This is a genomic window from Massilia sp. PAMC28688 (assembly GCF_019443445.1).
Classification (GTDB): domain Bacteria; phylum Pseudomonadota; class Gammaproteobacteria; order Burkholderiales; family Burkholderiaceae_D; genus Telluria_A.
The window spans coordinates 456,530-569,488 of the sequence record NZ_CP080378.1; the positions used below are offsets into that span (position 1 = coordinate 456,530).

Below are 112,959 nucleotides of genomic sequence, written 5' to 3' on the forward strand. Positions count from 1 at the left end.
CGCGCAGGGTGCCCATGCCGGTGGCCGCGGCCACCACTGCCTGGCCGTCTGCTTCGGATGTCACGTCGCATTTGATGAACTTGCCGTTCAGTTCAGCGGCCAGCGCTTCGCCCGCTTCTGCCTGTACGTCGGCCAGCACAACCTTGGCGCCCGCTTCCGTGAGCATGCGCGCGGTGGCCGCGCCCAGGCCCGATGCACCGCCGGTGATGATGAATACATTGTTCTGAATTTGCATGGCTTATCCCTTAAAGTTCTTTTTAACGTTTACGTAAACGTCAAGTCTCGGGATTGTAGCGAACTTTTCAGGCGAAATACCAGCGGCAGCGCAAAATGTTAATAGCACTGCACCGTGATGCCATTGTTATTGCAAATACGGCCCTCGGGACTGATGAGGGAGGTGCCCACGCCACTGCGGTAGCTGCCGCCATTGCCGTCAATGCACGATGCACCGACGCAATTGATGGTCACGGGCGGCGGCACGGGCGTGGGATCGATGCGGGGCGTGAGCTGTGGCGCATAGACTGGCGGCGCTACGGTGCGCATGGGAATTTCGTCAAAGTGCTGGTAGACCGCGCGCCGCCTGGGCTTTTTGGGCGCTGCCTGCTTGCCTGGCTCTTTCTTGTCGTCAGCAACAGGCGGCTCAGCAGGGACGGTTTTGCCCGGTTCGTCAGCCGGGACCGGGCGGGTGGAGCCCACACGCTGGGGCGGATCGGTGGCCCAGGCCGCCGAGGTCATGGCCAAAGATGCCAAAAGGAATGCGGAAGTGAGGTGTTTCATGATATGCCTTTCCCATGCGCTTAGCCGGTCCTTCATTATGTGCCACTGCCGGCCGGTTCGATAGGAAAGGAACACTTTGTAACATGGGGCCGACTCCGGCAGGTAGGATAGGCGTTTTACAACAGGGTTTTCACCACCGATCCATGCCTTTGACGTTTGCCCATCCAGCCGCCGCCATTCCCCTGGCCCGCCTGCTCGGACGCCACGGCTCGGTCTCCGCGCTCGCGCTCGGCAGCATGACCCCGGACCTGCCCTTTTTTCTCGGCGCGTCCATGGCGCGTTCTGATACGCACAGCCTGCCTGCGCTCCTGACCTGGGCGCTGCCTGCCGGGCTGCTGCTGTACCTACTGTTTCAGGGCCTGCTCAAGCAGGCGCTCACGGCGCTGGCCCCGGCCCCGGTCCAGACCCGCCTGGCCACGGAGCACGCGGCCCCGCCGCCGGGCCTGGCCACCATTGCCGTGTCACTGCTGTGTGGCGCTGCGACCCATCTGCTGTGGGACGCGTTTACCCATCCGGGCACGGTGATCGTGGACGGCATTCCCCTGCTGCAGGCCAGCGTGGGGAGCGTGGGCAGCTACCAGGTGTATGTGTACAAGATCCTGCAGCATGCCGGTACCGTCGCCGGCCTGTCCTTGCTGGCATGCTGGAGCTGGCGCTGGTACGGGCGAACCGCGCCCGGGATGCCGGCCAGGCCCGCCATGGCGGCGCCCCTGCGCCGGGGCATTTGCGCCACGCTGATCGCGCTGCCGCTTGCGGCCGGCGCCTGGGCTGCCTGGCCGCACGGGCAGAGCACCGCACGCCTGGCCAGCTTTGTGTTCACGACCCTGCCGGTTTTTTTCTGGATGCTGACTGCGTATGCGCTCCTGTGGCATCTTGCATGCGGCCGGCGCGGCAGGACATGACGGCAAAGCCGGCGGCGGCCGGCGCGGCAGGACATGACGGCAAAGCCGGCGGCGGCCGGCGCGGCAGGACATGACGGCAAAGCCGGCGGCAGCCGGCGATGCCCGCGCAGAACCGTCAGTCGAGCGGCCTGGGTTCGGCCGTATCCGCGGGCCGGGTCTCGATGGCCGGTAGCGGCGGCGTGACTTCCGGCGTCGATGGCAGCTCCTGCGGCTGCTCGGGCGGCAGCGGCTGCGGCACCACCGGGACCGGCACCACCACTGCCGGCACCACGATGGCCGGTGCATGCGCGGCTGCCGGCTGCGTCACCGCCATCCAGCCCGTCACCGGCAGCAGCGGCACCATCAGCAGCGCCACGATGTTGATGATCTTGATGAGGGGATTCACGGCGGGGCCGGCGGTATCCTTGTACGGGTCCCCCACCGTGTCGCCGGTGACCGCAGCCTTGTGCGCTTCCGAACCCTTGCCGCCGAAATTGCCGTCTTCGATGTACTTCTTGGCGTTGTCCCACGCGCCGCCGCCAGTGGTCATGGAGATGGCCACGAACAGGCCGGTGACGATGGTCCCCATCAGGAGGCCACCGAGCGCGGCAGGCCCCAGCAGCATGCCCACCACCACCGGCACCACCACCGGCAGCAGCGAGGGCAGGATCATTTCCTTGATGGCCGACGCGGTCAGCATGTCCACCGCCTTGTCGTATTCCGGCTTGCCGGTGCCGTCCATGATGCCCTTGATGTCGCGGAACTGGCGGCGCACTTCCACCACCACGGCGCCGGCCGCGCGCCCCACCGCTTCCATTGCCATGGCGCCGAACAGGTAGGGAATCAGGCCGCCGATGAACAGGCCCACGATGACCATGGGGTCCGACAGCGTAAACGCGACCGACTTGCCGGTCGATTCCAGCGCGTGGGTGTAATCGGCAAACAGGACCAGCGCGGCCAGGCCGGCCGAGCCGATGGCGTAGCCCTTGGTGACAGCCTTGGTGGTGTTGCCGACAGCGTCCAGCGGGTCGGTAATGGCGCGCACCGATTCCGGCATGCCCGACATTTCGGCAATGCCGCCGGCGTTGTCGGTAATGGGACCGTACGCGTCCAGCGCCACGATGATGCCGGCCATGGACAGCATGGAAGTTGCGGCAATGGCAATGCCGTACAGCTGCGCCATCTGGTACGAAGCAAGGATGGCCGCGCACACGGCCAGCACCGGATAAGCAGTCGACTTCATGGAAATGCCAAGGCCGGCAATGATGTTGGTGCCGTGGCCGGTGGTGGACGCCTCTGCGATATGGCGCACGGGCTTGAACTCGGTGCCGGTGTAATACTCGGTGATGTAGACCATGAGGCCCGTGAGGACGATGCCGACGATGGCGCAGCCCATCATCCGCATGCGCATGGCGTCGTCGGTCCACATCATCCAGGTGACGGCGGCGAAGCCGATCAGCGACAGGCCGGCGGCCCACCACAGGCCCGTGTACAGGGCCGACATGATCTTCTTGCCCGGCTTGGCCTTGACCAGCGAGCAGCCCACGATGGAGCCGATGATGGACACGGCGCCCAGCAGCAGCGGATAGGTGACCGGCGTGGTGCCGGCATTGGTGATCATGAGCGCGCCGAGCAGCATGGTGGCGATCAGCGTGACGACATAGGTCTCGAACAGGTCGGCGGCCATGCCGGCGCAGTCGCCCACATTGTCGCCCACGTTGTCGGCAATGACGGCCGGGTTGCGCGGATCATCTTCCGGAATGCCCGCTTCCACCTTGCCCACCAGGTCCGCGCCCACGTCGGCGCCCTTGGTGAAGATGCCGCCGCCCAGGCGAGCAAAGATGGAGATGAGCGAGGCGCCAAAGGCCAGTCCGATGAGCGGCTTGATGACGTCATGCGCCGACAGGCCCACGTTGGACCCGCGCATGGTCAGGACCCAGTAGAACAGCGTCACCCCCAGCAGGCCCAAGCCCACCACCAGCATGCCGGTGATGGCGCCGCCCTTGAAGGCGACATCGAGCGCGTCGTTCATGCCGCGGGTGGCCGCCTGCGCGGTGCGCACATTGGCGCGCACCGAGACATTCATGCCGATGAAGCCGCAGGCACCGGAAAGCACGGCGCCGATGGCAAAGCCGATGGCGGTATGGGCATCAAGGAGAAAATAGATGGCAACCAGGAGCACTGCTCCGACGATGCCGATGGTGCGGTACTGGCGCCCGAGATAGGCCGCCGCACCTTCCTGGATGGCCTGCGCGATGGCCTGCATCTTGGGGTTGCCCGGGTCTTGCCGGAGAATCCAGCTGCGTGTCACCAGACCATACAGAACGGCGATGACGCCACATGCCACTGCAAAAAGTAAAAACTGATCGCCCATATCGTCCCCTAACTATTTTTATCAAGTACTACAAAAACACATCCGAAAGACCCCCGGGCGTCCAGCCCGTGCGGGTCAACCATACTGCGTACTGCAAAACTTTGAATCGAAATCGTTCGTGGGGATGACGGGCATCCGCAAATGAAAAACGGACCTGTTGGGTCCGCTTTAAGTACTGCTTGCTGCTTACTGCGCCAGTGCCGCGAAGGCTGCGTCGCGAATCGTCTCGACAGGTCCTACACCGGAGATGCGGCGATACTTGGGCGCACCGGGCAATCCCGATTGCGACCACTGGTTGTAGTAGCCGAGCAAAACTTCAGTCTGGTTGTGATACACCTGCAGGCGCTTCTTGACGGTTTCCGCTTCATCGTCGGGACGCTGCACCAGCGGTTCGCCCGTGAGGTCGTCGACCATGTCGGTCTTGGGCGGGTTGAATTTGGTGTGATACACGCGGCCCGATGCCGGGTGCGACCAGCGTCCGCTCATGCGCTCGACGATCAGGTCGTCGGGCACGTCGATTTCCAGCACGTAGTCAACGCCGATGCCGGCATCTTTCATGGCGTCTGCCTGCGCGATGGTGCGCGGGAAGCCGTCGAACAGGTAGCCATTCTGGCAGTCTGCATCCTGGAGGCGGGCCTTGACCAGGCCAATCATGATGTCGTCGGATACGAGGCCGCCTGCATCCATGACTTTTTTCGCAGCCATCCCCAGTTCGGTGCCAGCCTTGATCGCCGCACGCAGCATGTCACCGGTAGAGATTTGGGGGATGTTGAACTTTTCCTTGATGAAGTTAGCCTGGGTGCCTTTGCCGGCACCTGGTGCTCCTAACAGAATGAGACGCATGAAAATTCCTAAAACAGATTTTAAAATTAGTGGCGATGCATATGTGACTACCTTGGTACGAAACTTACCACAAAAGTATGTGAAAACGCCAATCCGGGCCGGTTTTGCACATTTTTTGCTTGATCCAGCGCAGAAACTGCGACGATCGCCTGATCAGTATTTCGCCGCCTGTGCTAGCCGGCCATTGCCTGGAAACGGGCCTGCACGCGCGCCAGGTCTTGCGGCGTATCGACCCCGGCTTCGGGTGCGGCGTCCGTGATGTGCACGGCAATCGGAAAGCCATGCCACAGCACGCGCAGCTGCTCCAGCGCCTCGATCGCTTCCAGGGGCGACGCGTCGAGCGCGGGGTACTGCTGCAGGAAACGGTTGCTGTAGGCGTACAGGCCGATGTGGCGCAGCGGCTGGTAACCGGCCGGCAAGGCGCGCGATGTGGCAAATGCATCGCGGTGCCAGGGGATGGTGGCGCGCGAAAAATACAGCGCGTTGCCGTGCTTGTCGAGGACCACCTTGACCACATTCGGATTGAAGGCGTCATCGGCCTCGCTCAGCGGATGGGCGCAGGTGGACATGGGGACCGTGGCACTGATGCGCGCGGCTGCGGCGGCCAGCAGTGCCGGGTCGATCAGCGGCTCGTCGCCCTGCAGGTTGACCACTACCGCGTCGTCGGCCAGCGCCAGCGTGCGCGCCACCTCGGCGATGCGGTCGGTGCCCGATGGATGGTCGCTGCGCGTCATGCACACTTCCACGCCATGGGCGGTGCACGCTGCGGCAATGTCTTCATGGTCGGTGGCGACGATGATGCGCCCGGCCCCCGACAGCGCGGCGCGCTCGGCGACCCGCACTACCATGGGCTTGCCGCCCAGGTCGGCCAGCGGCTTGTTGGGCAGGCGCGTGGACGCCAGGCGGGCTGGGATGATGACAATGAAACCCATCAGCAGCCCATTTCAGACCGGTTCGATCTTGCGTGCCTGGTCGGCCCACATGATGGGGATACCGTCACGCACGGGATAGGCCAGGCGGTCGGCTTTGCAGACCAGTTCCTGCGCGGTCTTGTTAAATTCAAGCGGCCCTTTGCAGACGGGGCAGACCAGGATGTCAAGCAATCGAGCTTCCACGGCATTTCTCCACAATGTGTTCAGCCAGCGCGCCGTCAAGCTGCGCCGTCACCGGAACCACCCACAGCCGCGGGTCGTCCCTCAGTTGTTTAATTTGCCTGCATTTTACTGCATCCTTCTCCGTGATCAGGATGATCTCGGCGTCGGCCTGTGCGAACGGCTGGTCCAGGAAATCGTGATGGTCGGGCAGCGGCAGCTCGGCGCAGGCCAGGCCAGCCGCGCGCAGCATGGCAAAGAAGCGGCCCGGATTGCCGATGCCGGCGGCAGCGAACAGGCGCTTGCCCGCCAGAGCGGCAAGCGGCACACCCTGCCCCGGCGCCAGCAAAGGCTCGGCCTGGGCGGCGACGAGTTCCATGCGTACCGGCGCGCCACCCACCTGCGCGCACAAGTCGGGCGTGAGCGTCGGCGCATTGATGACGGTGAAATCGCGCCGCCGCGACACCGGTTCGCGCAGCGGCCCGGCCGGCAGCAGCCAGCCGTTGCCGGTACCGCGCCCGTCGAACAGCACGATCTCCACATCGCGCTGGAGGGCGTAATGCTGCAGGCCGTCGTCGGAGATGATGATGTCCACCTCGGGGTAAGCGGCCAGCAATGCGCGTCCGGCGTCAGCGCGCACTCGGCCGACAAACACCGGGCAGCCGGTGCGCAGCGCCATCAGCAGCGGTTCGTCGCCGGCTTGCTGTGCCGGCGAATCGGGCGTCACTTCGCGCACCGCCTCGCCACTGCTGCCGAAACCGCGCGAGATGATCCCGGGACGGTAGCCAGCCGCCCGCAGCACCCCTGCCAGCCAGATGGTCAGCGGCGTCTTGCCGGTCCCGCCAATATAGATATTGCCCACCACGACCACCGGTACCGGCAGGCGCACGGAGGCCTTGAGGCCACGGCGAAACAGGGCCGCGCGCACGCCCGCCAGAAGCCGGAACAGCAGCGACAAGGGCCACAGGGCGCAGGCCAGCAGGCCGCGCCCTTGCCAGGCGCGGGTCAGGGTGGATTCGAGGGAGGAGGAAGACATGGAAGGCGCAGCCGGCCAGCAGGCCGCGCCTTACTTCTTGATGCCGGTCTGCGCGGCGAAGGTCAGCTTGTCGTAGCCGGCAATGCGGGCCGCTTCGAGCACATTGATCACCATCTGGTGCATCGCGAACTGGTCGGCGTTGACGATGACGACCGGGCTGGCGGCGGCGCCTTCGGACGGGGCGCCGGCGCTGGCCGCGCGCTTCATGTCCTCGGCCAGGTCGGCCACGCTGCGAAACGATACCGGGTTGTTGTTGATGGTGTAGTTGCCCTTGGCGTCGACGGTGATGTTCAGTTCAAATGGCTTGTCGAGCGCCTTTTCCGCGTCCGCCGTCGGCAGGGTGATCTGCAGTTCGGTGAACTTGCTGTAGGTGGTCGTCACCATCAGGAAGATCAGGATGACCAGCAAGACGTCGATGAAGGCGATCAGGTTGATCTCCGGTTCCTCGCGCTTGCGGCCACGGCGAAAGTCCATCATTTGCGCGCACCGTGGACAACGTCGACGAATTTGACTGCCTGCAGTTCCATGTCGATGATGAAGCTGTCGACCAGGGCGCGGAAGTGGCGGTAGGCGACCAGCGACGGCATGGCCACGGCCAGGCCGAAGCCGGTGTTATACAGGGCTACCGAAATGCCGTGCGCCAGCTGGGCCGGATTGGTACCGGTGGCATTCTGGGCGCCGAAAATTTCGATCATGCCGACGATGGTGCCGAACAGACCCATCAGCGGCGCCAGGGTGGCGATGGTGCCCAGGGTGGTGAGAAAGCGCTCCAGCAGGTGGGCCACGCCGCGCCCTGCTTCCTCGATCGACTCCTTCATCATTTCCCGCGGCGCTTCCACATTGCGCAGCGCGGCTGCCAGGACGGTTCCCAGCGGGGAATTGTTTGCCAGCTTCTCGACCACGTCATTGGTGATCTTGCCGTTGTGGTAGACGCGGATCACTTCGTCCAGCAACTGCTTGGGCAGCAGCTTGGAACGGCGCAGGTAGATCGAGCGCTCGATGATCAAGGCGAGGGCAATAACGGAGGCCAGGACCAGAAACCAGATTGGCCAGCCAGCAGCTTGAAGGATGGGAAGCAAAACAAACTCCTGAGTGAGGTATTACCGGATAGAACAGACCCCGGCAATGTAACGTGTTGCCAGCAACTCGGCAAGTACAGTTCTGCACAGCGAGTGTGGATAAGATTGTGTGCAATAACTTGGCGGCTATTTTAAGTCTTTGATTCGCCAGTGAAAATTGCCGTCGCCCGAAATTTCGGCAGCACAAAAATAATCGTTCGCCTCTTCCGGCGACCATGACGCGCGGGGAGTTCTGCACATCCTGTGTGGACAAGATTGTGAGCAAGCACCTGTCACAGTGCCCAAGCCATTGATTTTGCTAGGGAAAAGTGTAGTGCCAAAAAGAAAGGCAGCACGCGCTCTGCATCGACGCAAAAAATTTGGCCCCGCTCTTGACGACTTCTGCACATATTTTGTGGACAAGTTTGTGTGCAAGGCTGCGGGGACATGCCCAAGTCCTTGAAATCAAAGACAATTCCCCAAGTGCACCGAACATGGGCAGCAGGGCGGTGCGGGCCGCCGTCTGCCGCATTTGCAGGCCGAGGTTCTGCACAGCCAATGTGGACAACTTTGTTATCAAGTGTCCCGGGGGCTGGACAAGCCCTTGTTTCTTAAGGGTTTAAAGGGATTGCTCAATCGCGCAGCAGGCTTCACTATGCCGCGCACGCCCCTCTATTTCCCCGTCCTTATGCACACAAAGTGTGGATAACTTTGTGGGCTATGCCTGGCGCTCTTGCCTACCGCCTTGAATTTAAAGGAATTTTCTCACTTGCTCAAAGGGGAGGCGCGAGCCGACATGGTGCGAAACGCAAACGCCCACGTGCACTTATACACAACCGCTGTGGACAAGGCTGTGCGCAAGGGGTCTCTGAACAATGCAAGCCGTTGATTTGCCTCCAGAAATCTGTTTAGCCTATAAATCAATCGCCTGGAACGCCAAAAAGATATGAAGCATTTCTGTGGATAACTTTGTGAGCAACTTGACCGGACAAGTCAGATGTCCTTGATCCTAAAGGCTTTTCGCCTATTGCACACGAAATACGCATCCCTGGAACTTCCTTTAAAATCAGCCACTTACAAATTTTCCTTGTCAACCGCGGCGGAGTATGACATAAGCATGACCGCCAAAAATTTTTGTGGACAGCTTCCCATGGACACCTTGTTCGAGCCCGATCGCAGTTACCACGCACCGCCCGTTCTCACGGTCAGCGCCCTCAATGCCCAGGTGGCGCGGCTGCTCGAAAGGTCGTTCCCGCTGACGTGGATCGGCGGCGAGATTTCCAATTTCACGCGCGCCAGTTCCGGGCACTGGTACTTCACCCTGAAAGACGATGGCGCCCAGGTGCGCGCGGTCATGTTCCGCGGCAAGGCCCAGTACGCCGGCTTCATCCCGCGCGAAGGCGACAAGGTGGAAGTGCGCGCCCTCGTGACCCTGTACGGGGCGCGCGGCGACTACCAGATCAACGTGGAGGCGATCCGCCGCGCCGGCGTGGGCGCACTGTACGAAGCGTTCTTGCGGCTCAAGGAAAAGCTGACGGCGCAGGGTGTCTTCGACGCCGACCGCAAGCGTGGCCTGCCCCTGTTCCCGCGCGCGATCGGCATTGTCACCAGCGCGCAGGCGGCGGCCCTGCGCGACATCCTCACCGCCCTGAATCGGCGCGCGCCGCACGTGCGCGTGGTGCTCTACCCTGCCCCGGTCCAGGGCCAGGGCGCGGCCGAGCGGATTGCCGCCGCCATCGACACGGCTTCGCGCCGCGCCGAAGTGGACGTGCTACTGGTCTGCCGCGGCGGCGGCTCCATTGAAGACCTGTGGAGCTTTAACGAAGAAGTGGTGGCATGGGCGATTGCCGAATGCAGCATGCCGGTCATTGCGGGCGTGGGCCACGAGACCGATGTGACGATCGCCGATTTTGCCGCCGACATGCGCGCCGCCACGCCGACGGCGGCGGCCGAACTGGCGGCCACGCCGCGCGCCGACTGGATGGGATCGCTCGCAGCGGACGCCACCGACCTGCGCCGCGCCATGCGCCGCACGCTTGGTGACGCCAGCCAGGGCCTGGACAACTGGTCGCGCCGCCTGCTCAGTCCCTCGGCCCGGATCGGCCACCGGCGCCTCGAACTGGTGGCCCTGTCGACCGCCATGACGCATGCGATGCGCGCACCCGTGCAGCGCCAGGGCTACCTGCTGGCCCAGCTGCGTGCGCGCTGGGCCAGCCACCGCCCGGACGTGCGCGCCCAGCGCACCGACGTCGCCACGCGCGAACGGCGCCTTGGCAGCGCGCTGGCACACCAGCTGGCGCGGCGCCGCCATGCGCTCGATGCCCTGTCGGCCCAGCTGGAATTGCTCAACCCCCAGCGCACCCTCGAACGGGGCTATGCCATCGTGCGCGACAGCGCCGGCACGGTGCTGCGCGCACCGGGCCAGATCCGGGTCAACGAGACGCTGTCGGTGCGCCTGGCCGAAGGCACGGCCCAGCTTGGCGTGGCCAGCGTGCAGGGGACGCTTGAATAAGCTGCAGCGAAAACGCAGACGAATTACAATAAGGGTCGTTTCCGAAGAATTAACGCTTTTCAAAAACCAACAAAGGACAAGATATGGAACATACATTGCCGCCGCTGCCGTACGCCATGGATGCACTCGCCCCCCACATCTCGCAGGAGACGCTGGAGTACCACTATGGCAAGCACCATCAGGCCTATGTGACCAACCTGAACAACCTGATCAAGGGCACCGAGTTCGAGAACATGTCCCTCGAAGAGATCATCACCAAGTCCTCGGGCGGCATCTTCAACAATGCAGCCCAGGTCTGGAACCACACCTTCTACTGGAATGGCATGAAGCCAGCCGGCGGCGGCACCCCAACGGGCGCCGTGGCTGACGCCATCAATGCCAAGTGGGGCTCGTTCGACAAGTTCAAGGAAGAATTCACCAAGTCGTGCGTGGGCAACTTCGGTTCCGGCTGGACCTGGCTGGTGAAAAAGTCCGATGGCGCCGTGGATATCGTCAACACCTCCAACGCAGGCTGCCCGCTGACCACCGGCGACACCCCGCTGCTGACCTGCGACGTATGGGAGCACGCCTACTACATCGATTACCGCAACCTGCGCGCCAAATACGTCGAAACCTTCTGGGGCCTGGTCAACTGGGACTTCGTGAGCAAGAACTTCGCCTGAGCGCACTGCACGTTCCACCAAAAAGCCACCGTCCGGTGGCTTTTTTATTGATGGCGCCTTTTCGCAAGGCGCTGGCACCAAATCGCAAGACCGCGCTCGCCGTGCTTGTTTATGCTCTTTTGCTTAACAATCCATATTGTTAAGAACTACATAAATAGAAACGTATTCCGGAGACTGCCATGATCCACCGCCTCACCCTTACCGCGCTGCTGCTTGCGGCCGGCGTCAACGCTGCCCAGGCCGCCGAACCATTGTTCCACCCGTCCACATTACACGCCACGCCAATGGCCGCCCCCATGGCCGGCGCGCCTTTCGCCGGCGACAGGAAAGTCAAGCAGGCCCGCCTTGGCCTGCACATGAACCCGCGCGCGGTGGCGGCAAGCGCCATCACGCTGCAGCTGCCCGGTGGCGGCAGCCTCAGCGCAAACCGGGTGGCCAGCTACGCCACCGCCAGCGGCTCGACCGTGTGGGTGGGCAAGCATGGCAGCGCCGCGCCGGGCAGTATCGAGGCGGCCGCCGAGGAAACCGTGCTCGTCGTACGCAACGGCAAGGTCACCGGCACCGTGCGCCATGACGGCAAACTGTACCGCATCCGCGCCGGCGCCGATGGCAGCCACGGCGTGGCAGAAATCGACCAGGCAGCGTTCCCGCCCGACCACGTGGAAAAGGAATACCGGCAGCAACTGAACCTGGGCAGCGAGCGCAGCCACGGCGAGACGGCGCCCCTGCCTGCCAGCACCTTCACGCCCATGCTGCTGGCCACCCCCGTGGTGCGGGTGATGGTGCACTACACCCCGGCCGCGCGCAATACCACCAGCGACATGGCGGCGCTGATCGACCTGGCGATTGCCGAAACCAACCAGGGTTACATCAACGCGGGCGTCAATATGCGGGTGGAACTGGCCCACGCGGCGCCCGTCAACTACACGGAAAGCGGCAGCAACAGCACCGACCGCAGCCGCTATGCGGACGTGGACGACCGCGTGATGGATGAGATCCACGGCCAGCGCAACACCTATGGTGCCGACGTCGGTGTGCTGATGACCGAGGGCAACAGTGGCTGCGGCAATGGCACCATCCACGCATCAAGCACCTCCGCCTTTGTTGCGGTCACGGCCGACTGCGCAACCGGCAATTATTCGTTCGGCCACGAACTGGGCCACCTGTTCGGGGCCCGCCACAATCCCGAGGAAGACAGCAGCACCTCGCCCTACTCCTACGGCCACGGCTACCTCTCGCCCAACCGCGACTGGCGCACCATCATGGCCTACAACTGCAGCAACGGCTGCCCGCGCATCAACTACTGGAGCAATCCCGCCAAGACCCGCAACGGCGTGGCCATGGGCACGACCACGCGCTCGAACAATGCGCGCGTCCTCAATGAGCGGGCAGCCGTGCTGGCGGGATTTCGCGCCACGCCGGCCACGGGCACGCCGGTGTCGGTATCGAACACGGGCGACTACACGATTCCCGACAACCTGGTTGCCGGCGTCTCGAGCCCGGTTTCGGTCACCAGCGGGGGCAATGCCGGCACGGTGACGGTCACGGTCAATATCATCCACCCGTACATTGGCGACCTGGTGGTGGACCTGATCGGCCCCGATAACGCGGTGTACAACCTGCACAACCGCAGCGGCAGCAGCAGCGACAACATCCAGCGCAGCTACAGCGTGGCGGTCGGCGCCAAGCCGCGGGTGGGCACCTGGAAGCTGCGCGCCAGCGACCGCGAGGCGCGCGACACGGGCCACATCGAGAGCTGGACCTTCAAATCGCAGTAAGCGCCTCGTGTTCTCCGCGCCGCTCTTATACAATAGGCGGCGAGGAGAATGCCATGTACCGTGTAATGCTGGTGGAAGACGATATGCGCCTGGCGCAGCTGGTGACCGAATACCTGAACGGCTACGAGTTCACGGTCGATCTGGTCACGCGCGGCGACCAGGCGCTGAGCAGCTTCAAGACGCTGGCGCCCGATATCGTGGTGCTCGACCTCATGCTGCCGGGCCTGGACGGCATGGTGGTATGCCGCCAGATCCGCGACCACAGCGATGTCCCCATCCTCATCCTCACCGCGCGCGAAGACTCGTACGATGAAGTCTCGGGCCTGGAACAGGGCGCCGACGATTTCGTCAACAAGCCGGTGCAGCCGCGCGTGCTGCTGGCGCGCCTGCGCGCCCTGCTGCGCCGCGCCCAGGGCAAGGCGGAGCCGGAAGGCCAGGGCATGGTGTTCGGCCAGCTCCATATCGCCGTGAGCGACCGCAGCGTGACCTGGCGCGGCCAGCCCTGCGTGCTCAGCAACACCGAATACAAGCTGCTGCTGGTGCTGGCCGAATCGGCCGGACGGGTGCTCTCGCGCGACGCGCTGCTCAAGAAAATGCGCGGGATCGAATTCGATGGCCTGGACCGCAGCATCGACAACTGCATCTCCAAGCTGCGCCGCAAGTTCGACGACGCCGACTCCGAAAAAATCAAGACGGTGTGGGGCGAAGGCTATCTGTTTTCGCCGTCGGCCTGGGGCTGAAGGCTGCCGCCAGCGCTTACTCGTAGACCGGATTGATTGCCAGCGGGGCGTTGGTGGTCACCACCTGGTTGCGGTCGGCCGGGTCGCCAAAGCGGTAATGGACAACCCTGAATCCCTGGAAGGGATCGCCCTTGAAGGCCGGGCCTTCGTACACCGGCAAGAGGGTGTCGCCCTTGCGCAGGCGCACGCCCGGATCGGCCAGGTCGGGCGCAAACACGAAGCGCACCCCCACGCAGCGCGCCGCCTTGAGGCTGGCGTCGACATGATGCTGGTAGGCCAGCGCCTGCTCGCACGCCTGGCGCAGGTCGGCCGGATCGTACACCCCGTCCGGCCGCACCACGATCGATACGCGCGGGCGGAACAGGAACTGGCTGACCTTGCGATTCAATACCAGCGCCGCGTTCTCATCGTAGGCCGACTTCAGGAGCGGGAACACGGTGCGGCCGGTGGCGTCGAGCGGCAGATTGAGCCTGGTGGTCTTTCCCTGCAAGGTCAGCTGCAAGCCTTCGGGCGACACGCCAGGGTCGCGCGGCATGATCTGGAAGTGGTTCTGGATCAGGTGCTTGTCCTTGCCGTACTTTTCAAACACCACCATTGCGCGGTAGGCGTCGCGGTAGCTCACCCACTGCCCTTCCACGGCCTGGCCCAGGGCGTGACCACCCATGAACAGGAGCGCGGCAAAAGCGGACAGGTGGCGGAAAGTGTGCATAGAGTCAGAACCGGTAAGCCAGGCCAGAAGAAACCGAAACACTGGTGGGCCGCTGAACCAGCGGGCTATGGCGGGCGTCGCCGTTGACCCGTACCACGCGCACGCTGCTGGCGAGCATCCACTGCGGCGACAGGGCCCAGTTCCAGCCCGCGCTGAGCGACACATCGCGCACGCCGCCGCCCGGTGCATAAGGGGCAAAACCGCTGCGCATTGATTCGGCGCCGGTGACACCAAAAAAGCTGGCATTGTGCTGCCGGTTCACCAGCGTCATGCCGGCAGCCAGGGTCAGGCGATGGTGCGCCGTCAGCTCAAGGGCGGCGCGCTGCAGGCCGATGCTCCAGGCCAGTCCGTCACGGGCATTGCCGGCGCCGTACAGCACGCTGTTGGTCACACGCAGGGTCGGATTCAGATACAGATTGGCAAACAGGCCCAGCTGGGGACGCGCAGCAATCTCGTCCATGCCGGCCAGGCCGGCCGTGCCAGGGCGCGGCAGGCCGGTCTCGCCCAGGTTCCCGAATTCATCCTGGATGCTGATCCGCCCGCCCGCCGCGGGATCGGTCACGCTGCCGACAGCCTTGCTGCCATGGCGGTCGCGCCCTGAATGCAGAGCCACCAGCGGACCGTACTCGACAGTAGGCTGGCGCGACAGGTGCATGCCCGCCATGAGACCGGACACGAATACGCCGTTACTCCACTGCAGCTGCAGCAGCGGCAAGGCCCGCACCTGGCGCTCGCGGGCGCCCAGGTACAGCGGCGCGGAGACGGCGCCCGCGCCCAGGTACAGATCGCGGCTGCCGTCCGGCATCGGATTGATCGCCGGCGTCTGAGCGGCAACTGCGCCGCAGACGCAGGCAAGTCCTAGGGCAAGAAGCGGGGCAACAAGCGTTTTCATGGTCGGGCCCGGGTTCGGAAAGCTGTATTTTACCTTGCCGAACGTCATCCTAATTTTCGCTTACTGATTGTTACTTGACTAATGCGCAACAGGCTGCATGATCAGCGGCGTGGTATGCGGTGGCGGGCCGGACCTCGCCCAGGCCGATGCCGGCCCGGGCTGCCATCCCCTCAGGCAATGGCGGTACTGCGAATAAAAAAAGCCCACGATACTTGCGCATCCGTGGGCAAACGGAAATCGATGTGTTCATCTTACGGACAGGACCGTAATGATTCCACCTCGCAATGTCGGGTATTTGTCGCATATTTGTAATTACCCATTCTGCGTACGCCTCGCATACAATGCGACGAGGAGGAACCAGATGTTTTTGACAACTATGATGGGCGCGGCAACGGGAATGGGTGCATGAACCGTATTTTCTTCCGGTTTTTCGTGCTGGTCATGCTGTCAATCACGGTTGCCACCTTCGTCATCTATTTCGCCATGAGCCGCCTGTTTGGCGACCCGCTCGACGATATCGCCCGGCGCCAGGCCGCGGCCCAGATCTTCCTGATCGAACAGTATGTGGACCGCGCGCCCACCGACGAATGGCTGGTGCGCCTGAACAAGGTGCGCGAAGTATCCGACATCAATATCGATCTCATCCCCCTGGCCCAGGCACGCAAGGCCCTGCACCCGCAGTTGCACGAAGCCCTGGAGCGGGGCGACGTGGTGCTGGACGTGGCGCGCAAGGCCTTCTACCGGCGCGTGGACCTGTATGGCAATCACTATGTGGGCAGTGCCGACGACGTCATCTGGGCGCAGGACCTGCCCATCGATATCGGTCTGGCCCTGAAAATGGAAGCAGTACGCTATGTGATCGTGGCGCTGGCGCTGCTCATTCCCATCGCGCTGTGGTCGCGCACGCACTGGACCGGGCTGCAGCAGCTCTCGCGCGTGGCCGACGAAGTGGGCGCGGGACAGCTGTCGGCGCGCGCCCACATGCCGCCCAGCGCCAGCATTTATCCGCTGGCCGAACGCATCAATCACATGGCCGGGCGCATCGAAAGCCTGCTGGGCGCACAGCGCAACCTGATCCATTCGGTGTCGCACGAACTGCGCACCCCGATCGCACGCCTCGAATTCGCGCTTGAACTGCTGCGCTCGGCATCGGACGATCCCGCCCTCGAGCAGCGCATCGCGGCCATGGAAGGCGATGTGGCCGAGTTGAATGGCCTGGTCAACGAGCTGCTCAATATGATCAAGCTCGACAGCGGCACGGCACTGCAGCTGAGCACCGTGCCGCTGCGCGCGCTGCTGCAAGGCTGCGTGGACGCGCTGCCGCCTTCAGCGTGCGCCTTGCAGGTGGACCTGCAGGCGGCCGACGCCACGGTGCAGGCCGACCCGCGCCTGCTGGCGCGCGCGATCGGCAACCTGCTGCGCAATGCGCAAAAGTATTGCGAGGGGCAAATTGGCCTGTCGGCCCGCGCGGGCAGCACGGTGCAGATCATGGTGGACGACAATGGCCCCGGCATTCCGGCCGATCAGCACGCGCGCGTGTTCGAACCGTTTTACAGGCTCGACCGCAGCCGGGACCGCGCCACGGGCGGCTTCGGGCTGGGCTTGTCGATTGCGCACAAGGCAGTGGCCTTGCATGGGGGAACGATACGGATTGAAGCGTCCCCGCTGGGAGGCGCCCGTTTTGTGATCAGCCTGCCCGCGCGTGCGGACAGGCCGGCAAGCTGACCCGCTACAGCCCCGCTGGCGGCCGGCCTGAACTCAGCTGGCGCCACGCTTGAGGTGGGTCATGGCAAACCACAGGTGCTCCCACCAGTTCTCGCGCGAATTGACAGTCTGCATGCAGACCATGTCGATTTCGCCCTTGAACACGGGGTCGGCGCACTGCTTTTGCATCAGCGCATGGCGCTGGTTTTCAGCGTTGACAAGCGCGATGGCCAGCCACAGCACCAGACCGAACATGAGCACGGCAATGGTCCATGCCACATGGTTGACGTAGCTGGTTTCAAACAGATCTTCTTCGACGGGCATGGACCCGTCGTAGATTTTCAGTATCTCTTTCTCGGTATCGCTCATTTCGCTTTTGCATCAACTTTGGCGCCGGCCTTGGCTGGCGCTGCTGCATTGTTCAGATAACCTTTTTCCTTGGCCACGCGCATGGCCAGCGATTCGATGGTGGTCATCATGGCAGCCGCGATCTGGTTGTTGGGAATCTGCGGATTGGACTTTTGCACGGTATCGGCAGAGACCACGTAGCGGCCATCGACCACAAACATGGGCGTGCTGTTGATGTTGTAGCTGGCAGCGATCTGCGGCAGGCGGCGCAGCTTGGTGATCACGCCGAACGAATTCCACGCTTCCGTGAACTTGGCCTTGTCCAGACCGCTCTTGACTGCCCATTCCATGATGGCATCTTCCTTCATGAGGCGCTGACGCTCGATGTGGAAGGCGCGAAAGACACGGGGACCGTATTCTTCTGCCTTGCCCATCGCTTCGAGCGTGAGGTGCAGGCGCGCTTCAGGGTCCGTCGGGCCCTGGAACGGGAAAGGAATGCGCTTGAACGTCACGTTGTCGGCTGTCTTTTTGACCAGGGCGTGCACATAAGGTTCCATCATGTTGCAGCCCGGGCAGTGATAAGCAAAGAACTCGATGACTTCCACTTTCTTGCCCACCGGTACGGCCTGTGGCGTTGGCAGGGTCGTGTATTCCGCACCGTTCCTGGGATCGGTAGGGGAAGCCATGGCCGAGGTGGCGATGAGGGCGGCGGCAGCAATTGCGAAACGAATGGAGCGCATAAGTATCCTTCTTGGTAAATGAGGCGAACGACGCGAGATTAACACTTTTTCCGGTCAGCTCTTGGCTGGCGGACACAATTTTGCACTTAGTTACGATAGTTACGTGATTCCCAGTGCCGCTGCATTCGAGCGGCCTTGACTGTTTAACGCAGGGCTAGGGTCTTCGTTGACGCGCCAGTTCCAGTTTCTCGCACAGGGCGGCTACCCCCTGCACCATCCGCGGACCGGCGCGCGCCAGCAGTCCGCCTTTCAAGGTGAACAAGTTCTGGCGCTTGACCGCCAGCATGCCCTGGTAAGGACGCCAGATGTTCAGGCCGGCGTCCGATTCCTCGCCCCGGTCGCCGGCAAAGATGACTTCCGGGTCTTGCTCGATGACCGCTTCAATGCTGACCGCCGGCGCCGTCACCTGCAGGTGGCCGAACACATTGACGCCGCCGCACAGGCGCATGGCGTCGCTCACGATCTGGGTGCCATTGAGGGTGTAGAGAGGCTTGTCCCAGATCTGGTAGAACATGCGCACCGGCGGGCGCTTGGCGTAGCGCGCACTGAGCGCGGCCAGCTCGGCGCGAAATGCCGCGCTGGCTGCCTGCGCCTGCCGTTCGGTCCCCATCAGCTGTCCCAGCCGCGCCACCGTCTCGCCTATCTGCGCCATCTTGCGCGGGTCACTGAAAAACATGGGAATGCCAAGTGACTTGAGCTGTGCCAGCTGGCGCTCGGTGTTGCCGCCCTGCCAGACCACCAGCAGATCCGGCTTGAGGGCCAGCACCCGCTCCATATCGAGCTGGCTGCTGCTGCCCACCAGCGGAAGCGACCTGGCCTGCTCGGGATAATCGCTGTAGTTCATGACCCCGACCACGCGCGCGCCGCCGCCGGCGGCAAACAGCATTTCCGTCACATGCGGCGCCATGGAGATGACGCGCTGGGCCGGCCGCGCCAGCGTCACCCGCTTGCCGGTGTCGTCCACCACCGTCACGGCAGCATGGGCCGGCACCGGCGCCAGTACGGCGGCCACCAGCAGTGGCCAGAGATGCCGGCTCATTTGAAGTCGTACCGCGCCGACAGCCTGACCTGGCGCCCGTCGCCCGGATAGATGGCGCCGCGGCACAGGAAGGCCTGGCTGAAGTGCTGCCTGTCGGCCAGGTTGGTACCGGCCAGCGCGAACTCCCACTGCCCCACCGTCCTGGCGTAGCGCGCGTCAAGCGTCACGTAGGACGGGATGCGCGCGCCGCAGCTGTTGGTGAAGTCGCCGCCATAGCGCTGGCTGTCCACCCACTGCGCGCCGGCGTCGGCACTGTGGCCGTTACCAGGCGCCCACGACAGGCGCGCCGTGACGACGTTTTTCGGTACCAGCACCATCTCACGCCCGGCGTTGGCGCCCTCGATGAAGCGCGCCCGCACATGCTGCAGCTGCGTGGTCAGTGCCAGCGCCGGCGTGAGCAGCTTGCGCGCCTCCAGCTCCACCCCGCGCCGCTCGGTGGGTGCCAGGTTGGTATTGGCGCCAAAGTCGCCCAGGGTCGGATCGTAGAAGATTTCGTCAGTGAGGCGATGGCGGAAGAACCGCAGCGTGGCGCCAAGGGCGGGCGCGCCGAGCCGCGCTCCGGCTTCGAGGTCGCGCGACGTCTGGATGCGCAGCGCACCGGCCTGGCGAAAGCCGTTTTCGTCGGCCGTGGGCAGGCGGAAGCTGCGGCCCGTCTTGAGGTACAGGTTCACGCCTTGGACGGCATCGGCACTGCCCTGCACTTCCCACGCGTTCTGGTCCTGCCTGCCGTTGTCATCAAAGGGGGCGCTGCGCTCGACCAGCTCGCGCCGGGCGCCGATCGCCAGGCGCGCATTGCGTGGGCCGTCAAGGCGCGCTTCGTTGCGCAGGTACACGGCGCGCGACTTTTGCGCGTCGCGGGCGGAGTAGCCTGCAGCTGCGGCCAGGCGCGTCCAGCGCACCAGGTCAATGCCGGCCACCAGCTCATTGAGCACGCTGCCCGTTTGCGCCAGATGGCGCAGGCGCGGCGAAAACTGGGTCTGGCGCGTGTCGTAGGTGAGCCGGGAGGCGGAATCGCCAAAATAATAGGTGGAGCTGGTGGTCTTGTCGCGGCGCGACAGTTCAGCGGCCAGGTCGAGGGTGCCGAAGCGATGCTCCACAAAAGCGCTGATCCGGTCCGCGTCGAGCGAACCGGTATCACGCGGGGTGCTGTCATCACGCGGATTGGTCTCGAACTGGGCCAGCGACAGCGATCCTGCAAACTGCGCATCCTGGCGCGCGGAATCGACGCGCAGGCCGGTGCGGCCGGCCTTGTACTGCCACTGCGCGCCGCCGCTGAAAGTGCTCTGGTCAAATTCGTTGTGATCGCGGTAGTTGTCGGTCCTCTGGGCGCCCACGGCGGCGTCAAGCGCAAAGCTGTTCCACGCAGTTGACAGCGTGGCACGCGCATCGGCCAGGCCAAACTGGCCCGCCTCGGCGCGCAGGCTGGCGCGCGTGGTGTTTGCCGCCGGACGCCTGGTGACGATCTGGATCACGCCGCCGGTGGCACCGCCGCCAAAGAGCACGCTGGAGCCGCCGCGCACGATCTCGATGCGCTCCACCGTTTCGATCGGAATGGTCGACAGCACGGCGCCGCCCAGATCATTTTCCGACAGGCGCACGCCGTCAAGCATCACCACCAGGTTCTGGCTGCTGTTTTCGCCAAAGCCGCGCAGGTCGAGCGTGAAGTCGGATGAGCCGTCCAGGCTCTGGCGCCCGTACACGCCGCCGATCTTGCGGATCGCCTGGTTGACATCGGAGGCGCCGGCACGGCGGATGTCGTCCGCGGTGATCACGCTGGCGCTGATCGGCAGCAGCGAGGGATCGCTGGCAAAGCGCGCACCCAGCACGTCGATGCGCGGCAGGGTTTGCAGGGAAGGCTGGGCCAGGGCGAAGGCAGGGGAGAAGGCAAACGCACACGCGATGGCGCGGCGCAGAACGACGGAAGAATGCATGCTGTCTTTTCGAGTGTAAGTACCGGGCCGGCGTCCCCGCAAGCCCGGTGCAACGGAAGGCGGCGTTCGTGCGAACGGCCGCTTCCACCTGTCTGGCCGGTATCCGGGCTGGCAAGCAAGGCGGCATGGCCGCTGCCTGTTGACCGTTGCGGGGGCAGCACACCTATGTGTTTCCCGGCTCGTCTTTCAACGGCGCCTGGGCGTAAACAACCCGCCGGCCGGCGCCAGAACGCGGACATTATAAACGGACCGGTACCGCCTTCCTGCCCCTCTGGCGCCCGGAATATGCATTCCGTCGCATTTATTAGCTATTTGAAACCCTTGTGGATATAGTACGCATCACAAAAACAGCGATATCGAGGGAGTCCCGTATGGCAGCAAACAGATTGAGGTCCGCGCTCAGCATTTTCGCGCTCACCGCCCTGGTGGCGGCGAGCGCCTACCACGAACAGATCATGGCGCAGGTCAGCGCCGTCACCATCAACAAGATCGAGCAGCCGTTCACCGAAGGCGATATCGCCCTGGCCGATCCGCACGCCGGCGCCGTGACCGTGCCGAGTGCACCCGACGCCTGGGGCGGTCCGCGCACTGGCAACGAGGCAACGCTCTCGGACCGCGTGGTCAACTACGAAATCGACGCCACGCTCGATCCGGTCAGGCACACGGTGGAAGGCAAGCAGAAGCTCACCTGGCGTAACCGCAGCAACGTCGAGGTGCGCAGCGTCTACCTGCACCTGTACATGAACGCATTCGAGAGCAGCAACAGCACCTTCTTTACCGAGGCACGCCACAACCAGATGGGCTTTCGCAGCGATGTCGGCACCAAGGAAGGCGAATGGGGCCACATCGAACTGCGCAAGGTGTCGCAGGGCGGCGCCAAAGTGAGCTGGTCGTTCGTCCATCCCGACAATGGTCCGGAAACCGACCACACCGTGGTGCGCTTCGACCTGCCCGTGCCGGTGGCCGCGGGCGCCTCGACCGTCCTCGATATCGACTTCCTGACGCAGCTGCCGCGCGTGGTCGCCCGTACCGGCTACTTCGGCAGCTTCCACCTGGTGGCGCAGTGGTTCCCCAAGATCGGCGTGCTGGAACTGCCTGGCGAACGCGGTGCCACGGCGCCGCGCTGGAACGTGCATGAACACCACCAGCAGTCCGAGTTCTACGCCGACTTCGGCAACTACGACATCAGGATCACCGCGCCCAAAGACTATACCGTGGGCGCCACCGGCGAACTGCAGGGCGCACCGGTGGAAAAGGATGGCAAGCTGACCCACCACTACGTGCAGGGCGACGTTCACGACTTCGCCTGGACTGCGGACAATCGCACGGCCAAGCCGATCAAGGACACCTGGAGCGGCCCTGGCAGCGCGCAGGTCGCCATCACGGTGCTGTACCCGCCCGAGATGAAGGCCAGCGCCGACACCGCGCTGGTGGCGGCCAAGGATTCGCTGGCCTACTTTTCCCGCACCCTCGGCCCTTATCCGTACAAGACGCTGACCATCGTGGTCCCGCCGCACAATGCGGCCGAAGCGGGCGGCATGGAATACCCGACCTTTTTCACGGTGGAGGGCAATACCCATACCGACGAAGGCACGCTGGATAAATACATGACCGAATTTGTGACCATCCACGAATTTGGCCACGGCTACTTCTACGGCATCCTGGCCTCGAACGAGCAGGAAGAGCCGATGCTCGACGAAGGCTTGAACGAATACTGGAACCACCGCATGCTGCGCGAGCGCAAGCAGGACATCCACGTGAGCACGCGCTTCATGAAGGCGATCGGCATCACGCCGACCGTCAAGGGGTTCGACCTGGAGCGCACCGCCTCGCCGCGCGAGGAGCCGGCCGATCCGCTGGGACAAAATGCCTATGACCGGCTGCAGGGCGTCGGTCCCGTGTACGTGCGCACCGCCACCATGATGCGCGACCTGGAAGAGCGCGTGGGCAAGGAGAACATGGAACGCGCCTTCAAGGAATACTACAGGCGCTGGAAGTTCCGCCACCCCAGCACCGCCGATCTGCGCGAAACGCTGGCCGAGGTGACCGGACAGCGCGAAGCCGTCGAGCAGGTCTTCGCCCAGCAGGTGTACGCGACCGGCAAGGTCGATGACCGCGTCGACAGATTTTCCAGCGAAGAAGTGCTGCCCCAGGTGGGCACGGAACAGGTGCAGGGCAAGTGGGTGGAATTGAACAAGGAGGCCGTCGAGAAGCGCATTGACGCTGAGCGCAAGGCATGGGAAAAGGCCAATCCAAAGGCGAAGGAAGGCACGGGCCCCTTCCCGTTTCGCACCAGTGTCACGCTGCGCCGGCGCGGCGTGCCGGTGCCGCAGACGATCCTGGTCAAGTTCGCCGACGGCACCAGCGAGACCGTCAAATGGGACAACCAGGAGCGGTGGGCGCGCTTTAGCTGGGTGCGTCCGGCCAAGGCGGTGTCAGTGGAACTGGACCCGCAGCGCATGCACTACCTCGATGTCAGCAAGCTCGATGACAGCCGCACACTCAAGGCAAACAGCGATGCGTCGCGCCGCTGGACGGGCGACCTGTCCGCCTTTGTCAGCATTCTTCTCTCCCTGATTGCGAACGTATGATGAACCAGACCAGTACCTTTACCTTTGCCGCCGTTCCGCGCGCGGCCCGTGCCGCCCTTCAGTGGCGCCTGTTGCTGCTGTGGGTGCTGCTCATGCTCATACCGACGGCGATCCTGGCCATGCCGCTGTGGACCGTGATGTCCACGGGCCTGGATCACTCGGTCCACGCCGCCGCCTTTGCCAGGCAGCTCGACATGACAGTGTTTGCCGACCTGATGGCCATGCACGGCAAGCATGCCGAAGCCTTCAACCTGGCCACGATGCTCGCGCTGGCCACTACCTTGCTGCTCTCGCCCCTGCTCACCGGGATGGCCGCCACCGCGTCGCGCGCGCCGGCTACGCCAGGCATGCGCGACCTGATCGCCGGTGGCCTGCGCGAATACCCGCGCATGCTGCGCATGCTGGTATGGTCGGTGGTGCCGCTGGGCCTGGCCGTCGCCATCGGCGGGGCCGCCATGGACGCGGCCGGGGAGCAACTGGACAAGGCGATCGTCGCCTCCGACGTGGACCTGATCAATTACGCGGCCATCGCCGTGGCGGTGCTGCTGTTTGCATTCGCTCATGCGACCCTGGACGCCGGGCGCGCTGCACTGACGATCGAGCGCCGCCGCACCTCCGCCGTCAAGGCCTGGTGGTCGGGGCTGAAGATGGTCGTGCGCCGCCCCGTGGCAAGCCTGGGCGTGTACTTTGCGATCAGCATCGTGGGCCTGGCCATCGCAGCGGCACTGACCGTGGCGCGCATCAACGTGGCAGGCTGGAACCTGGGCCTGTTCATCGCGGCGCTCTTGCTGGTGCAGCTGACGGTCGCGGTCCTGGCGTGGATGCGCAGCGCGCGCCTGTTTGCCATGGTGGAGCTGGCACGGTCCCAGAAAGTATAGCCGGCGGCGGCGTGGCCGGCGCTCGCCCTTGCCGGCTCCGTTCAAGCCACCCCGCGCCTGGTCTGGAAGATTGCATTTGTCTCCTCCACCAGCGCGGCCATCAGGGCGCGGGCATCCTGGTGCCGGATCAGCGGCGCTGCCTGCCCGCACCACAGCGACATCAAATCCGGCCGCTCCTGGGCAGCTGCCGCTTTCTTCATGAGAGCACCGAACCAGTTTTGCACCGGATAAGGCGGTATCTGCGCGGCGTGCGGCTGCAGCTCGGTCATCAGCCGATTGCGAATGCCGCGCGCCAGCCGTCCGCTGAACACGCGCGTGAGCGCCGTATGGCGTGCCTGATCACTGAACAGCATCTTCCGGTGAACGTCGCCGGCATTCGATTCGCGGCAAGCGAGGAAGGCCGTTCCGATCTGTACCGCCTGGGCACCGAGCGTGAGTGCCGCGGCGACCCCGCGCGCGTCGCCAATGCCGCCGGCGGCTATCACCGGAATGCGCACCGCATCGACCACCTGCGGCACCAGCGCGAAGGTACCGCACAGGCTTTCCTCGGCCGCGCGCAGGAACGACACGCGGTGCCCGCCGGCCTCGAATCCCGTGGCCACCACCATGTCCACGCCGGCCCGCTCGAGCGCGAGCGCTTCCTCCACCGTGGTTGCCGTGCCGAGGGTGACGATGCCAAGCGCGCGGCAGCGCTCCAGCACTGCCTGCGAGGCAATGCCGAAGACGAAACTGAAGACCGCGGGCCGCGCCTGCAGCACCGCTTCAATCTGCTCACTGTAGGGCGGTGCAAAGCGCGGCGGGCGCCGTGGTGCGGGCAGCCCCAGCTCGCCGAAGTACGGCGCCAGCAAGGCGGCATTGCGGGCAAACGCGGCATCATCGATCTGCGGCTGGTCAGCGTCGTCCAGCGGGATCCAGAGGTTCAGCGCAAACGGCGCGTCGGTGCGCTCGCGCAGGCGCCTGGCCACTTCGCCGATGCCCGCGGCGTCCAGGTGATGCACGCCGAAAGAGCCGAGACCACCACCGTCGCACACGGCTGCGGCCAGCTCCACCGATGACATCCCGCCTCCGAATGGGCCCTGGACAACCGGTACGGCCAGCTTGAGACGGCGCGTGACTTCAGAATTTTTCCACATACTCATCCTCTGACATAGTGCTATCGAAAACAGGGATAGTCTATTGATGTCTTCTGGCGTGAAAAAGACCATTCCCCGCATTTGATTTGATACGCCATGTAATAGAATGCAGAGCATGAGACGCCACTTTGAAGACATCCTCGTCGGCAGCATCGAATTGTTCTGTGCCGCCGCCGAGCATGGCAGCTTTACCGCGGCCGCCCAGGCGGTGGGCGTGACCCCGGCTGCGGTGAGCCGCTCGGTGTCGCGCCTGGAGGCGCGCCTGGGCGTGCGCCTGTTTGTGCGTACCACGCGCCGGGTCAGCCTGAGCGAAGCGGGACGCCGCTATTTTGACCAGTGCCGCCAGGCGCTGGCCCAGTTGATCGACGCCGAACGCGCGCTGACCGGGCACCAGGGCAAGCCATCCGGCGTGCTGCGCCTGAGCGTGCCGACGACCTATGGTCACCACCGCGTGCTCCCACTGCTGCCGCAGTTTCGCGCGCTGTATCCGGACGTGCGCTTTGATGTCCACGTCAGCAACCGCAATATCGATTTTGTCGGCGAAGGCTATGACCTGGCCATTCGCGCGCGCGCGCCCGCCGATTCCGGCTTCGTCGCCCGCAAGCTGGAAGACGCGGAACTGGTGGTGGTGGCCGCGCCTGCCTATCTGGCACGCGCCGGCATGCCCGCCATGCCGGCAGCGCTGGCCCAGCACGACTGCATCGGTTTTGTCTTGCCCAGCAGCGGTCGCCCGGTCCCCTGGCTGTTTCGCGACCAGGGCAAGGTGACGGAGGTGGCAGCCGGCGGCAGCTACTGCGTGTACGAGGATGTCCTGGCCGGGGTGACGCTGGCGCGCAGCGGCGCCGGCCTGTTCCAGGCCTACCGTTTCACGATTGAGGAAGATCTGCGCCAGGGAAGTCTGGTGGAAGTCTTGGCCGCCCATGGCGGCTGTTCGCGCCCGTTTTCGGTGCTGTATCCACATGGGCGCCACCTGTCGCTGAAGGTGCGCGCCTTTGTGGAATTTCTGCTTGACGCCCGCGCCGGCCAGCGGCGCTAGGACCGGTTCAGGCGTCGTCCGAAGCCGGCGCGCCGCGCTTGCCGCGCGACTTTTCGGCGGCCTTCTCGGCCGCGATGGCCGCCGCCCTGGCCGCCTTGGCCGCCACCTCGGCTTCATGCTGCGCCAGGCGCGCGGCGCGCGTCTCGGGCGTTTCCAGGCTGATGCGGCCCAGCGTCCCGGTACGGTAATCCTGCAGGAAGATGTGCGACGCCTTTTCAAAATCGAGCTCGCCCCCCTTCTGGCGGTAACCGCGGCGCGCGGCCACGCCTTCGATCACGGCAATGCCGTCCATGCCTTCGGTCTTGAAGCCATAGCGCGCCGTCAGCAGCGCCGGGTAGCGCGCCAGCAGTTCTTCGGCCAAAAACACGGCCACTTCTTCCTCGATCAGCGCGTTGGAGCCGATCGCGTGGCTCGCTGCCAGCATCAGGCCATCGCTGGCCATGGCGATCTTGGGCCACAGCATGCCGGGCGTATCGACCAGGATGATGTTCTTGCCCAGGTAAAGCTTTTGCTGCATCTTGGTCACGGCCGGCTCGTCGCCCACCTTGGCCACCTTCTTCTTGAGCAGCGCATTCATGAGGGTTGACTTGCCCACGTTGGGAATACCCATGATCATGATGCGCAGCGGCTTGGTGGGCACGCCCCGGTGCGGCGCCAGCGACTGGCACAGGTCCGGGATCTTCGCCACGTCGCCCGGCTTCTTGGTGGTCATGGGGTAGGCCGTCACGCCTTCCTGCGCGTTGTACCAGGCCGCCCAGGCGGCGGTGGCGGCAGGATCGGCCAGGTCAACCTTGTTGAGGATCTTGAGGCAGGGCCGCTGGCGAAACAGGCGCAGCTCTTCCACCATGGGATTGCAGCTGGCCTCGGGCAGGCGCGCATCGAGGACCTCGATCACGAGATCCGTGTTTTCCATCTGTTCCGCCGCCTTCTTGCGCGCGGCGTTCATATGGCCCGGGTACCATTGTATCGACATGCAGTGCTTTCAAAATTCGCTCGTAAGCCGCTATTTTACGCGGCTACGGCATGCATGCGCTTTTTGGCGGCGGCACCTGCGGGTCGAACTTGACCAGGGCCGCGCGCGCCAGCTTCACGTCCCTGGAAAACTCGGCCAGGTGACGCTCCCGTTCCTCGCTCTGCCATTCGGCGTCGGAAAAGCCCTTGACCGGATAGGGCTTGCTGACCATGACCGTGCCTTCCAGGCGCGGCATGAGGGCGCGGTCTGGATCCACATTCTCCTTGAGCAGGTAGCCTTCAATGTCGCGCAGCTTGAGCGGCAGCGCCGGGCCGGCATCGCGCAGCAGCTTGCCGAATACGGTCAGCTTGACTTCCGCCGGGCCGCTCGGCAGCAGGTCGTTGAAGGTGGCCATGGCAAACGGCTTGCCGCTGGCGTCATCGACCCGGCCGCTGACCACGTAGCGCCCGGCCTGGCGCACATTGGCCTTGAGGTAGAACACCAGCGAGCCCTCTTCCACCGCTTCCCGTACCTGGCCGGTCCAGGTGGCCGGCAACTCGGGCGAGTAGATGACGTCGAACAGCACGAAACCGCGCTTGCCGTTGACGCTGTATTGCACTTCGGTGCGGATGGTGCCGGCAAAACCGGCCAGGCCGGTCTGCGCCGGTGAGAGTACGCCCGCGTACGCCCCGTCACCGGGGACCGCATCGGCGCCGCTGCCGTCATCGGCAAAGGGCAGCGAGATCTGGGCGGTGGCGCGCGTCCCCTGGTAAGTCATGCCCTGGGCCAGGGCGCGCGTGATCACCAGCGGTAGCACCGTACCCTGCTTGTCGACGGCGCGCACGGAAAAAGCGGCGCTCTCGCCGGCGGCCATGAAGACGCGCGACTGCGAGGTCTGCACCAGTACCGAGGCATCACTGCCACTGCCGCTGGTGCGCATGGGATGCGCTTCGGTCACCGGTGCATTGGGGTAGACCTGGTCCGGATGCTGCGAAATGGGCTGGGACACCGGAGGATACCGGGTGCCGGTGGCGTAGTGGCAGTAGGTCTGGTCCACCAGGGCGAAGTGTTCGCGCAGTTCGCGCTGGCGCGCGGCGCGGGCGCCGGCGTCGGGCGCTGCGAGCGCGGGTCCCTCGCCCAGAAAGGGCAGCCCCGGCCCCGGTGGCGCGGGCGCGGCCGCGCTGGCCGCCACCGCACCGTCCTCGCCGTTGGCCAGCCAGGCCACCGAGGCGGCACACAGCACCCCGGCGGCCACGCCCAGCCACCCTCCTTTAGAGGGCACTGTTCACCATCGCGTTGCGCACCACGCCCACGATGCCGCCCCAGTTACCGTTGGCGTAATGGTTGTACGCTTCGGCGTCATCGCGGAACACCACCGAGTGATTGCTCCACTTGGCGCGCCCGCCTTCGGCTGCGGCAGTGCCGAGCGTGAGGTCATTGCAGAACCAGTCCGAGGGGTTGCAGAAGCCGGCGCCGGCGCTGCCCGACATGCCGCCCGTGCTGTGGTAGGCGACCACTTCATCATCCTGGCCGGGAAGGATGCCGGAATAGGCCGTGCCCTTGGCGCCGGCGTACATGTAGAACATGACGTTGCGGGTGATATTGTGGTCGTACATGGCGCGCGCCGTGGCCGTTTTCAGGTCTTGCACGAGCGGCTCGCTGGTGGTCCAGGAGCCGGCATCGGACAGTTCCGAGCCGCCGGCAGCGCCCGAAGCCGCGCGCACCCACTTGATGTTCCACCCGGTCTGGGTGCTGCCATCGGTATTGCCGCATACGCCGCCGCTGCCGGCCACGGCATTTTTCTTGAGCCTGGCCGAGCCGCCGAAATTGGCCAGCGTGTAGCCCATCATCAGGTCGCCCGCGCTGTGGGTGGCCACGTAGCACCAGTTGGTGCCGGTGCAAAAGCAGTCCAGCGCATCGCGGATCTTGCCGCTTTGCGAGGCGATGCTGCTGCGCCCGTCCCAGTTGACCGACTTCTTGTTCACGCCCGCCGCCGTCGTGCCCGGCCCCCAGTAGGTAAAGCTGTTGTAATTGCCCACCACCCCTCCGCCGGTACGGCCGTTAATCCACAGGCTGTAGTTCGCGGCGCTCGCCACTGTGGTGATGGCTGACAGGGAAACCAGGGACAGCGAAATGCACAAACGCATGAATCTACTCATTTAATCCTCCTAGTGGGTACTGCGGCGGGGAAAGAAATAGTACGACCGTGCTGACGGTTGGCATTGAATTTATGCCTGCCTTAAGGGGGAGTCAATCGTGCAATTAGGAAAATTAGAGTTTGTCTACTAATTGAGACAATTGGTGAGAATCGTTTGCCAACTTGATGCAAATAAGGTAACGGAACAATTCCTGCCGCTTAGCCGATATCGGCCAGGGCCTTGAGGTGGGCCACCGTGCTGCGCCCCAGCGCCGACAGGTTGTAGCCGCCTTCCAGGCAGCTGACGATGCGGCCCTGGGCATACAGGCGGGCGATGGCCATGACTTCGCGCGTGATCCAGGCATAGTCGTCCTCGACCAGCTTCATGCCGCCCAGATCGTCTTCGGCGTGGGCATCGAAGCCTGCCGAGATGAACACCATCTCGGGCTGGAAGCGATGCAACGCCGGCAACCAGTGCTCGGTGATGAGCTCGCGCACCAGTTCGCCGCGGCTGCCGGCCGGCACCGGCACGTTGACGCAGGTAGGCGACTCCGGCTCCGGATCGGTGTAAGGGTAAAAAGGATGCTGGTAAAAACTGGCCATGAGCACGCGCGGATCGCCGGCAAACGATTCGGCCGTGCCGTTGCCGTGGTGGACGTCGAAATCGATGATGGCCACCCGCTGCAGGCCGTGCGAATCGAGGGCGTGGCGCGCGGCAATGGCAACGTTGTTGAACAGGCAGAAGCCCATGGGCTGCGAGGGGCGCGCATGGTGGCCGGGCGGGCGCACGGCGCAGAAGGCGTTGGCGATGCTGCCGGCAATGACGGCATCGGTGGCGGCCAGGGCCGCGCCGGCGGCGCGCAAGGCCGCGCGGTAGCTGTGCGTACACAGAATGGTGTCGGCATCGAGCGGGTAATACTCGCCCTCATGGTGCGGCGTATTGTCGCGCACCAAGGCCAGCGCGGCCTCGCTGTGATTGCGCAAGATGGCGGGCAGCTCGGCGACCGGGGCTTCGCGCCGCTCGAGCAGGCCGTCCAGCCGCGCCAGGATGAGCTGGTCTTCGATGGCTTGCAGGCGGGCCGGGGATTCCGGGTGCCACTCGCCCATGTCGTGGCGGCTGCACTCGGGATGGCTGAAAATTGCTGTACTCATGCTGTCAATCTCTGTCGCGCCGAATCAATGTTGCACCGGATGAGAACGTTCTCGAATAGAATCGTTGAACGTGTCGTGATGACGGAAGTGGTGTGCCGCTGGCGCTAATCTACCATGTCTGATCGCTAACTGGATCGCTGTGCGCCCTTATGGTGCGTGGTGTATTGACTGCCACGCACCATAAGGGCGCGCGGCCGGGACCCAAGGATGAAGATCAAGTCATGTTCAAAAAACTGCATGCAGTAGCCCACCAGGTCAGCCAGGTCATCGTCGGCAAGGACTTGCAGGTGCGCCAGGCCCTCACCTGCCTGCTGGCCGGCGGGCACCTGCTGGTGGAAGACGTTCCCGGCGTCGGCAAGACCACGCTGGCGCACGCCCTGTCGATTTCGCTGGGCCTGAAATTTAACCGCGTGCAGTTCACGAGCGACCTGCTGCCGGCGGACGTGGCCGGCATTTCCGTGTACGAGCGCGAAAAGAATGGCTTCGTGTTCCACCCCGGCCCCATCTTTACGCAAGTGCTGCTGGCCGACGAAATCAACCGCGCCACGCCCAAGACCCAGTCCGGCCTGCTCGAAGCGATGGAAGAGCGCCAGGTCAGCGCCGATGGCGTCACCCGCCCCCTGCCCGAACCGTTCTTCGTGATCGCCACCCAGAATCCGCTGCACCAGGTAGGCACCTTTGCCCTGCCCGAGTCGCAGCTCGACCGCTTCCTCATGTGCCTGTCGCTGGGCTACCCCGATGCCGCCGCCGAACGCGCGCTGCTGATGGGCGACGACCGGCGCAGCATGCTCAAGTCGCTGCCGGCCGCCATGCAGCCGGCCGAACTGGCGGCGGCGCAAAAGGCGCTGCGCGACATCCACGCGTCGGGCTCGCTGATCGACTACGTGCAGGCACTGGCCCAGGCCTCGCGCCACAACGGCCTGTTTGCCGAAGGCTTGTCGCCGCGCGCCGCCATCGCCCTGCTGCAGGCGGCGCGCGCCTGGGCCGCGCTGGAAGGGCGCAACCACGTGGTGCCGGAAGACGTGCAGGCGGTGCTGGTGCCGGTGTGCGCGCACCGCCTGCGTCCCCTCAAGTCAGCCAACGGCACGGCCCTGGCCAGCCGCGACCTGGTGCTGCAGCTGCAAAAATCGGTGCCGGTCTAGGACCCGCATGGCAAGCGCCCGCCTCTCCACCCTGACCCAGGCCAGCTCGCAGCTGCTGCGGCGCCAGGCCGAGCGCTGGCTGTTCCGGCTCAAGGAGACCGAACCTGGCGAAGTATTCCTGACCCGGCGCCGCGTGTTCATCCTGCCCACCGGTGCAGGCGTGGGCTTCGGCGCCCTGGTGCTGGTGCTGCTGGTGGCGTCGACCAACTACAACCTGGGCCTGGGCTTTGCACTGACCTTCGCCCTGGCTGCATGCGCGGTAGTCGACATGTATTACACCTACCGCAACCTGGTGCACCTGCACCTGCGTCCCGGGCGCGCCCATCCCCTGTTCGCAGGCGAAGATGCGCAGTTCGAGCTGACCATCATCAACCGCAGCGCCAGCGCACGCTACGCCTTGTGGGCCGATTTTGCCAGCGTGGACACGGCGCGCTACGTCACCGACGTGATGGCCGGCTCCGACGCCGCCCTGCTGCTGTCGGCGCCCAGCAGTGAGCGCGGCTGGCTGGCCGCGCCACGCGTCAAGCTGTCCACCCGCTTTCCCCTGGGGCTGTTCGTGGCCTGGAGCTACTGGCAGCCCGACGCCAGGGCGCTGGTATATCCGTTCCCCGAGCCCAGTGCGCCGCCGCTGCCCATGGGCGGCACGGCCAGCGAGGATGGCCATGGCACGGCCGGCCAGGACGACTTTGGCGGCATCCGCAGCTACCAGCCCGGTGACCCGCTGCGCCACATGGCATGGCGCCAGATCGCGCGCCTCGACCCGGCCCTGGGCGGGCAGCTGGTGACCAAGCATTTTGAAGGCGGCAATGTGGCCGAACTGGTACTCGACTTTGCCGCGCTGCCGCCCACGCTGGACCTGGAATTGCGCCTCTCGCGCATGACGCGCTGGGTGCTCGACGCCGAGCAGCGCGCCCTGCCCTACGGCTTTCACATTGGCGCGGCCCGCTTTGCGCCATCGGTGGGCGCGGCGCACCAGGCGGCGTGCCTGCGCGCCCTGGCGCTGTACCAGGACAGCGGCGCGGTGCGGCCATGAAGCGCAGCGCTGACCAGCAAGCCCCGCACCCGGCCGCTGCGCTGCCGCAGGGGCGCCTGGCGCGCCTGCAGCTGACGCTCTCGCGCGACAAGTCCGACACCTTGCTGCTGCTGGCGGCCACCGTGCTGGTCCTGGCACCACACGCGCTGCATTTGCCGCTGTGGGTGACGCTGCTGTGCGCCACCACGCTGGCCTGGCGCGCGCTGATCACCTTCCGCGGCACGCGCATGCCCCCCACCCTGCTGCTGCTGCCGCTGGCCATTGCCGCCATGGGCGGCATCCTGCTCACCTTCAAGACCCTGCTCGGGCGCGAAGCGGGGGTGGCCATGGTGGTGCTGCTGGTGACCTTCAAGCTGCTGGAAATGCACGCGCGGCGCGACCTGTTCGTGGTCATCTACCTGTGCTTTTTTGTGCTGCTGACGAACTTCTTCTACTCGCAAAGCATCGGCATGGGCGCCATGATGTGCGCCGCCGTGGTGGCCTTGCTCACGGCCCAGCTGTCCTTCCAGTACAGCGGCGCCGTGCCGCCGCTGCTGCGGCGCCTGGGCCTGGCCGCGCGCACGCTGGCACTGGCCGCGCCGCTGGCGGTGGCGCTGTTCCTGCTCTTTCCGCGCGTGCAAGGCCCCCTGTGGGGCATGCCGGGCGATGCCGGGGCTGGCCGCACGGGACTGTCCAACAGCATGGCGCCGGGGAATATCGCCAGCCTGGCCGAGTCGAGCGAGATTGCCTTTCGCGTCAAGTTCCAGGGTCAGCGTCCGGCCCAGTCGCAGCTGTACTGGCGCGGCGTGGTGCTGTCCGAATTTGACGGGCGCACCTGGACCCAGCCGCCGCGGCGCGACTGGCGCGCCACGGCCGATACGCTGGTCACGCATGGCCAGCCGGTCAACTACCAGGTGACGCTGGAGCCGCACCGCGAACAATGGCTGTTCGCATTGGATATGCCAACGGCGCGGCCGCGCATGCCCAACATGGGCAGCTGGATGACCGGCAGCATGGAACTGCGCGCGGGCATCGGCATTGAACGGCGCGTTCGCTACGATGCGCAATCGCACCCGTCATATACCCTCGATGGCGGCGCCACCCTGCCCCGGCGCGAGCGCTGGCTGGCGTTACCGGGGGGCTTCAATCCCGTGGCCACCAGCGCCGGGCTGCAGCTGCGCAGCGAACCTGACCCGGCAAAACGGGTGAACGCGGTGCTGGCCATGTTCCGGCGCGATGGCTTTTCCTACACCATGCAGCCGCCCCTGCTTGCTGCCAACACGGTGGACGACTTCCTGTACCGCACCAAGGCCGGTTTTTGTGAACACTATGCGAGCGCCTTCGTGTTCCTGATGCGGGCGGCCGGCGTGCCGGCGCGCGTGGTCACCGGCTACCAGGGCGGCGAACACAATCCGGTCGACGACTTTGTGACGGTGCGCCAGTCCGATGCCCACGCCTGGGCCGAAGTGTGGCTGGGCCAGCGCGGCTGGGTGCGGGTGGACCCGACCGCGGCCATCGCGCCCGAGCGCATCGAGCGCAATTTGCAGCAGGCCTTGCCGGACCAGTATGACCTGCCCGGCATGGAAGGCATGATCAGCCTGGGCGAACGCAATCCATGGCTGGCCCGGCTGCGTTTCCAGCTCAGCGCATTTTCCAACGGCTGGGATCAATGGGTACTCAGTTACGACCAGCAGCGCCGCAGCAGTGTGCTCGAAGGCGTCAAGGATGCCCTGGGCAACTGGCGCACCGCGGGCGCCATTGCCGCCCTGTGCCTGCTGCTGGCAGCGGCAGGCGCGCTGCAGCGGCGGCGGCGCCAGGACCCGGTGGAAGCCCTGTACGGCGCCCTGGGGACCATCCTGGGGCGCCACGGGATGACGCGCGGGCCTGGCGAAGGGCCCAATGCCTGGGCTGCGCGCGTGGCCGGCTCGACCCTCGCAGCTTCGAAAAAGGAGGCCGCGCTGCGCTTCCTGCAGCTGTACAGCGCACACAAGTACGGTCCGGACGCCAGCGCGCCGGGACTGGTATCGACCCTCAAGAAGCTGCTCAACGGTACACGATGAAATATCTGCTCCCATTCCTGCTGTCCCTGGCCTTGGCGGTGCCTGCTGCGGCGCCTGCCGCACAAGTGAAGAAGCCGCGCGCGGCCAGCGTCAAGGCCGCGAAGGCCAAGCCAGCCAAGCCTGCCAGGACGGCGCGACGGGCCAAGGCCGCGAAGAAAAAGCCGGCGCCGCGCAAGGTCGACTACCAGGGCGAACAGGTCAATTTCGCCGAATGGAAGGCAGTGAGCGATTTTGCCGATGAGGTATCACTGCGCCACGGCTTTCCGCGGGACGAACTGACGGCCCTGATCCGCCAGATCAAGTATGTCGACTCGGCGGTGCAACTGGTCAAGCCGGGGCCGCCGGGCAAGCCCAAGAACATGAATGCCGTGCGCGCCCTTAACATTGAGCCGATCCGGATCCGGGCCGGGGTCAGGTTCTGGAACGACCATGCCGCCCTGCTGGCACGGGCCGAGCGGGAATACGGGGTGCCGGCCGAGATCATTGTCGGCATCATTGGCATCGAGACCGTGTACGGGCGCGACACGGGACGGTTCCGGGTGCTCGACGTGCTGACCACCCTCGCCTTTGCCTATCCGGCTGCGCCCAACCAGGCCAGCCGCATGGCGTTTTTCAGGGGCGAACTGGAAAATGCACTGGTGCTGGCACGCCAGAACGGGGTCGATCCCCTGTCCCTGCTCGGCTCCTTTGCCGGCGCGATCGGCATGCCCCAGTTCATGCCCGGCAGCGTGCTGGCCTACGGTGTCGATTATGACCAGGATGGCGCGGTGGACCTGCGCGGGTCAACCGCCGATGTGGTGGGCAGCGTGGCCAATTTTCTGGTGAAGCACGGCTGGCAAAGGACCCACAGTGGCGCGCTGGTGATCGCGGCCAACGTGTCCGCCGGCCGGGCCTGGTCGCGCTTTCTCGACCAGGGCCTGGAAGCGACATTCAAGCTCGACGAACTGCTGGCAGCCGGCATTGCCCCCGCGAGCCGCCCTCCCGCCGACCGGCTGTACGGCCTGGTGGACCTGCAAAATGGGGCCGAAGCGACCGAATACTGGCTGGCATCGGATAATTTTTTTGCTATTACCAAATACAATCGCAGTTACTACTACGCAATCTCCGTGATCGAACTGGGGCGCGCCGTTCAGCGCAGGCGGTCGCGTTAGGTCTTATACTAAGGGAAACTTTGTAAGCAAATGTAACGAAAGTACGCAGGTGACGCTGCGCCGCGCCGTGCTCGGCGACACATACTACCCGGGTGTATGGGACCCCGCTTTCCCTTGTGCCCGGGAAATATGGCCCTGCGCGATATACTCTGCAATAAATTGCTGCGGAGCTAGTAGTGAAAGGTATTGTGCGTCCAGTACACGAGAATTACCCTACACTTAAACTTTCTACGAAAACAATTATTCTTTCCGTGGTTTTGTGAGAGAATTGCACAGCGGCTATGTTGCGACCAGACAACATACAAAACCCTTTTTTGCGTTTTCTATTGCTTTTGAGTACTAGGATTAAAAAAGGCTTGTACAATTGTGTATAGTTTTTAAAAAGTCTTCCCTCGGATAAATTTGGCCAGCCGTACTGCGATAGTTGTCGCTACAAGCGAAGTCCGTTTATCGACCACGCACACAACTCACAATAGGAAGTAACGACATGACAAACCAAGTCGGCATTGATATGAACAGCGATTCGGATTCCGATGACCTGCTGCAATACAACCCTAACCGCCTGCTCGATACGCTGATCGAGAACCTGCGCCTGAAGAACGACGCTGCCTTGTCGCGCGCACTCGAAGTGGCGCCGCCGGTCATTTCCAAGATTCGCCACCACCGCCTGCCGGTTGGCGCTTCGCTGCTGATCCGCATGCACGAAGTGTCGGACCTGTCGATCCGCGACCTGCGCTATCTGATGGGCGATCGCCGCAACAAATTTCGTATTAGCGACAAGCAGTTCAAGCCAAAAGAAGGCGAACAGCAGTCCTGATGAGTAGGGGCGACCCGCCACGTGCGGGCGCGCCTGCACTGCGCTGCACACGCGCAGACAAAAGGGTGGACCAGTTTACGGCGCACGAAGCCGCACACTGGGCCACCCTTTGCCGTTCTGGAAGCTGCCGGGCCCGCTTGAATCAGGCGGGAAACACGCCGGTCGACAAATACCGGTCGCCGCGGTCGCACACGATAAACACGATGGTGGCATTTTCCACCTGCTGCGATATGCGCAGCGCAATCTCGCAGGCGCCGGCCGCCGAGATGCCGCAGAAAATGCCCTCTTCCGCTGCCAGGCGGCGCGCCATCTGTTCGGCTGCGGCCTGGCTCACGCCTTCAATCTGGTCCACCCGCGCCTTGTCGTAAATGCGGGGCAGGTAGGCCTCGGGCCATTTGCGGATACCGGGAATTTGCGAGCCTTCTTCCGGCTGGGCGCCAATGATGCGGATCGCCGCGTTCTGTTCCTTGAGATACTGCGACACCCCCATGATGGTGCCGGTGGTGCCCATGGCGCTGACAAAGTGGGTCACCTGGCCCTGGGTGTCGCGCCAGATTTCCGGCCCCGTGCCCTCGTAGTGGGCGCGCGGATTGTCCTGGTTGCCGAACTGATCAAGGATGATGCCCTTGCCGTCGCGCTGGAGCTGCTCGGCCATGTCGCGCGCATATTCCATGCCGCCCGTCTTGGGGGTGAGGATGATCTCCGCGCCATAGGCGGCCATGCTCTGGCGCCGCTCGATCGACAGGTATTCCGGCATCAGGAGCAGCATCTTGTAGCCGCGGATGGCAGCGGCCATGGCCAGTGCAATGCCCGTGTTGCCGCTGGTCGCCTCGATCAGGGTGACACCGGGCTTGATCTGGCCCCGCTCCTCGGCCCGCCGCAGCATGGACATGGCTGCCCGGTCCTTGACGGAGCCGGCCGGGTTGTCGCCTTCCATCTTGCCAAGGATGATGTTGTTGCGCGCGGCAGCGTCGGCGCCCGGCAGGCGCACCAGCTGCACCAGGGGCGTATTGCCGATCGTATCTTCGATGGTTTTGTAAGGCATGGAGACTCTTCGGGAGGTGATCGAACGCATATTTTAATCCAGCCCGCCCGGGGGCGTATGAGACGCGGCAACTTGTTGCCGCCTAAGCGCTGTGCTTGCCTAAAACAGGGACTGCACCCGTGGCTTGCCGTCGCCGGGGGTGGCAGCGACGCCATGGCGCTCGCGCAGCCGCGCCAGCTCGCCCGACTTTTCCAGCCGGGCCACTCCCTGCGCCAGCGCCGCAGCCCATTTGCCGCTGCGCTTGTTGTGGGGCGAGAAGCCGGCCCGCAGCGCGAAGGTGTTTTCCAGGCAGCCGGCGTTGCGGAAACGTCCCTCGGCCTTCATCTCGCTGATGAGCTTGTACATGACGAGTTCATGCTCGAGCAAGACGGGAAAGCGCCCGCCCAGCAATTTTTTCGCATTGGTGGTGCCGGCGTTGGTGCCGTAGGAAAAATCAATCGCATGCCGATTACCACGGTGCGACACGATAAAGGCATCCATGTCGCCATTATCATATTCATAGTCGCCAATCACGCCCAGCCGCACGCCCTTGAGCGACCACAGGCCACGGTAGCTCCAGCTCGATCGGGTGCTGGTAAAAAAGCAGGCGCGCGAATAGCCCAGCACGGGCCCGGGGCGCAGCCCGGCATCTTCCGGCGGCGCGAACACGCCGTCAATGGTGCCGGCGAGGGTCTGGCGCATGGCGCGGTTGAGCGGCAGCAGCATGGGCTCGACCCGGATTCCCATGGTGCCCAGTGCGCGCGTGGTTGCCTCCACCACGAAGCCGCCGCTGATGCGGCCGTCGCGCACGCACACATAGGGGCACCATTCATCCGACGCCAGCCGGACCGTTTCCTTGGCCGCGACCGGCAGGCACGCCGTCAGCAGCGTGCTCAACAACAATATGATGCGGGGTGGACAGTACGTCACGTGGTGATCCTTGGCTCACAGGAAGTAGCGGCGCGGCACCGGCCCGCATGCCCAGCCAGTACAGACGGTATGGCGTACCAATGTAACACAGCCACCGCCTGGCGCCATGCCGTGCGAGCCTGGCGGCGGCCTAGCGCACCGGCACCGGATAGCTTGCCACGCTCACGTTGCCATCCTTGTCGACCGCCTGCACGCCGAAGAAATAATTATCCTTGGACAGCTTGATTGTTGCCTGCGTGACGTTGCCCACGAAGCGTGCGCCCTGCCACAGGGCGGCCGTGGTTTCACGCCATACGATGCGGTAGCCGGCCAGGTCCGGCTCGGTATTGGGCTGCCACACCATGGTCGAATCGTTCTCCAGCTTGTCGGTCCGCATCTGTACCTTGTGCGGCGCTGCCGGGGCCAGTGCCAGCGACGCGAGGGCCGCGGCGTTGACGCGCGCCACGCGGGCAATGTAGTGGTAATCATTGAATTCGGGCAGGTCGCCATATTGCTTGCCCTCTTCCACCCGCACGTTCTGGTGCTGGTGAGCATAGTCTTCATTCGGCTCCGAAAAGCGCAATGCCGCATAGCCCCGTTCCAGGAAAGGCATGTGGTCACCCCCGCGCAGGTAGCGGTCGCGGCGCTGGATGATGTTGACCTTGAAATTGGGCACGTAGCGCTCGCCCACTTCCTTGACGTGGCGTGCCAGCTGGCGCGAGATGGAATCGTTCTCGCCGCCGGTGGCAAGCAGGCCGCGGTTGATGTCGTTGAGCTCCCTGGTGGCGGGTATGCTTTCGGCGAACAGGCGCACCTGGGCATCATCGACCCGGCCGTCGTCTGCGCGCGAACTGCCAATGATGTCGTTGGTGAACATGGCACCGATGTTCAGGTTTTTCTGCCTTGCCTGCTCGGCCCAGTGCGCCGCGCCCAGCAAGCCCTGCTCTTCGGCCGCCACGGCCATGAATACCAGCGTGGCATCGAAGCGGTGGCGCGCCATGATGCAGGCCAGTTCCATGACGGCAGCGGTGCCGGAAGCGTCATCGTTGGCCCCGGGCGCGGCACCGGTGGCATCCATGATGTCGGTATTGCGCGAGTCGTAATGGCCGCTGACTACATAGATGCGCTCGCTCGACGCCTTCTGGCTGCCGGGCAAGGTGGCCACCACATTGACGATGTCCGTGGGGCGCGAAATGCGCGCCGACACGGGCGCGACATGGCTGTCGAAGGCGACCTGCAGGCGAGCGCCCGCCTGCGTGCTGCAGCGCTCCAGTTCGGCCTTGATCCAGCGCCGGGCCGCGCCAATGCCGGTCTTGTCGGACACGGTATCGGACATCGTGTGGCGCGTTTCAAAGCTGACCAGCTTGCGCACATAGGCTTCGATGCGCTCGGGCGACACGGCCGCCGTGATGGCATCGATCTGGGGCTGGCGGCGGGTGGTATCGGGCCCGGCGGCGCCCGTGGCCGGCAGCGAGGTGGCGGCGGCGTTGGCGCCGATGAGAGCGAACAGCAGCATGGTGGCGAGGCGCATCGTTATCCCTTGAATATAAGCTGGCGCTATCTTCTCATGGGGCGGCCCGCGCGGGGCGTCGTTACAGGCGAAAAAATCGGGACAGGAACACGGGCGGCAAGCGGACGGAAGAGGAAGAGGAAGCGGACGATGCGCAGGCAGCAGCAGCGCCGCCCGGATGGCGGCGCGTCGAACTGGCGCTTACCTTGCGCCCTTACATGCGGGCGGCAGGCGCTGCCTTGGCATCAGCCGGCTTGCCCTTGACCGCAGCCTTGGGAGCGGCCGCTGCGCCTGCCAGCGGCTTGCCCGCCACCACCAGGCCTGCTTCCGACAGCTTGGCGGCGCGCTTTTCGCCCACGCCTTTCACGCGCTTTTGAAAGTCGGGCCAGTCCTTGAATTCGCCCTTGGCCCGCTCGTCCAGGATGGCCTTGGACATGGACGGCCCCACGCCCTTGACCGCGTCGAGCGCGGCCACGTCCGCCTTGTTGACGTCCACCTGCGCAAAAGCCATGCTCATCGTCGCCAGCAGGCTGGCCACGGCCAGCATCAGTTTCTTGATCATATGTTCTCCGTTAAGTAAATGAACGGGACAGCACCATGCCGTTCCCGTCCCGAGAACGGCCAGCCCGGGGCGTGCAGTTGACCCGCACGATTGAGGGCGCGCAAGGCGGCTTGTTTACTTACCGAAGAGTTCTTCGCGGGTGACGGTGGCGGTGCCGAGCTTGCCCACCACAATGCCGCCGGCGCGGTTGGCGGTCATGATGGCGTCGGCCATGGGCATGCGTGCGCCCAGCATGGCGGCCATGGTGGCAATGACGGTGTCGCCGGCGCCCGAGACGTCGTACACCTCGCGCGCGTCGGCATGCATGTGCAGGATTTCACCGGCCGTGTACAGCGTCATGCCCTCTTCCGAGCGGGTGAGCAGCAGGGCATCGAGGCGCAGCTGCTCGCGCAGGGCCTGGGCCTTGGTGGTGAGTTGCTCTTCGGTGGACCAGCTGCCGACGATGCGGCGCAGTTCCGACTTGTTGGGTGTCAGCACGGTGGCCCCGGCATAAGGCGAGAAATCATCGCCCTTGGGGTCGACCATCACAATCTTGCCCGCGGCGCGGGCCGCTTCGATCATGTGGGTGACATTGACCAGGCTGCCCTTGTTGTAGTCGGACATGATGACCACATCATAAGCGGGCAGCAAGGTGTTGAACTGGCTGAGCTTGTCGCGCAGCACGGTGTCGGTCGGCGCATCTTCGAAATCGATGCGCAGCAGCTGCTGCTGGCGGCCAATGACACGCAGCTTGATGATGGTCGAGATTGCCTCGTCGCGCTGCAGATAGCTGTGGATGGCCGCATCCTGCAGCAGCTGCGCCACCTGGGCGCCGGCTTCATCGGCCCCGACCACGCCCAGCAGGCCGCAGTGGGCACCGAGAGCGGCCGCATTGCGCGCCACGTTGGCCGCGCCACCGAGGCGCTCTTCGCGCTTTTCAATGCGCACCACCGGCACCGGCGCTTCCGGCGAAATGCGGCTGACGTCGCCAAACCAGTAACGGTCGAGCATGACATCGCCCACCACGAGAATGCGCACCGCGGCCAGGTCGGGGGCGGCGATGGGCGGATAGCTGTCGGCGGTAAGGAGGCGGCTGATCATGGACGGGTCACGGCGGTTAGTTCATCACATTAAGTTCTTCAGTGCGGCGGGGCGGGTAGGTTTCCCAGTTGCTGCATCCCGGACATTGCCAGTAGAACTGGCGCGCCTTGAAACCGCAGTGGCTGCAGCGGTAGCGGGCCAGCTTCTGGGTGTAGCCGTGGATCAGGTTTTTCACCATCGACAATTCTTCCCAAATGTTGGCCGGCGCGTCCATGAGGCGCGCTTCAAGCAGCTTGTCCAGGCCCAGCAGGGTCGGGTTACGGCGCAGTTCATCAACCACCAGTTCCTTGGCCGCGTCCACACCATCGAGCTCGATCACGGCCTTGAACACCACCTCGATCAGGTCGATGGACGACGCTTCAGCCAGGTAGGAACGCAGCAGGTTGACGCCTTCCTGCGGGCGGCCCACCTTGCGGTAGCCATCCATCAGGCGCCCGGCCACCAGGGCCACGTGGGGCACGCTTTGCTGCTCGACCCGGCGCCACGTCATGAGAGCGCCTTCCACATCGCCCTGGGCCAGTTGGGCGTCGCCGGTGAGCATGGTGGCGCGCACGTTCTTGCGGTCGGTGTGGACAGCCTTGTCGAGCAGCGCCAGCGCATCGGCGATATGCAGGTGCACCAGGGCATCCTGGGCCAGCTCGCAATAAAACTGGGCAATTTCCTTCTGGCGCGCGCCGGCGCCGGATTCCTGCAGGCCGCGGGCGGCATCGATGGCGCGGATCCATTCCTTTTCGCGCTGAAAGATTTCCAGCAGGGCGCGGCGGGCCTGGACTGCATAGGGGGTCTCGACCAGGCCATTGAAGGTTTCCTCGGCGCGGTCGAGCAGGCCCGCTTTCAGGTAATCCATGCCCAGCTCGTAGCGGGCGTGGGCTTGCTCTTCGGCCGGGAGATCGGGGCGCGAGAGCAGGTTCTGGTGGACGCGGATGGCGCGCTCGATCTCGCCGCGGCGGCGGAACAGGTTACCGAGGGCAAAGTGCATGTCGGCAGTTTCCGGATCGAACTTGACGATCTCGATAAAGGCATCGATGGCCTTGTCGGGCTGCTCGTTGAGGAGGAAATTCAAGCCCTTGAAATAGCCGCGCGGCAGCGTGCGCGACTCGGACACGAGCTGCTTGATATCGACGCGGGCCGTGATCCAGCCCATGGCAAAAAACAGGGGGATGCCGATGAGCATCCAGGTTTCAAATTCCATGCGAGTCTTTTTGGTATTGTTTTTACGGCTGGGGATTCACACTGTCGGGCGCGGGGGCGCCGGGGCCGGTGCGGGCCACGCTCTGCAGTGCCTGGATAGTGGTTTTGTGCTTGCTTGTCTCGCGGCGATGGCGGAATACGGTAGGGGTCACGGCCAGGATGCCGAGGGCTGCGCCGGCGACAAAAAATCCCAGCAACATCAGCACCAGCGGCCCATGGAGCTGGTAGCCCAGGAAAAAGTTCAGGTCCACCTGATGATCGTTCTTCATCGCGAATCCGAAAAACAGCACAAACAGGATCACGCCAACAATCGTGGAAACAAATTTCATCGGACTTGCCTAGATTAAAGAGGTCGACAGTGTGGCATCTTACACCAAATGGCGCCTCGCCCTAAGCGCCGGCCCGCGCGCGCCCATCATTTCCTACCTTCAGGGTCAGACCACTTAAACGACGAATTTGCAACGTCCCCCACCACCGCGCGCACCCCCACGCTTGTTTCCATCCTCCAGGGTCAGACCACTTTTTGCGGCTTTTTGCAACTTTTTTCGGCGTCAAAAGACTTCGCACTTGACTGTTCGCGCTGAATGGACGAACCCAGGAAAAGGAGCTGACAGTCACAGCTGATCGAAACAATCCGCGTGGGCGGAGTTTTTCGGGCGCAAGGAAAGGCCGATATTTGGCCGTGAGACATTGATTTTAGTGCGTTTAAGTGGTCTGACCCCGCCTGGGGGAAATTGATTGAGAGACCAATCTACGGCGGGCGTTTCGGTTGGGTTATTGATTCGCGGGGATTTGGGTAACTTGATCTTGGCGACAAAACATTGATTTTGACGCGTTTAAGTGGTCTGACCCTGGCTGGAGGAAATTGATATGCGGATGCTGTGCGCGCCGTACACGCGAAAAAAAACGGCACCCGCAGATGCCGTTTCTGTTGTCGCCGCCAGAGGCGACTCAGTCTTCAATGATCGGTTGCCCTACCATCGCATCGACCCGCTCCCGCAATTGCTTGCCAGGCTTGAAGTGCGGTACCCGTTTTTCGGGCACCATCACCTTGTCGCCCGACTTCGGATTGCGTCCGATGCGCGGTGGCCGGCTGTTCAGCGCAAAACTGCCAAAACCGCGGATCTCGATGCGCTGACCCGTCGCCAAAGCGTTGGTCATGGCATCGAGGATGGTCTTGACGGCGTACTCCGCATCCTTGGCCACCAGCTGAGAATAGCGCTCAGCAAGGCGGTTGATGAGTTCGGACTTCGTCATCTGGCGATTCCGACTGTCTTAGTTCTTGTTATCGAACTTGGCCTTGAGCAGCGCGCCCAGGCTGGTGGTGCCCGATGCAGCGTTGCTGTCCGACGAAGTTGCCATCTTCTGCATCGCTTCCTGGGTCTCGACATTGTCTTTCGCCTTGATCGACAGCTGGATGCTGCGAGCCTTGCGGTCAATGTTGATCACCAGCGCTTCAACCGAATCACCAACCTTCAGGTGGGTGCCGGCATCTTCCACGCGGTCACGCGAGATTTCCGATGCGCGCAGGTAGCCTTCCACTTCTTCGGACAGCTGGATCACAGCGCCCTTGGCTTCGACCGACTTGACCGTACCCGTTACCAGGGAGCCCTTGTCGTTCATTGCCGCGAAGTTGTTGAATGGGTCACCTTCGAGCTGCTTGACGCCCAGGGAAACACGCTCACGCTCAACGTCGATGGCCAGAACGATGGCTTCCAGCTCGTCACCTTTCTTGAAGCGGCGGACTGCCTCTTCGCCGGTTTCGGTCCAGGACAGGTCCGACAGGTGTACCAGGCCGTCGATGTTGCCAGCCAGGCCGATGAACACGCCGAAGTCGGTGATCGACTTGATGGCGCCTTTAACCTTGTCGCCCTTCTTGTGGGTGACACCGAAGTCATCCCATGGGTTGGCCTTGCACTGCTTCATGCCCAGCGAAATGCGACGACGCTCTTCGTCGATTTCCAGAACCATGACTTCGACTTCGTCGCCCAGCTGGACAACCTTGTTTGGCGCCACGTTCTTGTTGGTCCAGTCCATTTCCGACACGTGGACCAGGCCTTCGATGCCCTGCTCGACTTCCACGAACGCGCCGTAGTCGGTGAGGTTGGTAACCTTGCCGAACAGACGGGTGCTCTGTGGATAGCGACGCGACAGGCCAGTCCATGGATCGTCGCCCAGCTGCTTCACGCCCAGCGAAACACGGTTCTTTTCCTGATCGTACTTCAGGACCTTGGCGGTGATTTCCTGGCCAACCGTCAGCACTTCCGACGGGTGACGCACACGGCGCCATGCCAGGTCGGTGATGTGCAGCAGGCCGTCGATGCCACCCAGGTCCACGAACGCGCCGTAGTCGGTGATGTTCTTGACGACGCCGGTCACAACCGTGCCTTCTTTCAGCGTTTCCATCAGCTTCTGGCGCTCTTCGCCCATCGAAGCTTCGATCACAGCGCGGCGCGACAGCACCACGTTGTTACGCTTGCGGTCCAGCTTGATAACCTTGAATTCGAGCGTCTTGCCTTCGAATGGGGTGGTGTCCTTGACAGGACGGGTGTCAACCAGCGAACCGGGCAGGAAGGCGCGGATGCCGTTGGTCAGAACCGTCAGGCCGCCCTTGACCTTGCCATTGACGGTACCGACGACGATCTCGCCCGATTCCATCGCTTTTTCCAGTGCCAGCCACGATGCCAGGCGCTTGGCCTTGTCACGCGACAGGATGGTGTCGCCGAAACCGTTTTCCAGCGACTCAATCGCTACGGAAACGAAGTCGCCGACTTGAACTTCCAGTTCGCCCTGGTCGTTCTTGAATTCTTCGATAGGAATGAAAGCTTCGGACTTGAGGCCGGCGTTGACGATCACGAAATTGTGGTCGAGGCGCACGACTTCAGCGGAAATGACTTCGCCGGAGCGCATGTCTTGACGTGACAGCGACTCTTCAAAGAGTGCTGCAAAACTTTCCATACCGCTTGCTTCAGTTGTTGCTGTAGACATATGATTTACACGAGTGAGCCAGCAGAGATCGCACCATGCGACTTAAACTGGGTTAGGTTGAAACAACGCCGACACCGGCAGGATTGCCGGCGCAAGCACCTCTTGCTACTACAGGGTACTGCCAATTCTTTACTTGATTTCCGCGTACCACTTGAGCACTTGCTCAATGGCTTCATCGGCCGTCATGTTGGACGTATCGAGGAGGCGGGCGCCCTCTGCGGGGACCAGCGGGGCGATGGCCCGTTGAGTATCACGGTCGTCGCGCGCCTGCAAATCGGACAGAAGGTCTTCCATGTTAGCAGGAATTCCCTTGTCAATCAATTGCTTATAGCGCCGTTGCGCTCTTGCCGCAACGCTTGCGGTGAGAAAAACCTTCAATTGTGCATGCGGGAAAATGACAGTGCCCATGTCGCGCCCGTCGGCCACCAGCCCGGGCGGCTTGCGAAAGCCCAGCTGCAGGCTGAACAGGGCCTGGCGCACGGCCGGCAGTGCAGCGATTTTCGATGCCATGTTGCCAACAGACTCGGCGCGGATGGCCTGGGTTACGTTTTCGTTCGCCAGCAGGATGTCCGGGCCGGAAAAGTGTACCGACAGGTGCTCGGCCAGCTTGGCCAGGGCGTGTTCGTCCGTCAGCGGCGTGTCGCGCCGGATGGCCGACAGCGCCGTCAGGCGGTACAGCGCGCCCGAATCCAAGTAGTGGAACTTGAGGCGGTCGGCGACCTTGTGAGCCACCGTGCCTTTGCCCGAGGCAGTGGGGCCGTCGATGGCGATGACGGGGATGTTCGATGTGGGCATGTTCTAGACCTCAGTTGGTACAGGCGCCATGGTATACGCTGGCGGCGGCAATGTGGCTAAAAAAGCTCGGTTTTGGCAATTGCCGCGAACGCTTCAAAATAATCCGGGAAGGTCTTGGCCACGCACTTTGGGTCCAGGATGCGCATCTCGTTGCCGCGCCGCGCCGCGCCATCGATGGTGGCCAGCGAAAAGCACATGGCCATGCGGTGGTCGTCGTAGGTCTCGATGGTGGCAGCGGCAATTTCCTGCGGCGGCGTGATGCTGATGTAGTCAGCGCCCTCTTCCACCGTGGCGCCCAGCTTGCGCAGTTCGGTCGCCATGGCCGACAGGCGGTCGGTTTCCTTCACCCGCCAGCTGGCGATATTGCGCAGCGTGCTGGTGCCGTCGGCGTACAGCGCGGCCACGGCAATCGTCATGGCGGCATCGGGGATGTGGTTGAAGTCAGCGTCGATCGCTTTGAGCACGCCGTTGGAACGCGCCTCGATCCAGTTGTCACCGCGCGTGATGGTGGCGCCCATTTGCTCCAGCGCCTCGGCAAAGCGCACGTCGCCCTGGATACTGTCGCGGCCCACGCCCTCCACCCGCACCGGCCCCACGCCGATGGCGCCGGCGGCCAGGAAGTAGGAAGCTGACGAGGCGTCGCCTTCCACATGGATCTGGCCCGGGCTGCGGTACTGCTGTCCGGGCTGCACCGTGAATGACTGCCAGCCATCCTGCTCCACCGTCACCCCAAAGCGGCGCATCAGGTTGAGGGTGATTTCAATGTAGGGCTTGGAGATCAGTTCTCCCACCACGTCAATGTGCACGGGATGCTCGCGCGCCATCAGGGGCGCCGCCATCAGGATCGCGGTCAGAAACTGGCTGGAGACATTGCCGCGCACCGCCATGCGGTCAGCATGGATATGGCCACGCCGGATGCGCAGCGGCGGGTATCCTTCCACCCCCGTATATTCAATCTGGGCGCCCACGGCATTCAAGGCATCCACCAGGTCGCCAATGGGCCGCTCGTGCATGCGCGATACGCCATGCAGCGTGAAGTCGCCGCCGATGACCGCCAGCGCCGCCGTCAGCGGACGGATGGCCGTACCGGCATTGCCCATGAAGAGATCCGCTTCCTTGTTAGGCAGCGTACCGCCGGCGCCCTTGACGATGTGGGTGCGCTCGTCCACCTGGTCCCACTCGATGCCGAGTGAACGCAGGGCGCCCAGCATGACAAGCGTGTCGTCTGACGCCAGCAGGTCGTGGATGGTGGTGCTGCCCTCGCACAGGGCCGCCAGCAGCAAGGTGCGGTTGGAAATGCTCTTGGACCCCGGCAGCCGCACCACGCCCTCCACGCTCATGACTGGCTTGATATCGAGGTGGTGCGGGTAGGTCTTTTGCTGCGGCATGCGATGAAGTCCTTGTGAGGTAAAAGTTATTCTGCGGTGTCCGGTGGTGCTGCTTCGGCAGCTTCGATGGCGCCGCTCCAGCGGCGCCGTGCCCGCTGGGCGGTGGCGTAGACAGATTCAATGGCGGCGCCGTCGCCGGCGGCCAGCGCGCTGCGCAGGCTGCCCAATTGTGCCAGATACGAATCGAGCTCGCCGAGCAGCGCGCTGCGGTTGGCCAGCGTGATGTCGCGCCACATTTCCGGCGACGAGCCGGCAATACGGGTAAAGTCGCGAAAGCCGCTGGCGGCGTACTGGAACAGCAGCTCGGCATGCGGCTTGTTGGCAATGTCGTTCACCAGCGCGTACGCCAGCAAGTGCGGCAGATGCGATACGGACGCGAACACCTTGTCGTGTTCCTCGGGGGTGAGGGTATGAATCACGGCGCCGCACGCGGTCCATGCAGCAGCCACGCGCGCCACGTCTTCAGCGCTGTTTTCGGCCAGGGGCGTGAGGACGGTCTTCTTGCCTTGATAAAGGTCGGGGATGGCGGCATCCGGCCCGTTGGTTTCGCGGCCGGCGATCGGGTGTCCCGGCACAAACTGCCCTACCCGTTCGCCGAGCGCGGCGCGGGCGGCGGCCGCGACATCGCCCTTGGTGCTGCCCGCGTCGGTCACGATGGTGCCCGGCTCGAGCAGCGGCAGCATGGCAGAGAGCAGCGACTGGGTCTGGGCCACCGGCGCTGCGATCAAGACCAGGCTGGCGCCCTGCATGGCCTCTTCCAGCGACGCCACCTGGTCGATGATGCCCAGTTCGAGCGCACGTGCCATCGCTTGCGGCGAGCGGCCCACACCCACCAGCATGCGCACGGCACCGGCCTGGCGCAGAGCCCGCGCAAACGAGCCGCCAATCAAGCCAACACCAACGATGACGACTTTATCAAACACTTATGACAGGGCCTTTTTCAGTGCAGCGATGAAGATTGCGTTTTCCTGCGGCAGGCCGATGGAAATGCGCAGCCACTGGGGCAGGCCATAATTGCCGACCGGCCGCACAATCACGCCTTGCTTGAGCAGCGCGAGGTTCACGCGCGCACCGGCACCATCGTCATCGCCCACTTTCACGAGCACGAAATTACCGAAGGACGGCACGTATTCCAGACCCAGTTCATCGAACGCTTCCACAAACTGCGCATAGCCTGCGGCGTTGTTCCTGGCGCCCTGCTCCAGGAACGGCTTGTCGTTGAGCGCCGCAATGGCAGCAGCCTGCGCCAGCGAATTGACGTTGAAAGGCTGGCGAATGCGGTTCATGAGGTCCGTGATGGCCGGCTGCGCGATGGCGAAACCGACCCGCAGCCCGGCCAGGCCATACGCCTTGGAGAACGTGCGCGACACCAGCAAGTTAGGGTACTTGCGGGCCCACTGTGCCGATTCAAACTGCTGTTCCGGCGCCAGGAACTCGTTGTAGGCTTCGTCCAGCACCACCACAACGTGCGCCGGCACCTTGGCCAGGAAGGCTTCGATGCGGGCAGCTTCGATGAAGGTGCCGGTCGGGTTATTCGGGTTGGCGATGAATACCAGGCGCGTATCTTCTTCAATCGCCGCGGCCATGGCGTCGAGGTCATGGCCGTAATCCCTGGCCGGCACCACGATGGCGCGCGCACCCACGCCCTGGGTTGCCAGTGCGTAGACCGCGAACGAGTACTGCGAGTACACCACCGACTGCCCTTTTTGCACAAACGCGTGGGCGGCGATTTCCAGGATGTCGTTGGAGCCATTGCCCAGCGTGATCCAGTCAGCCGGCACGTCGTAGCGCTTGGACAGCGCCGCTTTCAGGTCAAAGCCGTTCGCATCCGGATAGCGACCCAGTTCCGCTACGGCAGCAGCCATGGCCTGCTTGCTCGATTCGGGCACACCGAACGGGTTCTCGTTCGAGGCCAGCTTGACGATGCTGGCTTCATCAAGCCCGAACTCGCGCGCGACTTCCGCAATGGGTTTGCCCGCCTGGTAAGGAGCGATGGCACGAACGTACTCTGGACCGAATTGCTGTGACATGAAAAATATCTCTGAAAAGTAGTTTAAGTGAGACTGAGCGGGTAAGAGCCCAGCACCTTGAAAAATGCAGCGTTATCCTTGAGTTCTTCGAGCGCCTTGGCCACGGAGGGATGCTGCACGTGGCCTTCGATGTCGACGTAAAAATAGTATTCCCAGGTGCCGATGCGCGCCGGGCGCGACTCGAAGCGCGTCATCGATACGCCATGCACCGCCAGGGGCGCCAGCAGGTTGTACACCGCGCCGGCCTTGTTGGGAACCGCCAGCACCAGCGAGGTCTGGTCGGCGCCCGAAGGGTTGGTGTGCAGGTGGCCAATGACGGCAAAGCGCGTGCGGTTGTGCGGGTCATCCTGGATGTGCGCCTTGACCACGCCCAGCTTGTACTGTTCGCCCGCCATTTCGCTGGCAATCGCGGCCATGGTCGGGTCCTGGCTGGCCATCACGGCAGCTTCCGCATTGGAGGCGACCGCGCGCCGTTCGATGTTTGGATAATTCTGGTTGAGCCACACCTGGCACTGCGCCAGCGCCTGCGAGTGCGCGGCCACCACCGTCACGCCATCCATGCTGCCGGTGCTCGTCATGAGGCTGTGATGGACGGGAATCGAAATTTCGCCACTGATAATGGTGGTCGTGCCGAGCATGAGGTCAAGCGTGCGGTTGATGGCACCCTCGGACGAATTTTCGACCGGGACCACGCCGAAGTCGGCGGTGCCGGCTTCGGTGGCGCGGAAGACTTCATCAATCGAAATGCAGGGCAGGCCCTCGACGGCACTGCCGAACTGCTGGTACACGGCCTGCTCGCTGAAGGTGCCGGCCGGCCCCAGGTAGGCCACCGTGACGCGCTTTTCCAGCGAGCGGCAGGCCGACATGATCTCACGGAAGATGGTCTGCACTTCCGCGCCCTTGAGCGGGCCGGGATTGCGCTCGGCCACGCCGCGCAGCACCTGCGCCTCGCGCTCGGGACGGAACACGGGCGCGTTGGTTTCGGCCTTGACGTGGCCGACCTGCTGCGCCAGTTCGGCACGGCGGCTCAGGAGTTGAAGGATTTGGGCGTCGATCGCGTCGATCTGTTCGCGCAAGGGGGTCAGTTTGTCTGTCATGGTCAATGCGGTTGGGCGGTCTCGGGCGCCGGCGGCGCTACTTTCTGCGGCCGGCGAACTCGTTCAAATAATCGACCAGGGCCTGTACACCCTCGATCGGCATCGCGTTGTAGATCGATGCACGCATACCGCCGACGGACTTGTGGCCCTTCAGTTGCAGCAGGCCGCGCTCTTTTGCGCCGGCCAAAAATTTGTCATTCAGTGTTTCGTCACGCAGGAAAAACGGCACGTTCATGCGCGAGCGGCAGTCCTTGGCCACCCGGTTCTGGTAAAAATCGTCAGCATCAAGTGCAGCGTACAGCAGTTCGGCCTTGGCGATGTTGCGCCGTTCGGCTGCTGCCACGCCACCCTGGCGCAGCAGGTGTGCAAACACCAGGCCGGCGATATAGATGCTATACGTCGGCGGCGTGTTGTACATGCTGTCGTTGTCGGCCACCAGCTTCCAGTCGAAGGCGGACGGACAGATGGGCAGCGCGCTGCCGATCAGGTCCTCGCGCACAATCACCAGGGTCAGCCCGGCAGGTCCGATGTTCTTCTGGGCGCCGGCGAAAATGACGCCGTATTTTGACACGTCCACTTCCCGCGACAGGATATGCGACGACATGTCTGCCACCAGTGGCGTGTCACCCTGCACGGTCGGCACGAAATTGAATTCGACGCCGTCGATGGTCTCGTTGGTGCAGATGTGGACATAGGCCGCGTCGCGCGTGAGCTTCCAGTATTCCTGCGGCGGCACGGATGAAAAGTGTCCGGGCTCGGAGGTCGCGGCCACGTTTACTTCTGCGTAGCGGCGCGCTTCCTTGATTGATTTGCCGGACCAGGTGCCGGTGTGAATAAAGTCGATCGTGGCCGGCTGCGTCGCACGTCCCACCAGGTTCATGGGCACGATGGCATTTTCACCCAGCCCGCCACCCTGCAGAAACAGGACCTGGTAGTTGGCGGGGACGTTGAGCAGCGCGCGCAGGTCGCGCACGGCGGCCTGGTAGATTGAGATAAATTCCGGCCCGCGGTGACTCATCTCCATGACCGACATGCCGCTGCCATGCCAGTCCAGCATTTCGGCAGCTGCCTGCGTGAGCACTTCCTTGGGCAGCACGGCCGGGCCGGCGGAGAAGTTATAAATCGGGGTCACTTGGCATCCTTGCGTGGGGGTTGTTCAGGCGCTGCGTTCTTCATCATTTCTTCGACCAGTGTGTCAATGCGGCGCAAAATGTACTGGCGACCATAGGCGAGCGATTCGTTATGGATGCGGGTCGACATGCCGAGCAGCTTCTGGCCGGTCGGAGTGCGGTAGAAGGTGGCGATCTGCACCAGTTCTTCCACGCTGAAGGTGCGCGCGTAGATGCGCGCAGTTTCCTTGCTGATGTCCTCACTGGTCTGCGGGTCGGTGAACACGCCCTCCAGCGCCTCGACCGCCTCCGGCATCATTTTCTGCAGCGCGGCCGTGGCCTTGGTGCGGGCAGCGGCATCGAGCTGCGCATTGTCCTGCACCTTTCGGGCCACGATCTTGTGCAGCATGTCTTCGGCACCGCTGGCAGCGGCCTTCATGTCGGCGGCCAGCGCGAATTTGAAACGCATCGCTTCCAGCAGGTCGCGCGCGGCGGCCACTTTCATGGGGTCCAGCGTTTCGGGAGCGGCAGGCGTCGCTGGCGCAGACAGGACCGGCACCTGGGCGCCAAACATGGCAACAGCGAAGAATGCGAGGAACAGACGTTTCATGTGCGGCGAAGGAAAGCGAGGCAACTACAGCCACTGACCGTGTTATTTTCGCATGAATCGCAGATTTGGTTGTCGACTGACATGAATGTTTGCTGCTGTCGCCTTCCCCGGATTACACTGGTGACAAATCAACAATGAGGCAGCCTCCTCGCTCCCGCGACAATTCCACTAGCGCAATTCAAGCGCAGCAGCAAATGGTGGCAGCTGTAGGTGCCTTGACCCGGCACGAATGCCTGGCCAAGCCAAGGCTTACCGGCTGCTCTCGCGATGGTGCTACATGGCTGATATTTCTGCCCGCGCATTCCTGATCTGATACGAAAAAAACCGGCGCCGTTGAAGGAAGCCGGTTTTTTTAAAGGTCCACCAAAGCTGATTACTCCGGCGGCGTTTCCAGGTCCACGTCTTCCAGATCCGTCTCCACGATGCGCTGCAAGCCTGACAGCTTGGTGCCGTCTTCCACCGCAATCAGCGTCACGCCCTGCGTGGCACGTCCCATCTCGCGGATCTCGGCCACGCGGGTGCGAATCAGCACGCCGCCGGTCGTGATCAGCATGATCTCGTCCTTCGGCTCCACCAGCGTGGCGGCCACTACCCTGCCGTTGCGCTCACTGGTCTGGATCGCGATCATGCCCTTGGTGCCGCGGCCATGGCGGGTGTACTCGGTGATCGGGGTACGCTTGCCGAAGCCGTTCTCGGTTGCCGTGAGCACGGACTGCTGCTCGTTCTCGGCCACCAAGAGGGCGATGACGTTCTGCCCTTCTTCCAGGTTCATGCCGCGCACACCGCGCGCCGTGCGGCCCATCGGACGGACATCGTTTTCGTCAAAGCGCACCGCCTTGCCGGAGTCGGAGAACAGCATCACATCATGCTCGCCATCGGTCAGCGCGGCGCCGATCAGGAAGTCGCCATCATCGAGGTCCACCGCGATGATGCCGGCCTTGCGCGGATTGCTGAAGTCCTTCAGCGGCGTCTTCTTGACGGTACCAAGGCTGGTGGCCATGAACACGTAATGGTCTTCCGGGAACACGCGGTTTTCGCCCGACAGCGGCAGCACCACGGTAATCTTTTCGTTGTCCTGCAGCGGGAACATGTTCACGATCGGCTTGCCGCGCGAATTGCGCGAGCCCTGCGGCACTTCCCACACCTTGAGCCAGTACATGCGGCCGCGGTTGGAGAAGCACAGGATGTAGTCGTGCGTGTTGGCGATGAAGAGCTGGTCGATCCAGTCTTCTTCCTTGGTCGCCATGGCTTGCTTGCCGCGTCCACCGCGCTTTTGCGCGCGGTATTCCGAGATCGGCTGCGACTTCATGTAGCCGGTGTGCGACAGCGTCACGACCATGTCCTGCGGCGTGATCAGGTCTTCCGTTTCCAGGTCGGTCGCATTGTGCTCGATGGTCGAGCGGCGCACGTCCTTGGCACCTACGCCGTAGTCGTTGACGATGACGGTCAGTTCGTCGGTGATGATGGTGGTCACGCGCTGCGGCTTGGCCAGAATGTCGAGCAGGTCGGCGATGTGCGCCATCACCTCCTTGTACTCGTTGACGATCTTGTCCTGCTCAAGACCGGTCAGGCGCTGCAGGCGCATTTGCAAAATCTCTTGCGCCTGGTCGTCCGACAGCTTGTACAGGCCATCGCTCTGCATGCCGTAGTGCTTCGGCAGGTGCTCGGGACGGAACGCTTCGATGCCGCCCGCTTCGCTCTCGCCGGTACGCAGCAGCATTTCGCGCACCAGGGACGAGTCCCACGCACGCGCCATCAGCTCGGTCTTGGCAATCGGTGGCGATGGCGCCGCCTTGATGATGGCGATGAAGTCGTCGATGTTCGCCAGCGCCACTGCCAGGCCTTCGAGCATGTGGCCGCGTTCGCGCGCCTTGCGCAGTTCGAACACGGTGCGCCGTGTCACCACTTCGCGGCGGTGCGACAGGAAGCACTGCAGCATCTGCTTGAGGTTCAGCAGCTTTGGCTGGCCGTTGACCAGCGCCACCATGTTCATGCCGAAGGTGTCTTGCAGCTGGGTCTGCTTGTACAGGTTGTTCAGCACCACTTCCGGCACTTCGCCGCGCTTGAGCTCGATGACCACGCGCATGCCGGACTTGTCGGACTCGTCGCGGATGTCGGAAATGCCTTCGAGCTTCTTGTCACGCACGTTTTCAGCGATGCGCTCCAGCAGCGACTTCTTGTTGACCTGGTAAGGCAGCTCGTCAACGATGATGGCAATGCGCCCGCCATCCTTGCCGTACTCTTCAAAGTGGGTCTTGGCGCGCATGACCACGCGGCCGCGGCCGGTGCGGTAGCCGTCGCGCACGCCGGACACGCCGTAGATGATGCCGGCGGTCGGGAAGTCCGGCGCAGGAATGATCTCGATCAGCTCATCGATGGTGCATTCCGGATTACGCAGCACGTGCAGCGCGCCGTTGATCACTTCGGTCAGATTGTGCGGCGGAATGTTGGTTGCCATACCCACTGCGATACCGGACGAGCCGTTGATCAGCAGGTTGGGGATGCGGGTCGGCAGTACCGTCGGTTCTTTTTCCTTGCCGTCGTAGTTAGGCTGGAAGTCGACCGTGTCCTTGTCGATATCGGCCAGCACTTCGCTGGCGATCTTGTCCAGGCGGCACTCGGTGTAACGCATGGCCGCCGCGCTGTCGCCGTCGATGGAACCGAAGTTGCCCTGGCCGTCGACCAGCGTGTAACGCAGCGAGAAATCCTGCGCCATGCGCACCAGCGTGTCGTAAATCGAGGCGTCGCCGTGCGGGTGATACTTACCCATGGTGTCGCCAACCACGCGCGCGCACTTGACGTACGGACGGTTGTGGACGTAGTTACTCTCGTGCATGGAGAACAGGACGCGGCGGTGTACCGGCTTCAAGCCGTCCCGCACGTCCGGCAAGGCGCGACCCACGATCACGCTCATGGCGTAATCGAGGTAGCTCTTGCGCATCTCTTCTTCGAGGGAAATGGGAATTGTTTCTTTTGCGAATTGATCCATTGGCGGGTCGACTGATCTCAGGCTGAAGTTATATTAGCTGTACGCAAATGCTGCATGTGGCCTGCGCTTGGGGCGCGCACTACTTGCGCAGTACGCCGATCGCGGCACGCCGACGATCAACACAATCGTAGGATTTTAGCATGCGCCGTATGGCTACAGGCCATTTCCTCGATTAAGGCGCGGCAGTGCGCGAAAGCACTGCGGGGGCATCCGGCCCAAGCCCTGTTCAAGATCACGTTGCACGAAAACAACATTACGAATAACATTCTGCATGGATTGAATAGCGCGGTCGTGCTATTTCGTCCGCTGTGGCAAAATGGCCGAGATGTTAATTGCCTGTTTCGCAAGCAGAAAGAGGCCGTGCCGCAGCATGCTGTTACTATTAAATTCATAAGCCCGCTGGCCGCTACGGCCAGCCGCAGATTCAGCTGCGGATACTTCCCGAAAGGAAAATAATGAAAAAAGTTTTAGGATTCATGTTCGCAGCGAGCGTTGTCGCAAGCAGCGCCTTCGCCCAGAGCTCGCCGCCGTTCGCGCCGCTGACCACCGATATCATGGCACCGAAGCCAAACAGCGCTTACGTGCAGGATGCGCGCGGCGTGATCGCCCGCAATGCGTTCGGCCTGTGCTGGCGCACCGGCTACTGGACCCCGGCCGATGCCGTGCCAGGTTGCGACCTGCCGGTCTGCGTCGAGCCGGCCAAGCTGGAAAATGGCAAGTGCGTCACGCCACCTGAGCCTGTGGTGCCGGTCGCCCCGCCCGTGACCCCTACCCCGGTTGCCCCGGTTGTCGTCGCCCCTACCCCATCGTCGGAAAAGGTCAGCTTCTCGGCCGACGCGCTGTTTGACTTTGACAAGGCTGTGCTCAAGCCTGAAGGCAAGTCCAAGCTGGACGACCTGGTATCGAAACTGCAGGACGTCAACCTGGAAGTGATCATTGCCGTCGGCCACACCGATTCGATCGGTACCGATGCATACAATGAAAAACTGGCAATGCGCCGCTCGGGCGCGGTCAAGGCTTACCTGCAGGCCAAGGGCATCGAAGCGAGCCGCATCTACACCGAAGGCAAGGGCGAGAAGCAGCCGGTTGCCGACAACAAGACCGCCGCCGGCCGCGCGCAAAACCGTCGCGTGGAAATCGAAGTAGTCGGTACCCGCAAGTAATATTTCGCTGTTCCGCAAGGTTCAGCCAGGAAACCCCGCTGCGGCGGGGTTTTTTTATGCTCGCGTCCGTCACGTCGGCAAATTTCCCGTTATTATTCCGCGTATGAATGCCGACCCTCTAGAAATACAGAAATTCAGCGAGCTGGCCCACCGCTGGTGGGACCCCACGTCCGAGTTTGGCCCCCTGCACGATATCAATCCCCTGCGCCTGGAGTGGATCAATGCGCGCGCCCCGCTGGCGGGCAAGAAGGTCATCGATATTGGCTGCGGCGGCGGCATCCTGACCGAGTCGATGGCCAAAAAGGGCGCCGATGCGACCGGTATCGACCTGTCCGAAAAAGCCCTCAAGGTGGCCGACCTGCACAGCCTGGAAGCGGAGGTGCAGGTGCGTTACCAATGCATCTCGGCCGAGGACATGGCGGCTGCAGAACCTGGCCAGTATGATGTGGTCACCTGCATGGAAATGCTCGAGCATGTTCCTGACCCGGCGTCCATCGTCCGGGCGGCGGCCACGCTGGTCAAGCCGGGCGGGCATGTGTTTTTCTCGACCATCAACCGCAATCCCAAGGCGTACCTGCTGGCCGTGGTCGGCGCCGAGTATGTGCTGCGCATGCTGCCGCGGGGGACGCACGATTATGCCAAGTTCCTGACACCGGCCGAGCTGTCGCAGTTTATCCGCGCCGCCGGCCTGCAGCTTGATGCGATCAAGGGCATGACGTACAACCCGCTGACCAAAATTTATGCGCTCAACCAGGACACCGATGTGAATTACATGGTGGCCTGCAGCCGTCCGTCATAAGCGCTCTGCGCGCCACTCACTTCTTTTCCTATCATGACTACTTCCGCCAATGTGGCGCGTCCGCGCGCAGTGCTGTTTGATCTCGATGGCACCCTGGCCGATACAGCGCCGGATCTGGCGGCGGCGGTCAACCGCATGCGCACCGAGCGCGGGCTGGCCGCCACGCCGTACGAGGTCCTGCGCCCCACGGCGTCGGCCGGGGCGCGCGGCATGATCGGGGCGGCGTTCGGCAAGCTGCCCGCCGATCCCGAATACGAGGCACTGCGCCTGGAGTGGTTCGATAACTACCAGGCCGCCATGTCGGTCCACAGCACGCTCTTTGGCGGCGTGATCGAACTGCTCGACGGCCTGACCCGCGCCGGCGTGGTATGGGGCATCGTGACCAACAAGCCGGCCCGCTTTACCGATCCTTTGCTGCCGCAAATCGGCTTGCAGCACGCGGCCTGCATCATTTCGGGCGACACCACCGCCCATGCGAAGCCGCATCCGGAACCGCTGCTGGAAGCGGCGCGCCGGATCGGCATTGCACCGCAAGATTGCTGGTATGCGGGCGACGATCTGCGTGATATCGAAGCCGGGCGCGCCGCCGGCATGCCCACCATCGCCTGCGGCTGGGGCTACTGCGGCGCGATTGAGCCGGTCAAATGGAATGCGGACTTCCTGGTCGATACGCCGGTCGATCTGCTGGAGCTGGTGCTGGCCACGCTGGCCTCGCCCACGAGGACTGTGCTGACGGCGTAGTGCGCGGGCCCTTCCCCTCTTCCATCACAGCGAGTGGTCGCTGATCCGCTGCAGTTGCCAGCAGCCCGCGGTGCGGCGGAACAGATACTCCACCTGGTGGTCGGTATCTGGTCTTGACAGCACGACGGTGGCCACATCCCGCCCCCGCACATTCACGCTTCGTTCCAGCTTTTGCTTCCCGCGCTCTGCCTGTGACAGCATGGCAAAGTACGCCGGCGCCGCCCGCTCCACGCTGCGCGTGATGGTCCTGGGCTCTGGCTCCCCATGGTCGAGCACGCGGGCGTAATCAAGCGGCGACTGCGAATAGACTGTCTGCAGCATGGCACTATGGGAAAACGCGCTAATGAACGTCGAAAAATCGTTTGAAGGACACGACGCAGCCGCTCCCGTCGCAGCAAGGGCGCTTGCAGGCGGGTGCAGGCCGCAGGCCGCGCCCAATACCAGGCCGGCAATCAGGGAGCGAGGCAAGGTGGCGATCACTGTGGTCAGCTGCCGCGATAAATGAGTTTTCCAGTGGCGGTGCGCACCACGTCGTTGTGAAACACGACAATCAGCCGGATTTCCTCTACCACGCCAAACCATGCCGATATCCGGCTCATGGGCCGGCGCGCCAGTACTTCGCGCGGCTGGTCGTCTTCCTTGCCCACTTCATAGTACAGCTCAAATCCCTGCTCTTTCAGCGCCCGTTCCACCGACCGCTGGCGCGCACCGGGAGGAATATGCTTCTGGACGATTGTTCCCAGGTCGAGCTGGGCTGCCGTGCTGGTCGCGCGCAAGGCCGCCGCTTCCCTGGCGATATCGTCCGGCGCCCACGGCGCGGCCCATATCAGCAGTGACGCTGCGATCAAGGCGGCGAACAGTTTGGTCATAGAGGCATGCGCTGGAGGCGCTCGGTCAGGTCGCAAGCATCATATCAGGCAAAATTTGCCGAAATATATCACTTTGTCACAGCAGCGGCGACTGGCGCTCAGACCCGCAACTGGCAGCGAAAGCCGCGGGCGGCGTAGTAGGACTGGGCACCGTTGTGGTAGATGAATACCCTGCCGTAGCGCTGGTCGCCGAAGATGGCGCCGCCCAGCTGCCGCACCTCCGGGGGCGTGGCCAGCCAGCTGGAGGTTTTCAGGTCGAACGGGCCGAGCTGCTGCAGCTCTCGATACTGCGCTTCCGTCAGCAAGGCCGCGCCCATCGCTGCCGCCATGCCGACCGCACTGTGTTTGGGCTTGGCTTCCTTTCTGGCGTCCAGAGCTTGCTGGTCGTAGCAGGTGCTGCGCCGGCCCGTGGGACTCTCCGGCGCGCAGTCGCAAAAGATGAATTCTCCGCTGGTCTTGTCGTAGCCAGTGACGTCCGGCTCGCCGCCCGTTTGCTCCATCTCGTGCAGTGTCTGCAGTTTTGCAGCCTGCGCACGCAGGCGCTGCTCGACATCATGCCAGTGGCAGCCAGGGTGACGCTCCGGATGCGCTGCGAAGCGTTCCTGCAAGGTGGCGAGCAAGGTGCGATGCTGGTCAGTTTTCATGGCGCTCCGGGACACGGGAAGGTCAGCGATGGCGCTATCTTAGCGCGGTCCCTGATCCTCCGGCGCGGAAAGTACCGGTTGCCAGTTCTTGAACCCTTCGGTCGCCTCTGCATCCCACGGGTAAATGTTGGCGGTGTTGGGATAGACGATCTGGCGGGCCTGGAAATTCGGGCCATCGTTGCGCCAGAGAGCCCAGCCCAGATAGTCGCGGTAGTGGTCAGGCGACATCTCGACAAGCACGCATTCGTAGTCGCCGTCCAGCAGTCCGGCCACGCGCGTGCCCGGCGCGGGGCTCAGGCCGGCTTTCATCCGGCGGTAGCACTCGTTGAGGACGTAATGCGCCACGCTGGCTTTCAGACCGATCACGATCAGCTCTGGCATGCCGAGCGTTTGTGTGATGCCGATGGAGTAGGCAAACGGCGGCAGATCGCCTTCAGCGCTGACGGCAATGATGTGCAGGCCGTATTGGTCGATGTCGGCCAGGGCGCGCTGTTCGCTCGCCGCTTCCTCCTCGGGGCTGTGGCTGCAGGCGGACGGATTCGCTGTCAGGCCTTCATCTTGGTCTTCTTCCTCGTCTTCATCATCGTCGTTTTCCCAGCGCTCCCAGGCTGCGCCCACGTGGGAACGCCAGGCACTCCATCCCTGCGGCAGATCACTCACTTCGGCCACAGTTGCATCGCGCTCGAAGACGCAGCCCAGGCACAGGAGGACCGGTTCGCCTGGGTCGTCGGTGGTGGCGTCGTGGAATTGCCAGTCACCATCGCGATCGTGCGAGACCCGCAGGATCGGGAGTCTGTTGTGGACCACGAGGGTGGTGCAATAACTGATTGCGTTGACGGGAGCGGCGAAAGGCCAGTGGGCAAAAGCGTGGGTGTGGGACATGGCGGATCAAATGTTGGGATTGGGTAATTGTAGTGCGGGAAAATCGCCTGCGGCGATTTTCCCTACAGAACTTGCAGGAGGCGGAAGGGCAAGAAATCGCTTGCGCGATTTCCCTTAGTTAGGGGAATCGGAGAGGCTTTCCCTTGCAAGGGAAAGCCGGATTCGCCGCGCCGGGCATGCCCGGCGAAACCCGGCGAATCCCCCGCGCCCCGCGGGTTCAATTCCCGCCGCCTGTTGGCGCTAAAAAAAAGGCCACCCGGTGGGTGGCCTTTCGCATACGGTGGTGGAGGCGGCGGGAATTGAACCCGCGTCCGCAAGCGCTCTACAGACAGTTCTACATACTTAGCTCTGCCATTTAATTTGACTCATACAACGCGGACGAGCACGCTGTGTACAAGCGAGTTACCTATGATTTAGTCCGGAACTAAGTAACCCAGTTCAAGACGAGTCCCTGTAAATGACTCTAGAGCTTTTGACGGCCCACCCCAGGGACGAGGTGTTCTAGAGCTAGCAGCAATTAAGCTGCGAGTGCGTACGAGTTATCGTTTGCAGTTAAGTTTTTCAGGTTGTATTTACGAGGTAGCCCGCCCTCGGTATGCCCTGCACTGCTTTACAACCCACGTCGAAACCAGGTCGCCCCCGCAGAGACTCCATTGTACCCCATGCGCTTTGCCCGTGCAGACCCCATTCGTGACAAGACGTTTCAGAATAATCTGTTGCTTTACGGCACAATGTTAGTTGCCACACAGAATGTATTGCCGTATAGTATCTCTCATCGGCACTGCACTGCCTCCTGCCAACCTTTAAGGACTACCATGATGCCCAGCAAATTCACTCTCCATGCAATTGCCGCCTTGTGCCTTGCCGGCGTTGGCAGCACCGCCATCGCCGCCGAAGTACCCGCCGTCTTCGATGCCCGCAGCTGCAAGGCTGAGTATCCGAAAGCTGCCTTGATGAACGAAGAGCAAGGCGTGGTATCCATGATGTTCCTGGTGTCGGCCGAAGGCCGCGTGCTCGAATCCAAGCTCGACAAGACGAGTGGCTTCAAGTCGCTCGACAAGGCAGCCCTGAAGGCCGTCGCCGAATGCAAATTCAAGCCGGGCATGAAGGATGGCAAGCCTGATTCTACCTGGACCAAGGTTGATTACAACTGGACCCTGGGCTGAACCGATTTTTTTGTACTACCCGCGTTTCCCTGTTTTTCCTCGAAGATGATTTTAAGCCACCCTCGGGTGGCTTTTTTTTTATTTCGGCATTACCAAAATTGAAAATTTTCACGCATAAACTTTCTTAGCGCATACACTATCGCTACAGTGAATGGCACAACGGAGAATTGCATGAAAAACACGATGACAGCTTGCATATTGGCCATGGGCACTGCGTTGGCCCAGGCTGACAATGCGCCCATGGCCCCGGTCATGCAGGAGCCGGTCGCCGCAGGACAGACCTGGACCTACAAGCGCGTGCTCAAGACGCCGGCCGGGACCAGCGAATCGCGCACGATTTTCCGCGCCGGCCAGGGTCCCGGCGGCGCCCTGGTGGCCGAATCCATGCCGGCCGCGCTGACGGGGCGCCCGACACTGTGGCACCAGGGGCCCACCATCGGCAATGACTCCTGCATGATCGACGTGTTCGGAACGGGATCGCTGGGCATCATCAATAGCTGCACCACCACCTTTGTGCCCGGCATGGACTGGACGACTGAAAATCAAATCCAGGGCAAGCGGGTCTTCCAGCGCTACGAAGTGCTCGACACGGAATACATCACCGTTGCGGCCGGGTCGTTTAACGCCATCAAAATCGAAGCGCTGTGGGAAACCGCCGGGGCAACAGGCAGCCGGCCGACCCATAAGGTGACCTACTGGTACGCACCGGAAACCCGGGCCATGGCCAAGGTCCACCGACAGTTTTTAAATAGCAAGGGCGCCATCGAGTCGGAAGCGACCGAAGAACTCGAAGGCTTCCGCCAGACGATCGCGCGCTGACATCCCCTACCCCGGTTCGCCAGGCGGCAGTGCCCCCGCAGCACATTCTATGCGTTTATTGGTGCCGAGCTGGCGCGCCTCGAACACATGAGGCCTCCCCGGGACAGAACGCAGCTCGCCCTCGCTTCCCTGAACGCATTGTTTGCTGAAACACTGGCACAGACAGCGCCCCGTTGAACGGCAGGGACCCGCAATGCGGATCCCTGTCTCCGCTAGGTTTTGCGCGATGCCATCTTGCTGCTGGTGTAGATGGAATACAGCGCCGACAAGCCCACCAGCACATAAACGATGCGCGACAGCGGCGTTTGCGTGCCGAACAGGGTGGCCACCAGGTCCACGTTGAACAGCCCGACCAGACCCCAGTTGAGGCCCCCGACGATCAGCAAGACCATGGCGATCCAGTCCAGCGCATTCATCTTGGATTTGCTCATGCTGCCACTGCCACTGCGCCGGTCGGACAAATGCCTGCGGTCATTCGCTGGTGCGTTGATAGTTGCCATTGCTCCCTCCTTGGTGTGTTGACATGAACACGCCGCCGTGGCAGCGCGCGCACCGGCAGCGAGCCGCTGCGGCTCGCTCAGAAAACCGGTGACTCCCCTACGACAGCAAAAAAACGGCCAAGTTTGCTCAATGTGTGTAGTTTCTGCGTAATCAGGATGACGGCCCGCCCTCGGCCGCGCCCACGTCGATTTCCAGCATGTTCTTGATGGCGTTGTTGAACGCGGGCAGGTCGTCCGGTTTGCGGCTGGTGACGAGACGGCCATCAATGACTACTTCGTCGTCAGTCCACTCCGCCCCGGCATTGCGCAGGTCCGTCTGCAGGCTGGGCCAGCTTGTCATGTGACTGGCTTTGGCCACGCCGGCGTCGATCAGGGGCCAGGGCCCGTGGCAGATGGCAGCGATCGGCTTTTCTTCGCCGGCGAACTGGCGGATGAAGTCGATCGATTCGGCACTCATGCGCAGCGTGTCGGGATTGGCCACCCCGCCCGGCAGCACCAGCGCGTCAAAGTCACGCGGACTGGCGTCGCGCACGTTCATCTCCACTTCGAAACTGTCGCCTGGTTTGTCGTGGTGCACGCCCTGCACCTGCGCCCCCTTGTCCTTGGGCGACACCAGGATCACGGTGGCGCCGTGCTGCTCAAGGAAACTGCGCGGCGAAGTGTATTCAATCTGTTCCACCCCATCGGTCATGAGGAAGGCAACCCGTTTGCCGGCCAAGCTTTGTCCAGTAGTCTGCTCCATGCAGGTTTCTCCTTGCGATATCAATAGTAAAAGCCATTGTAGAAGCTGGGCCGGCACGGTGGCGCTACTGTGCCCAAACGCAAGGAGTAACTGATTTGTGCAAGCGCCGCGCAGGTTGCCGGGAGAAACCGCCTGTGCCGACCGAATGGTTGCGGGGAATCAACGATGATTGGCGTCCCGGTAGCATAGTCTCTACAGTGCCTACGAGGAGACTGCAAGTGGCGTCCGGGTGTCCCTTCATTCCAGCCGCATTCCGATGCGCGCGCGTGCCGCTAGCTGCGCGTGGCGGCGCGCGGATTGAAAGCGAGCTCGCGTGCCATGGCCTGGTACAGCTCACGCGCGCGGGGATGGTCGGCAGGGGGCAGCACCACCTCCAGTTCAAGGTACAGGTCCCCTGCCGGATGAGCCGGGAGGCCGCGCCCGCGCAGCCGCAGCTTGCGCCCGCCCTGCGAGCCGGCCGGGACCGTGACGCTCACCTGCCCCGACGGTGTGGCCACGTCAATGCTGGCACCGAGCGCTGCCTCCCAGGGCGTCACGGGCAGGCGTGCAATGACATTCTTGCCTTCCACCCGGTAGCGCGGTTCGGGCCGCAGCTGCAGCTCCAGCACCAGGTCGCCAGGCGGGCCGCCGTGGTAGCCGGGCCGGCCCTGGCCGGGCATGCGCAGCTGCTGACCGGGCAAGGCGCCCTTGGGAATGGTGACATGGACCTGCTGCTCGCCGGCGCCGCCCGGCAGCTGCAGGCTCACCAGGCGGCTGGCACCGTGATAGATGTCATGCAGCGACACCGGCATGGTGGCGTGAATATCCTCTCCCGGTTGCCCCGCCGTGGCACCGCGCCGGCGCGTGCCTGCCTGGGCGAACAGGTCGGAAAAGAAATCGGCGCCCGCAAATTCGGCACTGCCGAAGTCTTGCCCGGGGAAGCCATGGGCCGCCCTGCTCCGCGGCCCCGCACCGGCCCGGCCGAAACTGCCGGCGCCCCAGTCCGGCGGCCGGGACCGCTGGCCATGCATGCCGGCAGCAGGCGCGTCGTAGGCGGCGCGTTTTTCAGCGTCGCCCAGCACGGCGTAGGCTTCGTTGATTTCCTTGGTTTTCTGGTCCGCGTCCGTGGCTTTGCTGATGTCCGGATGGTGCTTGCGCACCAGCCTGCGGTACGCCGCCTTGATGTCTTCCGCCGACGCATTGCGCGCCACGCCCAGGGTCTTGTAATAGTCCTTGTATTCCACGGCCCACGCTCCGGATCGGGTATACCCCATCGTACTGTCAGGCCAGCGGCGGGAGCGCACGCTTCCGCTACGCATTGTTGAAAAGGAGTTGCCATGAACCGTTGGGTAAAGGGAACCAGCCTGGTATTGGCTGTGCTGGCTGCAGGCGCCCTGGCCGTCGCCGTGGCGGGCAAGTACCTGGGCGAGCGCAAAATGGCGCGCGTGATCACCGTGGAGATGGCGCCATTTGTCATGCCATCGAAGGCGATCTCGCTGGCGCAGGGGCGCTACCTGTTTTCCACGCGCGGCTGCGCCGATTGCCACGGCGCTAACGGGGCCGGGCGCGAAATCATCCGCAGCGGCGCCATGCTGGTGGTCTCGCCCGCCATCGCACCGGGCGCCGACAGCATCACCAACAGCTATACCGCCACCGACTGGGTGCGCACCCTGCGCCATGGGATCAAGCCGGACGGGCGACCGGTCATGATCATGCCCAGCGAAGACTACAACCGCCTCACCGACGATGATGTGGCCGCCCTGATCAGCTATGTGCGCCGCCTGCCCCCGGTCGATGGGCGCGCGGCGCTGGTGCAGCTGCCGCTGACGGTCAAGGTGATGTACGCGTTTGGCTACGTCAAGGATGCGGCGGAAATGATCAACCACGCTCTGCCGCCGCAGCAGCCGGTGCTGCCTTCCGTCAGCCTCGAACATGGCAAGTACGTGGCCAACAGCTGCATCGGCTGCCATGGTGCCGGTTTGTCGGGCGGCCGTATCCCCGGCTCGCCCCCGGACTGGCCGGCGCCGGCCAACCTGACCCCGGGCCCCGGCAACGCCATGGCGCTGTACGACACGCCGGAAGCCTTCATGGCCATGCTGCGCACGGGCAATCGGCCAGACGGCAGCGCCATCAGCAAGGTGATGCCGTTCGGCTCGCTCAAGCAGATGAACGACACCGATGTGCGCGCCCTGCACGCCTACCTGCAAACCTTGCCGCCGCGACCGGCCGGCGGGCGCTGACCGGCGCGCATCGAGCCGGCGCCGGGCTAGCGATCGTCGCGGGGCTCGTAGCGCGGATCGTCGCGCGAATCGTCGCGCGGATCGTTGCGTGAATCGTTGCGCGGATCATCGCGTAGCTCGTAGCGCGGTTCATGGTGCGGCTGGTAGCCGTCGCGCCGATCAAAGTCGCCGCGTTCGTGGTCCGGCAGTGCGCGGCCATAACCGGTGTCGGGCCCGTAACCACGGCTGCGCCCGCTGCTCACCAGCCGTACCGACGAAATGGCGCGGCGCAGCGAGCGGTCGAGCACTCTGTATTCCCCGGGACCGTACACGCGGCACATGCCGCCAAAGTCACGGTGCTGACACACTTCCCAGCGGCCGCGCTCAATCAGCATGGATTGCGCCCGGTCATTAAAGCCGGCGCGGGCCAGGTTGTCGTTGCCGCCCCGGATGGGCAGGGCACGCCCACCCAGATTGGTGCCCTCGAACAGGACCAGTTCCGGCTGGCGGGCACGGCGCCGGGCATCGCGCCACTCGCCGCGTTCGTCGCGGCTGTCGCCGCGCTCGATTTCGCGCAGCGATGACAGATTGCCGGTAAAGCGGCCAAGGCTGCGGTACTGGCCCGGTTCATAGATCCGGCATTCTCCCTGATAACGGGCGTGGAAGCACAGTTCCCAGATACCCGACTGCACCACCATGCTGGCGGACCGGTCGTTGAAACCATATCGGTTCAGGTCGGGTGTGTCGCCGCGCAGGCGCACTTCGCGCCCATCAAAATCGCCGGCGGAAAAAAGGATGACCTCGCCGGCACCGGCAGCCTGGGCCAGCGAGGCCGTGAACGCCACGGCGGCCATGTTGAGCAATGATTTCATGGTGGTTCCTTCGCATCAAGATGATGGCATTGTGCTGCGTTCACGCAAGCGCGGGTGTTACAGGGCCACCTCTGTTGTAACAAATTCCTACGCCCGTGGCCGCCACCCGTGCATGGCCAATTATCAGTAGAATCGCTGTTTGCCCTTTGCCACTATCCTTTATGCAGCAGCCCCCTACGCAGCAGCCCTCTCCGCAGCAGCCCCACCGGCACGCGCCTTTTACTGTCCGCTCCGAGACGGCTGCCTTGTGGCACCTGTCCTGGCCGATGCTGGTGGGACAGCTGGCGACGGTGGGCATGGGCGTGGCGGACGTTGCCATGACGGGCCAGGTGAGCGCGGCCGCCCTGGCTGCCGTCTCGCTGGGCGCATCGGTATGGTCGATCATCGTGGTGACCGTGATTGGCGTGATGCAGGCCATTAATACAGTAGTGGCACACGAAATAGGCGCCGGCCAGACCGCAAGCATCGCCCACACCGTGCGCCAGGCGCTGTGGAAAGGGGCCCTGGTAGGGCTGGTGGCCTGCCTGCTCACCAACCTGGCCACACTGGTATTCAATCATATTGGCCTGGAAGCGAGCGTCAATGCCGAAGCTTCCCTGTATGTGCACGTGATCAGCCTGGGCATGCCGGCCTTTGCGTGCTTTCGCGCCCTCTACGGCTACACCACGAGCATTAACGAGACCAAGCCCGTGATGGTCATTTCCATCCTCGGCCTGCTGTACAACATCCTGGCCAACTGGCTGCTCATTTTCGGCAACTGGGGCTTTCCCGAGCTGGGCGCCCTGGGCTGCGCGGTGGCCACCGCTTCCGGCATGTGGCTCATGCTCCTGGCCATGGTGGCCTGGATCCGCTATGCGCCTGCCTACCGCGCCACCTATCCGTTCACGCATTGGGAAGGTCCCCACTGGCCGGAAATTGCCGCCATGCTGCGCCTCGGCCTGCCCATTGGCGTGACCTATTTCGCCGAAGTGAGCGCCTTTGGCGCCGTAAGCCTGCTGGTGGCGCGCTTTGGTGTGGTGCAGGTGGCGGCGCACCAGATCGCACTGAATTTTGCCTCCTTCGTGTTCATGGTCCCGCTCAGTTTTGGCGTGGGCATGATAACCCGCGTCGGCCAGGCGCTGGGCGAAGGCAATCCGGCGCGGGCCCGCTTCGCGTCCTTTGTGGGCGTGGGCATGTCGGTCGCCTTTTCCGTACTGTCGGCCCTGTTCATCCTCGTGTTTCGCTGGGAAATCGCGCGCGCCTACACGGTGGACCCGGCGGTGCAAGCCCTGTGCGTGCAGCTGCTGCTGTTTGCCGCCCTGTTCCAGCTGTCCGATGCCACCCAGGTGGCCGCCTCGTCCGCCATACGCGGCTACAAGGTCACGCGCCAGCCCATGCAGATCCAGTTGCTGGCGTTCTGGGGCGTTTCCCTGCCGGTGGGCTGCATGCTGGGCCTGGCGCCGGACTGGTTCGCCTGGTCGCCGGCGCAGCCCATGGCCGCCCAGGGCTTCTGGATCGGCCTGGTGCTGGGCCTGACCGTCGCTGCCGTGCTGCTGACCTGGTCGCTGCAGCGCCTGTCGCGCCTGCGGGCGCAGCCGGCCGCGCCCGTGGCTGCCCCCGCACGCTAGTGTTGCTAAGTATTCATATTTACAGCGGGATCGGCGTGACTCTGGTATCGTCTTGCCGGTTCATCAGATTAACTTTCACAAAGAGACTCCCATGCGCTTTATGCTCTGTCTTCTCGCTGCATTGTCGTGCGCGCCGGCCCTGGCCGAGCGCCTGACACTGGACCGCATCCACGCCGATTCTGCCCTGTCGGGCAAGCCGGTGACGAACCTGAAAGTGTCGCCCGACGGCGCGCGCGTGACCTTCCTGCGCGGCCGCCCCGACAACCAGTACCAGATGGATTTGTGGGAATACAACATGAAGGCGAAGACCCAGCGCCGCCTGGTCGATTCCAAGCTGCTGGTGCCTAATGAAGTACTTTCGCCGGAAGAGCAGGCGCGGCGTGAACGGGCGCGCAGCGCCAGCCTGTCGGGCATCCTGAACTACAGCTGGTCCCCGGACGGTAACACGCTGCTGGTGCCGATCGCGGGCGACCTGTTCCTGGTCGACGCCAACAAGCCGGCATCGGCGCGCAAGGTCGCCAGCGGCAACGTGGCCGACCCCAAGCTGTCGCCAAAGGGCCGCTACCTGTCCTTCGTGCGCAAGCAGAACCTGTTCGTGATCGACCTGACCACCGGCCAGGAAAAACAGCTCACCACCGACGGCGGCGGCACCGTTTTCAATGGCGAAGCCGAATTCGTGGCCCAGGAAGAGATGGACCAGCGCACCGGTTACTACTGGGCGCCTGATGAATCGTACATCGCCTACAAGCGCTTTGACGAGTCGCCGGTCCCGGTCGTGAAGCGGTTTGAAATCCTGGCCGACCGCACCACCGTGGTTGAGCAGCGCTATCCGGCCGCGGGCGACCCGAATGTGCTGGTGGACCTGATGCTGGTCTCGCCCGTCACCGGCGCCCAGCGCAAGGTGGAACTGGGCGCGAACCGCGATATCTACCTGGTGCAGGCCGACTGGAGTGCCGACAGCAAGCATCTGGTGTACCAGCTGCAGTCGCGCGACCAGAAGCGCCTGGACCTGATTGCCGTCGACGCCGCCACGCTGGCGCAGCGCCCCCTGCTCACGGAAACCTCGCGCACCTGGGTCAGCCTGCACAACGACCTCAAGTTCCTCAAGGGCCGCAACGCCTTTTTGTGGTCGTCCGAGCGCACCGGTCGCAACCACCTGTACCTGTATGACATGTCCGGCAAGCTGCTGACGGCTGTCTCGGCCGGCAACTGGGGCATCGACGAAGTCCTGGCAGTCGACGAGAAAGCCAACCGCGTGTATGTGGCCTCGAACCGCGACGCCGCCATCGACCGCCAGGTCTATGCGCTGGCACTGAACGGCAGCACGGCCGACAAGCCAACCCGCATCACCAAGGCCGACGGCTGGCACAACGTGTCGTTTGCGCAGAACGGCCAGATCTACGTCGACAACTTCTCCGATCCATCGACCCCGCCGCAGGTATCGATCCACCGCGCCGACGGCAAGATGATCGACTGGCTGGAAAAGAACGAAGTCAATGCCAGCCACCCCTACGCGCGCTACATGCCGGACCTGCTCAAGCCGGAATACGGCACGCTGCAATCGCACGATGGCCAGACCCTGCACTACTCGATCATCAAGCCGGCCCGCATGCAGCCGAACGCGAAGTATCCGGTGTATGTGTCCCATTACGGCGGCCCCGGCGCCCAGCACGTGGCGCGCCGCTGGGGTGGCGACTTTGACCAGTACATGGCGCAGCAGGGCTTTATCGTGTTCAAGCTCGACAACCGTGGCTCGGCGCGCCGCGAGCGCAAGTTCGTTGACGCCATCTACGGCAACATGGGCAAGGCCGAAGTGGAAGACCAGCTGGTGGGCATCGACTGGCTGCGCAAGCAAAGCTTCGTCGACCCGGCGCGCATTGGCGTCAACGGCTGGAGCTACGGCGGCTACCTGACGCTGCGCCTGCTGTCGGCAGCGTCCGACAAGATCGCCATTGGCGTTTCCGGCGCACCGGTGACCGACTGGGCCCTGTACGACACCCATTACACCGAACGCTACACGGGCGGCACCCCAAAAGCCAACCCTGACGCATACAAGAACAGCGGCGTCTTCAACTATCTCGATGGTCTGAAGTCACCCCTGCTGCTGATTCATGGCATGGCCGACGATAACGTCCTGTTCAGCAATACCACGCGCCTGATCGATGAACTGGTCAACCGTGGTGTCCGCTTCGATCTGATGACCTATCCCGGCGCCAAGCACGGCATCGCTTCGCGGGCAGGCAAGCGTCACCGCGACGCTACCATCGACGCCTTCTTCCGCAAGCATCTGGCGGAACCGCGCCGTTAAATGCCGGGCCGGTAAACAAGAATAGCCGCGTTGATCGCGGCTATTTTTTTTTGTGCAAAGCCGGGAGGCAGCGCCCGCGCAGGCAAGGCACGCGCACTACGCGCAACACACACGGGCACCGGCGCTGCGCAAAAAAATAGCCGCGACATGCGCGGCTATTTTCTGCAGGCTCAGGCTAGAACTTTTCAGTTCAGCGAGTCCTTGACTTGCTCCTTGGCATCACCATATTTTTCCTGGGTTTTGCCTTCCACCTGGTTCTTCAGGCCCTTGGCTTCCTGCTCTTTATTGCCAACCATCTTGCCGGCCTCTTCCTGAATCTTGCCGCCGATGTCTTGCATCTTGCCATTGACTTGGTCTTTGTTCATGATGGACTCCTTGTTGTTGCCCATGTCCGGGTGGACATGCAGTGAGTTCATCATAGGACGGACAGGCAGCTGTTTCTGTTCGTTCGCATACATTCAGCCGTCATTTTCCTGACAACTATTACCGGGCGGGCTTGCGCCAGACACTGGCGAGCCAGGGCTGCTGCTCGCGCGGCAATCCTGGTGGCCGATAATAGTGATGCAAGGCGGTAAAGCCTGCTGACGTGACGAAACGCTCCCACGTTTCATAATCGTAGTAACTGCCGTAACGGTCGCCGTTCCAGCCTTCCTGGTTCTGGCCGCGCGGATTGGAACTGAACAGCACGCCGCCAGGCTTGAGGCAGGCAAACAAACTGGCCAGCACCGCCGGCAGCACGCGGCTGGGCACGTGAAACAGCACGGCATTGGCGAACACGCCGTCAAACATGCAGGCGGGAAGATCGAGGTGGGCGAACTCCTGCTGCCACACTTCGCAGCCACTGTAGGCACGTGCCATCTTGACGAACTCGGCCGAGCCGTCGACCCCGACCGCGCGGTGGCCCATGGCGGAGAAAGCCTTCAGGTCGCGTCCCGGACCGCAGCCCAGGTCCAGCAGCGTGAATGGGGCCGGCGCCTCGATGGCGGCCAGCAGCGCCGACATGTTCTGGCTGACGTCGTGGTCGATGGTACCGGCAAAGAATTGCTCGGCATGCTGGTCGTAGTGCGCCAGCGTGCGGCGCGTGATGGCGTCAATCTCGTCGTTCATGGCCCGATCTTAACACCATCATCCCCCGCTGTTACCAGACCTTGACGCGCTCGGCGGGCGCCAGGTACAGCGCCTGGCCAGGCTGCACATTAAACGCCTTGTACCACGCATCGAGATTGCGCACGATGGCAGTGCGGTACGGCGCCGGCGCATGGCCATCGGTGAGGACTTGCTGGCGGTAGGCCGGTTCGCGCATCTTGGACTGCCACGCCCTGGCGTAGCCGGTGAAGAACTGCTGGTCGGCGTCGGCAGGCGCATCCTTGCCTGCCAGCGTGGCGCGGTAGGCATCATGGGCCGCCGCCACGCCGGCCAGGTCGGCCAGGTTTTCCGACAGCGTCAGCTGGCCATTCACGTTCAGGTCCGGGAACGGCTGGTAAGCGCTGAACTGGTCGACCAGGCGATTGGCCGCCTTCTTGAAGTGGTCCATATCGCCCTTGGTCCACCAGTCGCGCAGGCGGCCCTGGGCGTCGAACTGGGCGCCCTGGTCGTCAAAGCTGTGGCTGATCTCATGGCCAATGATGGAACCGATGGCGCCGTAATTGGCCGCGTCCGATGCCTGCGGGTCAAAGAAGGGCGGCTGCAGGATCGCGGCCGGAAAGTTCATCGCGTTTTGCAGCGGCAGGTTGACCGCGTTGACCAGCTGGGGCGGCATCGACCAGGCAGTCTTGTCCACCTTCTGGCCCAGTTTGGCGATGGCGCGGTCGTAGTGGAACTGCTCGGCGCGCACGGCATTGCCAAAGGCATCGTCGCGCGCCACCTTCAGGCCGTCAAAGGACATCCAGCGGTCCGGATAGCCGATACCCACATACATGGTGCGCAGCTTTTCCTGGGCCTGGGCCCGGGTGGCCGGTGCCATCCAGTCCAGCGCGTCGATGCGCTTGCTGAACGCGCCGATGATATTGCTGACCATTTGCTTGAGGCGCACCTTGTTCTCGGCCGGGAAATAGCGCTCCACGTACAGGCGCCCCACTGCTTCGTCCATGGCATAGTTGGTCGCGCCCAGGGCACGCTTCCAGCGCGCCGCCTGCTGCGGGGTACCCGACAGGGCCTGGCGGAACAGGAAGGCCTGGTCCCCGAATGCCTTCGGCAGCGTGGACGACAAGTGATTGATCTTGTGGAAGGCGAGGTAGTCGCGCCACACCTCGATGTCGGCGCTTTCCACCAGGGTGGCGGCGCCGGCCACCGCATCCGGGTGCCAGACAATGAAGTTGTCCGCCTTGTCCAGGCGCGCCGCCTTGAAGAAGGCGTTCCAGTCCATGCCAGGCGCCTTGACTGCGAAGTCCTTGCGCGACCACTTGTTGTTACCCTTCTGGACGTCCGACGAATCCTCGCGCGTGGCGTGGGCCTGGGCGATGCGTGTTTCGAGCGCCATCACGCGCGCGGCGCGCATGTCTGGCTCGCTGTAGCCGGCCAGCCTCAGCATGGCCGCGATGTGGTCCTGGTACTTGGTGCGCAGCGTGGCCATGCGCGCACTCTCGGTCAGGTAATAGGCCCGGTCGGGCATGCCCAGGCCACCTTGCAGCAGGTAGGGCGTATTGCGGGTCGGGTCGTCCAGGCCCTGGGCCACCCACAGGCCGAACAGGTTCTCGGTATGGAAATTGGTGTTGTTGAGCGGGTCGACATCAGCGCGCAGGGAGCTGCCCAGCGCACGCGCCAGTGCCGTCTTGCTGTTGATCGCATCGATCTGCTTGAGCATGGGCTTGAGTGGCGCCAGGCCACGCGCCTCGATGCCTGCTTCATCGAGGTAGGCGCTGTAGTAATCGGCCACGCGGCGGGCGTCGCCACTGGCGTTCTTGTCGGCCGCCACTGCCTCGATCAGCTTGACGATGCGCTCGTTGGTGCGCTCGGCCATGATGGCGAAACCGCCCCAGCTGCTGCGGTCAGCCGGGATGTCGGTCTTGGCCAGCCACTCGCCGTTAGCATAGGCAAAGAAATCGTCGCCCGGCAGCACGGCGGCGGCGGCCGGCTTGGCGGCTGGCGCGGGAGCCGGCGCCTGGCCGGCTGCGCTGGCGGCAGCAGCCAGCGCAGCCGAGGCAGCGAGCGTGGCGCCGCACAAGGCCAGGGCGATGGCAGCGTTCAATGGTTTGCAGCGAAAGTTCATGCAGTCTCCTGTCAGTGGGTCGTGGTTATTGAAGTGCGGCGCGAATTTGCGGCAGCAATGCACTCTTCTGGGCCGCGCGGGTGCGAATGGCATTGGCCACGCGCGCCGCTTCGGCCTGGGCATCGGGTCCGAAATTATGCTTGACGTAGTCTTCCATCAGGCCCGCGTGCGCCGGGTCGCTGGAACTGCTCACGACAGCCGGGAACAGCTTGCTTTGACCGCCCGCCTCCTGGTCCTTCATGAGCGCCTGACGATGGGCGGTGGCGAACTTCCATGCCAGGTCCACGTGGCCGTTCGAGGCCACCGCCGGCACGAAGCGCGAGGTGACCGCTGCCGGCAGCTGCTCGTTGAGCGCCAGGGCCAGCGTGCGTGCTGCCAGCGCCGGATCGCGGGCGCCGGCGAGCGCCCGGGCAAGCCGGTTCCTTTCCTCGGAATTCTGGGTCTGCAGCATGCGCGCCGCGATCAGCTCATAGGTCTTGAGATCGGCGTCGCGCCCGCCCACGCTGACCACGAAACCGAGCATGGAAGGATCCACGCTGGCCGGGTTGGCAAGGTAGGCCGCAAGGTTCTTGCGCGCGAACGCGATCGCCTCAGGGTGGCCGCCGCGCGCCAGGATGGTGGCCAGCAAAGGGCGCAGCTGGCGCTCTTCGGCCGATTCGCCCTGCCTTATCTGCCAGCCAAGCCTGGCAAAACGCGACGCCGCGGTAGCGGTCATGAAGCGGCGCAGGGCAGCTTGCTCCGGCGCGGCGTCGGTCATCTCGTCGAGCGTTACCAGCTGGCGCCCAATGGCGCTCCAGATCGCCAGACGCGGCTCGTCACGGTATTTTTCCAGCAGCTTGAAGTAGCCGTCCAGCCCTACCCGTCCCGCCCCGGCCAGGCTGTAGGTATCGAGCAGCAGCTTGAGGCGGGTGGTGTCGGCCAGCTTGCCCACCTGCCCGGCCAGCGCGTCAAAGGTGGGCCGGTCATACTGGACCCGGTAGTAGCCCACGCTGCGCGGATCGATCACCAGCGCGCCGTCGCAGCTTGGCTGGGTCATGGTCATCGATGGTGTGGACAGCAGCGTGTACGCAGCCTTGCCATTGACAACGCCCACCTGTACCGGCACGTTCCACAAGCGCTTTTCCCTGGCTGGTTCGTCAATGCGGTACTGTTCCTGGGTCAGCGTCACGCGGCGCTTGCCGTTCTCGCAGGCCTGGCTGACGCCCAGCACCGGATAGCCCGGCACCGTGGTCCAGTCGGAGGCCAGCTGTTCCACCGGCTTGCCCGAAGCCTTTTCCAGTGCCGCCCACAGGTCGGCGCTGGTGGTGTTGGAGTACTTGTGCTGCGCCATGTAGGCGCGGATGCCCTTGCGGAAGGCGTCCTCGCCCAGGTAATCCTCCAGCATGTGCAAAAAGGCCTGGCCCTTGACGTAGGTGATGGCATCAAAGGCGTCGGCCGCCTGTTCCTCGGTCAGCACCGGGGTCTGGATCGGATGGGTGGTCTTGCGCGCGTCAAGCGTCATGACGCCGTCGCGGTCGGCCATGGCGCGCAACTGGGCGCGCCACTCGGGGTGGAAATGCTCGGTGGCCTTGGTCGCCATCCAGGATGCAAAGCCCTCGTTGAGCCAGAGGTTGTCCCACCACGCCATGGTCACCAGGTTGCCGAACCACTGGTGCGCTACTTCGTGGGCATTGATCTCAAACGAGTTCTGGCGCTGGCTTTCCGGGCTTGTCTTCGGGTCGAACAGCAGCGTCGTTTCGTTGTACACGATGCCGCCCCAGTTCTCCATGGCGCCATTGAAGCCGCCGGGGATGGCGATCTGGTCGAGTTTGGGCAGCGGATAGGGCTGGCCGAAGTAGCCGTTGTAATAGCGCAGCAGATTCTTGGTCGCGCCCAGCGCGTAGGCAGCGGTGGGCAGCTTGCCCTCGGTGGTGACGACACCGATGTCCACGCCGCCGTACTTGATGCTGGCGCGTTCGAGTTCACCGGCCACCAGCACCAGCAGGTAGCTCGGCATTTTAGGCGTCACGGCGAACGAGAATCGCTGCAGGCCGCCGTCGAGCTTTTCCTGCTTTTCGACCGGCGTGTTGGAAAAGGCCTTGAACGACACCGGCAAATCCACCGTCAGCTTGAAATTGGCGCGAAATGCCGGCTCGTCCCACAGCGGCAGCAGGCGGCGCGCGTCGCTCGGTTCCATGTTCGTGGCCAGCATGGCCTTTTCGGCGGCGCCCGCCTTGTACTTGAGGCTGAAGATGCCGCGCGCCTCGCGATTGATCGCGCCATGGAACTTGAGCGCCAGCTGATAGCGGCCCGGAGGCAGCGGCTCGGCCAGTGCAAAGCTCAGAACCTGCTGCTCCTGGTCGATGACGGGGGTGAGCTTGCGCTCGCCAAAGCCGGTGCCGGTCAGGCTGGCCGCGTCGATCTCGATATTGGCCACATTGAGCTTGATGGCGGACGTGGTGCGCAGCACATCGATTTCGATGGTCTGGGAACCGAGAAAGGTATTGGCCTTGAGATCGGGTACCAGGTGGGCGGCATACTGCACCGGCACCACATCCTTGGGCAGCTTGCCCGGGGTGGCGGCAAACGCGAACGGCGCCTCGGCCTGGACGGCGGGCGTGAACATCGCCAGCGCAGCGCTGACGGCGGCGGCGAGGACGAGGCGGGTGGCGAACAGGTGTCTCATACGGATTCTCATAATTGGACGCGAAAACAGGCGCGCTATCCCAAGGTGCACTGTAAATGCCCGGCAGTCTAAACGATGGGGCCGTGCGACAGACGGCAAAATGGGGCGCCAGAATGCAGAAAACGGGGATTGGGCCAAGGTGGCGCTGCGCTGCAATTCACTATATAGTCGGGCCACTTAACCCGAGGAGAGTGCAATGACGCTGGAAGCTCTGCTGCAAAACCCGAATGCCCTGCCGACCGCGCCGAGGGTCGTGGAAGAACTGATCAGCAGCTTCGAGAAGACTGACGTCTCGCTGGAAGACATCGCGCGCACGCTGTCGCTCGATCCGGTGCTCGCGGCCAAGCTGCTGCGGCTTGCCAACTCGGCCTATTACCATGTGTCGCGCCGCATTGGCAATGTGGAAGATGCCGTGCGCATGCTGGGTTTTGTCACGGTGCGCACGCTCGTCATCAGTAGCGGGCTGGTGGGTGGCTTCAAGAGCGTGCCGGGCCTGGACCTGAAGCGCTTCTGGCGCTACAGCCTGCATACGGCGGTGAGCGCGAAGTGGATCGCCAAAAAGATTGGCGTCAATACGGATCTCGCATTCACGATCGGCATGATGCACGCCATCGGCCGGCTGGTGATGCACGCCGGGCTGGGCGAAACGGCGCAGGCACTGGACCAGCAGGTCAGTGCCTACGACCCGGCACGCCCCGTGGCGGAAAAGGCCGCGTTTGGCTACGACTTCAGCGAAGTGGGTGCGGAACTGGCGCTGCGCTGGAAGTTCCCCGACATCTTTCCGGAAACGATCCGTGACTTTCCCCATCCGCTCAACGGATCGCCGGTCAGCCGCATGTCGGCCGTGATCCACCTGGCGGCATGGCGTGCCAGCGCCGAGGAACAGAAATTATCGGCAGAAGAACGTGCTGCCAGCCTGCCGGTGGACGTGTCGCGCGCCATCGGCCTTGACGACGGCGAGGTGCTCGATGACATGCCGAGCCTGGGTGAACTCAGTGCCGGGCTGGAAGAACTTATTAATTAACTAACATTTGACGCTTGGTTGCAGATTTCTTAAAAAACTTTCCTAAGAACCCTAAAGTTTTGTCGTGCCGTTCCGATATCTGGGAGGACAGCAGTAATCCTTTCACTTTTTGGGCAGGTGTGCAGATGAACTCCAACGACGTTCTCTCGATGTACGAAAACATTGCCGGGCTGACCGGCAAGATGGCATCGGCTGCCCAGGCGGGCGATTTCGAGGCGCTGGCGCGGCTGGAGACGCAATGCGCGATTCAAGCTGCGGCCACGGCGACCGGTGTGCCTGCCCTGTCGGGCGCGCCGCGCATGCGCAAGATCGACCTGCTGAAAATGATCATGGCCAACGACCGGGCCATCCGGGAAGTGACTGAGCCTTGGCAGCTGTCGCAAGTGATGGAAGCGGCCCACTGACCGCATCGGGGGAAGCCTCGGCATGAAAAAAAGCGCCTGGTGCAAACCGAGGCGCTTTTTTTACGGCTGCACGACTGAGTCGACCGCCTGGAATATGGAGAGCGATCGCCAGGTATCTCCTGGCGTCGCCTCTTGCCGGTTGCATCCGGCGTCCGCTAGCACACTGTTGGCCTCGCGGACCGCTTCCAGAACAGGCGTTTCCTCAACGATCACCTGCTTGTCGCGCCACACTATCGGCGGTGGCTGCGCCAGGTCCTTGTTCCGTTTTTTGCAGTCACTGGGTGACCACGGAAATGAGTATAGCGCAGTTTTTCAACTTGTGTAGACGAGTTCGTGCGCGCAACACAAAAATATCAAAAAAACCACCAAAACAATTTCCCATAGGCGGGGTCAGACCACTTAAACGCATCAAAATCAATTTCCATGCGGCGGGGTCAGACCACTTAAACGCATCGAAAGCAAGATTTCTGCAGTAAACCGGACGTTGTAATTACTATAAACCAACACTGTGCTTCTTCGTAGCAACGACCGAGGCGAGTTTTTTGCCGTTCAGACACGCCGCCATTGCCACCCATGCCAGCTGGCCGTTCTGCGCCGCGCGAGACTGGCTAAACTGGTTTCCGAGCACCTATTCGGCGGCACTTTGCCCGTCAAAAGGGCATCTTTTCGTCTGGGGCCCGACTTTGGCTTGAAGACATTGATTTTGGCGCGTTTAAGTGGTCTGACCCTGGTGGTAGGAAATGTTGCTTAGGCTGGGGGTGCTTCAGTTGGGACGGCCTTGGGGGCGCGCCGGAAGCGCGCTGCGATGCGCTCGCGCCATGGCGCGGCGATGACCGGCCCAGCCGCTCCCCGCCGGCGCCGCAGGATATACCAGGCGCCTGTGCCCGCGGCCAGCAGCGCCGTCAATACGCCAATCACAGGCAGCCAGGGGAAACTGTCGTCGGCTTGTTTTGGCTTCTTCCTTGGCGGCGGCGGGGGCACGGCCTTGATGACCTCGGCGGCGCCCGCTGCCGCGCCATTTTTCGCCATCGCTAGCTGCAACAGCTTGACCTTCGCTTCCAGATCCACAATCTGTGCTGTGAGTGCAGCGTTTTTGGCGTCCACCAGCGTGCAGGCATTCAGTTGCTCAGCCGTGAACTTCGGCTGCGGACAGCTGGCCGCGCCCATCGCCGGCAGTGCCAGCACCCGCGCCGGACGGACAGGAACGGCCGCCGCAGCCGCCAGTACCGGCGCCACACGCGCGGGCGCCGCCGGCGGCACGACCACGGGTGCGGGAACTGCCACCGGGGCTGCCGCAGCCGCAGCCGCCGCCGCAGGCACAGCCACCGGCGCCGGTTCCGGCGTCAGCCACAAGGTGATGGCCCGCACATGGCGCTTGCCGCCATCGGTCAACTCCAGGAACAGGTGCACATTCTCGGTCGCCACCGGCCGCGTCGAGGTGATGTGCAGGAATTGTCGCCCGTCGCGTTTCATGACGGACATGTTGACGCTGCCAATGACGGGATTCATCGCGACGTTGGCGCCCTTGTAGACGTCGGCATGCGCCATGCGCACAAGCACCGCGGTCCCGGGATCACTGATGGTGTTCAGTTCGATATCGGCACTGAGCTGCTGCCCGATATGGGAGCGGATCACGGGCTCACCCAGCTCGGCAGCGTGGACGTGCTGTACGAGTCCGCCGGCAAGGGCGCACACAATGACGAAACGATAAAACAGGAACATAGATGCGATCGGAAAGCCAGCAGTTGCAGCGCCGCAAAACGGGCGCGCTCCCGTAATTAACGCGCGTTGGAGTAAACTCTTTAATCCGAATGCAAAAAAACAGGATCCGCCATGCAAACGAGAAGCGAAAAGGACAGTTTTGGGCCCATCGATGTGCCCGCCGACCGCCTGTGGGGCGCCCAGACCCAGCGCTCGCTCCACCATTTCGCCATCTCGAGCGAGCGCATGGCGCCCGAGCTGGTCGCTGCCCTGGCCCAGGTCAAGCGCGCTGCGGCGGCCGTGAACCGGTCGCTCGGCCTGCTCGATGCCCCCAAGGCGGAAGCGATCATGCGCGCCGCCGAGGAAGTCCTCGAAGGCCAGCATGAGGGCGAATTCCCGCTGGCAGTCTGGCAAACCGGTTCCGGCACCCAGACCAACATGAACATGAATGAGGTGCTGGCCAACCGTGGCTCCGAGCTCATGGGCGGCCAGCGCGGTGAAGGCCGGCTGCTGCACCCCAATGATCATGTGAACATGGGGCAGTCGTCCAACGATATCTTCCCCACCGCCATGCATGTGGCGGCGGCGCAGGCCGTGATGCACCAGCTGCTGCCGGCCCTGGTCAGGCTGCGCGCCACCTTTACGGCCAAGACGCGCGAGTTCGAGGACATCGTCAAGATCGGGCGCACTCACCTGCAAGATGCCACGCCCCTGACACTGGGCCAGGAATTTTCGGCCTATGTGGCGCAGCTGGAGTTTTCCGAGCACGCCATCCGCGCCGCCCTGCCCGGCCTCCTGCAGCTGGCCGCCGGCGGCACGGCAGTTGGCACCGGCCTGAACACGCATCCCGATTTCGCCAACCGCATGGCGGCCGAACTGGGCTCGCGCACGGGCCTGTCCTTCAAGAGCGCGCCCAACAAGTTCATGGCCCTGGCCGGGCATGATGCGCTGGTGGCCGCCCATGGCGCCTTCAAGACGCTCGCCACGGCACTGGTGAAGATTGCCAATGATGTACGCTGGATGGCGTCCGGCCCGCGCTCCGGCCTGGGCGAAATCACGATTCCTGAAAATGAGCCAGGCAGCTCGATCATGCCCGGCAAGGTCAACCCGACCCAGTGCGAGGCGATGACGATGCTGTGCTGCCAGGTGCTGGGCAATGATGTGGCCCTGTCCATCGGGGCGGCGTCGGGCAATTTCGAGCTCAATGTGTTCAAGCCCATGATCGCGCATAACTTTCTGCAAAGCGCGCGCCTGCTCACCGATGGCATGCTGTCCTTTGATGCGCATTGCGCCCGCGGCATTGAGCCGAACCGGGCGCGCATCGGGGAACTGATGGAGCGCTCATTGATGCTGGTCACGGCGCTGGCGCCCCACATCGGCTACGACAGGGCCGCCCAGATCGCCAAGAAGGCGCAGCAGGAAGGCACCACGCTCAAGGAAGCGGCGCTGGCACTTGGCTTTGTGAGCGAGGAACAGTTTGGCCAGTGGATCGACCCACTGGCAATGACGCGCCCGGGCCTGTAAGCTGCGCCTTTTCCTTATCCTTTGTCAAAGACCACCATGCAAAAAATTTCCTTCGACCTGGCGGGCGAATTCGTCGAGCTGAACCAGCTGCTCAAACTGGCCGGCCTGTGCGACAGTGGCGGCGCCGGCAAGAATCTGGTGGCCAGCGGCGTGGTGTCGGTCGATGGCAAGAAGGAATTGCGCAAGACCGCCAAGATCCGCTCGGGCCAGGTAGTGGCGCTGGGCGATGTGCGCATTTCCGTCACCTGAACACGCGCACAATCGATTGCCCAGGCCAGGACCTTGTTCCCGGTTAAAAGAAAAATAGCATTGCTTGTTTATATTCAAGGACATCGTCAACGCTGCAAGGTGCTGCCATGGATAGCCATCACGACAGTTCGCCCGACCAGGACCGCTTGATCGGCGACCTGCGCGCCGTGATTGAAAATGCGGAGGGACTGCTCGGCAATACCAGCCAATACACGGGTACCCCGTATGAAGAAGCCCGTACGCGCCTGACGGCGGCGCTCCTGAAGGCCAACTGCGAACTGGAACGGTTTGAGGAAGCCCGCCTGGCCCGCATGATGGAGGCCACACGGGCGGCCATCGCGCTGCACGCCGATCAGGGCGGCGAAGCGTGCATCATGCGCGCCTTCAAATAAGCGCCCTTTCCTCAGGCGGGCAGCGCCGCCAGCATGCCTTCTGCTATCCACAGCCGGAAATTGGCCGCCACATCGAACTGCTCGTCAAGGTCGAAGGCGGCGTCCAGCGCCTCGCCCAGCGTGGCGTGCTGCGCCAGCTGCGCCAGGGCGGCGTGGGTCGATGCGCCGACCGGCACGACTGCACTGTTCCAGCGCGGCCGCACCACGGCGGCATGGCTGGCCACCTCCAGCTGCTCCGGAAAGTCGAACCCGCTGCCGGGCTGGTGCGCCTGCCACAGGGGCACCACTGCCCAGCGCGATGCGAACAGGGCGCATGCCGGATGCAAGGGCAACCCGGTGGATTCGATCTGCTCCGGGGTCAGCGCGGCCAGCGCTGCCATTCCCAGCGCCGGCGCGTCAGCTGCGTAATGGGCCCGGTGCAGCAGCCATTCCAGGCGCGCCATGTCGGGCAAATACGGATAGTCGGCCACGTGCTCGAAGCTGGCGAGAAAGTCGGCAAAGGTGTGTCCGAACTGATTCAGGTCCGGATGCGCGGACGGGTGGGCGCGGCCATAGGCCCGCGCCAGCGCCGTAAAGAATTCTTCACCCATCAGCGCGCGCACCACGGGAAAGGCTGCCGACAATGCCTTGTCCCAGCTCGCCGTCAGGTTGCCACGGTATAGCCCAAGGCGTTCCGGGTTGCCCTTGAGCCGGGGCAGCACGCGCATGTCGTGGGCAATCAGGGCGTCTGCAAAGTCGGCCTGGATGGTGGACCCATAGGCAAGCGACGCCTGGACCGGCAGCGCCGCGCGCGGGCTTGCAAGGGCCGGCGCGGCGTCCCGGGCCATTACCCGGGCCTTGGCGGCTTCGCCCAGCAGTACTTCGAGCGGCGGAATGTCGGTATCCCATTCCACCAGCGTCGGTACCGCCCCAAACCGGCCCAGCGCCGCCTGGTAGAGCGACCATACTTCGGGCGCGACCGCCGCCCCGTGATGGTCGACCAGCGCCAGCGGCGTGACCAGATGGCCCGCCACGTGGATCTCGCCCACGCTGCCGGGCGCGATCGCGGCGAGCGCGGCCAGCGCATCTTCTCCGTGATTGCACTGGTTGACGTACAGGTTGTTCACGTCGAGCAGGAGGGCGCAGCCGGTGCGCTGCACCAGGGCCGCCATGAATTGTGCCTCGCTCATGGAATCGGCATGGAAACGCAGGTAGGCGGAGACATTTTCAAGCAGGATCTGGCGCCCCAGCGCATGTTGTACGCGGTCGATGCGCCGGCACAGCAGGTCGAGGTGTTCGTCATCGAGGACGATGGGAAGCAGGTCGTGCAGCTGGCGCCCCTGGACCGCGCCCCAGCTCAGATGCTCGGAAACGAGCATGGGCTCCACCCGCTGCACGAGGGCGCGCACGTTCTCGAGATGGGCGTCGGAAAAGCCACGCGCCGATCCCAGGCCCAGGCCGACGCCGTGCAGGCTGAAAGGATAGTCGCGCCGCAATTGCTGCAGCACGTGCCAGTCCCAGCCGGAAGGCGTGAGGAAATTTTCAGTATGGACTTCGAGCCAGTCGAGCGCGGGCCGCTGCTCGAGAAACTGGCGATAGTGGGGAGCGCGCAGGCCCACGCCCACGCGCATGGCGTGTTCCATCCCCTGCCCCGCCGTACTTACTTGCTCTTTTCGAGCTTGCCGCCAGCCTTGACGCACGTACCCTTTGGAACGGCCTTCCATTCGTTGGGGTCATTGTCCACCTTGGCCTGGCCGGCGCAGGAATGCGAGCCGTTGGCGCTGCCGCAGTCGTTCTGGCCAGCCTTGGCCACGCCATAGCATTTTTCCGTCTCGCCTTTGGCTTCCTTGTGCGGTTCGGCATACGCAACACCGAGGGTGCCCACGCACAGACCAGCCAGTGCTGCTGCGATCACAACTTTACGCTTGTTCATGGAATCTCCGTCTTATTAGTAATTTGCAAATATCGAAATAGTGATATTACCTGATGCTGGCCCATTATCAAGCGTGCCGTTGATTTACGCGCGGCATTTTACTTTTGCTTGCAACAGAGATAAAAAAGCCCGGTCTTCGCTTCCGAAGGTCCGGGCCGTTCACACTACCGAGCCGGGCAGCACCTTGGTTAACGCTGGTGCTGCCGGGTGGGTTGACGCGCCGTTCGTCAGGCAGTGGTATTGATGTTGCGGCCCAGGTTGGGCGGCAGATTCTGCGGCGCCGGCGGGGTCTGGATGGCATTGAGAAGCTGGGTGGCCGTGCTGGCCTGGATATCCTGTGCGCGCTTGAGCACGGCAAGTCCCACTTCCTGCTTGATACCGGTTTCCGCGACGCTGCCGGCCAGTTTTGCTACCGAATTGACATCCATGATCTGCTCCCGAATTTATGCCTATCCCTGAATTACGGCGCCGTTTTCGGAAACTTGAGGATTATGTTGAAAAAAATGCCGGCTGACCCAGGCCAGCACCCCGGCCGGCTCGTTCAGGTCGAGCCAGTCCAGTCCCGGGCGCAGTCCCGCCGGGGGCGGCTGGTCGGAGGCTACGGCCATGATGAACTCGTCCGTGCCGTACAGCGGCGGCTGCCCCAGCACCGGACGGAATACTTCGAGCTTGGGAATGCTTTCCCACTTGTAGCCTTCCACCAGCGTCAGGTCGGCCGGACGCAGCGCGCCCAGCTGGGCGGCCAGGGTCGGTTCCGGCGCCCCGCGCAGCTCTTCCATCACGGCCACGCGGTAGGGCGACGCGATCATGACCTGGGCCGCGCCGGCCATGCGCAGCCGCGCGCTGTCCTTGTGCGGTGGTTCGAGCAGAATGTCGTGGTGGCTGTGCTTGATGACGTTGATCCGCGCCCCACGGGCCACGAGCTGCTGCACCAGGTATTCCAGCAGCTGGGTCTTGCCGCTGCCGGACCAGCCAACCACGCCCAGTACCCGGCCGCCCCCACCCTGCTGCGCAGGTGTAAAAGGTGACGCCATCAGTAAGCAACCCGGTAGCGGGTGCCGCGGTAATTGAGCACGGCGGCGCGCGGCTGAAGCTGCTCGAGGATCACGCCGGGCGCCACTTCCTGCCCTTCGTGGCGCAGCACGTTGTCGATCAGGAGCAGGCGGTCGGCGGGATTTTTGGAGTACATATAGCCGCCAAAGGCGAGCTTGGGCAGCTCGCGCTGGATCTGTTCCGGCAGCTGGGTGGCAAAGGGGATGCTTTCATCAGGCGCACTGGCCGCGTCGCGCGGCCCCTGCGGCACGGTTGCCGTGGCCACCGCCCTGGGAGCAGGGGGCGCGGCGGCAGGCGCGGGCGGCGATGGGGGCGCGGCAACCCGCGCGGCAGGTGCGGTGACCGGCGCGGTGACAGGTGCGCTCGCGCGCTCGGGCGGCGCCGGCGCCATGGCCACCGGCGCATCCTGTGGTGACGGCGGCACCACGATCACTGCCGGTGCCGGGGCCGGGGTAGCGGCCAGCACGGCAGCAGGGGCCGGCGCGACCGGGGCCGCCGCCTGGCGCCACCACAGGGCAGCGGCGGCCAGCGCCAGCAGCAGCCCACCGCCGGCCAGCAGCAGCGGCAGCGGTGCCGCGCCACTGCGTTCCTGGCTGGCCGTGGGAATCGGCATGGTATGGATCGATGGCGCGTTGCCCAGCTGCCGCTCGGCCTGCGCTTTTTTCAGTGCTTCGAGGATGTAAGACATTATCGTTTTTCCGTATTGGCGGCGCCCAGCAGGCGCGGCTCGGCCACGCCCGACAGCTGGTTGAGGCGCATGTAGGTACGCGGGCCGGCCACGCCGTCCACCTTGAGGTTTTGCGCAGCCTGGAATGTGCGCAACGCGGCCTGCATGCGCGCGTCGAGCGCCTGCCCCGCCGCGGGCACGGGCGCATTGCTCAACTGCGCAAGGCGCGCGGCGATCCAGTCCACATCGGCGCCGCTGCCACCGGCGGCAATCTCGTCGCGATAAAAGCGCGGCATCTTCCAGAACGTGGTGTAGGCGCCGTCAAAGCGGGCGGTCAGGGCAGACACCGGCACCTTGTGCGCCTTGCCCTGCACCCGCAGCGTCACGCTGGCCTCATCCATGGCCGTCATCAGCATGTAGCCGACATTCGGCCCGTCGCGCAGCGTGAGAATGGCAGGCCGGTCAAGCTGGCGCAATTCGTACAGCCCGCCGCGCCCCTGATGACAGCGCAGGTTCAGGCGCTTGCCCACCTGGCAGGCGTCGCCCTCGGGGAGCGCCTGGCCCCACAAGGTGGCCAGTTCGCGCAGGGCCACCTGTTCATCGCTGTGCGCCACCGGCATGGCGGCCGGCACTGCTGCCCTGGCAGCCGGCGCGCGTACTGCGGCAACGCTGGCGGCCGGCGCTGCGCGTTCGGGCATCAGGCGCCAGGCCGCGGCAGCGCTCACCGCCACCCCGGCCAGCACCGCCGTGGCCACCAGCGGCCAGCGCTTTCTGGCTGGCGCCATGCCCGGCTGCTCGGCAAAGACTTCCTGCGCCGCGCGCCGCAAAATGGCACGCGTGACGTGCGGGCTGTTTTCAACGTAGGCGCCAAGCAGTGCGCGGTCGCACAGCAGGTTGATGCGGCGCGGGACACCATGGGTCAGCCGGTGGATGCGGGGAATGAGCGCTGGCGGGAATGGCGCCGCCGCCAGCGCACCCGCCACGGCCAGGCGATGGCCGATATAGGTGCCCGTTTCTTCTTCGCTCAAGGGACCCAGGTGGTAGCGTGCGATGACCCGCTGCGCCAGCTGCTCGAGCTCGGGGCGGGCCAGCATGGTGCGCAGCTCCGGCTGGCCGATCAAAATCACCTGCAGCAGCTTGCGCTCGTTGGTTTCAAGGTTGGTCAGCAGGCGAAGCTGCTCAAGTACGTCGGCCGACAGGTTCTGGGCCTCGTCAATGATCAGCACATTGTTCTTGCCGCCCGCATGGCTGGCCAGCAGGTGCAGGTTGATCGCGTCCACATAGGTCTTGACGCTGAGCGGGCCGCCGCCCGGCACCGCCACGGCAATCCGGAATTCGTCACAGATCGTCAGCAGCAGCTCCTGCACGGTGAGCTTGGGATTGAAGATGTAGGCCAGCCGGCAGTTGGCCGGAATCTGCTCGATGAAGCAGCGGCAAACGGTGGTCTTGCCGGCCCCGATTTCGCCGGTCAGCAAGACAAAACCGCCCCCGCTGCCCACCCCGTACAGCAGGTGGGCCAGCGCTTCGCGGTGGCGTTCACTCATGAACAGGTAGCGCGGATCAGGGGCGATCGAAAACGGCGATTGCTTCAGATTGAAGAAGTGGGTGTACATGGATTCCCGAAAATAGCGCCGGCGCGGTCAGCGCAAAATGGGCAGCGGCTTGTATTTGGCGCAGTAGATTTTACTCTTGCTGTTGAAGTAGACGATTTTGCTGCCAGGGCGCGAAGCGCGCACCGGGTATTTTGAGGCGTCCAGCGCCTGATGGCCCACACCCGAGGCGGCGCGAATGGATTCGGCCAGCTTGTCGGGCGCGGCGTCGGTGACGGCGCCAACAAAGATGATGTCGCTCGAATCGTCGCTGACCATGATCTCGCTCACCGGCGTGCCCCACAGCGTCCCTTCGGCCTTGAACCAGTAGGCACCCTGTGCATGCTTGTATGAAGGGCCGAATGCCTTGGAAAGATAGGCGTGGAAGTAGGCGTTGTCGAGGTGGCTGCGGCACAGCACCGCGCTGCCGATCACGGGACCGAAGGTGGACGGGGCGGCGGGGGCCGGGCCATGGGCCATGACCAGCAGCAGCGCCACGCTGGCCAGCGCGCGCTGCCGCAACCGGCGCCTGGATGGCGCCGCGGCGGCGGAGGCGAGTGCCTGGTCCATATGCGCTGGCGCTACAGCTTGGACATCCAGCTGCGGTTGGCGGCAATCTGCGCCTTGGCCGATGCCGGCAGGGCTTCGTAACATCCCGGGTGCTGCTTGAGGGCGCTTTCGCGCACTTCCTTTTGCAGCCCGTTAATGACAAAGACATACACGGTGGTGCCTTCCATATTTTTCCGCGTACCCATATACCGAATCATGTCAATCTCCCTACGCTCATGGCGCCTTTGCCCACATTATGACACTTGCGCGCAACAATTCGCCATCAATTCAACACAAGGAAAAAAAGCCCGCACGGGGCGGGCTTTCGAGGTGAGCAGAAACTGCTCGCGCAACTTGTTGTTGTTGTTTCCTATGCGGCCAATGCAGCGGGATGCCGCTTCGGCCCGGCCCGGGACTTCATGCCAAAGACGAATGAATAAGTTCCAATGAGAAATGTATCACACCTGTCCAGGCAGCCCTGTTCGTTTGCCGCGTAGATGTGGCATGAAAGAAACGGAGCACTTCAGTGCGGGGCAGAATCGAGCCAGGGGTCGCTCTCGGGATGGGGGAACTGCGCGCTCATGAAGTCGACAAAGCTGCGTACCTTGAACGACATCAGCTGCCGGCTCGGATAGATGAGATTGACCGGCATGGTGCCCAGCGGGTGGCCCTTGAGCAGCTGAACCAGGCGGCCACTGCTGAAGTCGTCATCGAGCGTGAAGGAGGACCGCACCATGATGCCCAGGCCCGCCAGCGCGGCATGGCGCAGCACCAGACCGTTATTGGACACCATGCGGCTCGAAATCGGAATCTCACCCTTGGGCCCCTGCCCATCGAAGGACACCGGCCAGCTGTGGCGCAGTTGTTCAAAGGCAAAATTAAGCACCTTGTGATTGGACACTTCATACGGCGTCTTCGGCTCGCCATGCCTGGCGACATACTCTGGCGAGGCGCACAGCACCAGCTTGGACATGGCCAGACGGCGCGCAATCATCGTCGCCTCGAACTTTTGCAGCCCCAGCAAGATGCCGATATCGAAGCCCTCCTCCACCAGGTCGACCGGATAGTCGGCCAGGGTCACGTCCAGCACCACATCGGGCATCAGCTCGCTGTACATGGGCAGCAGGCGGGCCAGCTGCGACTGGCCAAAGCTGGTCTGGCAGTAAATTCGCAGCGTGCCGCTGGCCTTGCGCGCCGATGACGAGGCCATCGCGTCGGCATCATCAATATCGGCAAGGATCTGTTTGACCCGCTCCAGATAGTTGTGACCGGTTTCCGTCAGCGACAGTTTGCGTGTGGTGCGGTTGAGCAGCCGGGTACCGAGGTGTGCCTCTAAATCTGCAATATTGCGCGTGACGACGGTATTGGACATGTCCAACACCTGGGCCGCACGGGCGAAACTGCCATGTTCCACCACCTTGGCGAAGACGCGCATTGATTGGAGTCTGTCCATTTTGAGTCCGATTATCCCGATTTACGCAACATTGTATTGCCAGTATTCACCTTTTTTACCTCGGCTGCAACACGTAGACTTCGTTTCATGGATGAGCGAACAACGCTCCTCGCCACCGCCGAAGCGGTGATTAACCAACCACTTAGGAGAAATACCATGAATGCATCGAAACTGTTTGCCGCCCTCGCCACCGTCGCTTTTGCCGGTTCCGCCTTTGCCGCCGACGTGCCTGCCGCTAACGCCACCGTGACCGCCGCCGCTGCCACCGCCCAGGTCAGTGTTGCCGCCAAGAGCCTGGCAGCCACCCAGGGCAAGACTGGCGTGCGTACCCGCGCCGAAGTGCGCGCCGAAGCGACCGAAGCGGTCAAGAACCACCGCGCGACCGAAGCCGGCCAGTTCGACTGGATCGCCAAGTAATCCACTGCCCACAGTTCAACTGTAGATTCGGTCGGCGCACCGCGCCACTTACCAGGAGAAATACCATGAATGCATCGAAATTGTTCACCGCCATCGCCGCACTCGTATTTGCCGGTTCCGCTGCCGCCGCCGATACCCCGGTTGCCACCACCGCCGTGACCACCGCCGCCGTTGCCGCCGCCGCCCAGGCCGTCGCCATCGCCCAGCCAGCCGGCAACAGCCGCGAGCAGGTTCGCGCCGAAGCCATCAGCGCCGCCAAGCAGCGCCGCGCGACGGAAGCTGGCCAGGCCGACTGGTTCATGAAGTAAGCAGCCGCATCTGAAGTAACTGAGCAAGAAACCAGGAGAAATACCATGAATGCATCGAAACTCTGCACCGCTATTGCCGCTCTCGCCTTTGCCGGCACCGCCCTGGCTGCCGACGCTCCGGCCGCAACTGCTGCTACCGCTGCCACCGCAGCCGCCGCCGCCCAGGTCGCCGCAGCCCAGGCAGCCGTTGTCGCCGCCGAACAGGAACAAGCCGCGCGCCGCGCCAGCCGCGCCAAGGCGATCGAAGCGAACAGCAACCGCCGCGCCTCCGAAGCAAGCCAGTTCGACTGGATCATGAAGTAATCTGGTTTCAGTGTCGCAAAGCGCCTCGGCCCGGTAACGGCCCGAGGCGCTTTTCTATTGGCACCTGCCAAAAATGTCTTACCATGCATGCACTTGAACGGGAGAGCAGATGGGCATGGACTGGAACAAGCTGGTGTCAAGCAGGCGCCTGGGACGCGAACAGGACGCCGGCCGCCCCGATGCGCGCTCGGAGTTTCTCAAGGACTGGGACCGCATTGTGTATTCGAGCGCGTTCCGGCGCATGCAGGACAAGACCCAGGTATTCCCGCTGTCGGACAGCGACTATGTCCGCACCCGGCTGACCCACAGCATCGAAGTGTCGTCCGTGGGCCGCTCGCTGGGCATGCTGTGCGGAGAATTCATCCTGCAGCAGCCCGGCGCGCCGGACATCCTGCCCCAGGACTTTGGCAGTATCGTCGCAGCCAGCTGCCTGGCCCACGACCTGGGCAATCCACCTTTCGGCCATTCGGGCGAAGACGCCATCCAGAGCTGGTTTCGCGACGGCGGCGCGCGCTATCTCGACGGCCTGAGCCAGGCCGAACAGGCCGACCTGCGCGACTTTGAAGGCAATGCCCAGGGCTTTCGCCTGATCACGCGCTTGCAAAATGCGCTCGACCGGGGCGGCTTCCAGCTGACCTATGCCGTGCTGTCCACCTTTCTCAAGTATCCGCGCGGCTCGGTGCTGGCCGATGCCAACGGCCGCCTGATCAGCGAAAAGAAATTCAACTTCTTCCAGCACGACGCGCCCACCTTCGAGCGCGTGGCAAGCGAAACAGGCTTGATCAGGAAAAGCAATGGCAGCTGCGCGCGCCACCCGCTGGCCTTTCTCATGGAAGCGGCAGACGATATCTGTTACGGCGTGGTCGACCTGGAAGACGGGCACCGCGTGGGCCGCGTATCGTTCAGGGAAGTCGAAGCGCTGCTGATGCCGATTGCCTTTGACGGCGCCGGCAGCACCAGCGAATCGTACACCCAGGTGCACGATAATACGGGCCGCGTGGAATATCTGCGGGCGCGCGCCATCGGCGTCTTGATCCATGCCGTGGTCGAGGCATTCAAGACCCATTACGCCGCGCTCATGGCAGGCACGTTTGAATCGTCCCTGGTTGACCGCTGCGCCTTTGCGCCCCAGCTGCGCGCCATTGCCGAGCTGTCACGCGCCCAGATCTATTCGACGCCGGCGGTCCTGCAGATCGAGGCGGCCGGCTTCGAGATCCTGGGTGGCCTGCTTGCCAAATTCGTGCCCGCCCTGGTACAGGAGCCGGCACTGCGCTCCAGCGCCCACAGGAAAATCGTGCAGATCGTACCGGCGCAGTTCGCTGCCGGCGCCACCCGCTACCAGCGGCTGCTTGGCGCCACCGATTACGTGTCCGGCATGACCGATTCGTTCGCCCTGACACTGTTCCGGCGCCTGAACGGCATCGAGATGCCCGGCAGCGGATTTTGACACCACGCATCCTGGAAACGCTTCACCCGATAATACTATGACACTGGACCAGCACCAAAGGCATACCATTATAACCGCTGGCTAACTCTTTAAGATTCAACGGCTTAGTCACGCCATCCAGCGCCCGCCCCCAATGCCAATTCCGGCAATAACAATACCACTTAAATACCTGTTGACAAGGTGGTTACACGACCCTATAGTGCCCTCTCCTGATCACAACCCAACTGCTCAATGATCGAATATCTCATCGGCGTCGACGGCGGCGGAACCGGCACCCGCGTACGGCTGGCAAGCGCTGATGGCGTGGAGCTGGCGCAAGGCAGCGGCGGGCCATCGGGGCTCTCGCTTGGCATCTCCAACGCCTGGCAGTCGATTGACGAGGCGATCAACAAGGCGTTCGCCAGCGCTGCCCTGGCCCGCCCGGCCAATGCGCACATCGCCATTGGCCTTGGCCTGGCCGGGGTGCATAACCAGCAGTGGGCAGCCGAATTTCAAGCCGCCAGCCCCGGTTTTGGCGCACTCAAGCTCCATCACGACGGTTTCACCACCCTGCTTGGCGCGCACCAGGGCAAGAGCGGCATCATTGTCGCCATCGGCACCGGCAGCGTGGGCGAAGCCCTGCTGGCCGACGGCAGCGAACGCGAAGTGGGCGGCTGGGGCTTCCCGGCCGGGGATGAAGCAAGCGGCGGCTGGATTGGCCTGCGCGCGGTCAACCATATCCAGAAAGTGCTCGACGGGCGCGCCCACCACAGCGATTTTGCCCAGGCCGTGATCGATGCCTGCGGCGGCGAGCGCAATGCCATCCAGGTCTGGCTGGGCAAGGCCACCCAGACTGCCTATGCCTCGCTGGCACCGATCGTCATTGCCCATGCGGACAGTAACGTCGTCGCGCGCGCCATGCTGGTGGAGGCGGCGCGCGAGGTGGCCGCCATCGCCGATGCGCTCGACCCGGACGGCACGCTGCCACTGGCCTTGTGCGGCGGCCTGGGCGCTCCCCTGCGCAGTTACCTGCCGGGGGCGCTGCTGGCGCGCACGGTGACGCCACAGGGCGACGCCGCCAGCGGCGCGCTGCGCATGATTGCCATGTACCTACAGGGAGATTGACATGCTTGCCCAGCTGCGCGACTTCAAACGCGATACCGACAGTGTCACGCCCCTGTACGTGCAGCTGGCGAACAAACTCTCGTCAGGCATCACCAGTGGCGACTGGCGTGCCAATGAAGCGCTGCCGTCCGAGCGCATGCTGTCGGACATGCTGGACATTTCGCGCGTGACGGCGCGCAAGGCCATCGACATGCTGTGCGAGCGCGGCATGCTCACCCGCCGGCGCGGCTCGGGGACCTACATCACGCCCAAGCTGGAGCAGCCGCTGGCGCGCCTGACCAGCTTTTCCGAAGAACTGAGCCAGCGCGGCTTTGCTGCCGGCTCGCGCTGGATCGAACGGAAAACGGGCATTGCCACGCCGGTCGAGCTGCTCTCGCTCGGCCTGTCGCCCAACATGCCGGTGGTGCGCCTGAAACGCCTGCGCACGGCCGACGATGTGGTCATGGCCATCGAAACGACCACCATCCCGGCCATCCACATGCCGGACCCGCATGGGGTGATCGATTCCCTGTACGGCTACCTCGAAGCGCGCGGCGCCATCCCCATGCGCGCGCAGCAGCACATCAAGGCCGTCAATGCCAGCGCCGAGCAGGCGCGCCTGGCTGGACTGGCGCCCGGAGCGGCCATGTTGCACATTACGCGCGTGAGCTATCTTGAAAGCGGCGCCGCGGTGGAGCTTACACACTCATACTGCCGTAGTGATTATTATGAATTCGTAGCGGAGTCGCGCAGATGAGAGAAACTATTAAAGGCAATATCCTGACCCCGCAAGGCTGGGTCGGCGGCAGTATCGGCTACAGCACCCGTATCGACGCCATTGAAGGCGGCCCGGTGGACCCGGCAGCCAACGGCGACGATTACATCATCCCCGGCTTTATCGACCTGCACGTGCATGGCGGCGGTGGGCGCGACATCATGCAGGCGGGCGACGCGCCGCACGTGGTCGCGGCCATGCACGCAAAGCACGGCACCACCAGCCTGCTGGCTACCACCATGACCGCGCCGCCGGAGGAAATCACGGCAGCGCTGGTGGCCATCGGCCAGGCGTGCGCCGCGCGCCGCCCCGGCTCGGCCCACATCCTGGGCGTGCACCTGGAAGGACCGTATATCAATTCCGGCAAGCTGGGAGCGCAGCCCAACTATGCGCGCGCGGCCTCGCTGGCCGAGGTGCAGGAAATGGGCCGCCATGCGCCACTGCGCCTGATCACCGTGGCGCCCGAGATTGCCGGCCACCTGCAGCTGGTGCGCGAACTGGCCGACGCCGGCATCCGGGTACAGATTGGCCACACCCTCGGTTCGTACGAAGACGGCGTGGCGGCCCTGGAGCATGGCGCCGCGGGCTTTACGCACCTGTTCAACGCCATGAGCGGCCTGCATCACCGCGAGCCGGGCATGGTGGGGGCGGCCCTGGCGCACGCACGGTATGCAGAACTGATCCCGGACCTCATGCACGTGCACCCGGGCGCCATCAAGGTGGCGCTGCGCGCCATTCCGCACCTGTACTGCGTGACCGATTCCACCGCCGCCACCGGCATGCCCGACGGCGAGTACATGCTGGGCCGGCACCGGGTACAGAAGTGCATGGGCGGCGTGCGCCTGCCCGACGGCACCCTGGCCGGCAGCACGCTCACCATGGACCAGGCGCTGCGCAACCTGGTGGGGCTGGGACTGGACCTGGCGGACGCCTCGCGCCGCGTGTCCACCTACGCCGCCGACTACCTGGGCGAAACCGAGCGCGGCCGCCTGGCCACCGGTGCATTTGCCGACATGGTCGTGCTGGACCGCGACCTCCATATCAAGGCAGTCTACATAGAAGGAGAAGCCTGTGACCTCACTGATGCTTAAGGAAGCCATGTCCGCCAGCGAATGCGTCGCCCAGCAGCTGGCGCAGGACGTGGAGCGCTACGCCGACCTTGGCCGCAAGCTGCGCTCCACCAATTTCGACACGGCGCTGACGATCGCGCGCGGCAGCTCGGACCACGCCGCCAACTACTGCGCCTACCTGATCATGGCGCGCATGGGACGCGTGGTGGCTTCGCTGCCCATGTCGCTCATCACGCTCAACAAGGCGCCCATCGAAACGCGCGACACGCTGGCCATTGCCGTTTCGCAGTCGGGCCAGAGTCCCGACGTGGTCGACCCGATGCGCTACTTCCGCGATGGGGAAGCGACCACCATTGCCCTGGTCAACGATATCGAGTCGCCCCTGGCGCAGGCCGCGGAATGGGCCATGCCGCTGCATGCAGGCAAAGAGCAAAGCGTGGCCGCCACCAAGAGCTTCATCGCCAGCCTGGTCGCCGGCGCGCGCCTGGTCAGCCAGTGGCAGTACGACGCAGAACTCATGGACGGCATCTGCGATCTGCCCGACGCCCTGCGCCGTGCATCCGAGGTCGATTGGTCACGCGCCCTTGATGTGCTGGCACCGGCGCGCAATATCATGGTGGTGGGGCGCGGCATCAGTTTTCCCATTGCGCTCGAATCAGCACTCAAGTTCAAGGAAACCTCGGCCCTGCAGGCGGAGGCTTTCAGCGGCGCCGAAATCAAGCACGGTCCCATGGCACTGATCGAAGAAGGCTATCCGCTGCTCATCTTCGCCACGCGCGGCCCCACGCAGGCCAGCGTGCTGCAGCTGGCCAGCGAAATGCGCACCCGTGGCGCCAAGGTCCTGCTGGCGGCGCCGGAAGATGTGGCCGAACGCGACCTCACGCTGCCCACCGCCGCCACTCCCGACCTCGACCCCATCGTGGCCGTGCAAGCCTTTTACATCATGGCCGCCCACCTGTCCAGGGCACGCGGCATGGATCCGGACCGGCCACGCCACCTGAGCAAAGTCACCCGCACCAACTGAGCCGCCGCGCCATCAATGACAATCAAGATCCTGCTTGCCGCATTGATGGCGCTGGCCCTGCCGGCGTGGGGGGCACCCACCCACATCGAATTCTGGACCTTCAGCATGAAGCCGCGCTTCACGCCATATTTCGAGTCGGTGGTGCGCAATTACGAGGCCGCCAACCCGGGCGTCAAGGTGGAGTGGATCGATTTCCCGTGGGACGTCATCCAGACCAAACTGGTCACCCGTATTGTGGCCGGCACGCCGCCGGCGCTGGTCAACCTGAATGTGCCCTGGGCCGACGAATATGCGCGCGATGGCCTGCTCACGCCCGTCGATGGCCTGCTCGGCCCAGGCTACATTCCCAGCACCCTGGCCGACCTGCGCTTCCAGGGCAAGACCTACGGTTTCCCGATGTACAGCAATGTGGCCGTCATCGCCTATAACACGCAGATTTTCAAGGCCGCAGGTCTCACCCGGGCACCGGCCAGTTTCGATGAACAGCTCGCGTTCGCACGCCGGATCGCCGCCATCACGGGCAAGGCCGGCATTGCACCGGCGCTGTCGAAGATCGATGGCCTGTTCATGTGGCAGGGACTACCGGTCCTGCGCAACGGCCGCGCCGCGTTCAATTCGCCCGCCCACGTGGCGCTGGTACAGAAGCTGGCCGCGACCTACAAGGCCGGGGGCCTGCTCAAGGAAAGCCTGTTCGCGGAAGATAACTTCCCGGCGGTGGTCGATGCCTACAAGGGTGGCCGCCTCGGCATGCTGCTGGCCCCTCCCAGCGCCCTCAAACGCATCGAGGCCGACGCGCCGGACGTGTATGCCATCACCGACGTGGCGCCCGCGCCGCTTGGCCCGACCGGCATATCCGATGGCGGCTGGCTGATCCACTTCGCGGTGCCGGCCGGCGTGGACAAGTCACAGCTGCCGGCCATCGGCAAATTCGCGCGCTACCTCACGGGCGAAGCCAGCCAGCTCGCGTTCGCGCGCCAGGCCAGCGTATTTCCGACGCGCGTCAAGGCCGCTGCCGATCCGTTCTTCCTCGCGCTGCCGCCCGGCGCCGGGGCCGCGCAAAAGGCTGTGGCAGTGGGCGCGGTGTCCATGGCGCATTCGCGCACCCTGTACGTGGGCAGCGTCGAAGACTACGACGAGCTGCGGCGTTTCCTGGTCAAGGCGGTGGAGGCGGGCGTGACGGGCCGCCAGGACATCAAGACGGCGCTCGACCAGGCGGCCGTGATCTGGGACCGCAAGCTGGCCCGTCAAAGGCCGCGGCAATGAACGCGCGCGCCCAGCCCTGGCTGTTCCTGGCGCCGGCCCTGGTGCTGCTGGCCGTGTTTTCCTTCTGGCCGGTGCTGTATGGCTCTTACCTGGCATTTACCAACTACAGCCTGGTGCGCCCCACCGAATGGGTGGGACTGGAAAACTTCCGCTACATCTTCGACAATGAGATGTTCGTCACCGGGCTGAGAAATTCGCTGCTATTCTTGCTGATGGTGCCGCTGGTGCAGGTGGGCGCACTGGCGCTGGCGGTGTTGGTCAACAACCAGCTGCCCGGCATCCGTTACTTTCGCGCCGCGTTCTACGTTCCCGTGGTGACCACGGTGTCGGTGGTCGGCATCATGTGGGGCTTCATGTTCCACGAGCAGGGCACGCTCAATTATGTGTTCATGCAGCTGCGCCTGGCCAGTGCGCCCATTGGCTGGCTGTCGGACGATACGCTGGCGCTGTTTGCCGTCATGTTCGTGACCATGTGGCGCGGCCTTGGCTGGTACATGGTGATGTACCTGGCAGCCCTGCAGGCCGTGCCCAAGGATATGCAGGAGGCCGCACTGCTCGACGGCGCCACGCGCTGGCAGCAGTTCTGGCGCATCACCGTGCCCATGCTGCGCCCCACCATCATGGTGTGCACCATCCTGTCGGTCCTGGCCGCGCTCAAGGCGTACCAGGAGGTGGACGTGCTCACCCAAGGCGGTCCGATGAACTCCACTTTCACGGCCCTGTATTACGCCTATGACCAGGGCCTCAAGCACCTCAAGCTGCCCCGGGCACTGGCGGCCAGCATGGTGGTGTCGGTGGTCTGCATCGCCATTGCGCTGGCCTGCCTGCGCTACCTCAGGCCAAGGCACCGCTGATGCGCACCGCCCTTCACTATCTGCTGCTGTGCGCCATCGCGGTGCTGTGCGTATTTCCGTTCTGGTGGACGCTGGTCACCGCCCTCTCCACGGAAGGCAATGTGTTCGCTTACCCGCCAACGCTATGGCCGCAGTCGCCGTCGCTCAGCAACTTCAACGCGGTGTTCGATGCCATTCCCATGCTGGCGTTCTTCAAAAATTCAGTGCTGATCGCAGCCTTCACGGTGCTGTGGAAGCTCGCCCTTTGTTCTGCCGCCGCCTACCCGCTGGCCCGCATGCATTTTCGCGGGCGCCGGCTGGTGTTTGGCGTGATCCTCGCCACGCTGGTGCTGCCATCGGAAGTCAACTTCCTGGTCAACTTCATCACCGTGACAAAACTGAGCCTGGTGGACAGCTACACCGGCGTCATCCTGCCCAATATCGTGACGGCGGTCGCGATCCTGCTGCTCAAGCAGGCGTTTGAAGAAGTACCGCAGGACCTGATCGACGCGGCGCGCGTGGACGGGGCCGGCGAATGGACCATTTTCACCCGCATCATGCTGCCCCTGATCGCGCCCTGGCTGGCCACGGTGGGCATCCTGACCGCAGTGGAAGCGTGGAACGAATACATCTGGCCCTCGATCGTGATGAGCAAGCCGGACAGCTTTCCCCTGTCGGTGGGCGTGCTGTACCTGCGCGGCACCTTCGGCAGCAGTATCCGCGTGGTTGCCGCCGGCACCGTGCTGACCATCTTGCCGACACTGGCGGCATTCCTATTCACCCAACGATATTTCATGCGCGGCATGGACGGAGCAGTCAAATGAACACACTGGACGAGACGACGAAGCTGAAACAACTGGCGGGCCAACTGATCATGATCCGCTTCCCCGGCACCGAACTTGACGCTGCCACCGCCAGCTTCATTCGCCAGCACAGCATCCGCGGTGTGTGCCTGTTCCGCAGGAACATGGTCAACCGCGAACAGCTCTCGCGCCTGACGGCGGACCTGCGCGCGGTGATGGGGCCCGGCTCCCTGATCGCACTGGACCAGGAAGGCGGCGCCGTGGTGCGCTCGACCTGGGTGCCGGCGCCACCGGCGGCCATGGGACTGGGCGCGGCGGACGACGCCGGCCTGTCGCGCGAGATCGGCGCGGCCGTCGCGCGCGCCGTCAAATCAATGGGCTTTAACTGGAACTTCGCGCCGGTGCTGGATTTGAACAACAACCCGCACAACCCGGTCATCGCGGAGCGCTCGTTTGGCGCCGATCCACAGCGCGCCACGGAACTGGCCATGGCCTGGATGGATGGCAGCGCGTCCGAAGGCGTGGCCTGCTGCGTCAAGCACTTCCCTGGCCACGGCGACACCCACGTGGACTCGCACCGCGACCTGCCAACCGTGGACAAGCCGCTGGCCGAGCTGGAAAACTTTGAATTCAAGCCGTTCCGCATGGCCTGCGGCCACGCGCCGGCCATCATGACCGCCCATATCGTGTACCCCGCGCTGGATGCCGAATACCCGGCCACCATGTCGCGCCGCATCCTGCACAACCTGCTGCGCGAGCAATGGGGCTTCCGCGGCGTGATCATCACCGACGGCATGGACATGCACGCCATCGCCGGCCGCTATGGCGCCGGCCCCGCCGCCGTGCGCGCCCTGCTGGCCGGCGCCGACATGGTGATGGCGCTTGGCACGCCCGCGACGCAGGCCGAGACCATCGATGCCATTGCCGAGGCAATTGGCGCCGGCGCCCTGCCCATGTCGGAGGTGAGCGAGCGCCTGGCACGCCTGGACGCCCTGGCCGAAGCGTATCCCTGCACGGCGCGCGACTACCTGGAAGACGCGCACGACCGCCAGATCATGGAGCGCGGCTGGCAGCGCTGCCTGACGGCGCGCGGCAATGTGCAGCGCCCGGCGCCGGGATCAAAAGTCCGCCTGGTGGTGCGCCAGGACGTGGTCAGTGACGGCGTGTCCGAGGCCGGCGTGCCTGCTGCGGCAGTGGCGGCGTCGCTGGCGCGCCTGTACGAGGTTGACCTGGTTACCTTTGGCGACGCCGAGCGCTTTGACTGGGCCAGCCTGCCGGACGACGGCCGCTTCGTGTTCCTGGCTTCTACCTCGCGCCTGCGCTATGGCCCCAACGCGCGTGCGACCTGGAAGCCGGACCTGCACTTGGCGCTGTGGAACCCGTACCAGGCGCTCGACATCGCGGCGCCGGCCCTGATCACCTACGGCTTTGCCGCGCCCGCGCTGGACGCGGTCAACGCCTGGCTGGCCGGGTCGCTGGAAGCGGCCGGCAAGTGCCCGGTCCCGGGATTTGAATAAGCAGAAGGCACCACGATGACGATCGAAAAATCATCCACAAGCAGTCCGGCCTGGTGGGTTCCCAGCCTGTACCTGGCCCAGGGCCTGCCATTTTTTGCGGTAATGGTCCTGGCCGGGCAGATGTTAAAGAGCATGGGCCTGGCCAATGACGTCATTACCCACTGGACCGCGCTGCTCGGTGGCGCATGGATCCTCAAGCCGCTCTGGAGCCCCTTCATGGAACTGGCCTCGAGCAAAAAGAAGATGGTGGTGCTGTTCCAGCTGGCAGGCGGCATTTGCCTGGCGCTGGTGGCGGTAGCGCTGCAATTGCCGTTCTGGTTTGCGGCCGTCATCGTCATGCTGGCCCTGATCGCGATCTGCTCGGCCACCCACGATATCGCCTGCGACGGCCTGTACATCGTCAGTCTCGATGACAAGCAGCAGGCGCAGTACGCCGGCTGGACCGGCACCTTTTTCAATGCCGGCCGGGTGCTGGCCGCGGGCGGGCTGCTGTCGCTGGCCGGTTACCTGGAAAAGACCAGTGGCGTGGTATCGGCATGGAGTTCGGTGTTCGTGATCCTGGGGATCACGATGGTGGTACTGGCGGCGTACAATTTCAGCGCCCTGCCCCAGGCGCGCAACGCCGCCGTGAACAGTCAGAGCGCGCGCGACATCGCCACCACCCTGTACGAAGTGATTGTTGAATACTTCAGGAAGCCCGGCATCTGGATCGCGATCGCCTTTATCATCCTGTTTCGCGCCGGCGAAGCACAGGTGCAGACCATTGGCCCCTTGTTCCTGCGCGAAGCACGCGAGCTGGGCGGCCTGGGACTGTCCACCAGTGAAGTGGGCGCCGTGTACGGCACCGCCGGCACCGTCGCATTCATTGTCGGTAGTATTGCCGGCGGCTATTTCACTTCCTGGCTGGGCCTCAAGCGCGCGATCCTGCCACTGATCCTGGCCGTGAACCTGCCCAATATCGTGTTCTACTACCTCGCTGCCGCGCAGCCAACCGAACTGACGGTGATCGGCCTTGCCCTCGGTGTCGAAATGTTTGGCTACGGCTTTGGCTTCGTGGGCCTGATCCTGTACATGATGCAGGTGGTCGCACCGGGCAAATACCAGACCGCGCACTACGCACTGTCCACCGGCATCATGCAGCTGGGCTTTGCGCTGTTTAAGTACTTCAGCGGCGATGTGCAGATCGCGCTCGGCTACCAGAACTTCTTCCTGTGGGTGCTGGCGTGCTCGGTGCCGGTCTTGGTGATGTCGCAGATGATTGGCATGAGTGCCATTCAAAAGAACGTGGCGCCGGCCTGATGGCAAGCGTGAGCCTGCGGGGCATCGGCAAGCGCTACGGCAACGGTCATGCCGTCATTGACGGCGTGAACCTGGACATCGCCCACGGCGAATTCATGGTCTTTGTGGGGCCTTCGGGCTGCGGCAAGTCGACCCTGCTGCGCATGATCGCGGGACTGGAGCGCATCAGCGCAGGTGAACTCGCCATCGGCGGACAGCGGGCCAATGATCTGGCGCCGGCGCGGCGCGACCTGGCCATGGTGTTCCAGTCGTACGCCTTGTACCCGCACATGACGGTGTTTGAAAACATGGCATTTGCGCTCAAACTGGCCGGCTGCAAGGGTGCGCAGCTGGAGCAGGCGGTGCAGCGCGCCGCCCACATCCTGCAGATCACGGAGCTGCTGCAGCGGCGGCCCAAGGATCTCTCCGGCGGCCAGCGCCAGCGCGTGGCGATCGGGCGCGCCATCGTACGCAAGCCCGGCGTGTTCCTGTTTGACGAGCCGCTCTCGAACCTGGACGCGAGTCTGCGCGTGCAGATGCGCGCGGAACTGCGGCGCCTGCACCAGGACCTGGGCGCGACCATGATCTACGTGACGCACGACCAGGTGGAGGCGATGACGCTTGGCCAGCGCATCGCCGTCATCCACGCGGGGCGCATTGCGCAGGTGGGGACGCCGCAGGCGCTGTACAACGCGCCGGCCAACCTGTTCGTGGCGGGCTTTCTGGGCGCGCCAAAAATGAATTTCATCGCGGCGCAGCTGGTGGAAGCGGCCCCCCAGAGTGCCAGGGTGAGTCTGGCCGACGGCACCGCAGTGATGGTGCCGGTGGACGCGCGCCGTGCGCAGCCGGGCGAGCAGCTCACGCTGGGCATTCGCGCCGAGCACCTGCTGCCTGACAGCGCCGGCCCCCACAGCATCGCCTTGACCGTCAATCAGGTGGAATACCTCGGTGACCAGACGATCGCCTACGCCAGCCTTGCAGGCAACGCGGTCCCGATTGCGCTGCGCCAGCACGCCACCAGCGTGGACCTGCACACTGGCGCCATCATTCACGTACGCCCCGACGCCAGGCACTGCCATCTGTTTGACAGCGCCGGCGACGCCTTCTTACATCCCGTTACTATTCCGCAGTCGAATCAAGCCACCATTGATTAGTTTATGTGACAATATGCGCTTCGCCTCGAGCGTCTGCGCTCCAGAGAAATTCTATTGCCACATAACATGTCCACTATTTGACGGGTTCGCGCGTTAGAGCAAAACCTGCACCAATTTATTTAAAGGATTATCCATGTCCCAGTTTCGTCTCGTTCGCCTCAGCCTGATCGCCGCCGCCCTTGGCCTCTCCGCCGCGCCGGCCCTGCTCACCAGCGCCCATGCGCAAGCCCAGCCGGCCGCTGCGGCCGCCGCACCGGCGGCGCAAGAGACCATTCGTCCGGACATGTTCAAGCTGATCGATCCGGCCAAGGTCAAGGAGATGATGGCGGCGAAAAACTACGCCGCTGTGCAAGCGAACCTGACTGCCGCACGCGCTTTCCCGAACATTACGCCTTACGAGATGTACGTGATCAACCGCATGGAACTGTCGCTGGGCGCGACCACGGGCAACGACAAGATGGCCATGGCTGCGCTGGAAGCGGTGATCAATTCGGGACGCTTGAACGCAACGGAGAAAGCCACCTTCATCGAGGCGCTGGCCAACTACCATTACAACGCCAAGGATTACAAGAAGGCGATCGAATGGATGAAGACCTACCAGAAGGAAAGCCCGACGCCGGAAAAAGTGACGCCGGCCCTGGCCCGCGCCTACTACATCACCGACGACTTCGCCAATGCGAAGGTGGAGGCGGAGCGCATGATTGCCGAGGCTGAAAAGGCAGGCCGCAAGCCATCGCAGGAAGACTACCGCCTGCTGGCCAGTGTCGCCGCCAAGCTCAAGGACAATGCCGGCTACATTGCCGCGACCGAAAAGCTGGTGGCCAGCTATCCGAGCGCCGATTTCTGGACCGACCTGATCCGCCGTCTGCACAACCAGAAGAACCTCAATGAGCGCCTGCGCCTGGACGTGTACCGCCTGCAGATGGCAACGGCCAAGGAAATGGAAGATGTGGAGTATATCGAAATGGCTGAGCGTGCCGCCGCTGCCGGTTTCTTCGCCGAAGCCAAGCAAGTGCTGGATGCAGGCTTTGCAGCGGGCAAGCTGGGCAATGGCGCTGACGCTGCCAAGCACAAGGCTGCGCTCGCCAAGGCAACCAAGAACGCGGCAGACGATGCCAAGACCATTGCCAACGGCGAAGCGGGCGCCATGAAGGCCAAGTCCGGCACCCCCCTGTTCAACCTGGGCCTGGCCTACGTTGGCATGGACCAGGCCGACAAGGGCATCGAGATGATGGAGCAAGGCATCGCCAAGGGCGGCATGAAAAATGCCGACGACAGCAAGCTGCGCCTGGCCGCAGCGTACGCCAAGGCTGGCCGCAAGGACGATGCACTCAAGACCCTGCGCGAAGTCAAGGGCACTGACGGCGCGGCCGACATTGCCCGCTACTGGATACTGCATCTGAATGCACCGGCTGCAGGCACGGCAGCACCAGCTGCGGCCGGCGCTGCACCCGCGGCGACGGCGCCTGCTGCTGCACCAGCGCCGGCGGCACCGGCAAAATAAGCGCGCGGTCCGCGCGGTCAGGCGGCTGAGGGAGGCGGTTCGTGGCGCGAGTCACGCCCGCCTTTTTTCTTGACTGCATTTGTTAGCCAACGAACATTTCAATTGGTAAATCTCTTGCATACTTGATTCAGCACTTGAGTACTTAGTTGGAGGAATCACCGCATGAATGCAGTAATTTTCAAGCAGGACAATCCGGGCGCCGAACGCAGCCGCGTTTTGCTGATTGATGGATCGGAACAAGACGATTCGGCCCAGCGCGAGCACACGGTGCGCATGGTGCACCTGTCAAAACAGTTGCTGGAGGAATCCGGCATGGAAGTGGAATTGCTGGACCCGGCCCTGCACCGCTCCTCCGACGTCTACGAAAAATGGCTGTTTACCGATGGCGTCATGATCATTGCGCCCACCGGCTCGGAGGCGATCGGACGCCAGTTCCGGCCCGCCATTGACCGCCTGGCCGCTGCCGGCTACACCGCCAAGCTGGCCGACCGCGCCTACGGGGTGGTGGTGCATGGCCAGCGTGATCAGATGCCGGGCATGCGCGAAGACCTGACCGGCTGGCTCGATGGCATGGGCATGGTGGACGCGGACAGTTTTGCGGCGCTGGACCATCACCTGGGCTATCACGAGGGCGTACCGGGCGCGGCGCAGGAGCAGCACGACTACGAGGCTGAAGTGCGCAGCGTGGCGCGCGCGGTCAGCAACGCGGTGACCGAGCTGCGTGCCGGCAGGCTCACTCCCCCGGAACGGCGCGCCCGCGCCGCCTGACAGTCTACGGCGCCGGCCCGGACGGCCTGGCGCCCGACAGCACGCCGCGCGCATGCGGGTCGATATGCGCGCCCGGGTGCGCCGGGTCGAACACATAATGGCCGAACAGGGCCGCCCACGCGCGCCGCTGTGCCGGCGGCAGCGCCCCCAGCGCCTGCATGCAGGCCACCATGCTGTCAAACACATCGACCGCGGCCGACGCCTGCCACCAGTAGTTGACCAGCATGTTGAGCATGCCGTGCGACTGCACATGGTGCCACCACAGCGTGGGGATGAAGAGCGCGTCGCCGGGCACCAGATCGGCCACCAGGGCATGCGCCAGTGCCTGGCGAAAGCGGGGAAAACGCGCGTGATCGGGCTGCGCGAAATCGACCATGCTGATGGGCGTGGGCGTGGGTGCGAAGTCCAGCGGCCCGATATACAGGTTACCCACCTGATCGGGCGGGAACAGGGTGAAGCGGCGCCGCCCGGCCACCACGCAGGCGAGATTGTGCGACTGGTCCACATGGGCCGGCGTGGTGATGGTATTGCCCAGCCAGATGCGCGGACGCACGGCGGCGTCGAGAAAAGGAAGCATGTGTTCGCGCGCAAAGCGGGGCGCACACTCATCGAGCAGGGCGCTTTGCACCGCCACCGAAGGCGGGTCGGCAAACTGCGAATAGCGCGCCAGCTGCTCGATCACGGCCGACAGCGGCAGCTTGCGGCGAACAAAGTTAAAGCCCTTCATGCCGGCACTGTAGAACAGCCTGCCCTGTTCCTGCGGCCCTGCCAGCAGCGCGTCGACCGGCGCGCCGCTGTCGCACTCCATCAGGTAGCCACACAGGTCTTCGGGCGAAGCCAGCGCGCGCCGCACCGCCGGCCAGTGGCGGACAAAGCCGCGCAGGATGGCCGGATGCTCGCCTGCCACAATGGCCTGGAATGCCGCCCCATCGACGGCTTGAAATTCGGGCAGTACCTGGTCTGAAGTCATATCCGATTCTGGCATAAAAAAACCCGCCCGGGCCAAACCAGGCCGGGACGGGAAAGCTTCAACTACCCAGACCTCAGTACTTCAGGCGCAGGCCGGCGTAATACTGGGCGCCGTTGGCATAGAAGCGTGCTGGCTGGTCCTTGTTGTAGTTGTAGTTTTTCAGGATCGGCTTGTTCAGGTTCTGGCCGCTGAAGGTGAGCGTCAGGTTCTTTGTCAGCGAATAGTTAAACGATACGGCCAGCTGGCCCACCGCATCCTGGTACAGCGGCGTTCCCCGGTCCAGCGCCGCCAGGTAGGACGAGCGCCAGGCATAGCTGATGCGGGCATTGAACTTGTCGTTTTCAAAGAAGGCGCCGGCGTTGGCCGTCACCTTCGATGCGCCCAGCAGGTCGCAAGGGCTGGACGTGGTCACGGTCTGCAGCGCCGGGCAGGTGCCGAAGTCCTGCTCGGAGTCGGCCAGGGTGACATTGCCGTCCACCCCGAAGCCCTGGCCCAGCGGCAGCTGCAGCGCAAATTCCGCACCCTTGATGGAGGCGCCCACGTTCACCGGCGAGGTGATGGTGTATTCCGCAAATACCGGGCTGCCCGATTGCTCGGACGCGCGGCTGTCAACGAAGGTGGCGCGCGAGCTGCCAAAGCCGACATAGTCGTTCAGGTCCATATAGAACAGGCCCACCGAGGCCAGGGCGCGCGGCGCGAAGTACCACTGCACGGTGCCGTCGATATTGTTCGAGATGACCGGCTGCAGCCTGGCGTTGCCGCCGTTGCCGGTATGGGTTTCGTCGGTCAGGCTGACGGTGCCGCCCAGGGCGCCGAAGTCCGGCCGCGTCATGGTGCGCGAGACGCCGAAACGGGCCACCACGTCGGAGCGCACGTCGAACTTCAGGTTCAGGCTGGGCAGCACCTTGGTGTGGTTGTTTTCAATCGCGGTACGCTGCACGAAGCCGCCCCACGGGTAGGCCGGCAGATTGGCGCCGGGGACCTGGTTGGGCACGATCTGGTAGCCGTTGGAAGTGCCTTCGGTCCGCACCACACGCACACCGAGGTTGCCGCTCCAGCCATCGCCTTCCATGTCGCCCGACAGGTAGATGGCCTTGGTCTTTTCGGTCAGGGCGAACATGTCGGTGTAGAAGGTGCGCGACAGGCTGCGGTTAGAGTGCAGGTCGCCCCAGGCGTTGAGAATGGCGCGGTCGATCTGCCACACGTTGCGCGGGAAGTCGCCGCCCAGGTCCTTGCCGAAGTCGCCCGGGTAGACTTCGCCGTTCCAGGCCGGGTTGGTATTGGCGGTGCCAGGCTCGGTATTGTCCCAGTTCGGTCCCTGCGCCACGGTGAAGTTGCTGCGCTCATGGTCGGTGCCGCGCACGCCGAATTTGAGGCCCGTGAAGGGGCCTGCATCGAGGCGGTATTCGGCATCGAGCTGGGCGTAGGTCTCTTCGTCCGAGGTGGTGGCCGGCGACAGGCCGAACACCCAGTCCAGGATGGTGCCGGTGAAGACCGAGGTATCGATCGACGGGAACTTGACCGTGGCCGGGCTGCCCAGGCCATTTAGCTGGTAGCTCACACCCGAATTGTTGACGTCACCCTCGTACACGCCCTGCGACGGCGTGGCGCCATAGCCGCGCGTCTTGCCGGCCTGGCCGCGCAGCACCAGGGCCTCGCTCATGCGGTACTTGAAGGCCAGGTCCAGAAAGTCGCTCTTGGCATAGGCGCCTTCGCGCACGATGTCGTCCACGATACCGTAGCGCAGGGGCGCGGCAGCCGTGCCGCGGTTGACGAAAGTGGCCGAGGTCAGGGTGCCATTGTGAACCGTGTAGCTGTCGGGCGAGACGCCGCCGCCCAGCGCGCCGCTGCCGAGCATGTCGGACATGTAGTTGCGGTTGTAGTTGCCCGCTTCAAGCTTGGAGCTGAAATAGGTCGCTTCGGCCGAAAAGTCGCGCGACGGCTTGAACTGGATGTCGACCAGGCCGCCCTTGCGGTGGCGCTCCTGCTCAAACAGCGAGGAACCGATCAGGCGCGGGTACCAGACATTGGCCAGGTCAGGGTTGGCCGTGGCGACGGGACCGTTGGCCGGGATCTGCGACCATTGCAGCAATTCCTGGCCGTCGCGGCGCAGGCTGCGCTTTTCGGAAAATCCCTGCAGCAGCACGCCCACGGTATTGGTGCTGTTCTTCCAGTTGACCAGGGCCGACACTTGCGGGTCGGTCTTGCCGGCCAGGGTGGCATGCACGGCCTGGATCGAGGCTTCAAAGGTCAGCGGGTTCTTGAAGTCCAGCGGCTTGCGGGTGATGACGTCCACGGTGCCGGCCACCCCGCCTTCGATCAGGTCGGCGGTGGGACTCTTGCGCACCACGACCTGGCCCACGATTTCGGACGGCAGCAGCGAATAGCTGGCGCTGCGGCCCACGGCGCCCCCCACCTGGTCCAGCACGAACCAGTCTCCCGAGGCAATGGCATGGCCGTTGATGGTGGTCTGGGTCAGGCTGGGCGAGGTGCCGCGCAGGGACACGCGGTCGTTCTCGTCAAAGCCGCCGGAACCGGCCGCCGAGGAACTGATGTTCACGCCGGGCAGGCGCTGCAGCGAGTCGGCCACGTTCTTGTCGGGCATCTTGCCCACATCTTCCGCCGTGATGACTTCGACGTTGGCGGCGGCATTGCGCTTGACTGCCAGCGACTGCTGGAGCGAGGCGCGGATGCCGGTGACGATGACGACCTCGCCCTGGGACGCTTCCGGCGTGGCTTGCGGCGCTGCCTGGCGGGCACTGGCCGGCAGCGCCGTGCTCAATACCAGTGCGGCGACGGCGGCAGCGGCCGGCGTGAGGCGGTTGATGACGAGTGGGCGCACCGGACGGCGTGCTGCTGCCTGATTCTGCTTCATGTTTGATCCCCTGGAGTGCGGCTTCGCTGGGAAGCCTGTTCATTTTTCGGCAAGACAATTAATGCAACTGGTACCACTACTGCTAAAACCAATCTAGCGCCAATATACTACTGGCTAATACCAGATAGCTACCAATTTCCGTATTATTTTGGTATGCCGTTTCGTCAATCTCTGGGACAATGCCCGGGGTCAATAAGTGGTCTGCACCGGGCGGGGGGATTGGAAGCGGCTCCAAGGGGCGCGGTGCCGGTTTTGGTCTAATTTTGGTATTATCGGAACCGGCCAGACCGGACCAACGGAAAGTGTGGCAAAGATGCAGCACTTTTCTTTTTATAAGGCGTATTGGTATGACCTCACTTGTCCACATCATGCAAAACCTGGCGCAGACGAGCAGCTTGCCGCTGTACCAGCAATTGCAGCGGGCACTGCGCGAAGCGATCGACAAGCGCGTCTTCGGCCCGGACGAGGCCTTGCCGGCAGAGCGCCAGCTCGCCACCGACCTGTCGATTTCGCGCATCACGGTGCGCAAGGCCATTGACGGCCTGGTCAGTGAAGGCTTGCTGGTCAAGCGGCCCGGTTCGGGCAACTTCATCAATACCAGGATTGAAAAGAATTTCGCCAAGCTGACCTCGTTTTCAGAAGACATCCTGGCGCGCGGGCGCACCCCGCGCAGCGTGTGGCTGGCCCGCTCGGAAGGCACGGTCACGCCGGAAGAAGCGATGCGCCTGGGCCTGTCGCCGGGCGCGCCCGTGTACCGCTTTCACCGCATCCGCTACGCCGATGAAATTCCGATGTGTATCGAGTATGCGACCATCGTGGCGGCCGCCCTGCCCTCGCTTGAGACCGTGGGGGTGTCGATGTACCAGGCGCTGGAAGAGGCAGGCAACCGCCCGGTGCGGGCGCTGCAGCGACTGTCGGCCATCTTGCTCAATGCCGAGCAGGCCAAGCTGCTCGACTCCAAACCGGGCGACGCGGGCCTGTCGGTGGAACGCCTGGGATTTTTGCGCGACGGCAGCGCCGTGGAGTTTTGCCGCTCTTACTTTCGCGGCGACATGTACGACTTCGTGGCCGAACTGAGTTCATAGCAGGCCGGGCAGCCGGCCTGCTGCTGCACTAGATGGCGGTCAGACCGCCGTCAACGGCCAGCTGGTGACCGGTGACAAAGGAGCTCTTGTCCGAGCACAGCCACAGCGCCGCATTGGCCACTTCTGCCGGTTCGCCAAAACGCCCCAGGGGATGGACTTTTTTGAGTTTTTTCTCGCGCTGCGGTTCGCGCTCAAGCGCACGCGCCATCATGGGCGTATTGATCACGCCGGGGCACACGCTGTTGATCCGAATATTGCTCAGGGCGTACTCGGCCGCAGCCGTGCGCGTCATGCCCACGACGGCATGCTTGCTTGCCGCGTAGATGGGCTGGGTGGGGGCGCCCACCAGGCCGGCCACGGACGCGGTATTGACAATGCGCCCGCCCCCTTCCTGCTTGAGCATCTGGCGGATTTCATATTTCATGCACAGCCAGGTGCCCTTGACGTTCACACTCATGATGCGGTCAAACAACACTTCGTCGGTCTCGGCCAGTGGCAAGGCTTCTTCTTCAATCCCGGCATTATTGAAAGCACAATCCAGGCGTCCATAATACGCAACAGTTTTGTCGATCAGGGCCTCGACTTCGGATGCCCGCGTCACATTGCATTGCACAAACAAGGCCTTGCCGCCCCCCTCCACAATCATGGCAGCGGTGGCATGGCCCCCGTCCACCGATGTATCGGCCACCACCACGCACGCCCCGGCGCGCCCGAAGGCCACTGCCGCCGCCCTGCCAATACCGCCTGCCGCCCCCGTTACCAGGACCACCTTGCCCTCGAACGAAGTATCTTTCACCTTAGTGTTGTGCACGATCTGACGCCTTTCCATGTTGCAGTCCAGAAGTCGAAGCTTCCATAGAGCAACATCTTAGCGTAAAGATTCATGCTTCGCAGCAATAAATGTTATTGGCGTGCGCGTTTTTCGTGGCTTTGCTGATGCGAACTGATACGCGACAGTTCCCCCATCTCTTCGGCCAGGAATTCGAGCAGGTCGTCCACGCTCACGATACCGGTCAGGCCGCCGCCACTGTTGACCACGGGAACGCGCCGGATGCCGCGAAAGCGCATCCGTTCAATGGTTTCATAGACATCGTCTTCCTCGGCTGCCGTGAGCAGGTCGTCGCTCATGATGTCGCCCACCAGCAGGCTGGCCGGGTCCAGGCCCAGGGCAATCACGCCGACCACGATGTCGCGGTCGGTCACGATCCCGACCGGCATCTTTTCGCCATTGGGCTGGTCCACCACCACCACGTCGCCCACGTGGTATTTTCGCATCAGCAGGGCAGCGCCCTGCACCGTTTCATCGCGCTTGCAGTAGATGGTTTGTACCGTGCAGATTTCGCCAACTTTCATCATCCCTCCCCGGCCGCAGCCAAAGTCATGTTGGGCAGGCGCCCGCGCGCCCGCGCGAAGTCTTACGCTATCGCGGGCACCTTGACGGCAGTTGACATGGCTCAAACCGGCCACGGAGCAGCTCAGGCTTTCGGGTCGCCCGGTAATGGAAGGAAACAGGCGTCGACCACTTGCAGGTCGTTGTCCTTGGCGAAATTGCGCACGAAGTGGTAAGCCAGGGGTTCGAGCTGTTGCAGGTCGTTGTTGACCACCACGGCCTTGACACCGCCCAGCATGGTCGGACGGACATAGGGGGAGTAGGACAGATGGGCATTGCGCCCGCCCGTGCCTTCCGGGCGAAAACAGGACATCACGCCGCACAGGCGGTCGGCCCAGTCGCTGGGACGGAATTGCCGGCCGTCGCTGGTGAGGCCAAGAATGAAGAACTCTTCCTGCAGCTTCATCTTGTTGTCAGATAACTCGGCCATAGGCAGTCGGAAACGGGTGGCGTCCCGGGTGCTGGCACCCGGCTCGTGGAACCCCGGTATTATATCTTATAGAAGAGTCCCATGCACCCTGCGTCAAGCCGGCAGGGCGAAGGCACCGGCTCAGGTGCTGCCGCCCAGCCAGTTGGCGCCGGATACGAGCAGCAGCAGCATCATCCATAGTAACAGGGCGCGCCACACCAGTCCCACCGTGCTTTGCAGTGCGCGCGCGCTTGGCTCTTCGCCGGGCATGATCTCGACATCGCTGTCGGTGGAATCGACCGTGGCCGCGTCCGGCGGCAAGACCTTGGAAGCGTTTTCGTTGGGGGTGCCCAGGCGAATGCCCATGGCGCCGCCGCCGGCGGCCAGGATGATGCCGCGCGGCTCTTCCGTCCAGCGGTGGGCGAAATTGCGCCATGCATAAATGGCATCCTCGAAATTGCCCACCACGGCAAAGGCAACTGCCGTCAGGCGCACGGGGATATAGTCGATCCAGTAAAAGGCGCG

Annotated in this window: 109 protein-coding genes, 1 other RNA gene and 1 riboswitch (2 of these 111 only partly in view); of the genes, 44 read left to right on the forward strand and 66 right to left on the reverse strand. The window is 63.8% G+C overall.

The genetic code is table 11. The features are described 5' to 3' along the window. A protein-coding gene (locus KY495_RS01950; protein ID WP_219882102.1) for a 3-hydroxyacyl-CoA dehydrogenase crosses the window boundary here: on the reverse strand, positions 1–235 show its start. The gene continues 524 nt to the left of window position 1, outside the view; the window shows 235 of its 759 coding nt (coding positions 1–235); its start codon is at positions 233–235; its stop codon lies off the left edge, out of view. A gap of 98 nt (positions 236–333) precedes the next feature. Then, positions 334–777 carry a hypothetical protein gene (locus tag KY495_RS01955; protein ID WP_219882103.1) on the reverse strand — a complete coding sequence of 148 codons (444 nt, stop codon included), beginning with the start codon at positions 775–777 and terminating at the stop codon, positions 334–336. A gap of 143 nt (positions 778–920) precedes the next feature. Here KY495_RS01955 and KY495_RS01960 point away from each other — a divergent pair, with 143 nt between their 5' ends. Then, positions 921–1,679: a DUF4184 family protein gene (locus KY495_RS01960; protein WP_219882104.1), complete on the forward strand. Its 759-nt coding sequence runs from the start codon at positions 921–923 to the stop codon at positions 1,677–1,679. Positions 1,680–1,794: 115 nt separating this feature from the next. Here the strand turns inward: KY495_RS01960 and KY495_RS01965 are convergent, their stop codons facing one another. From KY495_RS01965 to KY495_RS01995, 7 genes are all read right to left on the reverse strand, one after another. Further along, positions 1,795–4,032: a sodium-translocating pyrophosphatase gene (locus KY495_RS01965; protein ID WP_219882105.1), complete on the reverse strand. Its 2,238-nt coding sequence runs from the start codon at positions 4,030–4,032 to the stop codon at positions 1,795–1,797. Between the two features lie 186 nt (positions 4,033–4,218). Further along, positions 4,219–4,875: an adenylate kinase gene (adk, locus tag KY495_RS01970; protein WP_219882106.1), complete on the reverse strand. Its 657-nt coding sequence runs from the start codon at positions 4,873–4,875 to the stop codon at positions 4,219–4,221. A 173-nt stretch (positions 4,876–5,048) separates the two neighbouring features. Continuing rightward, positions 5,049–5,807: a 3-deoxy-manno-octulosonate cytidylyltransferase gene (gene kdsB, locus KY495_RS01975; RefSeq protein WP_219882107.1), complete on the reverse strand. Its 759-nt coding sequence runs from the start codon at positions 5,805–5,807 to the stop codon at positions 5,049–5,051. A gap of 12 nt (positions 5,808–5,819) precedes the next feature. Beyond that, positions 5,820–5,990, reverse strand: coding sequence for a Trm112 family protein (locus KY495_RS01980; RefSeq protein WP_219882108.1), 171 nt, complete (start codon positions 5,988–5,990; stop codon positions 5,820–5,822). Beyond that, positions 5,971–7,002, reverse strand: coding sequence for a tetraacyldisaccharide 4'-kinase (gene lpxK, locus KY495_RS01985; RefSeq protein WP_219882109.1), 1,032 nt, complete (start codon positions 7,000–7,002; stop codon positions 5,971–5,973). The genes KY495_RS01980 and lpxK overlap by 20 nt, the downstream gene beginning before the upstream one ends. Before the next feature lie 30 nt (positions 7,003–7,032). Then, positions 7,033–7,476 (reverse strand): biopolymer transporter ExbD, encoded by a 444-nt coding sequence (locus KY495_RS01990; protein ID WP_219884014.1) that lies wholly within the window; start codon positions 7,474–7,476, stop codon positions 7,033–7,035. Beyond that, on the reverse strand, positions 7,476–8,081 hold the full coding sequence (locus tag KY495_RS01995) for a MotA/TolQ/ExbB proton channel family protein (protein ID WP_219882110.1): 606 nt from the start codon (positions 8,079–8,081) through the stop codon (positions 7,476–7,478). Before KY495_RS01995 ends, KY495_RS01990 begins: the two co-directional genes overlap by 1 nt. A 1,129-nt stretch (positions 8,082–9,210) precedes the next feature. Between KY495_RS01995 and xseA the strand changes: the two genes are divergently transcribed. The 4 genes from xseA to KY495_RS02015 all read left to right on the forward strand — a co-directional run bounded on the left by xseA (position 9,211) and on the right by KY495_RS02015 (position 13,752). Further along, positions 9,211–10,572: an exodeoxyribonuclease VII large subunit gene (xseA, locus tag KY495_RS02000; RefSeq protein WP_219882111.1), complete on the forward strand. Its 1,362-nt coding sequence runs from the start codon at positions 9,211–9,213 to the stop codon at positions 10,570–10,572. 83 nt (positions 10,573–10,655) lie between these two features. After that, complete coding sequence (locus KY495_RS02005) at positions 10,656–11,234, forward strand: superoxide dismutase (RefSeq protein WP_219882112.1); 579 nt, start codon at positions 10,656–10,658, stop codon at positions 11,232–11,234. 179 nt (positions 11,235–11,413) lie between these two features. Further along, positions 11,414–13,012: a proprotein convertase P-domain-containing protein gene (locus tag KY495_RS02010; RefSeq protein ID WP_219882113.1), complete on the forward strand. Its 1,599-nt coding sequence runs from the start codon at positions 11,414–11,416 to the stop codon at positions 13,010–13,012. A 53-nt stretch (positions 13,013–13,065) separates the two neighbouring features. Beyond that, a complete protein-coding gene (locus KY495_RS02015) occupies positions 13,066–13,752 on the forward strand; it encodes a response regulator transcription factor (protein ID WP_219882114.1) in 687 nt (228 codons plus the stop codon). Between the two features lie 16 nt (positions 13,753–13,768). On the opposite strand, the gene KY495_RS02020 is transcribed toward KY495_RS02015, so the two are convergent. Both KY495_RS02020 and KY495_RS02025 read right to left on the reverse strand, forming a co-directional pair. Further along, positions 13,769–14,461, reverse strand: a complete 693-nt coding sequence (locus KY495_RS02020) for a hypothetical protein (protein ID WP_229518463.1) — start codon at positions 14,459–14,461, stop codon at positions 13,769–13,771. A 4-nt stretch (positions 14,462–14,465) separates the two neighbouring features. Further along, complete coding sequence (locus KY495_RS02025) at positions 14,466–15,353, reverse strand: MipA/OmpV family protein (RefSeq protein ID WP_219882115.1); 888 nt, start codon at positions 15,351–15,353, stop codon at positions 14,466–14,468. Positions 15,354–15,758: 405 nt separating this feature from the next. Between KY495_RS02025 and KY495_RS02030 the strand changes: the two genes are divergently transcribed. Further along, on the forward strand, positions 15,759–17,078 hold the full coding sequence (locus KY495_RS02030) for an ATP-binding protein (RefSeq protein ID WP_219882116.1): 1,320 nt from the start codon (positions 15,759–15,761) through the stop codon (positions 17,076–17,078). 33 nt (positions 17,079–17,111) lie between these two features. Here the strand turns inward: KY495_RS02030 and KY495_RS02035 are convergent, their stop codons facing one another. The 4 genes from KY495_RS02035 to KY495_RS02050 all read right to left on the reverse strand — a co-directional run bounded on the left by KY495_RS02035 (position 17,112) and on the right by KY495_RS02050 (position 21,115). Beyond that, positions 17,112–17,426 carry a hypothetical protein gene (locus KY495_RS02035; protein WP_219882117.1) on the reverse strand — a complete coding sequence of 105 codons (315 nt, stop codon included), beginning with the start codon at positions 17,424–17,426 and terminating at the stop codon, positions 17,112–17,114. Beyond that, entirely contained in the window at positions 17,423–18,145 is a 723-nt protein-coding gene (locus KY495_RS02040; RefSeq protein ID WP_219882118.1) for a thiol:disulfide interchange protein DsbA/DsbL, read from the reverse strand. Before KY495_RS02040 ends, KY495_RS02035 begins: the two co-directional genes overlap by 4 nt. Before the next feature lie 154 nt (positions 18,146–18,299). Next, positions 18,300–19,184: a cobalamin-binding protein gene (locus KY495_RS02045; RefSeq protein WP_219882119.1), complete on the reverse strand. Its 885-nt coding sequence runs from the start codon at positions 19,182–19,184 to the stop codon at positions 18,300–18,302. Beyond that, entirely contained in the window at positions 19,181–21,115 is a 1,935-nt protein-coding gene (locus KY495_RS02050; RefSeq protein WP_219882120.1) for a TonB-dependent receptor, read from the reverse strand. The genes KY495_RS02045 and KY495_RS02050 overlap by 4 nt, the downstream gene beginning before the upstream one ends. 76 nt (positions 21,116–21,191) lie before the next feature. Next, a riboswitch (cobalamin riboswitch) is annotated at positions 21,192–21,359 on the reverse strand. A 127-nt stretch (positions 21,360–21,486) separates the two neighbouring features. Here KY495_RS02050 and KY495_RS02055 point away from each other — a divergent pair. Both KY495_RS02055 and KY495_RS02060 read left to right on the forward strand, forming a co-directional pair. Next, a complete protein-coding gene (locus tag KY495_RS02055) occupies positions 21,487–23,706 on the forward strand; it encodes a M1 family metallopeptidase (protein ID WP_219882121.1) in 2,220 nt (739 codons plus the stop codon). Then, positions 23,703–24,584, forward strand: coding sequence for a hypothetical protein (locus KY495_RS02060; protein WP_219882122.1), 882 nt, complete (start codon positions 23,703–23,705; stop codon positions 24,582–24,584). Before KY495_RS02055 ends, KY495_RS02060 begins: the two co-directional genes overlap by 4 nt. Before the next feature lie 41 nt (positions 24,585–24,625). Here the strand turns inward: KY495_RS02060 and KY495_RS02065 are convergent, their stop codons facing one another. Next, on the reverse strand, positions 24,626–25,717 hold the full coding sequence (locus KY495_RS02065) for a nitronate monooxygenase family protein (RefSeq protein WP_219882123.1): 1,092 nt from the start codon (positions 25,715–25,717) through the stop codon (positions 24,626–24,628). A gap of 115 nt (positions 25,718–25,832) precedes the next feature. On the opposite strand from KY495_RS02065, the gene KY495_RS02070 reads away from it, so the two are divergent. Beyond that, the gene (locus KY495_RS02070) at positions 25,833–26,753 is read left to right on the forward strand and encodes a LysR family transcriptional regulator (protein ID WP_219882124.1); all 921 of its coding nucleotides are present in this window, start codon (positions 25,833–25,835) and stop codon (positions 26,751–26,753) included. Between the two features lie 7 nt (positions 26,754–26,760). Here KY495_RS02070 and ylqF read toward each other — a convergent pair whose 3' ends face one another. The 4 genes from ylqF to KY495_RS02090 all read right to left on the reverse strand — a co-directional run bounded on the left by ylqF (position 26,761) and on the right by KY495_RS02090 (position 30,994). After that, a complete protein-coding gene (gene ylqF / locus KY495_RS02075) occupies positions 26,761–27,726 on the reverse strand; it encodes a ribosome biogenesis GTPase YlqF (protein WP_219882125.1) in 966 nt (321 codons plus the stop codon). Between the two features lie 43 nt (positions 27,727–27,769). Next, positions 27,770–28,987 carry a choice-of-anchor X domain-containing protein gene (locus tag KY495_RS02080; RefSeq protein ID WP_219882126.1) on the reverse strand — a complete coding sequence of 406 codons (1,218 nt, stop codon included), beginning with the start codon at positions 28,985–28,987 and terminating at the stop codon, positions 27,770–27,772. Continuing rightward, positions 28,977–29,864 (reverse strand): hypothetical protein, encoded by an 888-nt coding sequence (locus KY495_RS02085; RefSeq protein WP_219882127.1) that lies wholly within the window; start codon positions 29,862–29,864, stop codon positions 28,977–28,979. The genes KY495_RS02080 and KY495_RS02085 overlap by 11 nt, the downstream gene beginning before the upstream one ends. A gap of 197 nt (positions 29,865–30,061) precedes the next feature. Beyond that, positions 30,062–30,994 (reverse strand): histone deacetylase family protein, encoded by a 933-nt coding sequence (locus KY495_RS02090; RefSeq protein WP_219882128.1) that lies wholly within the window; start codon positions 30,992–30,994, stop codon positions 30,062–30,064. 221 nt (positions 30,995–31,215) lie between these two features. Here KY495_RS02090 and KY495_RS02095 point away from each other — a divergent pair, with 221 nt between their 5' ends. From KY495_RS02095 to KY495_RS02115, 5 genes are all read left to right on the forward strand, one after another. Next, positions 31,216–32,136 (forward strand): MoxR family ATPase, encoded by a 921-nt coding sequence (locus KY495_RS02095; protein ID WP_219882129.1) that lies wholly within the window; start codon positions 31,216–31,218, stop codon positions 32,134–32,136. 7 nt (positions 32,137–32,143) lie between these two features. Further along, entirely contained in the window at positions 32,144–33,169 is a 1,026-nt protein-coding gene (locus tag KY495_RS02100; RefSeq protein ID WP_219882130.1) for a DUF58 domain-containing protein, read from the forward strand. Beyond that, positions 33,166–35,208 (forward strand): DUF3488 and transglutaminase-like domain-containing protein, encoded by a 2,043-nt coding sequence (locus tag KY495_RS02105; protein ID WP_219882131.1) that lies wholly within the window; start codon positions 33,166–33,168, stop codon positions 35,206–35,208. Before KY495_RS02100 ends, KY495_RS02105 begins: the two co-directional genes overlap by 4 nt. Next, complete coding sequence (gene mltB, locus KY495_RS02110; RefSeq protein ID WP_219882132.1) at positions 35,205–36,359, forward strand: lytic murein transglycosylase B; 1,155 nt, start codon at positions 35,205–35,207, stop codon at positions 36,357–36,359. The genes KY495_RS02105 and mltB overlap by 4 nt, the downstream gene beginning before the upstream one ends. 487 nt (positions 36,360–36,846) lie before the next feature. Beyond that, positions 36,847–37,176, forward strand: coding sequence for a hypothetical protein (locus KY495_RS02115; protein ID WP_219882133.1), 330 nt, complete (start codon positions 36,847–36,849; stop codon positions 37,174–37,176). 142 nt (positions 37,177–37,318) lie between these two features. Here KY495_RS02115 and cysM read toward each other — a convergent pair whose 3' ends face one another. The 17 genes from cysM to gyrA all read right to left on the reverse strand — a co-directional run bounded on the left by cysM (position 37,319) and on the right by gyrA (position 56,458). After that, positions 37,319–38,221 (reverse strand): cysteine synthase CysM, encoded by a 903-nt coding sequence (gene cysM, locus KY495_RS02120; protein WP_219882134.1) that lies wholly within the window; start codon positions 38,219–38,221, stop codon positions 37,319–37,321. 99 nt (positions 38,222–38,320) lie between these two features. Then, the gene (locus tag KY495_RS02125) at positions 38,321–39,130 is read right to left on the reverse strand and encodes a transporter substrate-binding domain-containing protein (RefSeq protein ID WP_219882135.1); all 810 of its coding nucleotides are present in this window, start codon (positions 39,128–39,130) and stop codon (positions 38,321–38,323) included. Between the two features lie 130 nt (positions 39,131–39,260). Next, positions 39,261–40,640 (reverse strand): M20/M25/M40 family metallo-hydrolase, encoded by a 1,380-nt coding sequence (locus KY495_RS02130; protein WP_219882136.1) that lies wholly within the window; start codon positions 40,638–40,640, stop codon positions 39,261–39,263. A 193-nt stretch (positions 40,641–40,833) separates the two neighbouring features. Next, complete coding sequence (locus tag KY495_RS02135; protein WP_219882137.1) at positions 40,834–41,181, reverse strand: helix-hairpin-helix domain-containing protein; 348 nt, start codon at positions 41,179–41,181, stop codon at positions 40,834–40,836. 114 nt (positions 41,182–41,295) lie between these two features. Then, complete coding sequence (gene rfaE1 / locus KY495_RS02140; protein ID WP_219882138.1) at positions 41,296–42,261, reverse strand: D-glycero-beta-D-manno-heptose-7-phosphate kinase; 966 nt, start codon at positions 42,259–42,261, stop codon at positions 41,296–41,298. 16 nt (positions 42,262–42,277) lie between these two features. Further along, positions 42,278–43,453, reverse strand: a complete 1,176-nt coding sequence (lapB, locus tag KY495_RS02145) for a lipopolysaccharide assembly protein LapB (RefSeq protein ID WP_219882139.1) — start codon at positions 43,451–43,453, stop codon at positions 42,278–42,280. 22 nt (positions 43,454–43,475) lie between these two features. After that, positions 43,476–43,781, reverse strand: a complete 306-nt coding sequence (locus KY495_RS02150; RefSeq protein ID WP_219882140.1) for a lipopolysaccharide assembly LapA domain-containing protein — start codon at positions 43,779–43,781, stop codon at positions 43,476–43,478. A gap of 622 nt (positions 43,782–44,403) precedes the next feature. After that, complete coding sequence (locus KY495_RS02155; RefSeq protein ID WP_008446215.1) at positions 44,404–44,709, reverse strand: integration host factor subunit beta; 306 nt, start codon at positions 44,707–44,709, stop codon at positions 44,404–44,406. A gap of 18 nt (positions 44,710–44,727) precedes the next feature. Continuing rightward, positions 44,728–46,440: a 30S ribosomal protein S1 gene (gene rpsA, locus KY495_RS02160; protein WP_267876164.1), complete on the reverse strand. Its 1,713-nt coding sequence runs from the start codon at positions 46,438–46,440 to the stop codon at positions 44,728–44,730. Between the two features lie 129 nt (positions 46,441–46,569). Further along, the gene (gene cmk, locus KY495_RS02165) at positions 46,570–47,235 is read right to left on the reverse strand and encodes a (d)CMP kinase (protein WP_219882142.1); all 666 of its coding nucleotides are present in this window, start codon (positions 47,233–47,235) and stop codon (positions 46,570–46,572) included. A 56-nt stretch (positions 47,236–47,291) separates the two neighbouring features. Then, positions 47,292–48,623, reverse strand: a complete 1,332-nt coding sequence (gene aroA, locus KY495_RS02170) for a 3-phosphoshikimate 1-carboxyvinyltransferase (protein WP_219882143.1) — start codon at positions 48,621–48,623, stop codon at positions 47,292–47,294. A 26-nt stretch (positions 48,624–48,649) separates the two neighbouring features. Next, positions 48,650–49,546 (reverse strand): prephenate dehydrogenase/arogenate dehydrogenase family protein, encoded by an 897-nt coding sequence (locus tag KY495_RS02175; protein WP_219882144.1) that lies wholly within the window; start codon positions 49,544–49,546, stop codon positions 48,650–48,652. Beyond that, positions 49,547–50,653 (reverse strand): histidinol-phosphate transaminase, encoded by a 1,107-nt coding sequence (hisC, locus tag KY495_RS02180; RefSeq protein WP_219882145.1) that lies wholly within the window; start codon positions 50,651–50,653, stop codon positions 49,547–49,549. 23 nt (positions 50,654–50,676) lie between these two features. Then, entirely contained in the window at positions 50,677–51,750 is a 1,074-nt protein-coding gene (pheA, locus tag KY495_RS02185) for a prephenate dehydratase (protein WP_219882146.1), read from the reverse strand. A gap of 37 nt (positions 51,751–51,787) precedes the next feature. Next, positions 51,788–52,882: a 3-phosphoserine/phosphohydroxythreonine transaminase gene (gene serC / locus KY495_RS02190; RefSeq protein WP_219882147.1), complete on the reverse strand. Its 1,095-nt coding sequence runs from the start codon at positions 52,880–52,882 to the stop codon at positions 51,788–51,790. Continuing rightward, positions 52,879–53,469, reverse strand: a complete 591-nt coding sequence (locus KY495_RS02195; RefSeq protein ID WP_219882148.1) for a DUF2059 domain-containing protein — start codon at positions 53,467–53,469, stop codon at positions 52,879–52,881. The genes serC and KY495_RS02195 overlap by 4 nt, the downstream gene beginning before the upstream one ends. 373 nt (positions 53,470–53,842) lie before the next feature. Then, positions 53,843–56,458, reverse strand: a complete 2,616-nt coding sequence (gyrA, locus tag KY495_RS02200) for a DNA gyrase subunit A (RefSeq protein ID WP_219882149.1) — start codon at positions 56,456–56,458, stop codon at positions 53,843–53,845. A gap of 455 nt (positions 56,459–56,913) precedes the next feature. Here gyrA and ompA point away from each other — a divergent pair, with 455 nt between their 5' ends. The 3 genes from ompA to KY495_RS02215 all read left to right on the forward strand — a co-directional run bounded on the left by ompA (position 56,914) and on the right by KY495_RS02215 (position 59,161). Beyond that, the gene (gene ompA, locus KY495_RS02205) at positions 56,914–57,621 is read left to right on the forward strand and encodes an outer membrane protein OmpA (RefSeq protein WP_219882150.1); all 708 of its coding nucleotides are present in this window, start codon (positions 56,914–56,916) and stop codon (positions 57,619–57,621) included. Between the two features lie 103 nt (positions 57,622–57,724). Further along, positions 57,725–58,420, forward strand: a complete 696-nt coding sequence (gene ubiG / locus KY495_RS02210; RefSeq protein ID WP_219882151.1) for a bifunctional 2-polyprenyl-6-hydroxyphenol methylase/3-demethylubiquinol 3-O-methyltransferase UbiG — start codon at positions 57,725–57,727, stop codon at positions 58,418–58,420. Between the two features lie 33 nt (positions 58,421–58,453). After that, complete coding sequence (locus KY495_RS02215; RefSeq protein ID WP_219882152.1) at positions 58,454–59,161, forward strand: HAD family hydrolase; 708 nt, start codon at positions 58,454–58,456, stop codon at positions 59,159–59,161. A gap of 24 nt (positions 59,162–59,185) precedes the next feature. On the opposite strand, the gene KY495_RS02220 is transcribed toward KY495_RS02215, so the two are convergent. The 5 genes from KY495_RS02220 to ssrA all read right to left on the reverse strand — a co-directional run bounded on the left by KY495_RS02220 (position 59,186) and on the right by ssrA (position 62,197). Then, the gene (locus KY495_RS02220; RefSeq protein ID WP_219882153.1) at positions 59,186–59,482 is read right to left on the reverse strand and encodes a hypothetical protein; all 297 of its coding nucleotides are present in this window, start codon (positions 59,480–59,482) and stop codon (positions 59,186–59,188) included. Positions 59,483–59,646: 164 nt separating this feature from the next. Then, positions 59,647–60,030, reverse strand: coding sequence for a hypothetical protein (locus KY495_RS02225; RefSeq protein WP_219882154.1), 384 nt, complete (start codon positions 60,028–60,030; stop codon positions 59,647–59,649). 98 nt (positions 60,031–60,128) lie between these two features. Next, positions 60,129–60,674 (reverse strand): DUF4256 domain-containing protein, encoded by a 546-nt coding sequence (locus tag KY495_RS02230; RefSeq protein ID WP_219882155.1) that lies wholly within the window; start codon positions 60,672–60,674, stop codon positions 60,129–60,131. 39 nt (positions 60,675–60,713) lie between these two features. Further along, positions 60,714–61,556, reverse strand: coding sequence for a DUF4262 domain-containing protein (locus KY495_RS02235; protein ID WP_219882156.1), 843 nt, complete (start codon positions 61,554–61,556; stop codon positions 60,714–60,716). A 281-nt stretch (positions 61,557–61,837) separates the two neighbouring features. Further along, positions 61,838–62,197, reverse strand: a transfer-messenger RNA (tmRNA) gene (gene ssrA / locus KY495_RS02240). Positions 62,198–62,371: 174 nt separating this feature from the next. Here ssrA and KY495_RS02245 point away from each other — a divergent pair. After that, complete coding sequence (locus KY495_RS02245; protein WP_219882157.1) at positions 62,372–62,722, forward strand: energy transducer TonB; 351 nt, start codon at positions 62,372–62,374, stop codon at positions 62,720–62,722. A gap of 171 nt (positions 62,723–62,893) precedes the next feature. Further along, entirely contained in the window at positions 62,894–63,541 is a 648-nt protein-coding gene (locus KY495_RS02250) for a hypothetical protein (RefSeq protein WP_219882158.1), read from the forward strand. A gap of 212 nt (positions 63,542–63,753) precedes the next feature. Here KY495_RS02250 and KY495_RS02255 read toward each other — a convergent pair whose 3' ends face one another. The 3 genes from KY495_RS02255 to KY495_RS02265 all read right to left on the reverse strand — a co-directional run bounded on the left by KY495_RS02255 (position 63,754) and on the right by KY495_RS02265 (position 66,006). Beyond that, positions 63,754–64,041 (reverse strand): DUF378 domain-containing protein, encoded by a 288-nt coding sequence (locus tag KY495_RS02255; RefSeq protein WP_219882159.1) that lies wholly within the window; start codon positions 64,039–64,041, stop codon positions 63,754–63,756. 151 nt (positions 64,042–64,192) lie between these two features. Next, positions 64,193–64,783, reverse strand: a complete 591-nt coding sequence (locus KY495_RS02260; RefSeq protein WP_219882160.1) for a type 1 glutamine amidotransferase domain-containing protein — start codon at positions 64,781–64,783, stop codon at positions 64,193–64,195. 272 nt (positions 64,784–65,055) lie between these two features. Then, on the reverse strand, positions 65,056–66,006 hold the full coding sequence (locus KY495_RS02265; RefSeq protein ID WP_219882161.1) for a DnaJ C-terminal domain-containing protein: 951 nt from the start codon (positions 66,004–66,006) through the stop codon (positions 65,056–65,058). Positions 66,007–66,099: 93 nt separating this feature from the next. Here KY495_RS02265 and KY495_RS02270 point away from each other — a divergent pair, with 93 nt between their 5' ends. Beyond that, positions 66,100–67,002, forward strand: a complete 903-nt coding sequence (locus KY495_RS02270; protein WP_219882162.1) for a c-type cytochrome — start codon at positions 66,100–66,102, stop codon at positions 67,000–67,002. A 26-nt stretch (positions 67,003–67,028) separates the two neighbouring features. Here the strand turns inward: KY495_RS02270 and KY495_RS02275 are convergent, their stop codons facing one another. Further along, a complete protein-coding gene (locus KY495_RS02275; RefSeq protein WP_219882163.1) occupies positions 67,029–67,853 on the reverse strand; it encodes a beta/gamma crystallin-related protein in 825 nt (274 codons plus the stop codon). 266 nt (positions 67,854–68,119) lie between these two features. On the opposite strand from KY495_RS02275, the gene KY495_RS02280 reads away from it, so the two are divergent. Next, entirely contained in the window at positions 68,120–69,460 is a 1,341-nt protein-coding gene (locus tag KY495_RS02280; RefSeq protein ID WP_229518597.1) for an MATE family efflux transporter, read from the forward strand. A 91-nt stretch (positions 69,461–69,551) separates the two neighbouring features. Further along, positions 69,552–71,768, forward strand: a complete 2,217-nt coding sequence (locus KY495_RS02285; protein WP_219882165.1) for a DPP IV N-terminal domain-containing protein — start codon at positions 69,552–69,554, stop codon at positions 71,766–71,768. A 185-nt stretch (positions 71,769–71,953) separates the two neighbouring features. On the opposite strand, the gene KY495_RS02290 is transcribed toward KY495_RS02285, so the two are convergent. From KY495_RS02290 to KY495_RS02305, 4 genes are all read right to left on the reverse strand, one after another. After that, complete coding sequence (locus tag KY495_RS02290; RefSeq protein ID WP_219882166.1) at positions 71,954–72,133, reverse strand: CsbD family protein; 180 nt, start codon at positions 72,131–72,133, stop codon at positions 71,954–71,956. A gap of 118 nt (positions 72,134–72,251) precedes the next feature. Continuing rightward, positions 72,252–72,875 carry a bifunctional 2-polyprenyl-6-hydroxyphenol methylase/3-demethylubiquinol 3-O-methyltransferase UbiG gene (locus KY495_RS02295; RefSeq protein WP_219882167.1) on the reverse strand — a complete coding sequence of 208 codons (624 nt, stop codon included), beginning with the start codon at positions 72,873–72,875 and terminating at the stop codon, positions 72,252–72,254. A gap of 31 nt (positions 72,876–72,906) precedes the next feature. Next, positions 72,907–74,976, reverse strand: a complete 2,070-nt coding sequence (locus KY495_RS02300; protein WP_219882168.1) for a M13 family metallopeptidase — start codon at positions 74,974–74,976, stop codon at positions 72,907–72,909. 25 nt (positions 74,977–75,001) lie between these two features. After that, a complete protein-coding gene (locus KY495_RS02305) occupies positions 75,002–77,641 on the reverse strand; it encodes a M1 family metallopeptidase (protein WP_219882169.1) in 2,640 nt (879 codons plus the stop codon). 196 nt (positions 77,642–77,837) lie between these two features. On the opposite strand from KY495_RS02305, the gene KY495_RS02310 reads away from it, so the two are divergent. Together KY495_RS02310 and KY495_RS02315 are read left to right on the forward strand one after the other, a co-directional pair. Continuing rightward, the gene (locus KY495_RS02310) at positions 77,838–78,665 is read left to right on the forward strand and encodes an HDOD domain-containing protein (RefSeq protein ID WP_219882170.1); all 828 of its coding nucleotides are present in this window, start codon (positions 77,838–77,840) and stop codon (positions 78,663–78,665) included. A gap of 125 nt (positions 78,666–78,790) precedes the next feature. Next, positions 78,791–79,069 carry a flagellar protein FliT gene (locus tag KY495_RS02315; protein ID WP_219882171.1) on the forward strand — a complete coding sequence of 93 codons (279 nt, stop codon included), beginning with the start codon at positions 78,791–78,793 and terminating at the stop codon, positions 79,067–79,069. A gap of 747 nt (positions 79,070–79,816) precedes the next feature. On the opposite strand, the gene KY495_RS02320 is transcribed toward KY495_RS02315, so the two are convergent. Then, positions 79,817–80,791 carry a FimV family protein gene (locus tag KY495_RS02320; protein ID WP_219882172.1) on the reverse strand — a complete coding sequence of 325 codons (975 nt, stop codon included), beginning with the start codon at positions 80,789–80,791 and terminating at the stop codon, positions 79,817–79,819. A gap of 111 nt (positions 80,792–80,902) precedes the next feature. On the opposite strand from KY495_RS02320, the gene fumC reads away from it, so the two are divergent. The 3 genes from fumC (at position 80,903) to KY495_RS02335 (ending at position 82,935) form a co-directional block, all read left to right on the forward strand. Then, positions 80,903–82,294 carry a class II fumarate hydratase gene (fumC, locus tag KY495_RS02325; RefSeq protein WP_219882173.1) on the forward strand — a complete coding sequence of 464 codons (1,392 nt, stop codon included), beginning with the start codon at positions 80,903–80,905 and terminating at the stop codon, positions 82,292–82,294. A 36-nt stretch (positions 82,295–82,330) separates the two neighbouring features. Further along, on the forward strand, positions 82,331–82,543 hold the full coding sequence (locus KY495_RS02330; protein ID WP_219882174.1) for an RNA-binding S4 domain-containing protein: 213 nt from the start codon (positions 82,331–82,333) through the stop codon (positions 82,541–82,543). A 107-nt stretch (positions 82,544–82,650) separates the two neighbouring features. Further along, positions 82,651–82,935: a DUF883 family protein gene (locus KY495_RS02335; RefSeq protein WP_219882175.1), complete on the forward strand. Its 285-nt coding sequence runs from the start codon at positions 82,651–82,653 to the stop codon at positions 82,933–82,935. A gap of 11 nt (positions 82,936–82,946) precedes the next feature. On the opposite strand, the gene KY495_RS02340 is transcribed toward KY495_RS02335, so the two are convergent. From KY495_RS02340 to KY495_RS02380, 9 genes are all read right to left on the reverse strand, one after another. Further along, complete coding sequence (locus KY495_RS02340; protein WP_219882176.1) at positions 82,947–84,557, reverse strand: DUF692 family multinuclear iron-containing protein; 1,611 nt, start codon at positions 84,555–84,557, stop codon at positions 82,947–82,949. A gap of 17 nt (positions 84,558–84,574) precedes the next feature. Next, positions 84,575–84,847, reverse strand: coding sequence for a DUF2282 domain-containing protein (locus tag KY495_RS02345; RefSeq protein ID WP_219882177.1), 273 nt, complete (start codon positions 84,845–84,847; stop codon positions 84,575–84,577). 227 nt (positions 84,848–85,074) lie between these two features. Then, the gene (locus KY495_RS02350) at positions 85,075–85,275 is read right to left on the reverse strand and encodes a YjfB family protein (RefSeq protein ID WP_219882178.1); all 201 of its coding nucleotides are present in this window, start codon (positions 85,273–85,275) and stop codon (positions 85,075–85,077) included. Positions 85,276–85,296: 21 nt separating this feature from the next. Beyond that, entirely contained in the window at positions 85,297–85,881 is a 585-nt protein-coding gene (gene mobB, locus KY495_RS02355; protein WP_219882179.1) for a molybdopterin-guanine dinucleotide biosynthesis protein B, read from the reverse strand. After that, positions 85,881–86,588, reverse strand: coding sequence for a general secretion pathway protein GspB (locus KY495_RS02360; RefSeq protein WP_219882180.1), 708 nt, complete (start codon positions 86,586–86,588; stop codon positions 85,881–85,883). Before KY495_RS02360 ends, mobB begins: the two co-directional genes overlap by 1 nt. Further along, on the reverse strand, positions 86,588–88,180 hold the full coding sequence (locus KY495_RS02365) for an ExeA family protein (protein WP_219882181.1): 1,593 nt from the start codon (positions 88,178–88,180) through the stop codon (positions 86,588–86,590). Before KY495_RS02365 ends, KY495_RS02360 begins: the two co-directional genes overlap by 1 nt. Positions 88,181–88,207: 27 nt before the next feature. After that, positions 88,208–88,726 (reverse strand): hypothetical protein, encoded by a 519-nt coding sequence (locus tag KY495_RS02370; protein ID WP_219882182.1) that lies wholly within the window; start codon positions 88,724–88,726, stop codon positions 88,208–88,210. 11 nt (positions 88,727–88,737) lie between these two features. Then, positions 88,738–88,893 carry a hypothetical protein gene (locus KY495_RS02375; RefSeq protein ID WP_229518464.1) on the reverse strand — a complete coding sequence of 52 codons (156 nt, stop codon included), beginning with the start codon at positions 88,891–88,893 and terminating at the stop codon, positions 88,738–88,740. A 335-nt stretch (positions 88,894–89,228) separates the two neighbouring features. Then, a complete protein-coding gene (locus KY495_RS02380; protein WP_219882184.1) occupies positions 89,229–90,158 on the reverse strand; it encodes a LysR family transcriptional regulator in 930 nt (309 codons plus the stop codon). 156 nt (positions 90,159–90,314) lie between these two features. On the opposite strand from KY495_RS02380, the gene KY495_RS02385 reads away from it, so the two are divergent. The 16 genes from KY495_RS02385 (at position 90,315) to KY495_RS02460 (ending at position 105,705) form a co-directional block, all read left to right on the forward strand. Next, the gene (locus KY495_RS02385; RefSeq protein ID WP_219882185.1) at positions 90,315–90,575 is read left to right on the forward strand and encodes a hypothetical protein; all 261 of its coding nucleotides are present in this window, start codon (positions 90,315–90,317) and stop codon (positions 90,573–90,575) included. A 65-nt stretch (positions 90,576–90,640) separates the two neighbouring features. Further along, a complete protein-coding gene (locus tag KY495_RS02390) occupies positions 90,641–90,883 on the forward strand; it encodes a hypothetical protein (RefSeq protein ID WP_219884418.1) in 243 nt (80 codons plus the stop codon). A gap of 45 nt (positions 90,884–90,928) precedes the next feature. After that, positions 90,929–91,186 (forward strand): hypothetical protein, encoded by a 258-nt coding sequence (locus KY495_RS02395; RefSeq protein WP_219882186.1) that lies wholly within the window; start codon positions 90,929–90,931, stop codon positions 91,184–91,186. A 115-nt stretch (positions 91,187–91,301) separates the two neighbouring features. After that, positions 91,302–92,633, forward strand: a complete 1,332-nt coding sequence (locus KY495_RS02400) for a deoxyguanosinetriphosphate triphosphohydrolase (protein ID WP_219882187.1) — start codon at positions 91,302–91,304, stop codon at positions 92,631–92,633. 231 nt (positions 92,634–92,864) lie between these two features. Then, the gene (locus KY495_RS02405) at positions 92,865–93,737 is read left to right on the forward strand and encodes a BadF/BadG/BcrA/BcrD ATPase family protein (protein ID WP_219882188.1); all 873 of its coding nucleotides are present in this window, start codon (positions 92,865–92,867) and stop codon (positions 93,735–93,737) included. 1 nt (position 93,738) lies between these two features. After that, positions 93,739–94,473, forward strand: coding sequence for a GntR family transcriptional regulator (locus KY495_RS02410; RefSeq protein ID WP_219882189.1), 735 nt, complete (start codon positions 93,739–93,741; stop codon positions 94,471–94,473). Then, complete coding sequence (gene nagA, locus KY495_RS02415) at positions 94,470–95,582, forward strand: N-acetylglucosamine-6-phosphate deacetylase (RefSeq protein ID WP_219882190.1); 1,113 nt, start codon at positions 94,470–94,472, stop codon at positions 95,580–95,582. The genes KY495_RS02410 and nagA overlap by 4 nt, the downstream gene beginning before the upstream one ends. After that, positions 95,575–96,585: an SIS domain-containing protein gene (locus tag KY495_RS02420; protein WP_219884017.1), complete on the forward strand. Its 1,011-nt coding sequence runs from the start codon at positions 95,575–95,577 to the stop codon at positions 96,583–96,585. Before nagA ends, KY495_RS02420 begins: the two co-directional genes overlap by 8 nt. Before the next feature lie 15 nt (positions 96,586–96,600). Then, positions 96,601–97,848 carry an ABC transporter substrate-binding protein gene (locus tag KY495_RS02425; RefSeq protein ID WP_219882191.1) on the forward strand — a complete coding sequence of 416 codons (1,248 nt, stop codon included), beginning with the start codon at positions 96,601–96,603 and terminating at the stop codon, positions 97,846–97,848. Continuing rightward, entirely contained in the window at positions 97,845–98,702 is an 858-nt protein-coding gene (locus KY495_RS02430; RefSeq protein ID WP_219882192.1) for a carbohydrate ABC transporter permease, read from the forward strand. The genes KY495_RS02425 and KY495_RS02430 overlap by 4 nt, the downstream gene beginning before the upstream one ends. After that, on the forward strand, positions 98,702–99,505 hold the full coding sequence (locus KY495_RS02435) for a carbohydrate ABC transporter permease (protein WP_219882193.1): 804 nt from the start codon (positions 98,702–98,704) through the stop codon (positions 99,503–99,505). The genes KY495_RS02430 and KY495_RS02435 overlap by 1 nt, the downstream gene beginning before the upstream one ends. Beyond that, positions 99,502–101,001 (forward strand): beta-N-acetylhexosaminidase, encoded by a 1,500-nt coding sequence (nagZ, locus tag KY495_RS02440; protein ID WP_229518465.1) that lies wholly within the window; start codon positions 99,502–99,504, stop codon positions 100,999–101,001. The genes KY495_RS02435 and nagZ overlap by 4 nt, the downstream gene beginning before the upstream one ends. 15 nt (positions 101,002–101,016) lie before the next feature. Further along, positions 101,017–102,300, forward strand: a complete 1,284-nt coding sequence (locus tag KY495_RS02445) for an MFS transporter (protein WP_219882194.1) — start codon at positions 101,017–101,019, stop codon at positions 102,298–102,300. Next, positions 102,300–103,433, forward strand: a complete 1,134-nt coding sequence (locus KY495_RS02450) for an ABC transporter ATP-binding protein (RefSeq protein ID WP_219882195.1) — start codon at positions 102,300–102,302, stop codon at positions 103,431–103,433. Before KY495_RS02445 ends, KY495_RS02450 begins: the two co-directional genes overlap by 1 nt. Before the next feature lie 133 nt (positions 103,434–103,566). Continuing rightward, positions 103,567–104,937, forward strand: a complete 1,371-nt coding sequence (locus KY495_RS02455) for a lipopolysaccharide assembly protein LapB (protein ID WP_219882196.1) — start codon at positions 103,567–103,569, stop codon at positions 104,935–104,937. Positions 104,938–105,099: 162 nt separating this feature from the next. Continuing rightward, the gene (locus KY495_RS02460) at positions 105,100–105,705 is read left to right on the forward strand and encodes an NAD(P)H-dependent oxidoreductase (RefSeq protein WP_219882197.1); all 606 of its coding nucleotides are present in this window, start codon (positions 105,100–105,102) and stop codon (positions 105,703–105,705) included. A 4-nt stretch (positions 105,706–105,709) separates the two neighbouring features. Here the strand turns inward: KY495_RS02460 and KY495_RS02465 are convergent, their stop codons facing one another. Together KY495_RS02465 and KY495_RS02470 are read right to left on the reverse strand one after the other, a co-directional pair. Continuing rightward, positions 105,710–106,675 (reverse strand): cupin-like domain-containing protein, encoded by a 966-nt coding sequence (locus tag KY495_RS02465; RefSeq protein WP_219882198.1) that lies wholly within the window; start codon positions 106,673–106,675, stop codon positions 105,710–105,712. Positions 106,676–106,748: 73 nt separating this feature from the next. Then, positions 106,749–109,550, reverse strand: coding sequence for a TonB-dependent receptor (locus tag KY495_RS02470; protein WP_219882199.1), 2,802 nt, complete (start codon positions 109,548–109,550; stop codon positions 106,749–106,751). Between the two features lie 347 nt (positions 109,551–109,897). Here KY495_RS02470 and KY495_RS02475 point away from each other — a divergent pair, with 347 nt between their 5' ends. Continuing rightward, positions 109,898–110,635, forward strand: a complete 738-nt coding sequence (locus KY495_RS02475; protein ID WP_219882200.1) for a GntR family transcriptional regulator — start codon at positions 109,898–109,900, stop codon at positions 110,633–110,635. Between the two features lie 28 nt (positions 110,636–110,663). On the opposite strand, the gene KY495_RS02480 is transcribed toward KY495_RS02475, so the two are convergent. From KY495_RS02480 to KY495_RS02495, 4 genes are all read right to left on the reverse strand, one after another. Beyond that, the gene (locus KY495_RS02480) at positions 110,664–111,446 is read right to left on the reverse strand and encodes an SDR family oxidoreductase (RefSeq protein WP_229518466.1); all 783 of its coding nucleotides are present in this window, start codon (positions 111,444–111,446) and stop codon (positions 110,664–110,666) included. Positions 111,447–111,538: 92 nt separating this feature from the next. Continuing rightward, positions 111,539–111,991 (reverse strand): CBS domain-containing protein, encoded by a 453-nt coding sequence (locus tag KY495_RS02485; protein WP_229518467.1) that lies wholly within the window; start codon positions 111,989–111,991, stop codon positions 111,539–111,541. Between the two features lie 119 nt (positions 111,992–112,110). After that, on the reverse strand, positions 112,111–112,455 hold the full coding sequence (locus tag KY495_RS02490) for a DUF3579 domain-containing protein (RefSeq protein ID WP_219882202.1): 345 nt from the start codon (positions 112,453–112,455) through the stop codon (positions 112,111–112,113). Positions 112,456–112,575: 120 nt separating this feature from the next. Continuing rightward, positions 112,576–112,959 carry the 3' portion of a CobD/CbiB family protein gene (locus KY495_RS02495; RefSeq protein WP_219882203.1) on the reverse strand. 585 nt of this gene lie beyond the right edge of the window, so the window shows 384 of its 969 coding nt (coding positions 586–969); its start codon lies off the right edge, out of view; the stop codon is at positions 112,576–112,578.

Bases quoted from the DNA above. Each gene is read 5' to 3' on its own strand.
- KY495_RS02150 (WP_219882140.1), bottom strand. From the start codon at position 43,781: ATGAAATTTGTTTCCACGATTGTTGGCGTGATCCTGTTTGTGCTGTTT.
- KY495_RS01960 (WP_219882104.1), top strand. From the start codon at position 921: ATGCCTTTGACGTTTGCCCATCCAGCCGCCGCCATTCCCCTGGCCCGC.
- KY495_RS02350 (WP_219882178.1), bottom strand. From the start codon at position 85,275: ATGGATGTCAATTCGGTAGCAAAACTGGCCGGCAGCGTCGCGGAAACC.
- KY495_RS02485 (WP_229518467.1), bottom strand. From the start codon at position 111,991: ATGATGAAAGTTGGCGAAATCTGCACGGTACAAACCATCTACTGCAAG.
- KY495_RS02345 (WP_219882177.1), bottom strand. From the start codon at position 84,847: ATGAACAAGCGTAAAGTTGTGATCGCAGCAGCACTGGCTGGTCTGTGC.
- KY495_RS02285 (WP_219882165.1), top strand. From the start codon at position 69,552: ATGCGCTTTATGCTCTGTCTTCTCGCTGCATTGTCGTGCGCGCCGGCC.
- lapB (WP_219882139.1), bottom strand. From the start codon at position 43,453: ATGGAATTTGAAACCTGGATGCTCATCGGCATCCCCCTGTTTTTTGCC.
- gyrA (WP_219882149.1), bottom strand. From the start codon at position 56,458: ATGGATCAATTCGCAAAAGAAACAATTCCCATTTCCCTCGAAGAAGAG.
- KY495_RS02255 (WP_219882159.1), bottom strand. From the start codon at position 64,041: ATGGCAACTATCAACGCACCAGCGAATGACCGCAGGCATTTGTCCGAC.
- kdsB (WP_219882107.1), bottom strand. From the start codon at position 5,807: ATGGGTTTCATTGTCATCATCCCAGCCCGCCTGGCGTCCACGCGCCTG.
- KY495_RS02460 (WP_219882197.1), top strand. From the start codon at position 105,100: ATGAATGCAGTAATTTTCAAGCAGGACAATCCGGGCGCCGAACGCAGC.
- KY495_RS02225 (WP_219882154.1), bottom strand. From the start codon at position 60,030: ATGACCAAACTGTTCGCCGCCTTGATCGCAGCGTCACTGCTGATATGG.
- KY495_RS02095 (WP_219882129.1), top strand. From the start codon at position 31,216: ATGTTCAAAAAACTGCATGCAGTAGCCCACCAGGTCAGCCAGGTCATC.
- rpsA (WP_267876164.1), bottom strand. From the start codon at position 46,440: ATGTCTACAGCAACAACTGAAGCAAGCGGTATGGAAAGTTTTGCAGCA.
- mltB (WP_219882132.1), top strand. From the start codon at position 35,205: ATGAAATATCTGCTCCCATTCCTGCTGTCCCTGGCCTTGGCGGTGCCT.
- KY495_RS02435 (WP_219882193.1), top strand. From the start codon at position 98,702: ATGCGCACCGCCCTTCACTATCTGCTGCTGTGCGCCATCGCGGTGCTG.
- cmk (WP_219882142.1), bottom strand. From the start codon at position 47,235: ATGCCCACATCGAACATCCCCGTCATCGCCATCGACGGCCCCACTGCC.
- KY495_RS02400 (WP_219882187.1), top strand. From the start codon at position 91,302: ATGGACTGGAACAAGCTGGTGTCAAGCAGGCGCCTGGGACGCGAACAG.
- KY495_RS02230 (WP_219882155.1), bottom strand. From the start codon at position 60,674: ATGAAAACTGACCAGCATCGCACCTTGCTCGCCACCTTGCAGGAACGC.
- KY495_RS02220 (WP_219882153.1), bottom strand. From the start codon at position 59,482: ATGCTGCAGACAGTCTATTCGCAGTCGCCGCTTGATTACGCCCGCGTG.
- KY495_RS02300 (WP_219882168.1), bottom strand. From the start codon at position 74,976: ATGAACTTTCGCTGCAAACCATTGAACGCTGCCATCGCCCTGGCCTTG.
- nagZ (WP_229518465.1), top strand. From the start codon at position 99,502: ATGAACACACTGGACGAGACGACGAAGCTGAAACAACTGGCGGGCCAA.
- KY495_RS02385 (WP_219882185.1), top strand. From the start codon at position 90,315: ATGAATGCATCGAAACTGTTTGCCGCCCTCGCCACCGTCGCTTTTGCC.
- KY495_RS02005 (WP_219882112.1), top strand. From the start codon at position 10,656: ATGGAACATACATTGCCGCCGCTGCCGTACGCCATGGATGCACTCGCC.
- rfaE1 (WP_219882138.1), bottom strand. From the start codon at position 42,261: ATGATCAGCCGCCTCCTTACCGCCGACAGCTATCCGCCCATCGCCGCC.
- KY495_RS02090 (WP_219882128.1), bottom strand. From the start codon at position 30,994: ATGAGTACAGCAATTTTCAGCCATCCCGAGTGCAGCCGCCACGACATG.
- KY495_RS02020 (WP_229518463.1), bottom strand. From the start codon at position 14,461: ATGCACACTTTCCGCCACCTGTCCGCTTTTGCCGCGCTCCTGTTCATG.
- KY495_RS02055 (WP_219882121.1), top strand. From the start codon at position 21,487: ATGGCAGCAAACAGATTGAGGTCCGCGCTCAGCATTTTCGCGCTCACC.
- KY495_RS02375 (WP_229518464.1), bottom strand. From the start codon at position 88,893: ATGGAAGGCACCACCGTGTATGTCTTTGTCATTAACGGGCTGCAAAAG.
- KY495_RS02370 (WP_219882182.1), bottom strand. From the start codon at position 88,726: ATGGACCAGGCACTCGCCTCCGCCGCCGCGGCGCCATCCAGGCGCCGG.
- KY495_RS02280 (WP_229518597.1), top strand. From the start codon at position 68,120: ATGCTGGTGGGACAGCTGGCGACGGTGGGCATGGGCGTGGCGGACGTT.
- KY495_RS02445 (WP_219882194.1), top strand. From the start codon at position 101,017: ATGACGATCGAAAAATCATCCACAAGCAGTCCGGCCTGGTGGGTTCCC.
- KY495_RS02235 (WP_219882156.1), bottom strand. From the start codon at position 61,556: ATGTCCCACACCCACGCTTTTGCCCACTGGCCTTTCGCCGCTCCCGTC.
- KY495_RS02470 (WP_219882199.1), bottom strand. From the start codon at position 109,550: ATGAAGCAGAATCAGGCAGCAGCACGCCGTCCGGTGCGCCCACTCGTC.
- pheA (WP_219882146.1), bottom strand. From the start codon at position 51,750: ATGACAGACAAACTGACCCCCTTGCGCGAACAGATCGACGCGATCGAC.
- KY495_RS02070 (WP_219882124.1), top strand. From the start codon at position 25,833: ATGAGACGCCACTTTGAAGACATCCTCGTCGGCAGCATCGAATTGTTC.
- KY495_RS02315 (WP_219882171.1), top strand. From the start codon at position 78,791: ATGAACTCCAACGACGTTCTCTCGATGTACGAAAACATTGCCGGGCTG.
- adk (WP_219882106.1), bottom strand. From the start codon at position 4,875: ATGCGTCTCATTCTGTTAGGAGCACCAGGTGCCGGCAAAGGCACCCAG.
- KY495_RS02050 (WP_219882120.1), bottom strand. From the start codon at position 21,115: ATGCATTCTTCCGTCGTTCTGCGCCGCGCCATCGCGTGTGCGTTTGCC.
- KY495_RS02045 (WP_219882119.1), bottom strand. From the start codon at position 19,184: ATGAGCCGGCATCTCTGGCCACTGCTGGTGGCCGCCGTACTGGCGCCG.
- lpxK (WP_219882109.1), bottom strand. From the start codon at position 7,002: ATGTCTTCCTCCTCCCTCGAATCCACCCTGACCCGCGCCTGGCAAGGG.
- nagA (WP_219882190.1), top strand. From the start codon at position 94,470: ATGAGAGAAACTATTAAAGGCAATATCCTGACCCCGCAAGGCTGGGTC.
- KY495_RS02040 (WP_219882118.1), bottom strand. From the start codon at position 18,145: ATGCGCTCCATTCGTTTCGCAATTGCTGCCGCCGCCCTCATCGCCACC.
- KY495_RS02060 (WP_219882122.1), top strand. From the start codon at position 23,703: ATGATGAACCAGACCAGTACCTTTACCTTTGCCGCCGTTCCGCGCGCG.
- KY495_RS02030 (WP_219882116.1), top strand. From the start codon at position 15,759: ATGAACCGTATTTTCTTCCGGTTTTTCGTGCTGGTCATGCTGTCAATC.
- KY495_RS02195 (WP_219882148.1), bottom strand. From the start codon at position 53,469: ATGAAACGTCTGTTCCTCGCATTCTTCGCTGTTGCCATGTTTGGCGCC.
- KY495_RS02410 (WP_219882189.1), top strand. From the start codon at position 93,739: ATGCTTGCCCAGCTGCGCGACTTCAAACGCGATACCGACAGTGTCACG.
- KY495_RS02065 (WP_219882123.1), bottom strand. From the start codon at position 25,717: ATGTGGAAAAATTCTGAAGTCACGCGCCGTCTCAAGCTGGCCGTACCG.
- KY495_RS02105 (WP_219882131.1), top strand. From the start codon at position 33,166: ATGAAGCGCAGCGCTGACCAGCAAGCCCCGCACCCGGCCGCTGCGCTG.
- KY495_RS02025 (WP_219882115.1), bottom strand. From the start codon at position 15,353: ATGAAAACGCTTGTTGCCCCGCTTCTTGCCCTAGGACTTGCCTGCGTC.
- KY495_RS02455 (WP_219882196.1), top strand. From the start codon at position 103,567: ATGTCCCAGTTTCGTCTCGTTCGCCTCAGCCTGATCGCCGCCGCCCTT.
- KY495_RS02245 (WP_219882157.1), top strand. From the start codon at position 62,372: ATGATGCCCAGCAAATTCACTCTCCATGCAATTGCCGCCTTGTGCCTT.
- cysM (WP_219882134.1), bottom strand. From the start codon at position 38,221: ATGCCTTACAAAACCATCGAAGATACGATCGGCAATACGCCCCTGGTG.
- KY495_RS02420 (WP_219884017.1), top strand. From the start codon at position 95,575: ATGCTTAAGGAAGCCATGTCCGCCAGCGAATGCGTCGCCCAGCAGCTG.
- KY495_RS02085 (WP_219882127.1), bottom strand. From the start codon at position 29,864: ATGAGTAGATTCATGCGTTTGTGCATTTCGCTGTCCCTGGTTTCCCTG.
- xseA (WP_219882111.1), top strand. From the start codon at position 9,211: ATGGACACCTTGTTCGAGCCCGATCGCAGTTACCACGCACCGCCCGTT.
- KY495_RS02320 (WP_219882172.1), bottom strand. From the start codon at position 80,791: ATGTTCCTGTTTTATCGTTTCGTCATTGTGTGCGCCCTTGCCGGCGGA.
- KY495_RS02450 (WP_219882195.1), top strand. From the start codon at position 102,300: ATGGCAAGCGTGAGCCTGCGGGGCATCGGCAAGCGCTACGGCAACGGT.
- KY495_RS02380 (WP_219882184.1), bottom strand. From the start codon at position 90,158: ATGGACAGACTCCAATCAATGCGCGTCTTCGCCAAGGTGGTGGAACAT.
- KY495_RS02015 (WP_219882114.1), top strand. From the start codon at position 13,066: ATGTACCGTGTAATGCTGGTGGAAGACGATATGCGCCTGGCGCAGCTG.
- KY495_RS02155 (WP_008446215.1), bottom strand. From the start codon at position 44,709: ATGACGAAGTCCGAACTCATCAACCGCCTTGCTGAGCGCTATTCTCAG.
- KY495_RS02215 (WP_219882152.1), top strand. From the start codon at position 58,454: ATGACTACTTCCGCCAATGTGGCGCGTCCGCGCGCAGTGCTGTTTGAT.
- KY495_RS02010 (WP_219882113.1), top strand. From the start codon at position 11,414: ATGATCCACCGCCTCACCCTTACCGCGCTGCTGCTTGCGGCCGGCGTC.
- ubiG (WP_219882151.1), top strand. From the start codon at position 57,725: ATGAATGCCGACCCTCTAGAAATACAGAAATTCAGCGAGCTGGCCCAC.
- aroA (WP_219882143.1), bottom strand. From the start codon at position 48,623: ATGCCGCAGCAAAAGACCTACCCGCACCACCTCGATATCAAGCCAGTC.
- KY495_RS02430 (WP_219882192.1), top strand. From the start codon at position 97,845: ATGAACGCGCGCGCCCAGCCCTGGCTGTTCCTGGCGCCGGCCCTGGTG.
- KY495_RS01965 (WP_219882105.1), bottom strand. From the start codon at position 4,032: ATGGGCGATCAGTTTTTACTTTTTGCAGTGGCATGTGGCGTCATCGCC.
- KY495_RS02295 (WP_219882167.1), bottom strand. From the start codon at position 72,875: ATGAACGACGAGATTGACGCCATCACGCGCCGCACGCTGGCGCACTAC.
- KY495_RS02035 (WP_219882117.1), bottom strand. From the start codon at position 17,426: ATGAGCGATACCGAGAAAGAGATACTGAAAATCTACGACGGGTCCATG.
- KY495_RS02465 (WP_219882198.1), bottom strand. From the start codon at position 106,675: ATGACTTCAGACCAGGTACTGCCCGAATTTCAAGCCGTCGATGGGGCG.
- KY495_RS02135 (WP_219882137.1), bottom strand. From the start codon at position 41,181: ATGATCAAGAAACTGATGCTGGCCGTGGCCAGCCTGCTGGCGACGATG.
- KY495_RS02100 (WP_219882130.1), top strand. From the start codon at position 32,144: ATGGCAAGCGCCCGCCTCTCCACCCTGACCCAGGCCAGCTCGCAGCTG.
- KY495_RS02395 (WP_219882186.1), top strand. From the start codon at position 90,929: ATGAATGCATCGAAACTCTGCACCGCTATTGCCGCTCTCGCCTTTGCC.
- KY495_RS02330 (WP_219882174.1), top strand. From the start codon at position 82,331: ATGCAAAAAATTTCCTTCGACCTGGCGGGCGAATTCGTCGAGCTGAAC.
- KY495_RS02260 (WP_219882160.1), bottom strand. From the start codon at position 64,783: ATGGAGCAGACTACTGGACAAAGCTTGGCCGGCAAACGGGTTGCCTTC.
- KY495_RS02305 (WP_219882169.1), bottom strand. From the start codon at position 77,641: ATGAGACACCTGTTCGCCACCCGCCTCGTCCTCGCCGCCGCCGTCAGC.
- ylqF (WP_219882125.1), bottom strand. From the start codon at position 27,726: ATGTCGATACAATGGTACCCGGGCCATATGAACGCCGCGCGCAAGAAG.
- KY495_RS02405 (WP_219882188.1), top strand. From the start codon at position 92,865: ATGATCGAATATCTCATCGGCGTCGACGGCGGCGGAACCGGCACCCGC.
- mobB (WP_219882179.1), bottom strand. From the start codon at position 85,881: ATGGCGTCACCTTTTACACCTGCGCAGCAGGGTGGGGGCGGCCGGGTA.
- KY495_RS02425 (WP_219882191.1), top strand. From the start codon at position 96,601: ATGACAATCAAGATCCTGCTTGCCGCATTGATGGCGCTGGCCCTGCCG.
- KY495_RS02365 (WP_219882181.1), bottom strand. From the start codon at position 88,180: ATGTACACCCACTTCTTCAATCTGAAGCAATCGCCGTTTTCGATCGCC.
- KY495_RS02275 (WP_219882163.1), bottom strand. From the start codon at position 67,853: ATGAAATCATTGCTCAACATGGCCGCCGTGGCGTTCACGGCCTCGCTG.
- KY495_RS02340 (WP_219882176.1), bottom strand. From the start codon at position 84,557: ATGGAACACGCCATGCGCGTGGGCGTGGGCCTGCGCGCTCCCCACTAT.
- KY495_RS02310 (WP_219882170.1), top strand. From the start codon at position 77,838: ATGACGCTGGAAGCTCTGCTGCAAAACCCGAATGCCCTGCCGACCGCG.
- hisC (WP_219882145.1), bottom strand. From the start codon at position 50,653: ATGTCACAGCAATTCGGTCCAGAGTACGTTCGTGCCATCGCTCCTTAC.
- KY495_RS02115 (WP_219882133.1), top strand. From the start codon at position 36,847: ATGACAAACCAAGTCGGCATTGATATGAACAGCGATTCGGATTCCGAT.
- KY495_RS02250 (WP_219882158.1), top strand. From the start codon at position 62,894: ATGAAAAACACGATGACAGCTTGCATATTGGCCATGGGCACTGCGTTG.
- KY495_RS02475 (WP_219882200.1), top strand. From the start codon at position 109,898: ATGACCTCACTTGTCCACATCATGCAAAACCTGGCGCAGACGAGCAGC.
- KY495_RS02335 (WP_219882175.1), top strand. From the start codon at position 82,651: ATGGATAGCCATCACGACAGTTCGCCCGACCAGGACCGCTTGATCGGC.
- ompA (WP_219882150.1), top strand. From the start codon at position 56,914: ATGAAAAAAGTTTTAGGATTCATGTTCGCAGCGAGCGTTGTCGCAAGC.
- KY495_RS01955 (WP_219882103.1), bottom strand. From the start codon at position 777: ATGAAACACCTCACTTCCGCATTCCTTTTGGCATCTTTGGCCATGACC.
- KY495_RS02490 (WP_219882202.1), bottom strand. From the start codon at position 112,455: ATGGCCGAGTTATCTGACAACAAGATGAAGCTGCAGGAAGAGTTCTTC.
- fumC (WP_219882173.1), top strand. From the start codon at position 80,903: ATGCAAACGAGAAGCGAAAAGGACAGTTTTGGGCCCATCGATGTGCCC.
- KY495_RS02270 (WP_219882162.1), top strand. From the start codon at position 66,100: ATGAACCGTTGGGTAAAGGGAACCAGCCTGGTATTGGCTGTGCTGGCT.
- KY495_RS01990 (WP_219884014.1), bottom strand. From the start codon at position 7,476: ATGGACTTTCGCCGTGGCCGCAAGCGCGAGGAACCGGAGATCAACCTG.
- KY495_RS02290 (WP_219882166.1), bottom strand. From the start codon at position 72,133: ATGAACAAAGACCAAGTCAATGGCAAGATGCAAGACATCGGCGGCAAG.
- KY495_RS02390 (WP_219884418.1), top strand. From the start codon at position 90,641: ATGAATGCATCGAAATTGTTCACCGCCATCGCCGCACTCGTATTTGCC.
- KY495_RS02360 (WP_219882180.1), bottom strand. From the start codon at position 86,588: ATGTCTTACATCCTCGAAGCACTGAAAAAAGCGCAGGCCGAGCGGCAG.
- KY495_RS02130 (WP_219882136.1), bottom strand. From the start codon at position 40,640: ATGCGCCTCGCCACCATGCTGCTGTTCGCTCTCATCGGCGCCAACGCC.